The organism is Aquincola agrisoli (assembly GCF_036621135.1).
GTDB lineage: Bacteria > Pseudomonadota > Gammaproteobacteria > Burkholderiales > Burkholderiaceae_C > Aquincola > Aquincola agrisoli.
Map to the genome: position 1 here is coordinate 1 of NZ_JAZIBG010000054.1, position 112800 is coordinate 112800.

Annotated in this window: 101 protein-coding genes, 1 tRNA gene and 1 riboswitch (1 of these 103 only partly in view); of the genes, 56 read left to right on the forward strand and 46 right to left on the reverse strand. The window is 70.4% G+C overall.

Going from position 1 to position 112800, the window contains the following annotated elements; translation table 11 throughout:
* The 5 genes from V4F39_RS24165 to V4F39_RS24185 form a co-directional block, all read left to right on the forward strand.
* Nucleotides 1-97, forward strand: a 97-nt coding sequence (locus tag V4F39_RS24165) for an NAD(P)(+) transhydrogenase (Re/Si-specific) subunit beta (RefSeq protein WP_332289104.1), incomplete at its 5' end; no start/stop codon positions are given.
* 96 nt (nt 98-193) lie between these two features.
* Nucleotides 194-1897: a long-chain-fatty-acid--CoA ligase gene (locus V4F39_RS24170; protein WP_332292681.1), complete on the forward strand. Its 1704-nt coding sequence runs from the start codon at nt 194-196 to the stop codon at nt 1895-1897.
* A complete protein-coding gene (locus V4F39_RS24175; RefSeq protein ID WP_332292682.1) occupies nt 1894-2631 on the forward strand; it encodes a 5'-methylthioadenosine/adenosylhomocysteine nucleosidase in 738 nt (245 codons plus the stop codon). The genes V4F39_RS24170 and V4F39_RS24175 overlap by 4 nt, the downstream gene beginning before the upstream one ends.
* Nucleotides 2632-2657: 26 nt before the next feature.
* Nucleotides 2658-3413, forward strand: coding sequence for a 16S rRNA (uracil(1498)-N(3))-methyltransferase (locus V4F39_RS24180; protein ID WP_332292683.1), 756 nt, complete (start codon nt 2658-2660; stop codon nt 3411-3413).
* Nucleotides 3414-3514: 101 nt separating this feature from the next.
* The gene (locus V4F39_RS24185) at nt 3515-3970 is read left to right on the forward strand and encodes a YidB family protein (RefSeq protein WP_332292685.1); all 456 of its coding nucleotides are present in this window, start codon (nt 3515-3517) and stop codon (nt 3968-3970) included.
* 30 nt (nt 3971-4000) lie between these two features.
* On the opposite strand, the gene V4F39_RS24190 is transcribed toward V4F39_RS24185, so the two are convergent.
* The 7 genes from V4F39_RS24190 to argS all read right to left on the reverse strand — a co-directional run bounded on the left by V4F39_RS24190 (nt 4001) and on the right by argS (nt 11385).
* On the reverse strand, nt 4001-5227 hold the full coding sequence (locus tag V4F39_RS24190) for a THUMP domain-containing class I SAM-dependent RNA methyltransferase (RefSeq protein ID WP_332292686.1): 1227 nt from the start codon (nt 5225-5227) through the stop codon (nt 4001-4003).
* Nucleotides 5228-5232: 5 nt separating this feature from the next.
* A complete protein-coding gene (locus V4F39_RS24195; protein ID WP_332292687.1) occupies nt 5233-6765 on the reverse strand; it encodes an RNA polymerase factor sigma-54 in 1533 nt (510 codons plus the stop codon).
* A gap of 26 nt (nt 6766-6791) precedes the next feature.
* Nucleotides 6792-7574 carry an LPS export ABC transporter ATP-binding protein gene (gene lptB / locus V4F39_RS24200; RefSeq protein ID WP_332292689.1) on the reverse strand — a complete coding sequence of 261 codons (783 nt, stop codon included), beginning with the start codon at nt 7572-7574 and terminating at the stop codon, nt 6792-6794.
* On the reverse strand, nt 7571-8140 hold the full coding sequence (gene lptA, locus V4F39_RS24205; RefSeq protein ID WP_332292690.1) for a lipopolysaccharide transport periplasmic protein LptA: 570 nt from the start codon (nt 8138-8140) through the stop codon (nt 7571-7573). The genes lptB and lptA overlap by 4 nt, the downstream gene beginning before the upstream one ends.
* A 170-nt stretch (nt 8141-8310) precedes the next feature.
* Entirely contained in the window at nt 8311-8964 is a 654-nt protein-coding gene (locus tag V4F39_RS24210) for a thiol:disulfide interchange protein DsbA/DsbL (protein ID WP_332292692.1), read from the reverse strand.
* Nucleotides 8965-9037: 73 nt separating this feature from the next.
* On the reverse strand, nt 9038-9670 hold the full coding sequence (locus tag V4F39_RS24215; RefSeq protein WP_332292694.1) for an SPOR domain-containing protein: 633 nt from the start codon (nt 9668-9670) through the stop codon (nt 9038-9040).
* Nucleotides 9667-11385, reverse strand: a complete 1719-nt coding sequence (gene argS / locus V4F39_RS24220; protein ID WP_332292695.1) for an arginine--tRNA ligase — start codon at nt 11383-11385, stop codon at nt 9667-9669. The genes V4F39_RS24215 and argS overlap by 4 nt, the downstream gene beginning before the upstream one ends.
* Before the next feature lie 87 nt (nt 11386-11472).
* Here argS and V4F39_RS24225 point away from each other — a divergent pair, with 87 nt between their 5' ends.
* Both V4F39_RS24225 and V4F39_RS24230 read left to right on the forward strand, forming a co-directional pair.
* The gene (locus tag V4F39_RS24225; RefSeq protein ID WP_332292696.1) at nt 11473-12846 is read left to right on the forward strand and encodes a serine/threonine-protein kinase; all 1374 of its coding nucleotides are present in this window, start codon (nt 11473-11475) and stop codon (nt 12844-12846) included.
* Nucleotides 12847-12992: 146 nt separating this feature from the next.
* Nucleotides 12993-13328, forward strand: a complete 336-nt coding sequence (locus V4F39_RS24230) for a PsiF family protein (protein ID WP_332292698.1) — start codon at nt 12993-12995, stop codon at nt 13326-13328.
* 19 nt (nt 13329-13347) lie between these two features.
* Here the strand turns inward: V4F39_RS24230 and V4F39_RS24235 are convergent, their stop codons facing one another.
* Together V4F39_RS24235 and gdhA are read right to left on the reverse strand one after the other, a co-directional pair.
* Nucleotides 13348-14259 carry a LysR family transcriptional regulator gene (locus V4F39_RS24235; RefSeq protein ID WP_332292700.1) on the reverse strand — a complete coding sequence of 304 codons (912 nt, stop codon included), beginning with the start codon at nt 14257-14259 and terminating at the stop codon, nt 13348-13350.
* Nucleotides 14260-14347: 88 nt separating this feature from the next.
* The gene (gdhA, locus tag V4F39_RS24240) at nt 14348-15691 is read right to left on the reverse strand and encodes an NADP-specific glutamate dehydrogenase (protein WP_332292701.1); all 1344 of its coding nucleotides are present in this window, start codon (nt 15689-15691) and stop codon (nt 14348-14350) included.
* 337 nt (nt 15692-16028) lie between these two features.
* Between gdhA and V4F39_RS24245 the strand changes: the two genes are divergently transcribed.
* From V4F39_RS24245 to V4F39_RS24255, 3 genes are all read left to right on the forward strand, one after another.
* Entirely contained in the window at nt 16029-18218 is a 2190-nt protein-coding gene (locus V4F39_RS24245) for a malate synthase G (protein WP_332292703.1), read from the forward strand.
* Nucleotides 18219-18386: 168 nt separating this feature from the next.
* The gene (locus tag V4F39_RS24250) at nt 18387-19838 is read left to right on the forward strand and encodes a DHA2 family efflux MFS transporter permease subunit (RefSeq protein WP_332292936.1); all 1452 of its coding nucleotides are present in this window, start codon (nt 18387-18389) and stop codon (nt 19836-19838) included.
* A 53-nt stretch (nt 19839-19891) separates the two neighbouring features.
* A complete protein-coding gene (locus V4F39_RS24255) occupies nt 19892-21181 on the forward strand; it encodes an NAD(P)/FAD-dependent oxidoreductase (RefSeq protein ID WP_332292704.1) in 1290 nt (429 codons plus the stop codon).
* Here V4F39_RS24255 and V4F39_RS24260 read toward each other — a convergent pair.
* Complete coding sequence (locus tag V4F39_RS24260; protein ID WP_332292705.1) at nt 21138-22397, reverse strand: zinc-binding metallopeptidase family protein; 1260 nt, start codon at nt 22395-22397, stop codon at nt 21138-21140. The two genes, V4F39_RS24255 and V4F39_RS24260, sit on opposite strands and share 44 nt — an antisense overlap.
* Before the next feature lie 114 nt (nt 22398-22511).
* Here V4F39_RS24260 and V4F39_RS24265 point away from each other — a divergent pair, with 114 nt between their 5' ends.
* From V4F39_RS24265 to V4F39_RS24280, 4 genes are all read left to right on the forward strand, one after another.
* Nucleotides 22512-23276 carry a class II glutamine amidotransferase gene (locus V4F39_RS24265; protein ID WP_332292707.1) on the forward strand — a complete coding sequence of 255 codons (765 nt, stop codon included), beginning with the start codon at nt 22512-22514 and terminating at the stop codon, nt 23274-23276.
* Between the two features lie 9 nt (nt 23277-23285).
* Nucleotides 23286-25007 carry a M14 family metallopeptidase gene (locus V4F39_RS24270; protein ID WP_332292710.1) on the forward strand — a complete coding sequence of 574 codons (1722 nt, stop codon included), beginning with the start codon at nt 23286-23288 and terminating at the stop codon, nt 25005-25007.
* Nucleotides 25008-25048: 41 nt separating this feature from the next.
* Complete coding sequence (locus V4F39_RS24275) at nt 25049-27625, forward strand: sensor domain-containing protein (protein ID WP_332292711.1); 2577 nt, start codon at nt 25049-25051, stop codon at nt 27623-27625.
* 70 nt (nt 27626-27695) lie between these two features.
* Nucleotides 27696-28142: an SRPBCC family protein gene (locus tag V4F39_RS24280; RefSeq protein ID WP_332292712.1), complete on the forward strand. Its 447-nt coding sequence runs from the start codon at nt 27696-27698 to the stop codon at nt 28140-28142.
* Between the two features lie 13 nt (nt 28143-28155).
* Here V4F39_RS24280 and V4F39_RS24285 read toward each other — a convergent pair whose 3' ends face one another.
* From V4F39_RS24285 to V4F39_RS24345, 13 genes are all read right to left on the reverse strand, one after another.
* Entirely contained in the window at nt 28156-29211 is a 1056-nt protein-coding gene (locus tag V4F39_RS24285; protein WP_332292713.1) for a sulfate/molybdate ABC transporter ATP-binding protein, read from the reverse strand.
* A complete protein-coding gene (gene cysW, locus V4F39_RS24290; RefSeq protein WP_332292715.1) occupies nt 29208-30113 on the reverse strand; it encodes a sulfate ABC transporter permease subunit CysW in 906 nt (301 codons plus the stop codon). The genes V4F39_RS24285 and cysW overlap by 4 nt, the downstream gene beginning before the upstream one ends.
* Before the next feature lie 2 nt (nt 30114-30115).
* Complete coding sequence (cysT, locus tag V4F39_RS24295; protein ID WP_332292716.1) at nt 30116-30961, reverse strand: sulfate ABC transporter permease subunit CysT; 846 nt, start codon at nt 30959-30961, stop codon at nt 30116-30118.
* A complete protein-coding gene (locus V4F39_RS24300; RefSeq protein WP_332292718.1) occupies nt 30958-31989 on the reverse strand; it encodes a sulfate ABC transporter substrate-binding protein in 1032 nt (343 codons plus the stop codon). The genes cysT and V4F39_RS24300 overlap by 4 nt, the downstream gene beginning before the upstream one ends.
* 136 nt (nt 31990-32125) lie before the next feature.
* Nucleotides 32126-33127 (reverse strand): sulfate ABC transporter substrate-binding protein, encoded by a 1002-nt coding sequence (locus tag V4F39_RS24305; RefSeq protein ID WP_378235096.1) that lies wholly within the window; start codon nt 33125-33127, stop codon nt 32126-32128.
* 121 nt (nt 33128-33248) lie between these two features.
* Complete coding sequence (locus V4F39_RS24310; RefSeq protein ID WP_332292720.1) at nt 33249-33893, reverse strand: peroxiredoxin; 645 nt, start codon at nt 33891-33893, stop codon at nt 33249-33251.
* A gap of 38 nt (nt 33894-33931) precedes the next feature.
* Nucleotides 33932-34543 carry an RBBP9/YdeN family alpha/beta hydrolase gene (locus tag V4F39_RS24315; protein ID WP_332292721.1) on the reverse strand — a complete coding sequence of 204 codons (612 nt, stop codon included), beginning with the start codon at nt 34541-34543 and terminating at the stop codon, nt 33932-33934.
* A gap of 14 nt (nt 34544-34557) precedes the next feature.
* Nucleotides 34558-34776: a TOBE domain-containing protein gene (locus tag V4F39_RS24320; RefSeq protein WP_332292723.1), complete on the reverse strand. Its 219-nt coding sequence runs from the start codon at nt 34774-34776 to the stop codon at nt 34558-34560.
* Nucleotides 34777-34945: 169 nt separating this feature from the next.
* The gene (locus V4F39_RS24325; RefSeq protein ID WP_332292725.1) at nt 34946-35299 is read right to left on the reverse strand and encodes a thioredoxin domain-containing protein; all 354 of its coding nucleotides are present in this window, start codon (nt 35297-35299) and stop codon (nt 34946-34948) included.
* A 43-nt stretch (nt 35300-35342) separates the two neighbouring features.
* A complete protein-coding gene (locus tag V4F39_RS24330) occupies nt 35343-36221 on the reverse strand; it encodes an ABC transporter permease (RefSeq protein WP_332292728.1) in 879 nt (292 codons plus the stop codon).
* A gap of 24 nt (nt 36222-36245) precedes the next feature.
* Nucleotides 36246-37070, reverse strand: coding sequence for an ABC transporter ATP-binding protein (locus V4F39_RS24335; RefSeq protein WP_332292730.1), 825 nt, complete (start codon nt 37068-37070; stop codon nt 36246-36248).
* Nucleotide 37071: 1 nt separating this feature from the next.
* A complete protein-coding gene (locus V4F39_RS24340; RefSeq protein ID WP_332292732.1) occupies nt 37072-38091 on the reverse strand; it encodes an ABC transporter substrate-binding protein in 1020 nt (339 codons plus the stop codon).
* Between the two features lie 8 nt (nt 38092-38099).
* A complete protein-coding gene (locus V4F39_RS24345) occupies nt 38100-38999 on the reverse strand; it encodes a TauD/TfdA dioxygenase family protein (protein ID WP_332292734.1) in 900 nt (299 codons plus the stop codon).
* Between the two features lie 203 nt (nt 39000-39202).
* Here V4F39_RS24345 and V4F39_RS24350 point away from each other — a divergent pair, with 203 nt between their 5' ends.
* The gene (locus V4F39_RS24350; RefSeq protein ID WP_332292735.1) at nt 39203-40504 is read left to right on the forward strand and encodes an O-acetylhomoserine aminocarboxypropyltransferase/cysteine synthase family protein; all 1302 of its coding nucleotides are present in this window, start codon (nt 39203-39205) and stop codon (nt 40502-40504) included.
* Between the two features lie 42 nt (nt 40505-40546).
* Here the strand turns inward: V4F39_RS24350 and V4F39_RS24355 are convergent, their stop codons facing one another.
* The 4 genes from V4F39_RS24355 to V4F39_RS24370 all read right to left on the reverse strand — a co-directional run bounded on the left by V4F39_RS24355 (nt 40547) and on the right by V4F39_RS24370 (nt 44851).
* Nucleotides 40547-40735, reverse strand: coding sequence for a hypothetical protein (locus V4F39_RS24355; protein ID WP_332292736.1), 189 nt, complete (start codon nt 40733-40735; stop codon nt 40547-40549).
* Nucleotides 40732-41874, reverse strand: a complete 1143-nt coding sequence (locus V4F39_RS24360) for a PepSY-associated TM helix domain-containing protein (protein ID WP_332292737.1) — start codon at nt 41872-41874, stop codon at nt 40732-40734. Before V4F39_RS24360 ends, V4F39_RS24355 begins: the two co-directional genes overlap by 4 nt.
* A gap of 2 nt (nt 41875-41876) precedes the next feature.
* Nucleotides 41877-44042, reverse strand: a complete 2166-nt coding sequence (locus tag V4F39_RS24365) for a TonB-dependent receptor (RefSeq protein WP_332292739.1) — start codon at nt 44040-44042, stop codon at nt 41877-41879.
* Nucleotides 44043-44140: 98 nt separating this feature from the next.
* Nucleotides 44141-44851: a hypothetical protein gene (locus V4F39_RS24370; RefSeq protein ID WP_332292741.1), complete on the reverse strand. Its 711-nt coding sequence runs from the start codon at nt 44849-44851 to the stop codon at nt 44141-44143.
* Between the two features lie 428 nt (nt 44852-45279).
* Here V4F39_RS24370 and V4F39_RS24375 point away from each other — a divergent pair, with 428 nt between their 5' ends.
* The 5 genes from V4F39_RS24375 (at nt 45280) to V4F39_RS24395 (ending at nt 53197) form a co-directional block, all read left to right on the forward strand.
* Nucleotides 45280-46665, forward strand: coding sequence for a TIGR03013 family XrtA/PEP-CTERM system glycosyltransferase (locus V4F39_RS24375; protein ID WP_332292742.1), 1386 nt, complete (start codon nt 45280-45282; stop codon nt 46663-46665).
* Nucleotides 46666-46775: 110 nt separating this feature from the next.
* Nucleotides 46776-48842 carry an XrtA/PEP-CTERM system histidine kinase PrsK gene (gene prsK, locus V4F39_RS24380; protein ID WP_332292744.1) on the forward strand — a complete coding sequence of 689 codons (2067 nt, stop codon included), beginning with the start codon at nt 46776-46778 and terminating at the stop codon, nt 48840-48842.
* Entirely contained in the window at nt 48839-50212 is a 1374-nt protein-coding gene (gene prsR / locus V4F39_RS24385; RefSeq protein WP_332292745.1) for a PEP-CTERM-box response regulator transcription factor, read from the forward strand. The genes prsK and prsR overlap by 4 nt, the downstream gene beginning before the upstream one ends.
* 52 nt (nt 50213-50264) lie before the next feature.
* Nucleotides 50265-51707: a M16 family metallopeptidase gene (locus V4F39_RS24390; protein ID WP_332292746.1), complete on the forward strand. Its 1443-nt coding sequence runs from the start codon at nt 50265-50267 to the stop codon at nt 51705-51707.
* Nucleotides 51704-53197, forward strand: a complete 1494-nt coding sequence (locus V4F39_RS24395) for a M16 family metallopeptidase (RefSeq protein WP_332292747.1) — start codon at nt 51704-51706, stop codon at nt 53195-53197. Before V4F39_RS24390 ends, V4F39_RS24395 begins: the two co-directional genes overlap by 4 nt.
* Nucleotides 53198-53207: 10 nt before the next feature.
* Here V4F39_RS24395 and glpK read toward each other — a convergent pair whose 3' ends face one another.
* Nucleotides 53208-54707 carry a glycerol kinase GlpK gene (gene glpK, locus V4F39_RS24400; protein ID WP_332292748.1) on the reverse strand — a complete coding sequence of 500 codons (1500 nt, stop codon included), beginning with the start codon at nt 54705-54707 and terminating at the stop codon, nt 53208-53210.
* Nucleotides 54704-55471 carry a DeoR/GlpR family DNA-binding transcription regulator gene (locus tag V4F39_RS24405; RefSeq protein ID WP_378235100.1) on the reverse strand — a complete coding sequence of 256 codons (768 nt, stop codon included), beginning with the start codon at nt 55469-55471 and terminating at the stop codon, nt 54704-54706. The genes glpK and V4F39_RS24405 overlap by 4 nt, the downstream gene beginning before the upstream one ends.
* 201 nt (nt 55472-55672) lie before the next feature.
* On the opposite strand from V4F39_RS24405, the gene glpD reads away from it, so the two are divergent.
* The 7 genes from glpD (at nt 55673) to V4F39_RS24440 (ending at nt 63727) form a co-directional block, all read left to right on the forward strand.
* Complete coding sequence (gene glpD, locus V4F39_RS24410; RefSeq protein WP_332292749.1) at nt 55673-57361, forward strand: glycerol-3-phosphate dehydrogenase; 1689 nt, start codon at nt 55673-55675, stop codon at nt 57359-57361.
* An 8-nt stretch (nt 57362-57369) separates the two neighbouring features.
* Complete coding sequence (locus V4F39_RS24415; protein ID WP_332292750.1) at nt 57370-58470, forward strand: ABC transporter ATP-binding protein; 1101 nt, start codon at nt 57370-57372, stop codon at nt 58468-58470.
* 6 nt (nt 58471-58476) lie between these two features.
* Complete coding sequence (locus V4F39_RS24420; protein WP_332292751.1) at nt 58477-59559, forward strand: ABC transporter ATP-binding protein; 1083 nt, start codon at nt 58477-58479, stop codon at nt 59557-59559.
* A complete protein-coding gene (locus V4F39_RS24425) occupies nt 59556-60452 on the forward strand; it encodes a carbohydrate ABC transporter permease (RefSeq protein WP_332292752.1) in 897 nt (298 codons plus the stop codon). The genes V4F39_RS24420 and V4F39_RS24425 overlap by 4 nt, the downstream gene beginning before the upstream one ends.
* Complete coding sequence (locus V4F39_RS24430; RefSeq protein ID WP_332292753.1) at nt 60445-61254, forward strand: carbohydrate ABC transporter permease; 810 nt, start codon at nt 60445-60447, stop codon at nt 61252-61254. Before V4F39_RS24425 ends, V4F39_RS24430 begins: the two co-directional genes overlap by 8 nt.
* 336 nt (nt 61255-61590) lie before the next feature.
* On the forward strand, nt 61591-61899 hold the full coding sequence (locus tag V4F39_RS24435; protein WP_332292754.1) for a DUF2160 domain-containing protein: 309 nt from the start codon (nt 61591-61593) through the stop codon (nt 61897-61899).
* Between the two features lie 94 nt (nt 61900-61993).
* Nucleotides 61994-63727 carry an ABC transporter substrate-binding protein gene (locus V4F39_RS24440; RefSeq protein ID WP_332292755.1) on the forward strand — a complete coding sequence of 578 codons (1734 nt, stop codon included), beginning with the start codon at nt 61994-61996 and terminating at the stop codon, nt 63725-63727.
* Between the two features lie 281 nt (nt 63728-64008).
* Here V4F39_RS24440 and V4F39_RS24445 read toward each other — a convergent pair whose 3' ends face one another.
* The gene (locus V4F39_RS24445; RefSeq protein WP_332292756.1) at nt 64009-64194 is read right to left on the reverse strand and encodes a CsbD family protein; all 186 of its coding nucleotides are present in this window, start codon (nt 64192-64194) and stop codon (nt 64009-64011) included.
* A 151-nt stretch (nt 64195-64345) separates the two neighbouring features.
* Between V4F39_RS24445 and V4F39_RS24450 the strand changes: the two genes are divergently transcribed.
* Together V4F39_RS24450 and V4F39_RS24455 are read left to right on the forward strand one after the other, a co-directional pair.
* On the forward strand, nt 64346-65167 hold the full coding sequence (locus V4F39_RS24450; RefSeq protein ID WP_332292757.1) for an AraC family transcriptional regulator: 822 nt from the start codon (nt 64346-64348) through the stop codon (nt 65165-65167).
* 60 nt (nt 65168-65227) lie between these two features.
* On the forward strand, nt 65228-66199 hold the full coding sequence (locus V4F39_RS24455) for a DMT family transporter (RefSeq protein WP_332292758.1): 972 nt from the start codon (nt 65228-65230) through the stop codon (nt 66197-66199).
* Nucleotides 66200-66211: 12 nt separating this feature from the next.
* Here V4F39_RS24455 and V4F39_RS24460 read toward each other — a convergent pair whose 3' ends face one another.
* From V4F39_RS24460 to V4F39_RS24480, 5 genes are all read right to left on the reverse strand, one after another.
* The gene (locus tag V4F39_RS24460; protein ID WP_332292759.1) at nt 66212-67405 is read right to left on the reverse strand and encodes an FIST signal transduction protein; all 1194 of its coding nucleotides are present in this window, start codon (nt 67403-67405) and stop codon (nt 66212-66214) included.
* 44 nt (nt 67406-67449) lie between these two features.
* Entirely contained in the window at nt 67450-68082 is a 633-nt protein-coding gene (locus V4F39_RS24465; protein ID WP_332292760.1) for a PhaM family polyhydroxyalkanoate granule multifunctional regulatory protein, read from the reverse strand.
* 67 nt (nt 68083-68149) lie between these two features.
* The gene (locus tag V4F39_RS24470; RefSeq protein WP_332292761.1) at nt 68150-69172 is read right to left on the reverse strand and encodes a TraB/GumN family protein; all 1023 of its coding nucleotides are present in this window, start codon (nt 69170-69172) and stop codon (nt 68150-68152) included.
* Nucleotides 69173-69219: 47 nt separating this feature from the next.
* A complete protein-coding gene (locus tag V4F39_RS24475) occupies nt 69220-69702 on the reverse strand; it encodes a retropepsin-like aspartic protease family protein (RefSeq protein WP_332292763.1) in 483 nt (160 codons plus the stop codon).
* Nucleotides 69699-70685: a fumarylacetoacetate hydrolase family protein gene (locus V4F39_RS24480; protein WP_332292764.1), complete on the reverse strand. Its 987-nt coding sequence runs from the start codon at nt 70683-70685 to the stop codon at nt 69699-69701. Before V4F39_RS24480 ends, V4F39_RS24475 begins: the two co-directional genes overlap by 4 nt.
* Before the next feature lie 10 nt (nt 70686-70695).
* Here V4F39_RS24480 and V4F39_RS24485 point away from each other — a divergent pair, with 10 nt between their 5' ends.
* The 5 genes from V4F39_RS24485 (at nt 70696) to V4F39_RS24505 (ending at nt 77964) form a co-directional block, all read left to right on the forward strand.
* Complete coding sequence (locus V4F39_RS24485; RefSeq protein ID WP_332292766.1) at nt 70696-71847, forward strand: DUF3108 domain-containing protein; 1152 nt, start codon at nt 70696-70698, stop codon at nt 71845-71847.
* A gap of 114 nt (nt 71848-71961) precedes the next feature.
* Complete coding sequence (locus tag V4F39_RS24490; RefSeq protein WP_332292767.1) at nt 71962-72279, forward strand: BTH_I0359 family protein; 318 nt, start codon at nt 71962-71964, stop codon at nt 72277-72279.
* A gap of 151 nt (nt 72280-72430) precedes the next feature.
* Nucleotides 72431-74665 (forward strand): ATP-binding protein, encoded by a 2235-nt coding sequence (locus V4F39_RS24495; RefSeq protein WP_332292943.1) that lies wholly within the window; start codon nt 72431-72433, stop codon nt 74663-74665.
* A gap of 95 nt (nt 74666-74760) precedes the next feature.
* Nucleotides 74761-76899, forward strand: a complete 2139-nt coding sequence (locus V4F39_RS24500; protein ID WP_332292768.1) for a putative bifunctional diguanylate cyclase/phosphodiesterase — start codon at nt 74761-74763, stop codon at nt 76897-76899.
* Between the two features lie 9 nt (nt 76900-76908).
* Entirely contained in the window at nt 76909-77964 is a 1056-nt protein-coding gene (locus V4F39_RS24505) for a homocysteine S-methyltransferase family protein (RefSeq protein WP_332292769.1), read from the forward strand.
* A 27-nt stretch (nt 77965-77991) separates the two neighbouring features.
* Here the strand turns inward: V4F39_RS24505 and V4F39_RS24510 are convergent, their stop codons facing one another.
* Entirely contained in the window at nt 77992-78504 is a 513-nt protein-coding gene (locus V4F39_RS24510; protein WP_332292770.1) for an OmpA family protein, read from the reverse strand.
* Nucleotides 78505-78578: 74 nt separating this feature from the next.
* Nucleotides 78579-79217: a hypothetical protein gene (locus V4F39_RS24515; protein WP_332292772.1), complete on the reverse strand. Its 639-nt coding sequence runs from the start codon at nt 79215-79217 to the stop codon at nt 78579-78581.
* A 79-nt stretch (nt 79218-79296) separates the two neighbouring features.
* A riboswitch (S-adenosyl-L-homocysteine riboswitch) is annotated at nt 79297-79388 on the forward strand.
* Nucleotides 79389-79450: 62 nt separating this feature from the next.
* Here V4F39_RS24515 and metH point away from each other — a divergent pair.
* The 4 genes from metH (at nt 79451) to V4F39_RS24535 (ending at nt 86622) form a co-directional block, all read left to right on the forward strand.
* On the forward strand, nt 79451-82201 hold the full coding sequence (metH, locus tag V4F39_RS24520; protein WP_332292773.1) for a methionine synthase: 2751 nt from the start codon (nt 79451-79453) through the stop codon (nt 82199-82201).
* A gap of 120 nt (nt 82202-82321) precedes the next feature.
* Nucleotides 82322-83029 carry an outer membrane lipoprotein gene (locus V4F39_RS24525; protein WP_332292774.1) on the forward strand — a complete coding sequence of 236 codons (708 nt, stop codon included), beginning with the start codon at nt 82322-82324 and terminating at the stop codon, nt 83027-83029.
* A gap of 213 nt (nt 83030-83242) precedes the next feature.
* Nucleotides 83243-85096 carry a DUF1800 domain-containing protein gene (locus V4F39_RS24530; protein ID WP_332292775.1) on the forward strand — a complete coding sequence of 618 codons (1854 nt, stop codon included), beginning with the start codon at nt 83243-83245 and terminating at the stop codon, nt 85094-85096.
* Nucleotides 85096-86622, forward strand: a complete 1527-nt coding sequence (locus V4F39_RS24535) for a DUF1501 domain-containing protein (protein WP_332292776.1) — start codon at nt 85096-85098, stop codon at nt 86620-86622. Before V4F39_RS24530 ends, V4F39_RS24535 begins: the two co-directional genes overlap by 1 nt.
* Before the next feature lie 6 nt (nt 86623-86628).
* On the opposite strand, the gene V4F39_RS24540 is transcribed toward V4F39_RS24535, so the two are convergent.
* Nucleotides 86629-88155 (reverse strand): YifB family Mg chelatase-like AAA ATPase, encoded by a 1527-nt coding sequence (locus V4F39_RS24540; RefSeq protein ID WP_332292778.1) that lies wholly within the window; start codon nt 88153-88155, stop codon nt 86629-86631.
* Nucleotides 88156-88484: 329 nt separating this feature from the next.
* Between V4F39_RS24540 and V4F39_RS24545 the strand changes: the two genes are divergently transcribed.
* The 12 genes from V4F39_RS24545 to V4F39_RS24600 all read left to right on the forward strand — a co-directional run bounded on the left by V4F39_RS24545 (nt 88485) and on the right by V4F39_RS24600 (nt 101952).
* Complete coding sequence (locus tag V4F39_RS24545; RefSeq protein ID WP_046113293.1) at nt 88485-88823, forward strand: P-II family nitrogen regulator; 339 nt, start codon at nt 88485-88487, stop codon at nt 88821-88823.
* A gap of 21 nt (nt 88824-88844) precedes the next feature.
* A complete protein-coding gene (locus tag V4F39_RS24550; protein WP_332292779.1) occupies nt 88845-90245 on the forward strand; it encodes an ammonium transporter in 1401 nt (466 codons plus the stop codon).
* 159 nt (nt 90246-90404) lie between these two features.
* Nucleotides 90405-91700, forward strand: coding sequence for a glutamate--cysteine ligase (gshA, locus tag V4F39_RS24555; protein WP_332292780.1), 1296 nt, complete (start codon nt 90405-90407; stop codon nt 91698-91700).
* 91 nt (nt 91701-91791) lie between these two features.
* Entirely contained in the window at nt 91792-93675 is a 1884-nt protein-coding gene (locus V4F39_RS24560; RefSeq protein ID WP_332292782.1) for a potassium transporter Kup, read from the forward strand.
* Nucleotides 93676-93775: 100 nt separating this feature from the next.
* Entirely contained in the window at nt 93776-94945 is a 1170-nt protein-coding gene (locus V4F39_RS24565) for a benzoate/H(+) symporter BenE family transporter (protein ID WP_332292783.1), read from the forward strand.
* 29 nt (nt 94946-94974) lie between these two features.
* Nucleotides 94975-95934, forward strand: coding sequence for a glutathione synthase (gene gshB / locus V4F39_RS24570; protein WP_332292785.1), 960 nt, complete (start codon nt 94975-94977; stop codon nt 95932-95934).
* Between the two features lie 39 nt (nt 95935-95973).
* The gene (locus tag V4F39_RS24575) at nt 95974-97080 is read left to right on the forward strand and encodes an S-(hydroxymethyl)glutathione dehydrogenase/class III alcohol dehydrogenase (protein WP_332292787.1); all 1107 of its coding nucleotides are present in this window, start codon (nt 95974-95976) and stop codon (nt 97078-97080) included.
* A gap of 2 nt (nt 97081-97082) precedes the next feature.
* Nucleotides 97083-97940, forward strand: coding sequence for an S-formylglutathione hydrolase (gene fghA / locus V4F39_RS24580; protein WP_332292789.1), 858 nt, complete (start codon nt 97083-97085; stop codon nt 97938-97940).
* Between the two features lie 13 nt (nt 97941-97953).
* Nucleotides 97954-98550, forward strand: a complete 597-nt coding sequence (locus V4F39_RS24585; protein ID WP_332292790.1) for an IMPACT family protein — start codon at nt 97954-97956, stop codon at nt 98548-98550.
* A gap of 147 nt (nt 98551-98697) precedes the next feature.
* The gene (locus V4F39_RS24590) at nt 98698-99600 is read left to right on the forward strand and encodes a recombination-associated protein RdgC (protein WP_332292792.1); all 903 of its coding nucleotides are present in this window, start codon (nt 98698-98700) and stop codon (nt 99598-99600) included.
* 31 nt (nt 99601-99631) lie between these two features.
* Nucleotides 99632-101518: an ATP-binding cassette domain-containing protein gene (locus V4F39_RS24595; RefSeq protein ID WP_332292793.1), complete on the forward strand. Its 1887-nt coding sequence runs from the start codon at nt 99632-99634 to the stop codon at nt 101516-101518.
* 17 nt (nt 101519-101535) lie between these two features.
* Nucleotides 101536-101952, forward strand: a complete 417-nt coding sequence (locus V4F39_RS24600) for a PaaI family thioesterase (RefSeq protein WP_378235097.1) — start codon at nt 101536-101538, stop codon at nt 101950-101952.
* 12 nt (nt 101953-101964) lie between these two features.
* On the opposite strand, the gene V4F39_RS24605 is transcribed toward V4F39_RS24600, so the two are convergent.
* Both V4F39_RS24605 and V4F39_RS24610 read right to left on the reverse strand, forming a co-directional pair.
* Nucleotides 101965-102696: a hypothetical protein gene (locus tag V4F39_RS24605; protein WP_332292796.1), complete on the reverse strand. Its 732-nt coding sequence runs from the start codon at nt 102694-102696 to the stop codon at nt 101965-101967.
* A 66-nt stretch (nt 102697-102762) separates the two neighbouring features.
* Entirely contained in the window at nt 102763-104205 is a 1443-nt protein-coding gene (locus V4F39_RS24610; protein WP_332292797.1) for an aminotransferase-like domain-containing protein, read from the reverse strand.
* Nucleotides 104206-104316: 111 nt separating this feature from the next.
* Between V4F39_RS24610 and V4F39_RS24615 the strand changes: the two genes are divergently transcribed.
* Genes V4F39_RS24615 through V4F39_RS24635 form a run of 5 tightly spaced genes read left to right on the forward strand, consistent with a single transcriptional unit; the run spans nt 104317 to nt 108819 of the window.
* Complete coding sequence (locus tag V4F39_RS24615) at nt 104317-105297, forward strand: DMT family transporter (protein ID WP_332292798.1); 981 nt, start codon at nt 104317-104319, stop codon at nt 105295-105297.
* A complete protein-coding gene (locus tag V4F39_RS24620) occupies nt 105294-106022 on the forward strand; it encodes an aspartate/glutamate racemase family protein (protein ID WP_332292799.1) in 729 nt (242 codons plus the stop codon). Before V4F39_RS24615 ends, V4F39_RS24620 begins: the two co-directional genes overlap by 4 nt.
* Complete coding sequence (locus tag V4F39_RS24625) at nt 106019-107197, forward strand: aminotransferase-like domain-containing protein (protein WP_332292800.1); 1179 nt, start codon at nt 106019-106021, stop codon at nt 107195-107197. Before V4F39_RS24620 ends, V4F39_RS24625 begins: the two co-directional genes overlap by 4 nt.
* A 58-nt stretch (nt 107198-107255) precedes the next feature.
* Nucleotides 107256-108089, forward strand: a complete 834-nt coding sequence (locus tag V4F39_RS24630; RefSeq protein WP_332292801.1) for a PhzF family phenazine biosynthesis protein — start codon at nt 107256-107258, stop codon at nt 108087-108089.
* 10 nt (nt 108090-108099) lie between these two features.
* Entirely contained in the window at nt 108100-108819 is a 720-nt protein-coding gene (locus V4F39_RS24635) for an alanyl-tRNA editing protein (protein ID WP_332292803.1), read from the forward strand.
* A gap of 7 nt (nt 108820-108826) precedes the next feature.
* On the opposite strand, the gene V4F39_RS24640 is transcribed toward V4F39_RS24635, so the two are convergent.
* Both V4F39_RS24640 and V4F39_RS24645 read right to left on the reverse strand, forming a co-directional pair.
* Nucleotides 108827-109813 (reverse strand): septal ring lytic transglycosylase RlpA family protein, encoded by a 987-nt coding sequence (locus tag V4F39_RS24640; RefSeq protein ID WP_332292804.1) that lies wholly within the window; start codon nt 109811-109813, stop codon nt 108827-108829.
* A 57-nt stretch (nt 109814-109870) separates the two neighbouring features.
* A tRNA-Arg gene (locus tag V4F39_RS24645) sits at nt 109871-109946 on the reverse strand.
* Nucleotides 109947-110096: 150 nt separating this feature from the next.
* Here V4F39_RS24645 and V4F39_RS24650 point away from each other — a divergent pair.
* A complete protein-coding gene (locus tag V4F39_RS24650) occupies nt 110097-110681 on the forward strand; it encodes a c-type cytochrome (protein ID WP_332292806.1) in 585 nt (194 codons plus the stop codon).
* A gap of 69 nt (nt 110682-110750) precedes the next feature.
* Here V4F39_RS24650 and V4F39_RS24655 read toward each other — a convergent pair whose 3' ends face one another.
* The 4 genes in view from V4F39_RS24655 to purU are tightly spaced (at most 29 nt apart) and all read right to left on the reverse strand, a layout consistent with a single transcriptional unit that may run on beyond the window.
* A complete protein-coding gene (locus tag V4F39_RS24655) occupies nt 110751-111281 on the reverse strand; it encodes a DUF2946 family protein (protein ID WP_332292807.1) in 531 nt (176 codons plus the stop codon).
* Nucleotides 111282-111295: 14 nt separating this feature from the next.
* Nucleotides 111296-112264: a YheT family hydrolase gene (locus V4F39_RS24660; protein WP_332292808.1), complete on the reverse strand. Its 969-nt coding sequence runs from the start codon at nt 112262-112264 to the stop codon at nt 111296-111298.
* A gap of 29 nt (nt 112265-112293) precedes the next feature.
* On the reverse strand, nt 112294-112743 hold the full coding sequence (locus V4F39_RS24665; RefSeq protein WP_332292809.1) for a YybH family protein: 450 nt from the start codon (nt 112741-112743) through the stop codon (nt 112294-112296).
* 9 nt (nt 112744-112752) lie between these two features.
* Nucleotides 112753-112800: the final stretch of a formyltetrahydrofolate deformylase gene (gene purU, locus V4F39_RS24670; RefSeq protein WP_332292810.1), read on the reverse strand. 837 nt of this gene lie beyond the right edge of the window; the window shows 48 of its 885 coding nt (coding positions 838-885); the start codon falls outside the window, past its right edge; it ends in the stop codon at nt 112753-112755.

Here is a 112800-nt window from a genome sequence, read left to right on the forward strand (position 1 = left end):
GGGCCTGGACAACGAGCTCTTCTACATGGACAAGACCATGATGGTCTTCGGCGATGCGAAGAAGGTCGTCGAGGAGATGGTGAAGGCCGTGGAGTAGTGCGCCGGCCGGCGGGTTGCATCGCTATCGAATCCCCTGATGCTGCGCGAAGAGGCGCTTTGTCAGAATCGCCCCTCGTTCTGGAGATTGCCCGCGATGGAGAAGACGTGGCTGAAGCAGTACCCCGCCGGAGTGCCTCCTGAGATCAAGAGCGACCTCTACCCCTCGCTGGTCGCGCTGCTCGAGGAGAGCTTCCGCAAGTACCGCGACCTTCCGGCCTATGTCTTCATGGGCCGCACCTACCGCTTCGGCCAGACCGACGACTGCTCCCGCGCCTTCGCGGCCTACCTGCAATCCCTGGGGCTGGAGCGCGGCGACCGCGTTGCCGTGATGATGCCCAACGTGCCGCAGTACCCGGTGGTCGTCGCGGGCATCCTGCGGGCGGGCTTTGTGCTCGTGAACGTCAACCCGCTGTACACGCCGCGCGAACTGGAGCACCAGCTCAAGGATGCCGGTGCCAAGGCGCTCGTGATCATCGAGAACTTCGCCCACGTGTTCCAGCAGGTGGCGCATGCGGTGCCGGTGCGCCATGTCGTCCTGGCGGCGATGGGCGACATGCTCGGCGTCGCCAAGGGGGCCATCGTCAACTACGTCGTGCGCCGGGTGAAGAAGCTGGTGCCGGCCTTCGAGCTGCCGGCGGCCGTGCGCTTCAACGACGCGCTGGCGATCGGGCGGCGCAAGCCCTACACCGCGCCTGCGCTCGGGCCGGACGACATCGCCGCGCTGCAGTACACGGGCGGCACGACGGGCGTGAGCAAGGGAGCGGTGCTGCTGCACCGCAATCTCGTCGCCAACGTGCTGCAGTGCGAGGCCTGGTACCAGCCGGCGCTGCGCAAGGTCGCGCCCGGCGAGCAGGTGGTCACCGTGTGCGCACTGCCGCTCTATCACATCTTCGGCTTCACGGCGAACATGATGCTGTCGATGCGCACCGGCGGCTGCAACATCCTCATTCCGAACCCGCGCGATCTGCCCGGGGTGCTCAAGGAGCTGAGCAAGCACCGGTTCCACAGTTTTCCCGCCGTCAACACGCTCTTCAACGCATTGGCCCGGCACCCGGATTTCGGCACGGTCGACTGGAGCCATCTGGTGATCTCGGTCGGCGGCGGCATGGCCGTGCAGAGCGCCACGGCCAAGCTCTGGCTCGAGAAGACCGGCTGCCCGATCGTCGAGGGCTACGGACTGTCGGAGACGTCGCCCACTGCGTCGTGCAACCCCGTCGACAGCACCCGGTTCAGCGGCACCATCGGGTTGCCGGTCCCGAGCACGGAGTTCATGCTGCTCGACGACGACGGCCGTGAGGTGCCCCCGGGCGCGGCGGGCGAGATCGCCATCCGTGGCCCGCAGGTCATGGCCGGCTATTGGCAGCGGCCCGACGAGACGGCCAAGGTCATGACGGCCGACGGCTTTTTCCGGACCGGCGACATCGGCGTGGTGGACGAGCGCGGTTATTTCAAGATCGTCGACCGCAAGAAGGACATGATCCTGGTCAGCGGCTTCAACGTGTACCCCAACGAGATCGAAGAGGTGCTCACGCAACTCGAGGGCGTGCTGGAGTGCGCCGCCGTCGGCGTGCCGGACGACAAGGCGGGCGAGGCAGTCAAGGTCGTCATCGTCAAGGGCAACCAGGCGCTGACCGAGCAGGACGTTCGTGCCTTTTGCGAGGCCAACCTGACCGGCTACAAGCGGCCCCGCCTCATCGAGTTCCGCACCGAGCTGCCGAAGACACCGATCGGCAAGGTGCTGCGCCGCGAGCTGCGCGACAAACGCATGGCCGAGCCGCCGGCCGTCGGCGCCGCGTGACGCGCATTGCCGTCGTCAGCGCGCTGCACGCGGAGTTGCGCGCGCTGTTGCCGCTGGTCGAAGACCGGCGTGTGGATGCCCGCGGCGGCCGCGACTTCCATCGCGGCCGGCTCGAAGGCCACGAGGTGCTGCTCGTGCTGAGCGGCATCGGCAAGGTGGCGGCGGCGGCGACCGCCGCCCTGGCGCTCGACGCCTTCAACGCACAGGCGCTGCTCTTCACCGGCGTCGCGGGAGGGCTCGCCGAAGGCGTGCAGGTCGGCGACGTGGTCGTTGGCCGTGAGCTGCTTCAGCACGACATGGACGCGTCGCCGCTGTTTCCCCGCTACGAGGTGCCGTTGACCGGCCGCTCGCGGTTCGCGGCGGACGCGGCGCTGTGCGCCTCGCTGGCCGCGGCCACCGACGTGGTGCTCGCGCAGCCGCATCCTGCATTGCAGCGCTTCGGCATCGAGGCGGTGCGGCGGCATGACGGGCTCGTGGTCAGCGGCGACCGGTTCGTCAGCACCGCGGCCGAGAGCGCGGCGCTGCGGGCCGCGCTGCCCGATGCGCTGGCCGTCGAGATGGAGGGCGCCGCGGTGGCGCAGGTGTGCGCCGATTTCGGCCGGCCGCTGGCGGTGCTGCGCACCGTGTCCGACCGGGCCGACGACAGCGCCCATGTCGACTTCGAGCGCTTCATCGCCGATGTGGCCGCGGAGTTCTCCCGCGACATCGTCCGTGCGGCGCTGGCGAGGCTGTAGCCGCGGCGAAGGCAAACTCCGGGGTTATGCCCCGAATCCACGTCGATGTCCCGCTGGCCGCAGGCCAGTCGCTGGCCCTGCCGCCCGGTGCGGCGCGCCATGTCCAGGTGCTGCGCCTGCAGCCCGGCGCCGAGCTCACGCTGTTCAACGGCCTGGGTGGCGAATGGACCGCGCGCATCGAGCGCATCGGCCGCAGCGATGTGCAGGTCGTCGCCGAGACGCATCACGCCGTGGAACGGGAGATCGGCCCTGCCGTCACGCTCGTGCTCGGCATGCCGGCCAACGACCGCATGGACACGTTGGTGGAGAAGGCCGTCGAGCTGGGCGCCTTTGCGATCCAGCCGCTGATGACCGAGCGTTCCGTGCTGCGGCTGGCCGGCGACCGGGCCGAGAAGAAGCGCGCGCATTGGCAGGCGATCGCGGTTGCCGCCTGCGAGCAGTGCGGCCGCAACCGGGTCCCGGCGGTGGCGCCGGTGGCCAGCCTGGCGGGCTGGTGGGCCTCGTCGCAGCCGGCAGCAGGTGAGGCGCGCTGGCTGCTCGGCTTTTGCAGCGATGCGCAGGCGGTGGCGCAGCGCCTGCGAGCCGGCAGCGTTCCGCCCCGGTTGATCCTGCTCAGCGGCCCCGAAGGGGGCCTCGCGCCGGCCGAGGTCGAGGCGGCACGGGCGGCCGGCTTCCTGCCCACCACGCTCGGTCCGGCGGTGCTGCGGGCCGACACCGCGCCGCTGGCGGCGTTGGCTGCGGTAGCGCTGCACCCGGGTGTGGCGCCGATGCTCGCCTCGTGAGCCTCTTCGTGCGGTAATGGCCAGCGGCCCGAGGGCGTGCTGGCGCCATGTCCGCACGCTTCCCACAATCCGCGCTCGTTTCCAATCTTGAGGAGAAGCACATGGGACTGCTGGACATCGCGATCGGCATGCTGGGCAACGGCGGTGGAGCGGACGGCGAGCGGGGGGGCCCGCTGGCAGGTGCAGGCGGCCAGGCCGACCTGCTGCGCATCGTGGCCCTGGTGTTGTCCCAGATGGGGCAGCAGGGCGGCCAGGGGCAGGGCGGCCTGGCCGGCCTGGTGGAACAGTTCACGCGGGGCGGCCTGGGGGACGTGGTGTCGTCCTGGGTCGGCACCGGCCAGAACCAGCCGGTGTCGGCGGATCAGCTCGGCCAGGTGTTCGGCGGCGACCTGCTGGGGCGCCTGACGCAGCAGACCGGGTTGTCGCAGGGTGACCTGCTGGGCCAGTTGGCGCAGGTGCTGCCGCAGGCAGTGGACAGCATGACGCCGCAGGGCCGGCTCCCGGCCGACGGGGGCCTCGGCGAGATCGGATCGATCCTGGAGCGGTTCAGCCGCTGAGCCGGCCGCGGCGCCCAGGACGGGCGCCGCTCAGCGCGCCGAGCCGGCCACCAGGTCGAACCGGAACAGCCGGCATTCGATCGGGCCGTTCCACATCGGCATGCGCCGGCTCTCCTTCAGCCGCATCAGCGAAGGCAGCTTCATGTCGGGGCTGAGCACCCACGCCGTCCAGCCGGGGTAGTGGCGCTTCCATTGCGAAGCCAGCTGGGCGAAGAAGTCGGCCGGCGTGCCGCCGCCTTCGAAGGCTTGCCCGCCCCGGCCGGCGCCTGCGCCCTCGGCGCGGCCGCCCTGGCCGCTGCCCTTGGCCTCGATGCGCTCGCCGTAGGGCGGATTCAGCATCAACACGCCGGCGGGCGCCGGGGCCGGCCGTTGCAGCGCATCGGCCGTCTTGAAGTCGATGGCGTGGCGCACGCCGGCGCGTTCGGCGTTGCGCGCGGCAAAGTCGGTCATGCGGAAGGACACATCGCCGGCGTGCACCATCACGGCCGGCGCATGGACGGCGGCCTGCGCCTCGCGCTGCATCTCCCGCCAGGCACCGAGGTGCGCCCGGAAGGGCAGCAGCCGCTCGAAGGCGAAGCGCCGCTGCGAGCCCGGCGCGATCCCGCAGGCGATCTGTGCCGCCTCGATCGCGATGGTGCCTGCCCCGCAGCACGGGTCGAACAGCGGCCCGTCCTCGGCACGGCCCTGCCAGCCCGCCGCGGCGAGCATGGCCGCCGCCAGCGTTTCCTTCAGGGGCGCTTCGCCCTTGGCTTCGCGCCAGCCACGCTTGAACAACGCCTCGCCGGAGGTGTCGACGTACAGGGTGGCGTGGGTGGGGGAAAGGTGCAACGCCAGCGGCAGGTCCGGGTGCCGCGTGTCGACGCTGGGCCGTTCGCCCGTGGCTTCGCGCAGCACGTCGCAGACGGCGTCCTTGATGCGCAGGTTCGCGAAATTCAGGCTGCGCAGCGGCGAACGCTGCGCGGTGCTGTCGACCCGCAGCGTCTGCCGCGGCGTGATCCAGTCCCCCCAGCGCACCTGGCGGCCGAGGTCGTACAGGTCGTGCTCGTCGCGGTAGGCGCCGTGGGCCAGCGGCCACAACACGCGCTGCGCCAGCCGGCTGCCGAGGTTCAGGCGCATCGCGGTGCGTTCGTCGCCGTGCACGGTCACGCCGCCGCGCGCGAGGTCGAGCCGAACGTCGCCCAGCAGCCGCCGGCACTCGTCGGCCAGCAGCTCCTCGACGCCGGCGGCACACGGCAGGAACAAGGCAGTGGAGGTCATCGGATTCACATCGCCTTGCGCAGGTTGGCGGGCGCGATCTTCAGCGCTTCGCGGTACTTGGCCACCGTGCGGCGCGCCACCTGGATGCCCTGCTCCTCCAGCATCTGGCTGAGCTGGCTGTCGGACAGCGGCTTGGCCGCGTCTTCCGCCGCGACGAGCTGCTTGATCAGCGCGCGCACCGCGGTGCTCGACGCATTGCCGCCGGCCTCGGTGTTCAGCGACGAGCCGAAGAAGTACTTCAACTCGAAGGTGCCGAACATCGTCGCCATGTACTTGGCCGTCGTCACCCGGGAGATGGTCGACTCGTGCAGGCCGAGCTCGTCGGCGATTTCGCGCAGCACCAGCGGCTTCATCGCGATCTCGCCGTGGGTGAAGAAGTTCTTCTGCCGCTCCACGATGGCGGTGGACACGCGCAGGATGGTGTCGAAGCGCTGCTGGATGTTCTTCATGAACCAGCGCGCTTCCTGCAGCCGCGCGCCAAGTGCGCCGTTGCCGTTGTGGCCCCGGTTGCCGCGGATCGCTTGTGCATACAAGTCGTTGATGCGCAGCTTGGGCATCACGTCGGGGTTGAGCACCACCTTCCAGCCGCGGCCCGACTTCTGCACGATCACGTCGGGCACGATGATGTTGGCCTCGGCGCGCGCAAAGGGGCGGCCGGGCTTGGGCTCGCACCGGCGGATCAAGTCCTGCGCGGCCTTCAGCAGCTCTTCGTCGGCGCCCGTCGCGGCGATCAGCTTCTTCAGGTCGCGGCGTGCCAGCAGTTCCAGATGCTGTCTGCACACGATGATGGCCACGGCCTGCGCTTCGCTGCGTGGCTGGGCCTTGAGCTGCAGCACCAGGCACTCGGGCAGGTCGCGCGCGCCCACGCCCAGCGGCTCCAGGCTCTGCAGCCACTTCAGCGCGCACTGCAGGCGTTCGAGCAGTTCCTCGCGCGCCTCGGGATCGGCATCGCCTGCCAGCTGCTCGGCGATGTCCTCCAGCGTGTCGGCCAGGTAGCCGTCCTCGTTCAGGGACTCGATCAGCACATGCAGCGCGGCGGCGTCGGCGGGCTCCAGCCGCATGCCCGCGAGCTGCGAGCGCAGGTGCTCCTGCAGCGAGATGCCGCCGCCGCCACGCTCCTGCGGCTCGAAATCGTCGTTGTCGTTGTTGCCGGTGCCCGACGAGGGCGTTTCGCGGATGCCGTCGAAGTCGTCGCGTTCGGTGCCGTTCTCCCAGTCCTCGCGCTCAGTGGTGCCGAATTCGGCGCCGTCCACCCCGGCGGCCTCGGCGCCTTCCGATTCGGTGCTGCCGCTGGACTCGGTACTCGCCGCGAAGTCGCCGTCGTCGCGTTCGGGCGAGCTCGCGGCGGGCCGTTCCATCGACTGCTCGAACGCCGGGACGTGCTCCTCCTCCGTCTCGAGGAAGGGGTTCTGCTCGAGCATCTGCTCGACTTCCTGGTGCAGCTCCAGCGTGGACAGCTGCAGCAGGCGGATGGACTGCTGCAGCTGCGGCGTCAGCGCCAGGTGCTGCGACAGTCGGATTTGCAACGAGGGTTTCATGACTTCAACCGGGTTGCATCAATCAATCACATGCGGAAGTGCTCGCCAAGGTAGACCTTGCGCACGTCCGTGTTGTCGACGATCTCGTGGGGCGTGCCTTCGGCCAGCACGCGGCCTTCGCTGATGATGTAGGCGCGGTCGCAGATGCCCAGCGTCTCGCGTACGTTGTGGTCGGTGATCAGCACGCCGATGCCACGGGCCTTGAGGAAACCGATGATTCGCTGGATCTCGATCACCGCGATCGGGTCGACCCCCGCGAACGGCTCGTCCAGCAGGATGAAGCGCGGTTGGGTGGCCAGCGCGCGCGCGATCTCCACGCGGCGCCTTTCGCCGCCCGACAGCGCCGGTGCCGGGCTGGCGCGCAGCTTCTCGATGCTCAGGTCGGCCAGCAGGCCGTCGAGCAGGCGGTTGATCTCCTTGCCGGGCAGCGGCTTGCCGTCGGGGCCCTGCTGCAGCTCGAGCACGGCCCGGATGTTCTCCTCGACCGTGAGCTTGCGAAAGATCGAGGCCTCCTGCGGCAGGTAGGACAGCCCCAGCCGAGAACGCTGGTGGATCGGCTTGTGCTGCACCTCGGCGCCGTCGATGCGGATCTCCCCGGCGTCGGCACGCACGAGGCCCACGACCATGTAGAAGGTGGTGGTCTTGCCGGCGCCGTTGGGTCCGAGCAGGCCGACGACCTCGCCGGCGCCCACGGCCAGGTGCACGTCCTTCACCACGGTGCGGGTGCCGTAGCGCTTCTGCAGCCGGGAGGCTTCGAGCCGGCTCGAAGCGGCCCGCGCCGCGTCGGTGGTGGACAGCGGTGCGGTCAACGCGGGGCCTCCGGCTCGGATGCCGCGGACTCGCGCGGCGTCAGGATCACGCGCACCCGGCCGTTCCCCGGGCCGCTGGCGCCGTCGGCCGGCGGGGTGGGGCTGGTGCTGCCGGCGACGCTGAAGACCTCGGTCGTGCTGTCGTAGGTGATGCGCTCGCCGGAGATCTCGTCGGCCGGCGTGCTGCCGCGCAGCCGCTTGACCGCGGCGCGGCCGAGGAAGCGCACGACATCGCCTCGGCCTTCGTACTCGATGCGGTCGGCAGTGCCCTGGATGTATTCGTCCAGGCCTTCGCGCTTCTGGCGGAAGCTGGCCTGCTGGCCGGCGCCGCCGATGGCAATCGCCGCGCGGAAGCCGTCGGCGCCTTCGCGGATCTCGGCGCGCTCGGCCCGGATGGTGATCGTGCCCTGGGTGATGACGACGTTGCCGTTGAACACCACGACCTGCTTCAGCATGTCGACGGTGCCCGGCTTGTCGGCGTCGATGGTGATCGGCTGGTTGCGGTCGGCCCGGGCGGCCCAGGCCGGCCCGGCGAGGAGACAGGCTGCCGCGACCAGCACGGCCATTCCCCTTCCCGCACAGCACGATCCGGATTTCAGCGACGGGAGGATGGAGAGGTGATTCATAAAGGCATGAAACTTGCATGGGCATTCTAGCCCCAGTTTCATGCCCCGGGCCTCCCACCGACTGTGGAGGCCTGCGCAAACCCCGCCGCCGATGGGCGGCGGCGTCGTGGTCAGGCCGGCTTGCGGGCGCGCTGGATCAGCGCATCAGCCACGGCCAGCGCCCGTTCGGGCGAACCGGCCATCGAGGGCGCCGTGTACCACCGGCCGGCCACGCCGATCGACGGTACACCGTCGATCTTGTAGGCCTCGGAAAGCTGCTTGCCCTGGCGGACCTTGGTGGCCACGCCGAACGACTTGAAGGCTTCGGCGAACTTCGCGCCGTCGACGCCGTTCTGCACCATGAAGTCGACGATGTCGGCCTCCTTGTCAAGCCGCTTGTGCTGCACGTGGATGGCGGCGAACACCTTGCGGTGCTGCGCCTCGACCTGGCCCAGCGCTTCGAGCGCATAGAAGACCTTGGCGTGCGTCTCGTGCATGGCGGCGAAGCTCACCGGCACGCGGCGGAAGGCGACGTCGGCCGGCAGCTTGCGCGCCCAGGCGTCGAGGGCGGGCTCGAACGCATTGCAATGCGGGCAGCCGTACCAGAAGAACTCGACCACCTCGATCTTGCCGTTGCTGCTCGTGGGCGCCGGCGACGACAGGCGCACGAAGTCCTTGCCCTCCACCGGCTGCGCACCCTGGGCCTGCGCTGCGGTGCCGATCAGCCCGAGCCCGAGGCCCAGGCCGGTGCCCGCGGCGCGGGCGGTGAAGTCACGACGGTTCATGCAAATCCTCTTGAGATCGGTTCAGACGCCGATGGACCGGCGCCCGTATCGAAAGTTTCGCTTGGCGGGCGTTTCAGCGCTCCACCCTCACCAGCGCCGCCTCGACGCCCGAGCCTTGCAGCCGCTGCTGCGCGGATTCAGCGTCGTCGCGGTGCTCGTAGGGCCCCAGGCGGACACGGTACACGGTACGGCCGGACTGCTCGCGCTCGGTGACGCGGGCCGCCAGGCCCTGCATGGCGAGCCTGGCGCGCTGTTGCTCGGCATCCTCCGGCCGGGCGAACGCACCCGCCTGCACGAAGTAGGTGAACGCGTCGGGGCCGGTTCTGGCGGACCGAGCAGCGGCCGGCGGTGCCGCCGGCGCGGCGTCCTGGCCCGACAGGATGGCCGCCGGATCGCGCGTCGATGCCGCGGCCGCGGGGGCCTCGGGCGTCGGCGCGGGCACCGCGGGCTGGGCCGGATAGACGGGCGTCTGCACCGTGCCGGAGGCGGCGCGCTGTGTCGGCCGGCCCGACAGCGGGGCGTTCGGATCCCAGTTCTTGTTCTTCTCCGCCTCGGCCGCGTCCTGGTCGGCGGAGCGCTGCGGCACCTTGTTGACGAAGGGGACCGGCACCTTGGTGACGTAGAGCGCCACGCCCAGCGCCAGCGCCAGGCCCAGCAGCAGGCCGACGATAAGGCCCATCACGAAGCCCCCACGTTGCGACTTCATGCGGATTCCTTCAGGGGCTCCTCGGCCCGGTTCATGCTCTCGGGGGCGCTCACGCCCAGCAGGGCCAGCGCGTTGCGCAGCACCTGGCGCGTGGCATCCAGCAGCGCCAGGCGGGCACGCGACAGTTCGGCGTCGTCGACCAGGAAGCGCTCGGCCGCGTAGTAGCTGTGGAAGGCGGCCGCCACATCGCGCAGGTAGAACGCCACGTCGTGCGGCGCCAGGCTGGCCGCGGCCCGCTGCAGCATGGCCGGGTAGTCGGCCAGCTTCAGCATCAGCGACAGTTCGGTCGGCGCAACAAGGCGCGACAGGTCGGCCTGCGCCAGTTCGCCGGCGCCCGCCTTGGCCAGCACCGAGCAGATGCGCGCATGCGCGTACTGCACGTAGAACACCGGGTTCTCGTCGTTCTGCTTCAGCGCGAGGTCGATGTCGAAGGTGAACTCGGTGTCGGCCTTGCGGCTGATCAGGAAGAAGCGCACCGCGTCGCGGCTGGTCCAGTCGATCAGGTCGCGCAGCGTCACGTAGCTGCCGGCGCGCTTGCTGATCTTCACTTCGGCGCCGTCGCGCACCACGCGCACCATCGTGTTCAGCACGTAGTCGGGGTAGCCGGGCGGGATGCCGGCGTTGGCCGCCTGCAGGCCGGCGCGCACCCGGGCGATCGTGCCGTGGTGGTCGGTGCCCTGGCAGTTGATGACCTTCTCGAAGCCGCGCTCCCACTTGGCGATGTGGTACGCCACGTCCGGCAGGAAGTACGTGAACGTGCCGTCGGACTTGCGCATCACGCGGTCCTTGTCGTCGCCGTAGTCCGTGCTCTTCAGCCACAGAGCGCCGTCCAGCTCGTAGGTCTTGCCGGCGGCGACGAGCCGCTCGACCGTCTGCGCGACGCGGCCGGAGGTGTAGAGGCTGCTTTCCAGGTAGTAGCTGTCGAACTGGACGCCGAAGGCCTGCAGGTCCAGGTCCTGCTCGTGGCGCAGGTACGCCACCGCGAACTGGCGGATGCCGTCGAGGTCGTCCGGGTCGCCGGAGGCGGTGAACTCGCGGTCGTCGGCCTTGACGGTCTTCTTCGCGAGGAAATCGGCGGCGATGTCGGCGATGTAGTCGCCGTTGTAGGCACTCTCGGGCCAGCCGGCGTCGCCGGGCTTCAGGCCCTGGATGCGCGCCTGCGTGGAGGCGGCCAGTGTGGCGATCTGCACGCCGGCGTCGTTGTAGTAGAACTCGCGGGTGACGTCGAAGCCCTGCGTCTCGAACAGGTGCGACAGGCTGTCGCCCAGCGCGCCCTGGCGGGCATGGCCGACGTGCAGGGGGCCGGTCGGGTTGGCCGAGACGAACTCCACCATCAGCTTGTGGCCATGGGCCGGCTGGCGGCCGAAGCCGTCGCCGGCGGCCCGCACCTCGGCGACGACGGCCTGCTTGGCGGCGTCCTTCAAGCGCAGGTTGATGAAGCCGGGGCCGGCGATCTCCAGCGCCGACACCCAGCGTTCGACGGCCGGCTGGCGCTTCAGCGCCTCGACGAGCGCCTGGGCCAGTTCACGGGGGTTCTTCTTCAGCCCGCGCGCGAGCTGCATCGCCGCGGTGACCGCGAGGTCGCCGTGCGAGGCCTGCTTGGGCGACTCGAATTCGAGGGCATCGGGGGAGGGGAGCGACGGGCCGGGTTCGGGGGCCAGTTCCGCGACCGCTGCGCGCAAGGCGGAGAGCAAGTCCTGCTTGGCTTGGATCATGGGCGGATTCTAAGTTGGGGTGCCCCCGCCTCGCGCCGCGCACGGCCGGCTCAAGCGGCGCCGCCCAATGGCCGAAGATAGACGGTGATGTCCGCCGCCGACCGTACGACTCCCCTGCCCGTCGCGCCGGCCGCCGCGGCGGATCCGTCGTTGCCGGCGGCCATCGGCAAGTACCGGGTGCTGCGCCGCCTCGGCGAAGGCGCGACCAGCGAGGTTTTCCTCGCGCGCGACGAGTTCCACCAGCGCGACGTCGCGCTCAAGCGCGTGCGCCTGCCGGAGCACGACGGCGGCATCGAGCCGCGCTACTTCGAGAAATTCTTCGCCGCGGAGGCGGCGCTCGTCGGCCGGCTCCAGCATCCGAACGTGGTGCAGATCTTCGATGCCGTCGAAGACCCGGCCGCGCCCTACCTGGTGATGGAGCACGTCCGCGGCTTCACGCTGCGGCGTTTCTGCCGGGCCGACCAGCTGCTGTCGCTGGAGCAGATCGTCGAGATCGGCTTCAAGTGCGCGATGGCGCTCGGCTACGTCTACCGGCAGGGGCTGATCCACCGCGACGTCAAGCCGGCCAACCTGCTGGCGGTGGTCGAGGGCGACCAGGTCATCGACGTGAAGGTGACGGACTTCGGCAGCGTGCTCAACCTGCGCTCCGACCGCACGCAGATCTTCCGCGTCGGCTCGCTCGCCTACATGTCGCCGGAGCAGCTCGACGGCAGCACGCTCGACTGCCGGGCCGACATCTACTCGCTCGGCGCGGTGCTCTACCACCTGATCGCCGGCCGCCCGCCGTTCGACGCCGACACGCAGCCGGCGCTCATGAACCAGATCTACACGCAGGAGCCGCCGCCGCTGACGGCGCTGCGCGACGGCGTGCCGCCCCGCCTCGACGCGCTGGTGCGCGGCGCGCTCGCCAAGACACCGGACGGCCGGCCGGCCGACTGGGAAGCCTTCGCGCAAGGCCTGTCGGCGCTGGTGGCCAACCGCGAGGTGCCACGCGGCAAGCTCCAGGGCGTACTCGATTCGGAACGCTTCACGCTGCTGCGGCAGCTGGAGTTCTTTGCCGGCTTCGGCGACGTCGAGCTGTGGGAAGTGGTGCACCGCGCGAAGTGGCAGCGCTTCAAGTATGGCCACGCGCTGTACAAGCGCGGCGAGGAAGGCAACACCTTCCACATCGTCGCGCAGGGCGGTGTCGACGTGTACCGCGATGGCGAGCGTGTCGCCTCGCTGGGGGCGGGCACGTCGGTGGGCGAAATGGCCTATTTGGCGCCGAACCCCGAGCTGCGCCTGCACAGTGCCGACGTGCTCGTCACCCTGCCGACCACCACGGTCTCCTTCACGCCCGAGACGCTGGAGCAGTTGTCCGTCGGCACCCGGCACCTGTTCGACAAGGCGTTCATCCGGGTCCTGGTGCGCCGCCTGCACGCCGCGCACGAGCGGCTGGCGCATCCCCGCCGAATTCTGTAGCCCGACGGCAGGCGGGTTGCGCTGGCGCCGGAGCGCCAATGCGGTGCACCATGGCGCTTGTACAGCCGTTGTAGGCGTGCCGGCGACGTGCCGGGGCCGCGCGGCCGTCGCGGCCATCCCACCCCGTTCGAGAAAAAGGAGAGTTCATGAAGCACCTGATGAGCGCCGTGGCGCTGAGCCTGGCCGCCCTGTCGACCGCCGCCGTGGCGGCCGACGAGAAGCCGGCCCCGGACGCCCCCGCCGGCATCTCGGCCGCCCAGGCGAAGCAGGGCGAGAAGCTCGGCGCCTGCAGCAAGGAGGCCTCCGCGAAGGGCCTGAAGGGTGAAGAGCGCAACAAGTACCTGTCGGCCTGCGCAAAAGGGGACGACAAGAAGGTCACCCAGGGCCAGAAGCTCGGCGCCTGCAGCAAGGAAGCCGCGGCCAAGGGCCTGAAGGGCGAGGAGCGCAACAAGTACCTGTCGGCCTGCGCCAAGGGCGCCTGACGGGCCGCCCGGTGCGCCGTCAGCCCCGGCCGTGCCAGTAGGCCGGGCTGCCGTAGGCCTGCTTGACGAAGTCGATCCACAGCCTCACCCGCAGCGGCAGGTGCTTGGCGTGCGGGAACACGGCGTAGATGCCGTTCGGCGGCGCGATGAAGTCGTCGAGCACCGTCATCAGTTCGCCGCGCGCCACTTCCGCCTCCACCTCCCAGGTGCTGCGCCAGGCGATGCCCAGGCCGGCGAGGCACCAGTCGTGCAGCACCTGGCCGTCGGTGCAGTCGAGCCGGCCGGCCGGACGCAGGTGGTGGGTGCGGCCTTCCATCGCAAACGCCCAGCCGCGCGACTGGCTGGCGTCCGAACTCAACGTCAGGCATTCGTGGCGTGCCAGGTCCGAGGGCTGCTTCGGCACGCCCGCGCGCTTCAGGTAGGCCGGCGTCGCGACGCACAGCCGCCGGTTGTCGGCCAGCCGCACGCTCACCAGGCTGGAGTCCGGCAGGTCGCCGACGCGGATCGCACAGTCGAAGCCCTCATGGACGATGTCGACCACCCGGTCGGCGAGGTTCAGCGAGACGTGCACGTCGGGGTGCTCGGCCAGGAAGCGTGGCACCAGCGGCGCCACGTGCCGGCGCCCGAAGCCCGCCGGCGCGGTGATGCGCAGCAGGCCGTTGGCCCGCGCGCCGCCGGCGCTGACGCCCGATTCGGCGTTCGCCAGGTCGGCCAGCAGGCGCTGGCAGTCTTCCAGGAAGGCGCTGCCCTCGTGCGTGAGCGAGATGCGCCGCGTGGTGCGCACCAGCAGCTTGACGCCCAGGCGCGCTTCCAGCGCGTCGATGCGGCGGCCGATCACCGCAGGCGCCACGCCTTCGAGCTGCGCCGCCGCGGTGAGGCTGCCCTTGGTCGCCACGGCGACGAAGGATTCGATCTGCTTGAGCCGGTCCATCGCTTGAAAATACCCGCAGTGAGGGTTTCAATCAAGCCGATCTCGCCATGAATCCGTGACGCTGGCCGATCCAATCGGCCCCGGCGCCTTAGACCACGCCCTGGGCCAGCATCGCGTCGGCCACCTTCACGAAGCCGGCGATGTTGGCACCGTCCACGTAGCTCACCGTGCGGTCGGCCCGCTCGCCGTAGTGCAGGCAGGCCTCGTGGATGCCCTGCATGATCTGCAGCAGGCGGGTGTCCACCTCCTCGCGCGGCCACGAGATGCGCGACGCGTTCTGGCTCATCTCCAGGCCCGACGTGGCCACGCCGCCGGCGTTGCTCGCCTTGCCGGGCGCGTACAGCACGCCCGCGGCCTCGAACACCTTCACCGCGGCCATCGTCGACGGCATGTTGGCGCCCTCGGCCACGCAGACCACGCCGTTCTTCACCAGGGTTTTCGCATCGTCCTCGTTGAGTTCGTTCTGCGTGGCGCTGGGCAGCGCGACGTCGACCGGCACGTGCCACGGCGTGGCGCCTGCGAGGAAGCGCGCGCCCACACGCTCGGCGTAGTCGCTGACGCGGCCGTAGAGGTGGTTCTTCACGTCCATCAGCGTCGCCAGCTTCTCGGGCGTGAAGCCGGCCTCGTCGAGCACCGTGCCGCTGGAGTCAGACACCGTCACCACCCTGGCGCCCAGGGCCATGGCCTTCTCGATCGTGTATTGCGCGACGTTGCCGGCGCCCGAGACAGAGACCGTCAGCCCGTCGAAGCTGCGCCCCTTGCGCTTGAGCATCTCCTGCGCGAAGTAGACGTTGCCGTAGCCGGTGGCTTCGGGGCGGATCAGCGAGCCGCCGAACGACAGGCCCTTGCCGGTGAACACGCAGTCGGCGCGGTTGGTCAGCTTCTTCACCATGCCGGCCAGGTAGCCGACCTCGCGGCCGCCCACGCCGATGTCGCCGGCCGGCACGTCGGTGTACGCGCCCACGTGGCGGAAGAGCTCGGTCGCGAACGCCTGGCAGAAGCGCATCACCTCGCCCTGGCTCTTGCCCTTCGGATCGAAGTCGGCGCCGCCCTTGCCGCCGCCCATCGGCAGCGTGGTGAGCGCGTTCTTGAAGGTCTGCTCGAACGCGAGGAACTTCAGGATCGACAGGTTCACCGAAGGATGGAAGCGCAGGCCGCCCTTGTACGGCCCGATGGCCAGGCTGTGCTGGATGCGGTAGCCGCGGTTGACCTGCACCTGGCCGTGGTCGTCGGTCCAGGCCACGCGGAACATGATCACGCGCTCGGGCTCGACCAGGCGTTCGAGCAGGGACTGCGTCTGGTACTTCGGATGCCTGGCGATGAAGGGCCAGAGGCTTTCCATGACCTCGGTGACGGCCTGCAGGAATTCCGGCTGGCCGGGGTTGCGGTGGGCGACATGTGAGAGAAAGCCGTCGGCGTCGGTATGGGTCATCGGTCTCGTCCAGGAAGTCCAAAGATGGTGCGCAACGCACCAGTGAACGCATTGTTATGCATTTATTTGGTGCTCTCATGCGCGGAATGCATTGAGTTGGGGCGCGACGTGCCGGCTTGGCCGTTCGAATAGCGTTGCGTCCGATCGCAATCCAAGGCCTTGCAGGCAGGATCACGACGGTTTGGAACATGAGTGGCCGGCAGGATTCATGCACTGGGCGTAAAGATCCTGCGCGGCGGAAGCGGCCAATCGCAACGCCGCACTGGCATAGAGTGCGCGACATCCCGTGCCCGCGATCGCGCCGGCACGCCCGCCCCACCGCCGCCGAGGACACACCATGACCGACCGCACCGCCGCTCATCGCCTGCAGGTTTCGACCGACCTCTACCGCTTCATCGAAGACAAGGTGCTGCCGGGCACCGGCGTCGACAGCGCCGCGTTCTGGCAGGGCTTCGATGCCATCGTCCACGACCTCGCGCCCAAGAATGCCGCCTTGCTGGCGGAACGCGACCGCCTGCAGGCCGAGCTCGACCGCTGGCATTCGAAGAACCCCGGCCCGATCGCCGACATGCCGGCGTACCGCGCCTTCCTCGAGTCGATCGGCTACCTGCAGCCGCAGCCGGCCAGCGTGCAGACGACCACGTCGAACGTCGATGCCGAGCTGGCCGTGCAGGCCGGCCCGCAGCTCGTCGTGCCCATCCTGAACGCGCGCTACGCGCTGAACGCCGCCAACGCCCGCTGGGGCTCGCTGTACGACGCGCTGTACGGCACCGACGCCATTCCCGAGACCGGCGGCGCCGATAAAGGCAAAGGCTACAACCCGGCCCGCGGCGCCAAGGTCATCGCCTTCGCACGCAAGTTCCTCGACGAATCGGCCCCGCTGGCCAGCGGCTCGCACGCGGACGCCACCGGCTACCGCGTCGAAGGCGGTCAGCTGGTCGTCGCGCTGAAGACCGGCGCCAGCGGCCTGGCCGACGCGGCCCAGTTCGTCGGCTACCAAGGCGACGCCGCCGCGCCCACCTCGGTGCTGCTGGCGCACAACGGCCTGCACATCGACATCCAGATCGACCGCAGCACCCCGATCGGCCAAACCGACGCCGCCGGCGTCAGCGACCTGGTGCTCGAAGCCGCGCTGTCGACCATCCTCGACCTGGAAGACTCCGTCGCCGTGGTCGACGCCGCCGACAAGGTGGTGGCCTACGGCAACTGGCTCGGCATCCAGCAGGGCACGCTGACCGAGGAAGTCGCCAAGGGCGGCACCACCTTCACCCGCCGTCTGAATCCCGACCGCGAGTACAAGGGCGCGGCGGGCGGCACCGTCACGCTGCACGGCCGCTCGCTGATGTTCGTGCGCAACGTCGGCCACCTGATGACCAACCCGGCCATCCTGTGGGACGGCGGCAAGGAGATCCCGGAAGGGATCATGGACGCGGTCATCACCACGACCATCGCGCTGCACGACCTGAAGCGCCGCGGCGGCACCGGCGTGCGCAACTCGCGCGCCGGCTCGGTCTACATCGTCAAGCCGAAGATGCACGGCCCGGCCGAAGTGGCCTTCGCCGCCGAGCTGTTCGACCGCGTCGAGCAGCTGCTTGGCCTGCCGGCCAACACGGTGAAGCTGGGCATCATGGACGAGGAGCGCCGCACCAGCGTGAACCTGAAGGCCTGCATCGCCGCCGCCTCGGCCCGCGTGGCCTTCATCAACACCGGCTTCCTCGACCGCACCGGCGACGAGATGCACACCTGCATGCGCGGCGGCGCGGTGATGCGCAAGGGCGACATGAAGTCGAGCGCCTGGATCCAGGCCTACGAGCGCAACAACGTGCTGGTCGGCCTCTCCTGCGGCCTGCGTGGCCGCGCGCAGATCGGCAAGGGCATGTGGGCCATGCCCGACCTGATGGCCGCGATGCTGGAGCAGAAGATCGCCCACCCGAAGGCCGGCGCCAACACTGCCTGGGTGCCGTCGCCGACCGCCGCCACGCTGCACGCGTTGCACTACCACCAGGTAAGCGTGAGCGCGGTGCAGCAGGAGCTCGAAAAGATCGACGCCAACGCGGAGCGCGACACGCTGCTGAACGGCCTGCTCCAGGTGCCCATCGTCGGCAAGCCGGCATGGTCCGCCGCGGAGATCCAGCAGGAGCTCGACAACAACGCGCAGGGCATCCTGGGCTACGTGGTGCGCTGGATCGACCAGGGCATCGGCTGCTCGAAGGTGCCCGACATCCACGACGTCGGCCTGATGGAAGACCGCGCGACGCTGCGCATCTCCAGCCAGCACATGGCCAACTGGCTGCTGCACGGCATCGTCACCGAGGCGCAGATCCACGAGACCTTCCAGCGCATGGCCAAGGTCGTCGACGGCCAGAACGCCGGCGATCCGCTGTACCAGCCGATGGCCGGCCACTTCGACACCTCCTACGCCTACCGCGCCGCGCTCGACCTCGTGCTGAAGGGCCTGGACCAGCCCAGCGGCTACACCGAGCCCCTGCTGCACGCGTGGCGCCTGAAAGTGAAGGCGAACGCCTGAATGGCGCACCCGGTGCCATGAAATACATGGCACCACCCGAGAGGGTTGCGCGGCCTGCTTGGGGCGGCCCGGCGCTGGCTGCGTAGGCTGCCCGGGCGAGCGGGCATGCCCTTTGCGGGATGATCGGCGCTTCGTTCCTCGCGCCGCGCCGGCGCCCGCAACCGTTTGATCTCCTCGTCCGCCGAAGCCCTGGCCGTGCGCCACGGGCCCAACTACCGCTGGTGGGTGCTCGTCGCCGTGATGGTGGGCACGATGGCGTCGATCATGTCGTCGACCATCGTCAACGTGGCGGTGCCCGACATGAGCGACGCCTTCACGCTCGGCCAGGAGCGTGCGCAGTGGATGTCCGCCGGCTTCATGGCGGCGATGACCGTCTCGATGCTGGTCACGCCCTGGCTGCTCGACCGCTTCGGCCTGCGCGGCACCTACGTCGGCGTCACGCTGCTGCTGATGCTCGGCGGCATCGGCGGCGGACTGGGCCGCAGCTACGAATGGGTGCTCGCGATGCGCGTGGCCGAAGGCCTGGCCGCCGGCATCATGCAGCCCATACCGGCCATCGTCGTCATGCGCATCTTCGGTCCGCACGAGCAGGGCAAGGCGATGGGCGTGTTCGGCATGGGCTCGGTGCTGGCGCCGGCCATCGGCCCCAGCATCGGCGGCGTGCTGGTCGAGCACTTCGGGTGGCGCTCGATCTTCTTCGTCGTGGTGCCGTTCTGCGTGGTCGCGCTGCTGCTGGCGCGCCGCTACCTGCCCAGCCGCGCCGCGCCGCATGAAGACGCGCTGCCCGCCCGGCTCGACGTCTGGAGCCTCGGGCTGATCGCGATGGCGATCGTCGCGCTGCTCAACGGCATGGTCGAGCTGCGCGAGGCCGAAGCCGGCGTGCCGCTGCTGGCCATCGTCCTGCTGGCGGCCGCCGCCGCCGGCATCGTCGCCTTCGTGCTGCTGCAGCGCCGCGCGGCACAGCCGCTGATGGCCCCGGCGCTCTTCGGCTACCGCGCCTTCGCGATGGGCGGCTGCGTCGCCTTCATCTACGGCATGGCGCTGTTCGGCTCCACCTACCTGGTGCCGGTGTTCATGCAGACCGCGCTGCGGCTGCCGCCCTCGCAGGCCGGCGCGGTGCTGTTCCCGGCGGGCATCGCGCTGGCCATCACCATCCCCTGGGGCGGCCGGCTGGCCGACCGTGTGCCGGTGCACCGGCTGGTGACGCTGGGCATCCTGCTGCTCGCAGCCTCGTTCGCGCTGATGCTGACCGTGAGCCTCGGCACCGCGCTGGCCGTCATCGCGCTGTGGGCGGTGGTGGGCCGCGTGGGGCTGGGCTTCGTGCTGCCCTCGCTCAACCTCGGCGCGGTGCGTGCGGTGGAGCCGGCGCTCATCGCGCAGGGCGCGAGCGTCATCAACTTCCTGCGCCAGCTCGGCGGCGCGGTGGGCGTGAGCCTCACCGGCATCGTGCTGGAGTGGCGGCTGCAGGCGCACGGCGCGGGGCTGGGCAGCGGCTCGACGGCGGGCCAACTTGCCGCCTTCCACGAGGCCTTCGCGATGCTGGCGCTGGTCACCGCCGTGGCGGCCGCGGCGGCGTGGCGCATGCGGGCTGCGCCGGGGGCGGGGAAGGCGCGCTCCTAGAATCCGGCGCCATGTCGAACGACGAAGACGCGTTCACTGCCGGAGGAGGTGCGATGCCACCCGAAATGTCCTCGCCCCCGCCCGGGGCCTCGCAGGCCGAAGCGCCGCCAAGATCCCCGCTGCCGCCTTCCTGCGACGTGCTGGTCGTCGGCGCCGGCCCGTCTGGCAGCGCCTGCGCCCAGTGGCTGGCGCGCGCGGGCGTCGACGTGGTGCTGATCGACCAGCACGACTTCCCTCGCGACAAGGTGTGCGGCGACGGCCTGATTCCCGATTCGCACGCGGCGCTGCAGCGGCTGGGCGTGTACGCCGAGGTCGCCGCGGTGGCGCAGCGGGTGTCTCACGTGGCGTGCATCGGGCCGCGCGGCGGCCGCGTCGACGTGCCGGGCTCGCTGTCGGTGCTGCCGCGCAGACAGCTCGACGACATCCTGTGCCGCGCCGCGGTGAACGCCGGCGCGCGGCGCTTCACGCCCGTGCGCTTCGAGGCACCGCTGCGCGACGGCGGCCGCGTCGTCGGCGCGCGGGTGCGACAGGGGGGCGACGCGGTGCACGACATCCGCTCGACCTGGCTGGTGCTGGCCACCGGCGCCGTGCCCAAGGCGCTGCTGGCGGCCGGAATGTGCGAGCGCCAGCAGCCCACCGGCGTCGCGCTGCGCGGCTACGTGAAGAACGACGCGATGGCCGGGCGCATCACCGCGATGGAGATCGTCTGGCACCAGCGCCTGCGTCCGGGCTACGGCTGGATCTTCCCGTGCCGCGACGGCGTCTTCAACATCGGGGTGGGCCTGGCACACAGCCACCGCAAGCTGCGCGACGGCCGCCGCGTGATGCAGGACGTGAACCTGCGCGAGGTGTTCGCGGCCTTCTGCGATGCCTATGCGCCGGCGCGCGAGCTGATGGCCGGCGGCACGCTGCAGGGCGAGCTGAAGGGCGCGCCGCTGCGCTGTTCGCTCGAAGGCGCGCGCTACTCGGAGCCCGGCCTGCTGGTGACCGGCGAGGCCGCCGGCAGTACCTACGCCTTCACCGGCGAGGGCATCGGCAAGGCGATGGAGACCGGCCTGCTGGCGGCCGAGGCGCTGGTGGCCGGGCGCCGGCAGCAGTCAGGCGATGCGGCGGTGCAGTCTGCCTACGACGCCAGCCTGCGCGCGCTGAAACCGCGCTTCGACCTGTACGAGCGCGCCAACCGCGTCAACGAACACCCCTGGCTGGCCGACCTGCTGATCTGGCGCGCACGCCGCAACCCGGCCATCGTGCGCCGCATGAGCGGCGTGCTCGACGAGACCCGCAACCCCGGCAGCCTGGTCACGCTGCGGGGGCTGACGAAGCTGTTTCTGCCGGTGCGCTGACCGCCGCCTCGACCGGGTCCACCGTCACCGGCGTCGGCTCCGGCGTGGCGTTGGTGGCCTCGCGCGTGGCGGACACCAGCCGATGCACGAAGTGAAGCTTGGCCACGGCCGGCCGCGACAGCACGAACGGGTAGTGGTCCTGCTGCCCCATCGCGCGCGACAGCTCGTTCATCGCCGCGCTCAGTTCCACCCAGGTGTTGACGAACTGCAGGAAGCGGTCGGCGCCCGGCGCGTCGGGCGCGTCCAGGTCGGCCATCGTGAAGGGCTCGATCTCGAGCTCGATGTTGTCGCCGCCGATGCCCATGCCACGCGCGGTGAGCATGGTGTCGACCATGTGTAGGTAGTGCGCCCAGGTCTCCGCCCAGTCCTCCCAGGGATGGGTGCTGGCATAGGCACTCACACAGCGCTGCGGCCACAACGGATCGGGTCCGTTTTCGTAGTGGCGCCGCAGCGCGGCGTCGTAGTCCTCCCGCTCGTCGCCGAAGCGCAGGCGGAAGGGCTCCAGCCACTCGGTGTCGCGCACCAGGCGGTCCCAGTAGTAATGGCCGATCTCGTGGCGGAAGTGGCCGAGCATGGTGCGGTAGGGCTCGTGCATCGAGGCGCGCACCTGCTCGCGCCGCGCGTCGTCGGCCTCCTCCGCGTTGAGCGTGATGAGTCCCTCGTCGTGGCCCGTCATCACCGGCGGTGCGCCCGCCGACGAACGCAGCAAGTCGAACATCACGCCGCGTTCGGGGTCCTCGCTGACGCGCGACTTGACCGGCAGGCCGAGCCGCAGCAATTGCGCGACCAGCCGCCGCTTGGCCACCTCGCTGCGGCGCCACAGCGCCGCGTTATCGGGCTGCGACAGGTCGGGAATCGTCCGGTTCAGGCGGCAGGCGATGCACAGCGTCGCCGGCTCGTCGGCCGCCAGCAGCCAGTTGCAGCCGGCGACGGTGTCGAAGTTGGTGCAGCGCCTGTAGCGCAGCGCCGCGTCGCCGAAGCCCTCGGCGGCTTGCCACACGGGGGCGCCGTCGCCACCCTCGGCCGCCACGATCGGCAGCACCAGCGCCCTCTGGGGGTCGTAGCCCAGCGCGGTGCCGCAAGCCACACACTGGCTGTTGCGGAAGAAGACGGCGCGTCCGCACTGGCAGCGGTAGCTGGCACGGATCGGCGTTTCGGGCGTGCCGGCGGGGGCGGATCGCCAGCCGGCGGAGAGGTCGTCGAAGAAGGGGGCCATCGCGGTCTCGGTGGGCAGGCGCCGGAGGTGGCGCCGCCTGCATCATGGTCCTGCGCGGGCCGGTCCGCCAGCGGTGTCGGCCGCTGCGCGCCGTCAGGCTATGCTTACAACGCCATGTGCCAACTGCTGGGCATGAACGCCCATACCCCGACCGACGTGATGTTCAGCTTCACCGGTCTCGCCACGCGTGCCGACGAGCACAAGGACGGCTTCGGCATCGCTTTCTTCGAGGACCGCGGCGTCCGGCTCTTCGTCGACCACCACAGCGCACGCCAATCGCCGGTGGCCGAGCTGGTGAAGGGCTACCCGATCAAGAGCCGCAACGTCATCGCCCACATCCGCAAGGCGACCCAGGGCCATGTGGCGCTGGAGAACACGCACCCGTTCATGCGCGAACTGTGGGGCCGGTATTGGGTCTTCGCCCACAACGGCGACCTGAAGGGCTTCGATCCCGTCCTGCATGCGGCCTTCCGGCCCGTCGGCGGCACCGACAGCGAACGTGCCTTCTGCTGGCTGATGCAGGAGCTGGCCAAGGCGCACGCCAGCGTCCCGACCGTCGAGGAGCTGACCCGCACGCTGCGCGAGCTGCTGCCCGTGCTGGCGCGGCACGGCACCTTCAACGGCCTGCTCAGCAACGGCCAGGCCCTCTGGGCCCATTGCAGCACGCACCTCCACTGGCTGCAGCGCCGGCCCCCATTCGGCGCCGCCCGGCTCGCCGACGAGGACCTCAGCGTCGACTTCGCCGCGCTCACCGGACCGGAGGACCGCGTCGCGCTGGTCGCGACGCAGCCGCTCACGCACGGCGAGCCCTGGACCGCGTTCGCCCCGGGCGAGCTGCGCGTGTTCGTCGACGGCGACCCCTGGCCCGTGGGCCGGTAGGCGTCCGACATGCTCGACGACGCCGCTGCCCCGCCGCCGCTGCCGACCCCGCGCTTCGACACCTTCTACCGCCACGAGGCGCTGACCGCGCTGCTGCGGGCCTATGCGGCGGCGCGTCCGGGGCTGATGCGGCTGAGCTCGATCGGGCGCAGCTTCGAGGGCCGCGACATCTGGCTGGCCACCCTCACCAACCGCGCGACCGGCGCCGACACCGACAAGCCCGCCTTCTGGCTCGACGGCAACATCCACGCCGGCGAGCTGACCGCCAGCACCGCGTGCCTGTACTACCTCCACCACCTGCTCGAGCGCTACGGCGCCGATCGGGCGGTGACGCAGCTGCTCGACACCCGCAGCGTCTACCTGTGCGCACGGCTCAACCCCGACGGGGCCGAGCTGGCGCTGGCCGACCGCCCCCGGCACATCCGCTCGTCGGTGCGGCGCTACCCGTACGACGAGGTGCCGGTCGACGGCCTGACGGTGGAGGACATCGACGGCGACGGCCGCATCCTCAGCATGCGGATGCCGGACCCGCACGGCCCCTGGAAGCAGCATCCTGCAGAGCCGCGGCTGCTGGTGGCGCGGGAGCCGGGCGAGTTCGGCGGCGCGTACTACCGGCTGCTGCCCGAAGGCACGCTGAAGAACTACGACGGGCTCCTCGCCAGCGTCAACCGCGACCCGGAAGGGCTGGACCTGAACCGCAACTTCCCGGGCCAGTGGCGGCAGGAGTTCGAGCAGAGCGGTGCCGGTCCGTACCCCACCAGCGAGCCCGAGGTGCGCGCGATGGTCGACTTCGTCGTCGCGCACCCGAACATCGGTGCCGCCGTCAGCTACCACACGCACAGCGGTGTCATCCTGCGCCCGCTGAGCACGGCCAGCGACGAGGAGATGATCCCCGAGGACCTGTGGCTGTACCGGCGCTTCTCGGCGATCGGCGAACAGCTGACCGGCTACCCCGCGGTGAGCATCCACCACGAGTTCAAATACCACCCGAAGCAGCACGTCAGCGGCACGCAGGACTGGCTGTACGAGCACCTCGGCGCGCTCTTTTGGACGGTCGAGCTGTGGGCGCCCAACCGCGAGGCCGGTATCACCGGCTACCCGTGGATCGACTGGTACCGGGAGCATCCGGTCGAGGACGACCTGAAGCTGCTGAAGTGGAGCGACGAACAGTGCGGCGGGCAGGCGCATGTCGACTGGCGGCCGTTCCTGCATCCGCAACTGGGGCCGGTCGAGATCGGCGGCTGGGACCGGCTGAACTTCTGGCGCAACCCGCCGCCGCACCTGCGCGAGCGCGAGGTGGCCCGCTTCCCCGCCTGGATGACGCAGATCGCGCTGAGCCTGCCGAAACTCGAGCTGCTGCGCACCGAGGTGCAGGCACTCGGCCCCGACACCTGGCGGGTGCGCTTCGCCGTGGCCAACACCGGCTGGTTGTCCAGCTACGTCAGCCAGCGTGCGCTGCAGCGCAAGACCGTGCGCGGCGTCATGTTCGAGATCCACCTGCCCGACGACCCGGCGGTGGCGCTGGTCGGCGGCAAGGCGCGTTTCGAGGGCCCGCAGCTGGAAGGCCATGCGCCCAAGGTCTCGCAGCAGGCCTTTTTGCCGCATCGCGAGCTGACGGCCGACCGTACAGTGGCCGAGTGGGTGGTGCGCGGCCCGGCGGGCACCCGCCTGGCGCTCACTGCGCGCGCCGAGCGGGCCGGCGGGGTGCGCACGGAAGTTACGCTGGATTGACCCGGCAGTGCGGCCGCGGGGCCGCTCGATGGAGCAGGACGATGACCGATCAAGACCTGGCGAGCCTGCGGACCGGCGGGGCGGCTTTGTTGCGCGCGCTCGACCGCGCGGTGGCGATCGCCGAGTTCGCCCCGGACGGCCGCCTGCTGCATGCCAACACCAACTACCTCGCGATCCTCGGGTACGAGGACCTGGCGGCGGTCCGCGGCCGTCCGCACAGCCTGTTCTGCCCGCCGGAGTACGCCGCCTCGGCCGACTACCAGGCCTTGTGGGCGCGGCTGCTGAAGGGCGAGGCGTTCTCGGGCTGCGCGGAGCGCCGCCGGGCCGACGGCAGACCGACCTGGCTGGAAGCCACCTACGCACCGGTGTGCGACGGCGACGGCCGCGTCGCGCGCATCGTGAAGATCGCCACCGACGTCAGCGCCCGGATCTGCGAGGAGGCACGTGCGCACGAGCACACCCGGCGGCTGTCGCTGGTGGCCGATGCGACCGACAACGCGGTGATCATCGGCGACGGGCAGTGGCGCATCCTCTACGTCAATGCCGGCTTCACGCGGATGTTCGGCTGGACGCTGGAAGAAGCGGCCGGCCGCGCGCCGATCGCGCTGCTCGCACCGCAGATGTCGGCCGCGTTCACCGAGGCGTTCCGTGCCGCGCTGCAGGCCGGCCAGCCGGTGCGGCGCGAGGAGATCGTTCAGGGGCGGGACGGCCAGCGCTACTGGGCGAGCGTGCTGACCAATCCGGTGATGGCCGCCGACGGCACCCTGCTCAACACCGTTTCCGTGCTGACCGACATCACCCGCGCCAAGATGCACGAGGTGCTGCAGCACCGCGTGCTGGAGGCGATGGCACGCGAGCAGCCGCTGGCCGACGTGCTTGACCTGGTGTGCCGCGAGGTCGAGCGCATCGCGCCCGAGATCTGCGCCTCAATCCTGGAGGTCGACGACGAGGGCCGGCTGCATCCGCTGGCGGCACCCAGCCTGCCGCCCGAGTACTCGAAGGCGCTGGACGGCGTGGCGATCGGCCCGGCGGTCGGCTCCTGCGGCACGGCGGCCTGGCGCGGCGAAGCCGTGGTGGTCACCGACATCGCGAGCGATCCGCTGTGGGCGCCCTACAAGGACCTCATCCTGCCGCTGGGCTACCGGGCCTGCTGGTCGACGCCGATCCACGGCGCCGACCGGCGCGTGTCGGGCACCTTCGCGTTCTACTACCGGGCGCCCGCCGAACCCGATCCCTTCCACCGGCAGCTGGTGGAGGCCTGCGTCCACCTGTGCGCGCTGGCGCTCGACCGCGAGCGCTCGCGCCTGCGCATCCGCAAACTGGCTTTCTACGACGCGCTCACCGGCCTGCCCAACCGCAGCCTGCTGCATGCCAAGGCCGACCAGGCCATCGCCGGCGCGATGCGCAACGGCACGCCGCTGGCCGTGCTGTTCATCGACCTGGACCGCTTCAAGCAGGTCAACGATTCGCTGGGCCACCCGGCCGGCGACGAGCTGCTGCGCCATGTGGCCCGCTGCCTGCAGGCCGAGGTGCGCGGCTCCGACATCGCCGGCCGGCTGTCGGGCGACGAGTTCGTGGTGGTGCTGCCGCAGTGCGATGCGACGCAGGCCACCGACGCGGTCGAGCGTCTGCAGGCGGGCCTGGCCACGGCGTGCGAGGTGGGCGGGGTGACGCTCAGGCCGTCGGCCAGCGTCGGCATCGCGATGTTCCCCGCCGACGGCCGCGACATGGAGACGCTGCTGCACCGCGCCGACATGGCGATGTACCAGGCGAAGAACGGGGGCCGCGGGCGCTTCAGCTTCTTCAGCAGCGAGATGAACGTGCTGGCGCAGGAGCGCCTGGCGTTGGAGACCGCGCTGCGGGACGCCTTGCGCGACGGCGGCCTGGCGCTGCACTACCAGCCGCAGATCGACCTGAAGACCGGCCGCATCTACGGCGTGGAGGCGCTGGCGCGCTGGCACCATGCGCGGCTCGGCCCGGTGCCGCCGGCGCGTTTCATCCCGCTGGCGGAGGAGTGCGGGCTGATCGGCGACCTCGGCCGCTGGGCCCTGGGCGAGGCCTGCCGGCAGCTGGCCGAGTGGCGCGCCGGCGGGCTGGCCGTGCCGGCGGTGTCGGTCAACCTGTCGCCGACCAGCTTCCACAACCTCGACCTGCCGCGGATGATCGCCGACACCTTGCGCACCCATTCGCTGGCGCCCCACGACCTGACGCTGGAGCTGACCGAAAGCGTGCTGCTGGACACCCACCCCAGCACGATGAAGACGATCGGCGAGGTGCACGCGCAGGGCGTTCGGCTGGCGATGGACGACTTCGGCACGGGCTACTCGAGCCTGAGCTACCTGCGCCGCCTGCCGGTGAGCGAGCTCAAGCTCGACCAGAGCTTCGTGCACGACCTGGAGCATGACGAGACCGCCCGCGCGCTGAGCCAGGCGGTGATCCGCATCGGCGAGAGCCTGCACCTGACGGTGGTGGCCGAAGGCGTGGAAACGACCCACCAGCACCACCTGCTGACCAGCCAGGGCTGCCAGGTGGCGCAGGGCTACCTCTTCGCGCGCCCGCTGCCGCCGGCCGAGCTGAAGGCGTGGCTGGACAGCGAGACGCGCCTGATGCCGCGGTGAGATGTCGAATTGTCGGGGCGGCGTTCGTCGTGTAGGTTGAGGGCCGTCCTCGAGCTACCGGGATCCGATCATGACCACGAACACCGTCCGGCTTCATCGTGTGCTGCGCGCACCGCCGGAGCGCATCTACCGCGCCTTCACCACCGCCGACGCCTTCGCCAAGTGGCTGCCGCCGTTCGGCTTCACCGCCGCCGTGCACCAGATCGATGCACAGGTGGGCGGCCGCTACCGCATGTCGTTCACCAACTTCACCAGCGGCCACAGCCATGCGTTCGGCGGCGAGTACCTGGAGCTGGCGCCCCACGAGCGCATTCGCTACACGGCCGTGTTCGACGACCCGAACCTGCCGGGCACGATGCAGACCACGGTCGTGCTGCGCGCCGTGTCGTGTGGTACCGACGTGAGCATCGAGCAGACCGGCATTCCTTCGGTCATCCCGGAGGAGGGTTGCTATCTGGGCTGGCAGGAATCGCTGGCGCAGCTGGCGAGGCTGGTCGAGCCCGAGATCCCCGGATAGCGCGGCGCGGGTGTCAGATGGCCGCGGCGGGGTCGATCGGCGCGTTGTGGTCGTCGAAGCGCGTCACGCGGCGCGGGCGCAGGTGCACCGCGCTGCCGGGCTTCAGGTGCAGGCGGTCGCGCAGCACGCTCCAGGCCTCGCGCGGCAGCTCCACGTCGACGTAGCTGCCGTCGTCGTTGCGCTTGAACTCCACCCGCGTTTGCGGCCCGACCGTCAGCGCCTGCGACAGCGTCACCGCCCAGGTGTGCTCGTCGCCGTGCTCGACGATGTCGAGTTCGTGCGGGCGCACGTAGCTCACCTCGCCCTGCGCGCCGCCGGGGCCGTGGCCCAGCCGGCCGTGGAACAGGTTCACGTCGCCCAGGAACTGCAGCACGAAGGGCGTGGCCGGGTGGTCGTAGACCTCGTCCGGCGTGCCTTCCTGCTCGATGCGGCCCTGGTTCATCACCACCACGCGGTCGGCCACTTCCATGGCTTCGTCCTGGTCGTGGGTGACGAAGACGCTGGTCACGTGCATCTCGTCGTGCAGGCGGCGCAGCCAGCGGCGCAGTTCCTTGCGCACCTTGGCGTCGAGCGCGCCGAAGGGCTCGTCGAGCAGCAGCACCTGCGGCTCCACCGCCAATGCGCGGGCCAGTGCGATCCGCTGGCGCTGGCCGCCGGAGAGCTGGTGCGGGTAGCGGTCGGCGATCCAGTCGAGCTGCACGAGCTTCAGCAGCGCGTTCACCTTGGAGCGGATCTCGGCCTCGCTCGGCCGCGTGGCCTTGGGCCGCACACGCAGCCCGAAGGCCACGTTCTCGAAGATCGACATGTGCGCGAACAGCGCGTAGTGCTGGAACACGAAGCCGACGTTGCGGTCGCGCACGTCGTCGAACGTGGCGTCCTTGCCGTGGAAGAGCACGGTGCCGGCATCGGGCCGCTCCAGCCCCGCGATGATGCGCAGCAGCGAGGTCTTGCCCGAGCCCGAGGGCCCCAGCAGCGCGACGAGTTCGCCGGACGGGATGTCGAGGTTCAGGTTGTCGCAGACGACCGTCTTGCCGAACGACTTGTTGAGGTTGCGTATCTCGATGCTCATGCTTCTGCGCCCGCCAATTGCTTCTCCGCCCGCACCTTGCGCTCGACGAGCAGCTTGAGCACCAGCGTCACCAGTGCCAGCCCGGCCAACAGCGAGGCCACCGCGAACGCGGCCGCGAACTGGTATTCGTTGTAGAGGATCTCGATGTGCAGCGGCATCGTGTTGGTCTGCCCGCGGATGTGGCCCGAAACCACCGAGACCGCGCCGAACTCGCCCATCGCCCGCGCGTTGCACAGGATCACGCCGTACAGCAGCGCCCACTTCACGTTGGGCAGCGTCACGCGCCAGAAGATCTGCCAGCCGTTGGCGCCCAGCACGCGGGCGGCCTCCTCCTGCTCCTGCCCCTGCGCCTGCATCAGCGGGATCAGCTCGCGCGCGACGAACGGGAAGGTCACGAATACTGTGGCCAGCACGATGCCGGGCAGCGCGAAGACGATCTTCAGGTCGTGGTCGCGCAGCCATTCGCCGAACCAGCCCTGCAGGCCGAACACCAGCATGTAGATCAGGCCGACGATCACCGGGCTCACCGAGAACGGCAGGTCGATCAGCGTGAGCAGCAGGTTCTTGCCGCGGAAGTCGAACTTGGCGATGGACCAGGCCGCCGCCACGCCGAACACCAGGTTCAGCGGCACCGACACCGCGGCCGCGATCAGCGTCAGCTTGATGGCCGACACCGCGTCGGGCTCGACGATCGCGGCCAGGTACACGTCGGCACCCTTCTTGAAGGCCTCGGCGAACACCGCCACCAGCGGGATGAAGAGGAAGAATGACAGGAAGGCCAGCGCCACCGCGATGAGCAGGCGCCGGACCCACGGAGGTTCGGCGGTGGCGGCCAGCGCGGTGCGCGGCGCGTGGTGTGCGCCCGGGCCGGCTGCCGGCGCGGCGAGGGTGGTGTGGGACATGGTCAGTTGCCGCCTTGGCGCTTGCGAGTCCAGGCCTGCAGCAGGTTGATGAGCAGCAGCAGCACGAAGGACATCACCAGCATCACCACCGCGATGGCGGTGGCACCGGCGTAGTCGTACTGCTCCAGTTTCGTGATGATGAGCAGCGGCGTGATCTCGGAGATCATCGGCATGTTGCCGGCGATGAAGATCACCGAGCCGTACTCGCCCAGCGCACGCGCGAACGCCAGCGCAAAGCCGGTCAGCAGCGCCGGGGTCAGGATCGGGAAGATCACGATTCGGAAGGTCTGCCAGCGCGTGGCCCCCAGCGTGGCCGCGGCTTCCTCCAGCTCCTTCTTGACGTCCTCCAGCACCGGTTGCAGCGTGCGCACGACGAAGGGCAGGCCGATGAACACCAGCGCAACGAACACCCCCAGCGGCGTGAACGACACCTTGATGCCGAAGGGCGCGAGGTACTGGCCGATCCAGCCGTTGGTGGCATAGAGCGCCGTCAGCGCGATGCCGGCCACCGCGGTCGGCAGGGCGAACGGCAGGTCGACCAGTGCATCCACCACCCGCTTGCCGGGGAATTCGTAGCGCACCAGCACCCAGGCGATCACCAGGCCGAACACGCCGTTGAGCGCGGCGGCCGCGAACGAGGCGCCGAACGTGAGCCGGTACGAGGCCACCACGCGCGGCGAGGCCACCGCCTCCCAGAACGCGGGCCAGGTCATCGTGAACGTCTTCAGGAAGGCGGACGACAGCGGGATCAGGACGATCAGGCTCAGGTACAGCAGCGTGAACCCGAGCGTGATGTCGAAGCCCGGCAGCACGCTGTGCCGCCTGAGCAGGGTGCGCGAGAAGATCACGACTTCTTGCCAGCGGCCAGGATCTGGTCGTAGATCGCGCCGTCGTCGAAGTGGTCCTTCTGGGCCTTGGTCCAGCCGCCGAAGTACTCGTCGATGGTGAATGTGGTGACCTGCGGGAAGTCCTTCGCGTACTTGGCCAGCAGGGCGGGCGAGCGGGGGCGCAGCTGGTGCTTCGCGGCGATGGCCTGGGCTTCCTCGGTGTACAGGAACTTCAGGTAGGCCTCGGCCTGCTTGCGCGTGCCCTTCTTGTCGACGACCTTGTCGATCACCGCCACCGGGTTCTCGGCCAGGATGGTGGACTTGGGATAGACCACGTCGAAGTTGTCGCCGAACTCGGCCTTGATCAGGTTCACTTCGCTTTCGAACGTGGCGAGCGCGTCGCCGATGTTGCGCTGCGCGAAGGTCGTGGTGGCCGCGCGGCCGCCGCCGTCGAACACCGGCACGTTGGCGAAGATCTTCTGCACCAGCTCGCGCGCCTGGGTGGCGTTGCCGCCGGCCTTCAGCACCGAGCCCCAGGCCGCCACGTAGGTGTAACGGCCGTTGCCGGTGACTTTCGGGTTCGGGATCACCACGCTGGTGCCGGGCTTGGCCAGGTCGGCCCAGTCCTTGATGCCCTTCGGGTTGCCCTTGCGCACCAGGATCACGGTGACCGAGGTGGTGGGCGAGGCGTTGTTGGGCAGGCGCTTGGCCCAGTCCTCGGGCAGCAGCTTGCCGCGCGTGGCCAGGATGTCGATGTCGCTCGACTGGTTCATGGTGATCACGTCGGCCTCCAGGCCTTCGAGCACCGAACGCGCCTGCTTGCTGGAGCCGCCGTGGCTCTGGTTGATCGTGACGTCTTCGCCCGTGCTCTGCTTCCATTGTTTCTGGAAGGCCGGGTTGATTTCCTTGTACAGCTCACGCGCGACGTCGTAGCTGACGTTCAGCAGCGTGGGGCCGGCCGCGAAGCTCAAACCCGCGCTGCTGGCCAGCGCCAGGGCCAGCAGGCTGCGGCGAAGGATCGACGGGGCACGGAAAGAAGAAGTGTTCATATCAAACCGATCTCAAATGCGAACTGCGAATGTAAGACGCGGGTTCCTCATCACAAACCACTGAATTCGCTTGTGCTTATGAGGAAAACAAATGAGCCGCCCGAAGGCGGCCGATTTTCCCGGCAAACGCAGTGCCCTACTTGCGGGTGTAGATCTGGTCGAAGGTGCCACCGTCGGCGAAGTGCGTCTTCTGCGCCTTGGCCCAGCCGCCGAAGACCTCGTCGATCGTGAAGAGCTGGATCTTCGGGAAGTTCTTCTCATACTTCGCTGCCACCTTGGGGTCGATCGGCCGGTAGAAGTTCTTCGCGGCGATCTCCTGGCCTTCCGGCGTGTAGAGGTACTCCAGGTACGCCTGCGCCACGGCGCGCGTGCCCTTCTTGTCGACCACCTTGTCGACGATCGTCACCGGCGGCTCGGCCAGGATGCTGCTGGGCGGGTAGACGATGTCGAACTTGTCGGCGCCGAACTCCTTCAGCGACAGGTGCGCCTCGTTCTCCCAGGCCAGCAGCACGTCGCCCAGGCCCCGCTCGGCGAAGGTAACGGTCGAGCCGCGGGCGCCGGAATCGAGCACCGGCACGTTGGCCAGCACCTTGCCGACGAACTCCCTGGCCTTCGCCTCGCTGCCGCCGGGCTGCTTCAGCGCCCAGCCCCAGGCGGCCAGGTAGCCCCAGCGCGCCCCGCCGGAGGTCTTGGGGTTCGGGGTGATCACCGACACGCCGGGCTTCACCAGGTCGCCCCAGTCCTTGATGCCTTTGGGGTTGCCCTTGCGCACCAGGAAGATGTAGGTCGAGGTGTAGGGCGCGCTGTTGTGCGGCAGGCGCTTTTGCCAGTCGGCGGGCAGCAGCTTGGCCTTCGCGCCGATCTCGTCGATGTCGTAGGCCAGTGCGAGCGTGACCACGTCGGCATCGATGCCGTCGATCACCGAGCGCGCCTGCTTGCCCGAGCCGCCGTGCGACTGCTTGATGGTGACGTTGTCGCCGGTCTTGGCCTTGTAGTACTTCGAGAACGCCGCGTTGTATTCGACGTACAGCTCCCGCGTCGGGTCGTACGAGACGTTCAGCAAGGTGACGTCCTTGGCGAACGCGCCGACGGCGGTGGCGAGCAGCGCGCCGACGAGCAGGGTCTTCTTCAGATTCATGGCGATCCCGAGCACGGAAGTGGATGACGTTGAACGGGATCGTAGAAACCCCCTGCTCTACAAGGAACGAATGCTTCGTTCCACCTTCATGCGAAAAACGAGGAAGCGGCGCGCTTGGGGCTCAGCCGCGGTCGGGCTGCGGCGTGAGCCGCAGGTAGGGCGTGACGGCGGTATAGCCCTTCGGAAACTTCTTCGCGATCACGTCCGGGTCTTGCAGCGAAGGCACGATCACCACGTCCTCGCCCTGCTTCCAGTTGCCCGGCGTGGCCACGCTGTGGTGGTCGGTGAGCTGCAGCGAGTCGATCACGCGCAGGATCTCGTCGAAGTTGCGGCCGGTGCTGGCGGGGTAGGTGATGACGAGCCGCACTTTCTTGGCCGGGTCGATCACGAACAGCGAGCGCACGGTGGCCGTGGTGCTGGCGTTGGGGTGGATCAGGTCGTACAGCTCGCTGACCTTGCGGTCGGCGTCCGCGATGATCGGGAAATTGACCACCGTGTTTTGCGTGCGGTTGATGTCCTGGATCCATTCGCCGTGCTTGTCGACCGGGTCGACCGACAGCGCGATGGCCTTCACGTTGCGCTTGGCGAACTCGTCCTTCAGCTTGGCCGTGAGGCCGAGTTCGGTGGTGCACACCGGCGTGAAATCGGCCGGGTGCGAGAACAGCACGCCCCAGCTGTCGCCGAGCCATTGGTGGAAGCGGATCGGGCCGTCGGAGGACTGTTGCTCGAAGTCGGGGGCGGTGTCGCCAAGGCGCAGGCTGGGCATGCGGGGCTCCTGATGGAATGGGGAAGGGGTCTGGCCGGTCAGATCGCGAACGACCACTCGGCGAGCGATGCGCGGCTGGCGCGCTGGCTGCGTTCCAGCCGCTGCGCCATCGCGGTGATCCAGCGCCGCGCGAACGGCAGCGGGCCGAAGCCGGCCTCGCTGTTGATGTGGCCGGCGTCGCCGAGGTTGACGGTGTGGCTGCCCCAGCGCTGTGCCCAGCGGCGCGCGTTGGAGGCGGTCATCCACGGGTCGGTGTCGCTGGTCACCATGGTGCTGTGGACCGGCAGCGCCTGCGCCGGCAGCAGGCCGGCCACGCCGAACTTGTCCGGGTCGGCCGGCGCCACCAGCAGGGCGGCAGAGATCGGCGAATCGGGCCGGAGCGCCAGGTGCCGGGCCACCGCGAGGCAGCCGAAGCTGTGCGCGGCGGCGATCCACGGGCCCGGGCCGGCCCGCTCCAGCGTGCTGCCGATGCGGGCGGCCCAGCGGTCCAGGTCGGGTGTGGACCAGTCGCGCTGCACCACGCGCACCGAGTGGCGGTGCAGCGACTGCAGCCAGCTCTGCCAGTGCGCGGGGCCGGAATCGTTCAGCCCCGGCACCACCAGCAGCCGCGCGGCCGTGCGCGGCTGCCTGGCGACGAATGCGGGCACCATGGTGTGCGTGCGCCCTACAGCGTGGCGATCGACACCTCGGTCGACTTGACCAGCGCGATCACGTCTTTGCCGGGCACGATGCCGAGTTCCTTGACCGAGCGCGTGGTGATGACCGAGGTGACGATCAGGCCGCCGGCTGTCTCGACGTCGACCTCGGAGACCACCGGCCCCTCGATCACTTCACGGACCTTGCCGCGGAACTGGTTGCGAACGTTGATGGCGTTGATGCTCATGGCGAAAAGGGCCTCTTGGGTTGACCGACACACGCGCCGCCCCCGGCAGCGCTTGCCCACAAGGTAGCCCGCGCGCCTTGTGCGCTCAACGAATGCTTTTGCACTTGGTCATGCGTGTGGCGGCTATGGCGTGCCGCGCCTGCGGGCCGCCCCCGCGCGGGCGACGGGATCAGCCGGCCAGGACGGCGCGCACGCGGCCCGGCAGGCCGTGCAGTTGCGCGTCGGTCTGCGGCGGGAAGTCGCCCGCGCGGGCGTTCTGCACCAGCCGCAGCAGCGTCTGCGCATGCGGCGTGACGGTGCCGAAGAACAGCACCGTGTCGCCCCGCGCGATCAGCAGCGTGGGGAAGTTCTCGACGTCGATCGGGCCGAGCACCTCGTCCTCGTCCTCGATGTCGACCCACACCCAGTCGGCCGCGCCGCCGTCGGCCGCGCGGCCCGCGTCGAACACGGCTTCGTACTCGCGGCAGGTGCCGCACCAGGCGGCGCAGAGGCAGGCGACCAGGAGGCGATCGGGGGCAGTCATGCCCTCAAGTGTGCCGCGGGCCGCCCGAGCCCGCAGGCGGACCCTATCTTTGAACGCCCCAGCGCCGCACCGTCAGCCGCTCCAGCGTGTTGAACACCAGGCTCTCCACCGTCAGCCCGATGAGGATCACCATCGCCAGGCCGGCGAACACGCGGTCGGTGTAGAGCTCGTTGCGGTTCTGGAAGATGTACCAGCCCAGGCCGCCTTCGCCCGACGAAGCGCCGAACACCAGCTCGGCCGCGATCAGCGTGCGCCACGCGAAGGCCCAGCCGATCTTCAGGCCCGACAGGATGGACGGCAGCGCCGAGGGCACCAGGATCAGCAGCACGTAGCGCAGTCCGCGCAGGCCATAGTTGCGGCCGGCCATGCGCAGCGTCTCGGGCACGCCCTGGAACCCGGCGTAGGTGTTCAGCGCCAGCGGCCACAGCACCGAGTGCACCAGCACGAAGACCAGGCTGCCGCGCCCGAGGCCGAACCACAGCAGCGCCAGCGGCAGCAGCGCGATGGCCGGCAGCGGGTTGAACATCGCCGTGAGCGTCGACAGCAGGTCGCGGCCCAGTTGCGTGGACACCGCCAGCGTGGTCAGCACGAACGCCGCCGCGATGCCCAGCAGGTAGCCCTGCAGCAGCACGCCGATGGAGATGCGCGCCTTGGTGAGCAGCTCGCCGCTGGCCAGGTCGTTGGCGAAGGCCTGCGCGGTCTGCGTGAACGTGGGCAGCAGCAGGTCGTTGTTCTGCCACCGTGCCGCCGCCTCCCACAGCAGCGCCAGCACCACCAGGATGACGCCCTTGCGCAGCGCGGTCTGCTGCCACAGTCGCTGCGCCCAGGGCAGGGCACGCTCGGCAGGCGCGGACCTGGCGTCGGGCAGCGTGTCGAGCGGGCGTTCGTATTCCGGCCGGACCGGCGGCACCAGTGCATTCATGATGGGAAGGAAGCGGCGCGGCGGTCAGGCCGCGAGGGGTTGTGCGTCGACGGGTCGTTCGTCGAAAAGCAGGCCGTGGATGCGCTGCGTGGTCGCCTGGAATTCGGCGCCGCCCAGGCTGTGCAGGCCGAACTGGTGGCTGTTGATCTCGGCGCGCACCTGGCCGGGGTGCGGCGACAGCAGCAGGATGCGGTTGCCCACCACCAGCGCTTCCTCGATGGAATGGGTGACGAACAGCAGCGTGAAGCGCACGTCGTCCCACAGCGCGAGCAGTTCTTCCTGCATGCGGCGGCGCGTCAGCGCGTCGAGCGCGGCGAAGGGCTCGTCCATCAGCAGCACCTTGGGCTGCATCGCCAGCGCGCGGGCGATGGCCACGCGCTGCTTCATGCCGCCCGACAGCGTGTGCGGGTAGGCGTCGGCGAACTTGGCCAGGCCCACCTTGGCCAGGCAGTCGAGCGCACGTTCCTCGGCCTCCTTGCGGCCGAGCTTGCGCGAAGCCAGCAGCGGGAACATCACGTTGGCCTTCACCGTCTTCCAGGGCGGGAGCTGGTCGAACTCCTGGAACACGACGATGCGGTCGGGCCCCGGCTGGTGCACCGCCTGGCCATCGAGGCGGATCTCGCCTTCGCGCGGCGGGATGAAGCCGCCCACGGCCTTCAGCAGCGTCGATTTGCCGCAGCCCGAAGGGCCCAGCAGCACGAAGCGGTCGGCCGCATGCACGTCGAAGCTCACGCGGTGCGCGGCGCGCACGACCCGTTCGCGCGTGGCGTATTCGAGGGTGACGTCGTCGACCTGCAGCAGCGGCTGCGGCGCGCTGGCCGCCACGGCGCGCAAGGAAGGACTGCTCATCTCAGTTGCCGCCGGCGACGTGGGCGTCGTCGAAGAAATAGTCCTTCGCCGAGGCCGGCTTGTTCTTGATGGCGCCCACGCGGTGCATGAACTCGGCCAGCGCGTAGGTGTTCTCGGGCGCCAGCTTGAACTGCACCTCGGGGTTCTTGATGATCGACAGCAGCAGCTTGCGGTCGACGTTCGAGCGGTTGGTGCGGATGAAGATGTCCGCTGCCTCTTCGGGGTTCTTGGTGATGAACGCGGCCGCCTCGGCCAGCGCGTCGGTGAAGGCCCGGTAGGTCTTCGGGTTCTCCTTGCGGTACTTCTCGGTGGCGTACAGCACCGTGGCCGAAGCCGGACCGCCCAGCACGTCGTAGCTCTTCAGCACGATGTGCGCGGCCGGGTTGCCGGCCAGCGACTGTTCCTGGAACGGCGGGTTGCCGAAGTGGCCGGTGATCTCGGTGCCGCCCTTGATGATGGCGGCCGTGGCCTCGGGGTGCGGCACCGCGACGCTGATCTTGTCGAGCTTGTTGTACTGCGCGTCGCCCCACAGCTTGGCCGAGGCCAGCTGCAGCACGCGCGACTGCACCGAGACGCCCACCGCCGGCACCGCGATCCGGTCCTTGTCGGTGAAGTCGGCGATGGTCTTGACGCTCGGGTTGTTGCTGACCAGGTAGTACGGGAAGTTGCCCAGCGAGGCCACGCCGCGCACGTTCTGCTTGCCGTAGGTGCGGTCCCACAGCGTCAGCAGCGGGCCGACGCCGGCGCCGGCGATGTCGATCGAGCCCGACAGCAGCGCGTCGTTGACCGCGGAGCCGCCGCTCAGCGTCACGAAGGAGACCTTCACGTCGACGCCCTGCGCCTTGCCGTGCTTCTCGATCAGCTTCTGGTCCTTGGCGACGTCGAGCAGCAGGTAGACGATGCCGAACTGCTCGGCGATGCGGATCTGCCCTTCGGCATGGGCCGCCGAGACGGCGCCGAACGACAGCGCCGCGGCAAGGGAGGAAGCCAGCAGCGGCTTGAAGAAGGTCTTGAGCGTCATGTCGGTATTCAGAAAGGCGCGGTGCCTTCGATCGTTGTGCGGTTCAGGCGGCGGCGCAGGTGGTCGGGGCAGCCGGCGGCCAGGTGGGTGACGGAACGGTTGTCCCAGAACACCATGTCGTGCGGCTCCCAGACGTGGCGGTACACCAGCTCGGGCAGCGTGGTCAGGTGGAACAGCTCGTCGAGCAGCGCGCGGCTTTCGTCCTCGGGCACGTCGACGATGCGGGTCGTGAAATGCTCGCTGACGAAGAGCGCCTTGCGGCCGTTTTCCGGGTGCGTGCGCACCACCGGGTGCACCACCGGCTTCACCTCGGCGACCTGCTCGGGCGTGAGGTTGGGGCGCCACGGGTTGCGGGCCTGCAGCTCGGCGTACTTGGCCAGGTAGTGGTGCTCGGCCTTCAGGCCGGCCACGGTCTTCTTCAGCTCGGCGGGCAGGCGGTCCCAGGCGAGGTGCTGGTTCGCGAACAGCGTGTCGCCGCCTTCGCCGGGCAGCTCCTGTGCGTGCAGCATCGAGCCGAGGCTGGGCAGCGCCTTGTAAGAGAGATCGGAGTGCCAGAAGTGGCCGGCATCGCCCAGGCCGATCGGCTGGCCGTTCTCCTTGATGTTCGAGACGACCAGGATCTCCGGGTGGCCGGGCAGCTGGAACTGCCGCAGCACATGGATCTGCAGCGGCCCGAAGCGGCGGCTGAACGCCACCTGCTCGCCGGGCGTGATGCGCAGGTCGCGGAACACCAGCACGTGGTGATCGAGGTGCGCCCGGTGGATGCGCGCGAAGTCGTCGTCCGCCAGCGGCCGCGACAGATCGAGGCCGAACACTTCCGCGCCCAGCGGGCCGGCCAGCGGGCGGATCTCGACGCGGCCGGCCGGCGCGGCGGGGCGGAGGGGCAGGGAGGCGAGCGAGGCTGACATGCATCGCACTCTAGGTGTTGCCAATCCAGCAGCGAACGAAGCATTGCGCATGCGCATCTGCGGCCGCTGCATATCGATCGCTGCCTCTCCATCGCCCTGCGAGCAAGGGCATGCGCGGCCGGCGCTTTGCCAGACGGACGCTCCGCGCTACCCTGCCGGCCCCGCCACCGGCCTTTGAAGCCTTTGTCCAGGAGGAGCGAGACATGAGCGAACCCCGCAAGCACAAATTCGAGACCCTGTCGGTCCACGCCGGCTACAAGCCCGACCCCGTGACCAAGTCGGTCGCAGTGCCGCTGTACCAGACGGTGGCCTACGCGTTCGACAACGCGCAGCACGGCGCCGACCTGTTCGACCTGAAGGTGGCGGGCAACATCTACACGCGGATCATGAATCCGACCACCGACGTGCTGGAGCAGCGCGTCGCGGCCCTGGAAGGCGGCATCGCCGCGCTGGCGCTGGCCTCGGGCCAGGCGGCGGTGACGTACTCGATCCTCACCATCGCCGAGGCGGGCGACAACATCGTCTCGTCGACCGCGCTCTACGGCGGCACCTACAACCTCTTCGCGCACACGCTGCCGCAGTACGGCATCAGCACGCGCTTCGCCGATCACCGCGACCCGGCCTCGTTCGAGCCGCTGATCGACAGCCGCACCAAGGCCATCTTCGTCGAGTCGCTCGGCAACCCGCAGGGCAACGTGACCGACATCGCCCGCATCGCCGAGGTGGCGCACCGCCACGGCGTGCCGCTGATCGTCGACAACACCGTGCCGTCGCCCTACCTGAGCCGCCCGATCGAGCACGGCGCCGACATCGTGGTGCACTCGCTCACCAAGTACCTGGGCGGCCACGGCACCAGCGTGGGCGGCGCGATTGTCGACTCCGGCAAGTTCCCGTGGGCGCAGCACAAGGCGCGCTTCAAGCGCCTGAACGAGCCCGACGTGAGCTACCACGGCGTGGTCTACACCGAGGCGCTGGGCCCGGCCGCCTACATCGGCCGCGCGCGCGTGGTGCCGTTGCGCAACATGGGCTCGGCCATCTCGCCGTTCAACTCGTTCCTGATCCTGCAGGGCATCGAGACGCTGGCGCTGCGCATGGACCGCGTGTGCGACAACGCGCTGGCGGTGGCGCAATACCTGAAGCAGCACCCGAAGGTGGCCTGGGTCAACTACGCGGGCCTGGAAGACCACCCGGACCATGCGCTGGCGAAGAAGTACTTCGGCGGCAAGGCCTCGGGCCTGCTGACCTTCGGCGTCAAGGGCACGTCGGGCGACAAGCGGGCCGACGGCGCGCGCTTCCTCGACGCGCTGCAGCTCTTCACGCGGCTGGTGAACATCGGCGACGCGAAGTCGTTGGCCACGCACCCGGCATCGACCACGCACCGGCAGCTGTCGCCCGAGGAGCTGGAGAAGTCCGGCGTCGGCGAGGACACCGTGCGCCTGTGCGTGGGCATCGAGCACATCGACGACCTGATCGCCGACCTGGAAAGCGCGCTGGCTGCGGTGTGACGCGGCAGTGGACTGCGGCCGGCTCACTTGCCAGGCCGGGCTTCACTTCTTCCAGCCGTACCAGAGGCACACCGCCGTGGGCAGGCCGAGCCCCAGCCAGGACACGGCGTCCCAGGCGCCGTCGCCCAGCAGCGCAGAGACGAGGCCCACGGCGCTGAGCACGCCGATGGTGACCGGCGCCCGCCAGACGGCGGGCTGCGCGGGCGGCGGCGGGGTGTGGCTGCGGCTCATGGCAGCTCCCCCACCGGCCCCGTCCCGACGACGCTGGCCGCCGCCGCCTTGCGCCGGCGCGCCACCCACAGGTAGAGCCCGCTGCCCAACACGACGATGGTGAGGACGTCGAGCACGGCCCACAGGATCTGCATCGGCCGGCCGCCGTAGTCGCCGAAGTGCAGCGGCTGCGAGACCAGCAGCGCCTTCAGGTACCACGGCAGCGTCGCGGTGTTGGTCACCTGCGAGGTGGTCGCATCGACCAGCACGGGCTTCAGCAGCTTGGCCGAGACGTGGTCGCCGCCGCGCAGGAACACCGTGTAGTGGTGCGGGCTCGAGAAGGAGGTGCCGGGGAAGGCGACGAACGCGACCTTCATCGACGGGTCCAGCGCCTTCGCGGCGGCCACCGCGTCCTGCAGCGACCCCAGTTCGGTCAGCGGAGGCTTGTCCTTGTACGGCGCCAGCATCTGGTTCACCTCGGTGAACTGCCAGTACTTGACCAGCAGGTCCGACCAGGCGTTGATGACGCCGGTGGCGCCCACCACGGTGAACCACACCAGCGTGACGATGCCCAGCAGGTTGTGCAGGTCGAGCCACTTCACGCGCGGGCTGCGGTCCCGGCGCACGTCGCCGAAACGCAGCTTGCGCATGAAGGGCGCGTACAGCACGGTGCCGGAGACGATCGCCACCAGCAGCAGCACGCCCATGAACCCCAGGAAGAGCATGCCCGGCAGGCCGGCGAAGAGGTCGACGTGCAGCGAGAACATGACGTACATGAAACCGCTGTCGAGCGGGGGCTCGCCCAGCGCCTGGCCGGTGCGCGCATCGACCGCGACCTGCTTCAGCCCCTCGTTGGAGTCCGGCTTCTCGCACAGGGTGACGTACCACACGCGGTCGTCATCCTCCTCCTGCGAGACGAACATGCCCTGCTTGCCCGGGTAGCGGGACGTCGCCAGCGCCATCACGTCGTCGAGGCCGGCGCGCGGCGAGGCAGCGGGCATATCCGGCGCTTCGATCTCGGTGCCCAGCAGGTGCCCGATCTCGTGGTGGAAGATCAGCGGCAGGCCCGTCAGGCACAGCAGCAGCATGAAGGCCGTGCAGATCAGGCTGGTCCAGGTGTGGACCGCCGACCAGGCACGAACGGCGCGGGTGCTGAGCATCGTCAGAAGTCGACGCTGGCGGAGACGACGACCGTGCGCGGGTTGCCCAGCACCAGGTAGTTGGCGCCCGGATAGCCGCCGACCGACTGCCAGTAGTCGCGGTTGGTCAGGTTGTTGACGTGGGCGCGCAGTGTGACGAAGCGCTCGGCGACCGCCAGGCCGTAGCGCGCGCCGACGTCCAGCGTGGTCCACGACCCCACCCTCAGCGTGTTGGCGGCGTTGGCGTACTGCTGGCCGGTGTGGTTGACGCGGCCCGTCAGCGCCAGCCCGGGAAGGCCCGGCACGTCCCACTCGACGCCGGTGTTGAACTGCCACCGGGGTGCGCCGACAGCGTCCTTGTCCTGCACGTCCGTGTCGAGGTACGTCAGGCCGCCGAGCACACGCAGCCCCCGGGCCGCTTCGCCGAAGAACGTGCCTTCGACGCCCCGGTTGCGCTGCTTGTAGGCGGACCCGACGTAGCGGTCGCCGACGATCCCCGCGATCGGCTTGCGGGCCTGGAACAGCGCGATGTTGCCGCCGAACCGGCCGTGGTCGAACTTGGCGCCGAGCTCACCCTGCTTGGTGACATAGGGCGCGAACACCTCGCCCTGGTTGGCGATGTCCTGCCCGGAGGCCGTGTCGCCCTTGACCAGGCCTTCGGCATAGGTGGCGTAGAGCGACAGCTGCTTCGACGCCTTGAACAGCAGGCCCGCCATCGGCGTGGTGCGGCTCTTGTCGTACTGTGCGGTCTGCAGGCCCGTGTTGTAGTCGTAGCCGTAGCTCTCGATGGTCTGGTGGCGCACGCCCAGGGTCAGACGCAGCCTGTCGTCGGCGAGCACCAGGGTGTCGGCCAGCGCGATGCTGCGCGTGCGCGTGCGGCCGACCACCCGGGGGGCGTGCAGGTCGCCACCGAAGAAACCCAGCGCCGGCGCAGGGCCCGGCACGGTGTCGTACAGGTCGTTGGCGCTGTCGGTCGTCGACATCGCGTAGTTGTTGTGCTCCTTCGAATAGAACAGGTTGGCGGAGGCCACCAGCTCATGGCGGACGCTGCCGGTGGTCAGCGAGGTGCGCACGCCGGCTTCGCCGGTGGCGACGTCGTCTTCGCGCTGGTTGGCGAAACGGGACACCAGGGTGCTGCCGGCCCGGTCCGCCACGTACACGCCGGCGAGATCGTTCCTTTCCTTGCCGTTGCGCATCCCGGCGGCAACCCAGGCCGTGGTTTGGTTGGCCAGGTCGAACTCGGCGCGCACGGTGCCGAACGTGTCCCGCTCGTCCGAGCGGGTCCAGCCCTGGCCGTGGTTGGCGTCGGCATCGGGGGTGCGCGGCACGAAGGCGGCCGCCGGGAAGCCGAACTTGTCGATGTCCACGCTGGGGCGGGCATCGCGCAGCTTGTGTTCCTGGTAGCCGATGTCGGCGGAGACGCGCACACGGCGGCTGCGCCAGTCGGCGCCGATGGCAAACAGGCTCAGCTCGCGCGATTCCCGGTCGATGGCGGTGTCGCCGTCGCGGCGCACCGCGGTCAGGCGCACACCGGTGCTCTTGTCCGGTCCGAAGCGGCGCGCGATGTCGGCGGCCAGATAGCCCTGCGGGCCGCTCTCCACGCCCAGCGTCACTTGCGTGACGGCTTCGTTCGGCGCCCGCTTGGGCATCACGTTGATCGAGCCGCCCAGGCCGCTGCCGCCGGGCGCGGCGCTGTTGACGAAGGCACTCACACCGCGCAGCACCTCGACGCGCTCGACCAGTTCCGCGGCCAGGTACTGTCGCGGCAGCAACCCGTAAAGGCCGTTGTAGGACATGTCGTCCGAATACACCGGGAAGCCGCGGATCACGTAGACCTGCTGGTAGTTGCCGAAGCCGCGGGCCAGGCGAACGGTGGGGTCGTTCTTCAGCACGTCGCCGATGCTCATGGCCTGCTGGTTCTGGATCAGCTCCTGCGTGTAGCTGGTCTGGCTGAACGGCGTGTCCATCATGTCCTGGTTGCCCAGGATGCCGACCCGCCCCCCGCGGGCCACTTGGCGGCCCGCGTAGGGTGCCTTCAGCCCCTCGGCCGAGGCGTCGGCGCTGGCGTGGATGACCACCTGCTGGACCGGCGCCTGAGAGGCGGGCGCCGGCTGCGCCAGGGCGGCGGGCGAGGCGGCGAGGGCGCCGAGCAGCAGCGCGGACAGCGGACGGGGGATGGACGAATGCACGGCAGCTCCGGAATCAGATGACCATCGGAATGGCATCAAGAATGATTCGCATTATGTTAACGGAGGTTGCCACCAAATCGTGGCGCCGCGTACAGCGCTCAATCTGCCGACGGCCCCGGGGTCTCGTCGGCGCACAGCCAGCTTTGGGCGTGCAGGTCGGCGACGTCGGCATTGGCACGGGCCAGGGCCATCCAGGTGGCGAACGCAACCGTCATCGGCCGGTGGGGCGCGACCCGCGCGACGTCCAGGCGGCCTGCATCCGCGATCAGCACACCGAACGCCTCGGGGATGTCTTCCGGGCCGCCGATGCCTGCCTTGAGCACATACCAGCACTGGCACGCCGTCGCGAGGTAGGCCGCCCCCTTGGCGGGCTGGCGCAGATCGGACAGGAGATCCGCGCGGCGGACCTTGATCTCGTGCACGACCGGCTCCGCGTAAGCCTCGACCGTCGTCTGCCGGATGGAAAACACGTCGGGCTGCGACATCACCCAGGCGCCTGCGACCTGGGCACGCAGGCTCAGCCGCTGCCATGTGAGGCGCCCTGCGCGCTGCATCGCGGTGGCCACCTGCGCCACCAGCTGCTCGTGCGCATCGCGGGCGCCCCGATGGGCCTGTACCGACGCGGCGATGGCCTGCACCCCGGCGTCGCTGACACGAACGGTCTCCCGGCCTTCGGCGTCGCGCATGCGCTCCAGCAAGCCTGCAGCGACCAGCTCGGCCTCCAGCACGTCGTGGCACGGCCAGCCGGCGGACCGCCAGATGTCACGCAGACGGCGCAGGTGAGGCTTGCCGATGTCGCATGTCGTCATCACACGACCTTACTGCCGCGCCGCTTGCGTGTCAGAGTGCCGCTCCTCCAAGGGCAGCTTGCGCAGCGCATTGCCTTTTTCAAGCGGGCCGCGGGATCATGCCCGACGTAAGGCGTTGCGCGTCGGTCAGTGGTGTCACTTTTTGCATCGAGGCGATCGGCGCATCCGAGGAGAGTGAGGGCCCCCTCATTGGGGGTGGATACTGTCATTTCATGCTGCTACAACCGACCTACCCACCTGCAACGCCAGGTGGGTCGCGCCCGTCACCCACGACGCAGCCCTTTGCGGCGCGCCACCTCTCGCTCTTGAAACGATCTGGAGTTTTGATCCGTTTTCTGGCGAATTGACATCACAGCCTTCGCCGCACTTGGTTTGCCGCTTCGTCGGCTTTTTTAATATTGCCGGAAGTATCGGTCCATATTGGGGGTATGTTTGTGATTCGCGTATTTAATCACTATATCCATCGCCGCATCCTGATGCAGGTGTTGTTCGACTTTGGATTGATCGTCACAGCGGTGATGGGCGCAGTGTTCTTCGGGCGGCAACACAGCCAGTTCCTGCTGTCGGCGACCGCCACGTTGAGTTTCTCCCTGGCGATTTGTATTTTCCTGATCAACATCGCATCGGGGTTTTATCGCCAAGCGCACAATCGGTCGTTCACGGAGACCCTGGCGCGGGCGGGGCTGGCCGCGCTGATCGCCCTGCCCCTGGCCTACGGGATCTTCTCGACGCTGCCTGAAAGTGTCGAGAACAGCAGCGCCCTGTCGCTGTCGGCCGTCATTGCCGTCGCTGCGGTGTTGCTGCACCGTGTGTATGCGGCGCACGCAGGCGTGAAGGCCGGTACCCGCACGCGGATCCTCGTGCTCGGTTCCGGGCCTGCAGCGAAGCTGGTGGGTGAAACGCTGCGCGCCTCGGACCCGACTGCGGAGATCGTGGGCTACTTTTCGGCGCCCAACGAACAGCAAGTGGCGGTCGCGCCGTCCCAGATCGTCGCCGGCCAGTCGCTCGCGCAAACTGCCCTCAAGGCGGGCGTGTCGGAGATCGTCGTCGCCGTCACCGAGCGCCGCGGTGGCAACATGCCCCTGCGCGACCTGCTGGATTGCAAGATCCAGGGCATCCGCGTGTCCGACATCTCCACCCATTTCGAAAAAACGCTGGGCAAGCTCCGGCTCGACTACGTCAACGCGGGCTGGCTCATCTTCGGCGACGGATTCGACCAGGGCTTCTTCCGGACTGCCGTCAAACGGCTCTTCGACATCGTCTCCGCCACGGTGTTGTTGCTGGTCTCCGCGCCCGTGATGCTCGTGACCATGGTCCTGATCAAGCTGGAAAGTCCGGGGCCGGTGTTCTACCGCCAGCAGCGTGTCGGGTTGAACGGCGTGCCGTTCGATGTGGTCAAGTTCCGCAGCATGCGCAACGATGCCGAGAAGGACGGCAAGCCGCGGTGGGCCACGGCGGCCGACGACCGCGTGACGAGCGTCGGTCGCGTCATCCGGAAGGTGCGCATCGACGAACTGCCTCAGCTGTTCAATGTGCTCAAAGGCGAAATGAGTATTGTCGGGCCTCGGCCGGAGCGCCCTTTCTTCGTCGACAAGCTGACCCAGGAAATTCCATACTACGCGGTGCGTCACAGCATCAAACCCGGTGTTACCGGTTGGGCGCAGGTCCGTTACCACTATGGCGCGACGGTGGAAGATTCCCAGGAGAAGCTGCAATACGATCTTTACTACGTCAAGAATCACACCCTTTTCCTGGATCTGCTCATCCTGTTCGAAACCGTGGCGGTGGTGCTGACGGGTAAAGGCGCACGATAGCTGCATGAATTTCGCAGGCAGGACGCTGCAGCTGCCGAACGTTCGGGTTCGGCAGCTGCTTGTTCTTTGGGGGCGCCCCTTTGGTTGATCTTGCGGTTTACGGCTGGGGTTTGGCTGCCACCGTGTACATGGCACTGGCAGTGAGCTTGCGGCGGCTGGGCAGGCCGTTTTCCAGCCACCCCGACATGCTGCGGTTGCTGATGTGGGCGGCCGTCGTGTCGAGCGTGTGGGCAGCCAGCGCGTTTGCCGCGCTCACGTGGGAAAGCGTTGCCGTGCAGCGATTGACGGGCGTGCTCGACACGCTGCGTTACGCGCTGATCCTGGTGTGCCTGATCAAGGTGCTGCAGCCGGCGCTGCCGGGCTTGTCGGGATTCAAGGGCCTGGGTGGCATGGCCGCGTTGCTGCTGGCGGCCAGTGCGGTGGCCCAGGCGCTCGAGGTGGTCGCCGAAGAGGCCCCCTTCGCACTCGGCCGTTTCCCCTATCTGGCGCAGCTGATGCTTCCCGTGTTCGGGATGATCCTGCTGGAACAGCTGTTTCGACGGACGCCCCGCGAGTTCTACTGGAACATCAAGCCCTTGTGCCTCGGACTGGGCTGCGTATTCCTCTTCGATATCTACATCTACTCCATTGCCCTGCTCTTCGGCGCACTCGACGAGGTCGGCTTGGCGGTACGCGGTGCAGTGCACGCGTTGGCCACGCCTTTGCTGTTCCTCGCCGCCCGCAGGCATGCGGACTGGCGCGCCAGCGCCCAGATGTCGCGTGCCGTTGTGCTGCACACGGCGACCCTGATGCTGGTGGGGGCCTACCTGCTGTTCATCGCGGCGGTCGGGTATTACGTCCAGTATTTCGGAGGCGATTGGGGGCAGGCGCTCAAACTGGCCGTGGTGTGTGTGGCTTTGCTGGTCCTGGCATTGCTGGTGTTGTCGGGTTCGTTGCGCGCGAAGTTGCGCGTCTTCGTCGCCAAGCACTTTTTCGCCTACCGCTACGATTACCGTGCGGAATGGCTGAGATTCACCGCTCGCCTGTCGGGTGATCAGGTATCGCAGGGCATGGGCGAACGGGTGATTCAGGGGTTGGCCGACATGCTGCAGTGCCCGGGAGGGGGCATCTGGGCCACCTCGCCGGGCGGGCGGGAGTACACCTTGACGGCGCGATGGAATACCCCGCCGATATCGGCGCGCGAGCCTGCCGATTCCGCGCTGTGCCGCTTCTTGTCCGATTCCGGTTGGATCATCGATCTGGACGAGTACCGCGCCCACGCCGCTCGCTACAAGAACCTCGAGATACCGCCGTGGCTGCTGGAGCGGCAGGACCTGTGGTTGATCGTGCCGCTGTTCGTTGGAACCGACGAGTTGCTCGGCTTCGTCGTGCTCAGGCGGCCGCCCAATCCGCTGGAAGTCACCTGGGAGGTGCGCGATTTACTGAAGACGGCGAGCCGCCAGGCTGCCAGTTTCCTCGCGCAGACCCGGGCAACGGAGGCCCTGCTGGAGGCGCAGAAATTCGACGCGTTCCACCGGATGTCGGCCTTCGTCGTCCACGATCTAAAGAACATCATCACGCAGCTGTCGCTGATGATGCAGAACGCCAAGCGCCTGAGAAACAACCCCGAGTTCCAGCAGGACATGCTGATGACGGTCGAAAGTTCGCTGGAGAAGATGGAGACGCTGCTTCAGCAACTGAGGGAAGGCGACAAGCCGCTTGGCGTCGTGTGTGGCGTCGACCTGACACCCATCGCCGAGCAGGCGTCCTCGATGGCGGCCGCCCGCGGCCGCCAGCTGCAACTCGCTGTGCAGGGCCCGGTGTGGGTGCGAGGCCAGGAAGACCGGCTCGCCCGCATCGTCGGGCATGTGGTGCAGAACGCGCTGGAAGCCACGCCGCCGGAGGGCCGCGTGGAACTGCGGCTGGAGCACGACCGTGAGCGCGCGCGCTTGGTGGTGGCCGACACCGGCCAGGGCATGAGCCCCGAGTTCGTGAACACGCGGCTCTTCAAACCCTTCAGCACCACCAAGGCGGCCGGCATGGGCATCGGCGCCTACGAGAGCTTCCAGTACGTGAAGGAACTCGGCGGGCACATCGAAGTGGACAGCGAAATCGGCCGCGGCACGACCATCACCATTTCGCTGCCCCTGCATGATGCGAAGATCGGGCCCGAAGCCGACCTGATGAGCGCCCCATGAACACAGCGAAGTCTCCCCAGCTGTTGATCGTCGAAGACGATCTGGCGCTGCAGAAGCAGATCAAGTGGTCGCTGGATCGTTTTGAGTCCGTCGCCGCGTCGGACCGCGAGAGCGCGCTGGTGCAGTTCCGCCGCTGCCTTCCGCCCGTCGTCACGATGGACCTGGGGCTGCCGCCCGACAAGGATTCGGTGTCCGAAGGTTTTGCGCTACTCGAGAAGCTGCTCGACATCGACCCCGACGTGAAGGTGGTGGTGCTGACGGGGCAGAACGACCGCGCCAACGCACTGCGTGCGATCGACCTCGGCGCCTACGATTTCCTCGCCAAGCCGTTCGATGTCGAGTTGCTGAACCTCACGGTCGAACGGGCGCTGCGCCTGCACGAACTGCAGGCCGAGAACACCCGCCTGCGCGACATGCGCACCGGCGAGGCAACGCAGGGCGTGATGACCCGCGATCCCGAGATGCTGCGCATCTGCCGCATGGTCGAGAAGGTCGCGCCCAGCAATGCCAGCGTGATGCTGCTGGGCGAAAGCGGTACCGGCAAGGAAGTGCTGGCGCAGGCGCTGCACCAGGCCTCGCGGCGCAGCGGCAAGTTCGTCGCGATCAACTGCGCGGCCATCCCCGAGAACCTGCTCGAGAGCGAACTCTTCGGTTACGAGAAGGGCGCCTTCACCGGCGCGGTCAAGACCACGCCGGGCCGCATCGAGACGGCGCACGGCGGCACGCTGATGTTCGACGAGATCGGCGACCTGCCTCACTCGCTGCAGGCCAAGCTGCTGCGGTTCCTGCAGGAGCGCACCATCGAGCGCATCGGCGCCCGGCAGTCGATCGCGGTCGACGTGCGGGTGGTCTGTGCGACGCACCAGGACCTGAAGGCCCTGATCGGCGAGAACCGCTTCCGCGAGGATCTCTACTACCGCCTGGCCGAGATCGTGGTGACGATCCCGCCGCTGCGCAGCCGCGTGGGCGACCCGGCGCTGCTGGCGCATGCCTTCCTGAAGCGCTTCGCCCAGGAGCAGCGCACCACGATGCGCTTCGCGGAAGACGCCGTCCGGGCCATCGAGGCCTACCCCTGGCCGGGCAACGTGCGGGAGCTGGTCAGCGTGGTCAAGCGCGCCACCATCATGGCCGACGGCGACCGCATCACCCGCGACGACATGGGCTTGCCCGACGTCGAGGTGCAGGCCGATGCCGCCGACCGCTCGCTCGACCTGCGGCTGGCACGCGAGGCCGCCGAGCGCGAGACCATCCTCACCGCGCTGGCACGTGCCAACGGCAACATCGTCAAGGCCTCGGAGCTGCTGGGGGTCAGCCGCCCGACGCTGTACGACCTGATGAACCGCCTGGCGATCCGGGTCGATCGCGGCTGAGCCGGTTTCACCGCTTAACCATCGCTCAATGTCCGCGGGCTAGCATGCCTGCATGACATCCCTCCTATTGCCTTCCCGCCGGCGTACCCTGCAGGGCCTGGGCGCGCTGGCCGCCGGCGCCGCAGGGGCCCTGCCCGCGATCGCGGCGCCTGCCGGCCCCTCGCCTGCCGTGTCACTGCCGGCCCTGGGCCTGCGCCAGCGCACGCTGGCCAACGGCCTGCAGGTCATCGCGCTGCCCGACCGCGGTACCGCCACCGTCAGCGTGCAGGTCTGGTACCGCGTGGGCGGCAGGGACGACCCGCCGGGCCGCTCGGGCTTTGCGCATCTGTTCGAGCACATGATGTTCAAGCGAACGCGGCACATGGCCAACGAGATGTTCGACCGCCTGACGGAGGACGTCGGCGGCCAGAACAACGCCTTCACGGCCGAGGACGTCACCGCCTACCAGAGCGAGGTGCCGTCCAACCATCTCGAGCGGCTGCTGTGGGCGGAGGCGGAGCGCATGTCGAACCTCGAGGTGGACCAGGCCAGCTTCGACAGCGAACGCGCGGTCGTCCAGGAGGAGTTGCGCCAGCGTGTGCTGGCCAGTCCGTACGGCCGCCTGTTCAACGCACTCCCCTCGGCCGCCTTCGAGGTCCATCCGTACCGCCGGCCGGTCGTCGGCAGCATCGAGGACCTCGACGCCGCCGGCCTCGACGACGTGCGCGCCTTCCACCGCACCTACTATCGGCCCGACAACGCGGTGCTGATCGTGGCCGGGGACCTCGATGCCGAGGCGTTCGACGCGGCGGTCGACCGCTATTTCGGCCGCCTGGCGCGGCCCGAGGCGCCCATCCCGCGCGTGACCGTCCAGGAGCCTCACCGCCTGCGCGACGCGCGCATCGCGCTGCAGGCCCCCAACGTGCCGCTGCCCGCCGTGGCGCTGGTCTGGCAGGGCCCGCCCGCCCGCTCCGACGACGCTGCGGCGCTCGACGTGGCCTCGGCCCTGCTGTCGGGCGGCGATTCGTCGCGGCTGAACCAGGCCCTCGTGTACCGGGCCCGCAGCGCGCAGGCCTCCGGCTTCCAGACCCGGCTGCACGCCGACGCCGGGATGTTGCTGGCCTACGCGATCGCGGTCGGCGGCAAGCCGGCGGGCGAGCAGCTGCCGGCGCTCGAGAAGGCGCTGATGCGCGAGATCGAATCCCTGGCGCGCGGGCCCATCGCCCCCGCCGAACTCGACAAGGTGCGCACGCAACTGCTCACCGCGGCCCTGCTGGAGCGGCAGACGCCGCAGGGCCGCGCCGCCGCCGCGGGTTGGGCGGTGGTGAACCACGGCGACGCGGCGCAGGCCGACCGTGAGCTGCAGCGCCTGCAGGCCGTCCGGGCGGCCGACGTGCAGCGAGTGCTGCGCCGCCACGTCCTAGAGGGCCGGCGCGTCACGCTCACCTACACCCGTGCCGACGGTGGCGCCCCGCCGCCCGCCGCGTCATCCACCCCCCAGGGAGGCCGGCCATGATCCGCCGCCGTGAACTGCTCGCCGGACTGCCGGCCGCCGCCTTGCTGGGAGCCCGCCCGGCGCAGGCGGCCGATCCCGCGCTCGACGCACCCCCGCCGCCCGGCCCGCCGCGCCCCGTGTCCATCCCGCCGCTGCACGAGGAGCGCCTGCCCAACGGCATGACGGTGGTTGTCGCACCGCGCCGGGGCCTGCCGCTGGTCAGCGCCACGCTGCTGGTGCGTGTCGGTGCCGAATCCGATCCGCCCGATGGCGCCGGCCTGGCCGAACTGGTCGCCGGGCTGCTGACCAAGGGCGCGGAGCGTGGCGGACGGCCCGTCGGCGCGCCGGAGATCGCCCGCCAGGCCGAGGCCCTGGGCGGCTCGCTCGACGCCGGCAGCGGCTGGCGCTCCAGCAGCGTCGGCATGACGGTGACCCCACCCCGCCTGGACGCCGCGCTCGCGCTGATGAGCGATGCATTGCGCAGCCCGCTGCTGCAGCCGCAGGAGCTCGAGCGGCTGCGGGTCCAGGCGGTCGACAACCTGCGCGTGGCCGAGAGCGACCCCGGCAGCATCGCCGACCGGGTGGCGCGGCGCCTCTACTGGGGCGGCGGCGCCTATGGCGCCGTGACCAGCGCCGCATCCCTTCAGCGCTTGACGCGGGACGAGGTCGTCGGTTTCCACCGCCAGGGCTACCGGCCCGGGCAGAGCCTGCTGGTGCTGGCAGGCGACATCACCCCCGAACAGGGCCAGGCCCTGGCCGAGCGCCACTTCGGCGGCTGGCGCCCGAACCGCATGAACCCTTTGCCGAGGCGCGACGGCGTCGGCGCGCCGCTGTCCCCGCGCAGCGTGCTGGTGGACCTGCCCGGCGCAGGCCAGAGCGCCGTCATCGTGCTGGCGCCCTTCACGTCGCTGTCGTCCGACGACCGGCCCGAACTGCGCGCGGCCCAGGTCGCCAACGCGGTGCTGGGCGGCGGCTACTCGGCGCGGCTCAACCAGGAGGTGCGCATCCGGCGCGGCCTCAGCTACGGCGCCGGCACCAGTGTGGAGATGCATCCCGAGGGCGGCGCCTGGCAGGCCAGTGCACAGACCGACCACCGCAACGCCGCCCAGGTGGCCGGCCTGCTGCGCGACGAAGTGCTGCGCCTGGGCCAGGCGCCGCCGTCCGCCGAGGAACTGGCGGCGCGGCAGGCCACGCTGGTGGGCAGCTTCTCGCGCCGGCTCGAGACCAACGGCGGCGTGGCTTCCCTCGTGGCCGGCCAATGGGCGCAGGGCCGGCCGCTGGCCGACCTGGCCAACTACGTGCCGGAGATCCTCGCCGTGACGCCGGCGCAGGTGCGCGACTTTGCTGTTCGGCGCTGGAAGGCGCAGGACCTGCGCACGGTCGTCGTGGGCGACGTGCGGGCCGCGCCGGAGGCCTTCGCGGCCCTGGCCGACGCGGATGCCACCGCCCTGCGCCTGCGGGCCGACGCGCTGGTGTTCGACGGCCCCGGGCTGCAGGCGCCGCCACGCTGAACCGGCCGGATCACGGCGCGGTGGCCTGCCGCACGGCGTGCTCCCAGCCGGCCATCAGGGCCTGCGCCCTGTCGCGCGGCAGCGTCGGCAGGAAGCGCCGCTGCACCTGCCATTGCGCGCTCAGCTCGTCCAGGCTGCCGTACACGCCGGTGGCCAGGCCGGCCAGGTAGGCCGCACCGAGCGCGGTGGTCTCGATGACCTGCGGCCGCACCACCGGCACGCCCAGCAGGTCGGCCTGGAACTGCATCAGCAGGTCGTTGACGCAGGCCCCGCCGTCCACGCGCAGTTCCGTCACCGGCGCGCCGCCCGCGGCCACCGCGTCGCGGCTCATCGCCTGCAGCAGCGCCGCGCTCTGGAACGCGATGCTTTCCAGCGCCGCGCGTGCGATGTGCGCCACCGTCGTGCCGCGGGTGATGCCGACGATGGCCCCCCGCGCGTCCGCCTGCCAGTACGGTGCCCCCAGGCCGGTGAAGGCCGGCACGAACACCACGCCCCCGGCATCCGGCACGCTCTCGGCCAGCGCCTGCACCTGGGCGCTGCTCTCGATGGCGCGCAGGCCGTCGCGCAGCCACTGCACCACCGCGCCGCCGATGAAGACGCTGCCCTCGAAGGCGAACTGCGGCGTCGTGTCCGGCTGTGCCGCCGCCGTGGTGATCAGCCCGTTGGACGAGGTCTCGAAGCGGGTGCCCATCGGCATCAGCATGAAGCAGCCGGTGCCGTAGGTGTTCTTCGCCAGCCCGGGCGCGAAGCAGGCCTGCCCGAACAGCGCGCTCTGCTGGTCGCCCGCGATGCCGGCGATGGGCACCGGCGCCCCAAGGAACTCGGCCTCCGCCGTGCCGAAGAGGTGGCTGGAAGGGTGCACCTGCGGCAGCACGGCGGCGGGCACCTTCAGCAGCCGCAGCAACTCCTCGTCCCAGGCATTGCGGCGGATGTCGAACAGCATGGAGCGCGACGCGTTGCTGACGTCGGTGGCGTGCACCTTCCCGCGGGTCAGCTGCCACAGCAGCCAGCTGTCGACCGTGCCGAAGGCGAGCTCGCCGCGTTCGGCCGCCTCGCGGGCGCCGCCCACGTTGTCGAGCAGCCAGCGCAGCTTGGTGGCGGAGAAATAGGCATCGATCACCAGCCCCGTGGCCTCTTGCACGCGCGGGCCCAGGCCCGCCTCCCGCAGCTCGGCGCACAGCGGCTCGGCCCGCCGGTCCTGCCACACGATGGCGTTGTGGATGGGCTCGCCGGTGCGCCGGTTCCACAGCAGCGTGGTCTCGCGCTGGTTGGTGATGCCGATCGCCGCCAGGTCGGCGGGGGCCAGCCGCGCAGCGGCCATCGCCTCGCGCGCGGTGGCGAGCTGCGAGCTCCATATCTCGCGGGGGTCGTGCTCGACCCAGCCAGGGTGGGGATAGATCTGGCGGAACTCGCGCTGCGCCATCGCGACGATGGTGCCGTGGCGATCGAACACGATGCTGCGCGAACTGGACGTGCCCTGGTCGAGCGCCAGCAGGTAGCGGGGGGTCATGGGGTGTCGTCTCCTGCGGCATGGGGGCCGTCGGCCACCACGCACTGCACGCCGGCCTCGGCCAGCAGGTGCACGAAGGGCGGCGGCGGCGGTTGGTCGGTGAACAGCCGGTCGACCTGTTCCAGCCGGCCCAGTTCCACCATCGCCGGGCGGTTGAACTTGCTGCGGTCGGCGGCGAGCCAGATCTCCCGGGAGTGTTCGAGGATCGCGCGCGCCACCTTCACCTCGCGGTAGTCGAAGTCGCGCAGCGTGCCGTCGTCCTCGATCGCCGAGATGCCGATCACGCCGATGTCGACCTTGAACTGGCGGATGAAGTCGACCGTCGCCTCGCCGACGATGCCGCGGTCGCGCGATCGCACCACGCCCCCGGCGACGATCACCTCGCAATCCGGGTTGCCGGAGAGGATCGCCGCGACGTTCAGGTTGTTGGTGATCACGCGCAGGCCGCGGCGCTGCAGCAGCGCATGGGCGATGGCCTCGGTGGTGGTGCCGATGTTGAGGATCAGCGAGCAGCCGTCGGGGATCGCCTGGGCGACCGCCTGCGCGATGCGGCGCTTGGCGTCGTCGTTGAGCTGCTGGCGCTGGCGGTAGGCGATGTTCTCGACCGTCGAGCTGGGCACCCGCGCGCCGCCGTGGAAGCGCGCGAGCAGGCCCGCGTCGGCGAGCAGCCGCACGTCGCGCCGCACGGTCTGCAGCGTGACGCCGAAGTGTTCGGCGAGCGTCTCGACCGACGCGGTGCCGAGCGCCTTGACGAGCGCCAGCATGCCCTCCTGCCGGGGGTTGGGATTCAACGGGGTGGCCACGGGCGCGAGGTTAGACCCCCGCCGCCGTGACCGGCGCCCACGCTTTGCCTACTTGCCAAGCTCGGCGTCACAGGTTAAAACGAAAAAAGATGCGCGATAACGCGCTCAAAACGAACATCAAACGAACGGCCGTCCCGTCCGGCCGGCAGGAGACACCGACACGTGAAGCCGCCGCCCCCCAGCGCCGAAGCCCTGTCGTGCGACGTGCTCGTCGTCGGCGGCGGCATCAACGGTGCCGGCATCGCCCGCGACCTGGCCGGCCGCGGCGCAAGCGTCGTGCTGTGCGAGCAGCACGATCTGGCGCAGCACACCTCGTCGTCGTCCACCAAACTGGTCCACGGCGGCCTGCGCTACCTCGAGTACTACGAGTTCTCGCTCGTGCGCAAGGCGCTGGCCGAGCGCGAGGTGCTCATCAAGAGCGCGCCGCACATCATGTGGCCGCTGCGCTTCGTGATGCCGCACGATCCGCGCGCCAACTTCCTGCGGCCGGTGTGGATGATCCGCGCGGGCCTGTTCCTGTACGACCACTTGGCCAAGCGCGAGGTGCTGCCCGGCTCGCGCACGGTCGACCTGCGCAGCCACGCCGCCGGCCGGCCGCTGAAGCCGGGCTTCACCAAGGGCTTCGTGTATTCCGACGGCTGGGTCGACGACGCGCGGCTCGTGGTGCTGAACGCGCTCGATGCCCGGGCCCACGGCGCGCAGGTCTTCACCCGCTGTGCCTGCACGCAGGCCGAGCGCGGCGTGAACGGCTGGCGCGCCACGCTGCGGCATGCCGACGGGCGCACCCAGGCCGTGCAGGCGCGCGCGCTGGTCAACGCCGCGGGCCCGTGGACGGCCCAGTTCCTGCGCCAGCAGGCCGGGCTGCAGGGCACCAAGAGCCTGCGGCTGGTCAAGGGTTCGCACATCGTCGTGCCGCGCATGTTCGAGCACGACCACGCCTACATCTTCCAGAACCCCGACAAGCGCATCATCTTCGCGATCCCCTACGAAGACGCGTTCACGCTGATCGGCACCACCGACGTCGAGCACCACGGCGCCATCGGCCAGGCGGCCATCGACGACGGCGAGGTGCGCTACCTCTGCGAGCAGGCCAGCCGCTACTTCGCCCGCGGCGTGCGGCCGGCCGACGTGGTGTGGACTTATTCCGGCGTGCGCCCGCTGCTCGACGACGAGTCGAGCGACGCGTCGGCCGTCACGCGCGACTACCTGCTCGACCTCGACCTGCACGCCGCGCCGCTGCTCAGCGTGTGGGGCGGCAAGATCACCACGTTCCGCAAGCTGGCCGAGGAGGCGGCCGACCTGCTGCAGGCGCCGCTCGGCCTGCGGCAGCCTGCGTGGACGGCCTCGGCGCTGATGCCCGGCGGCGACATCGCCGCATGGGCCGGCCCCGGCCACGAGCCGCCCGGCATGTCGGCGCCCGCCGCGGCCCGGCGCGCGCAGGCCGCGCGGCCGGTGGCGCAGCCCGACGCCATCCCTCGCTTCGACGCCACGCTGGCGCGAACCTACCCCTGGCTGCCCGCGCCGCTGCGCCGCCGCTGGGCCCGCAGCTACGGCACGCGGGTGGCGCTCATCGTGCCGCCGCAGGCCGACACGCTGGCCGCGCTGGGTCCCGAGGTCGCACCGCATCTGTTCGAGGTTGAGCTGCGCTACCTGCACGACGAGGAATGGGCCCGCAGCGCCGACGACGTGCTGTGGCGCCGCACCAAGCTCGGCCTGCATCTCGACGCCGCCGGCCGCCAGGCCGTGGCCGACTGGTGGGCCGTCCACCATCCCGCCGAAGCCGCGGCTGCATCCGCTGCGCAGCGTGTGTCCTCGCCTGCACCCGAGGTGCCGGCCGCCCCGTCCGCCTGAAGGCCCCGATGCAACTCCAACTCGAACGCGTCGGCCAGCAGGTGGGTGCCAGCACCCACCTCTATCCGCTCGACCTGACGCTGCAGCCGCGCGCCGTCACCGTGCTGCTCGGTGCCACGCAGGCCGGCAAGACCTCGCTGATGCGGCTGATGGCCGGGCTCGACACGCCCTCGCAGGGCCGCATCACCGTCGATGGCCGCGACGTCACCGGCGTGCCGGTGCGCGAGCGCAACGTCGCGATGGTCTACCAGCAGTTCATCAACTACCCGTCGATGACGGTGGCCGAGAACATCGCGTCGCCGCTCAAGCTGCAGGGCCGGCTCGACCGCGCCGCCATCGCGCAGCGCGTGCAGGCGCTGGCCGCGCGGCTGCACATCGAGCCCTTCCTGCAGCGGCTGCCGGCCGAGCTCTCGGGCGGCCAGCAGCAGCGCGTGGCGATGGCCCGCGCGCTGGCCAAGGGCGCACCGCTGCTGCTGCTCGACGAACCGCTGGTCAACCTCGACTACAAGCTGCGCGAAGAACTGCGGGAGGAGTTGGTCAGCCTCTTCGCGGGCGGCGATGCCACCGTGGTCTACGCCACCACCGAGCCCACCGAGGCGCTGCTGCTGGGCGGCCACACCGCGGTGATGGACGCCGGCGAGCTGCTGCAGTACGGCCCCACCGCGGAGGTGTTCCACCGCCCGTGCTCGATCCGCGTGGCGCGCGCCTTCAGCGACCCGCCGATGAACCTGCTGCCCGGCCAGGGCACGGCGGCCGGCGTGCAGCTCGCGGGCGGCCTGGTGCTGCCGTGGCCGGCCTCGTTGCCGCCTGCCGCCGCGGCCGCCGGCAGCGTCACGGTGGGCATCCGCGCTTCGGCGCTGCGCGTGCAGCCGCGTGCCGGCGACGTGGCGTTGCCCGGCCAGGTGGAGCTGGCCGAGATCTCCGGCTCCGACACCTTCGTCCATGCCGCCACCGCGGTCGGTGAGCTGGTGGCCCAGCTCACCGGCGTGCACGACCTGCCGCTCGGCAGCCGCGTGACCCTGCACCTCGACCCGTCGCAGGCCTATCTCTTCGACACGCGGGGCGACCTGGTCGCCGCCCCTGCGCGCCCCGATGCGCGCAAGGACTGAACCGCCATGGCCCGCATCGAGCTCGACCTCGCGCACTCGTACAAGCCCGACCCGCAGCAGGACGCGGACTACGCGCTGCTGCCGCTGAAGATGACGTTCGAGGACGGCGGCGCCTATGCGCTGCTCGGCCCCTCGGGTTGCGGCAAGACGACGATGCTCAACATCATCTCGGGCCTGGTGCAGCCGTCGCACGGCACGGTGCGCTTCGGTGACCGCGACGTCACGCGCGCCTCGCCGCAGGAGCGCAACATCGCGCAGGTGTTCCAGTTCCCGGTCATCTACGACACGATGACCGTGGGCGAGAACCTCGCCTTCCCGCTGAAGAACCGCGGCGTGGCGCCCGAGCGCATCCGCCAGCGCGTGGGCCGCATCGCCGAGATGTTGGAGCTGAGCGGCCAGCTCGACCAGCGCGCGGCAGGCCTGGCGGCCGATGCGAAGCAGAAGATCTCGCTGGGCCGCGGCCTGGTGCGCGAGGACGTGAGCGCCGTGCTCTTCGACGAGCCGCTCACCGTGATCGACCCGCACCTCAAGTGGCAGCTGCGGCGCAAGCTCAAGCAGATCCACCACGAGCTGAAGCTCACGCTGATCTACGTCACGCACGACCAGGTGGAGGCGCTCACCTTCGCCGACCAGGTGGTGGTGATGACACGCGGCCGCGCGGTGCAGGTGGGCAGCGCGTCGGAGCTGTTCGAGCGGCCGCGGCACACCTTCGTCGGCCATTTCATCGGCTCGCCCGGCATGAACTTCCTGCCTGCGCATTCCGACGGACGCACGCTGGCCGTGGCGGGCCGGCCCGTGGCGGCATCGGCCGGCTTGCCGGCGGCGTTGCAGGCGCCCGGCGCATTCACGCTCGGCGTGCGGCCCGAGTACGTGGCGCTCGCCGAAGCCGAGGCGCCCGGCGCCTTGCCAGCCACGGTGGAACGGGTGCAGGACATCGGCACCTACGTGCTGCTCACCGCCCGCATCGGCGACGCGTCGCTCAAGGCGCGCCTGTCGCCGCAGGCGGACGTTCCGGCCGTCGGCAGCACCGCCTGGCTGCAGGTGGTGGGCCCGCACACCTGCTTCTACAAAGACGAGGCGCTGGTATGAGCTCGACCCTGAAACCCGTCAACCAGAAGGCCTGGCTGCTGGTGCTGCCGGTGTTCATCTGCGTGGCGTTCAGCGCCATCCTGCCGCTGATGACGGTGGTGAACTACTCGGTGCAGGACATCATCAGCCCCGAGCGGCGGGTCTTCGTCGGCACCGAATGGTTCGCGAACGTGATGCGCGACGAGGAGCTGCACGGCGCGCTGCTGCGGCAGGTGGTGTTCTCGCTCGCGGTGCTGGTGGTGGAGATCCCGTTGGGCATCCTGCTCGCGCTGTCGATGCCGGCGCAGGGCTGGAAGGCCTCGGCCGTGCTGGTGCTGGTGGCCTTGTCGCTGTTGATCCCGTGGAACGTGGTGGGCACCATCTGGCAGATCTACGGCCGCGCCGACATCGGCCTGCTCGGCCACACGCTGGAGCAGCTCGGCTTCGACTACAGCTACACCGGCGACGCCACCGACGCCTGGCTCACCGTGCTGGTGATGGACGTGTGGCACTGGACGCCGCTGGTCGCGCTGCTTTGTTATGCCGGGCTGCGCAGCATCCCCGACGCCTACTACCAGGCCGCACGCATCGACGGCGCCAGCAAGCTCGCGGTGTTCCGCTACATCCAGCTGCCCAAGATGCGCGGCGTGCTGATGATCGCGGTGCTGCTGCGCTTCATGGACAGCTTCATGATCTACACCGAGCCCTTCGTGCTCACCGGCGGCGGGCCCGGCAACGCGACCACGTTCCTCAGCCAGTACCTCACGCAGAAGGCCGTGGGCCAGTTCGACCTCGGGCCGGCGGCGGCGTTCTCGCTGATCTACTTCCTCATCATCCTGCTGCTGTGCTTCATGCTCTACAACTGGATGCAGCGCGTGGGCACGGCCGACAAGGAAGGGGTGGGCCATGAATGAATTGTCCAAGAAGCGCGCCGTCTTCCTGGTCGTCTACCTGGTGTTCGCCATCCTGCCCATCTACTGGATGGTCATGATGTCGTTCAAGACCAACCAGGAGATCCTGTCCAGCTTCAGCCTCTGGCCGCAGCATTTCACCTGGGACAACTACCGCACCATCTTCACCGACCCGTCCTGGTACTCGGGCTACATCAACAGCCTGATCTACGTCGCCATCAACACGGTGATCTCCATCACCGTGGCGCTGCCCGCGGCCTATGCATTCAGCCGCTACAGCTTCCTCGGCGACAAGCACGTGTTCTTCTGGCTGCTCACCAACCGAATGACGCCGCCGGCCGTGTTCCTGCTGCCCTTCTTCCAGCTCTACACGACGGTCGGGCTGATGGACACGCACCTCGCGGTGGCGCTCGCGCACCTGGTGTTCAACGTGCCGCTGGCGGTGTGGATCCTCGAGGGCTTCATGAGCGGCGTCCCTCGCGAGATCGACGAGACGGCCTACATCGACGGCTACAGCTTCCCCCGCTTCTTCCTCACCATCTTCCTGCCGCTCATCAAGGCCGGCGTGGGCGTCGCGGCGTTCTTCTGCTTCATGTTCAGCTGGGTCGAGCTGCTGCTGGCCCGCACGCTGACCAGCGTCAACGCCAAGCCCATCGTCGCGACGATGACACGCACGGTGTCGGCCTCGGGGATGGACTGGGCGACCCTGGCGGCCGCGGGCGTGTTGACCATCGTGCCGGGCGCGATCGTCATCTGGTTCGTGCGGCACTACATCGCCAAGGGCTTCGCGATGGGGCGGGTATGACGGTCTGCCTATACAACTTGCGTGGAGTGGTGCTTCAGGATCAGGGGCGCGGGGTGGCTTGCTCCGCTCATGTCCCCCGGCATCGGCCTGCGGCCGCTGCCTCCTCCTTGACTTCGCTGCGCAAGCCACCCCGCACCCCTGATCCCGCGCGGCGGTGTCTCGTTATCGACCGAAGAGGCGCAGCGCCTCTTGCCAAGTGGCAGGGGTGGCCGACGCAGCGAAGTCAAGGAGGAGGGCCGGGCGCAGCCCGGACCGGGGGACATGAGCGGAGGCGGCCCCCCCTGGCGCTTGGCGCGTCACAGACAGCCTTGCCAACGTCCTCACAGGAGGCACCACATGTTTGACTGGATGGTCTGGACCACCCCGGTAGCGGTGTTTTTCACCTGCATCGTCCTGATGCTCGCCGGCATGACCGTGTGGGAGCTGAAGTCGCCCACCGTGCTGCGCAAGGGCTGGCTGCCGATGGCCACCACGCGCGGCGACCGCCTCTTCATCGGGCTGCTGACGGCGGCCTACATCAACCTGGCGTTCGTGGGCCTGGGCGCCCGGATGGCGGAGTGGTTCTCGCTGGAGCAGGAGCCCAGCGTGTGGATCAGCCTGGCGCTCTCGATGGCCGTGCTGGCCGTGATCATGAAGAAGGGGTAGGGCACCCCGCGACCCTGGTCATCCGGCCCGGAGCTTCCCCGGGGGCCGTGGTCACCGAACCGCAAAGACGGGGAAGCACATCGAGGAGACAGACATGAAGTTGCGTCACAGCGCACTCGCCCTGGCCGCGGTCCTCGCGGTGGCGGGCTCATCCGCCTGGGCCGGCGAGGCCGAGGCCAAGAAGTGGATCGACAGCGAGTTCCAGCCGTCCACGCTCAGCAAGGAGCAGCAGGCGGCCGAGATGAAGTGGTTCATCGACGCCGCCGCCAAGCTCAAGGCCAAGGGCGTGAACCAGATCTCCGTCGTGTCCGAGACCATCACCACGCACGAATACGAGTCGAAGACGCTGGCCAAGGCCTTCGCCGAGATCACCGGCATCACCGTCAAGCACGACCTGATCCAGGAAGGCGACGTGGTCGAGAAGCTGCAGACTTCGATGCAGTCGGGCAAGAGCATTTACGACGGCTGGATCAGTGACTCCGACCTGATCGGCACGCACTACCGCTACGGCAAGATCCTGAACCTGACCGACTACATGGCCGGCGCGGGCAAGGAGTTCACCAACCCGGGCCTCGACCTGAAGGACTTCATCGGCACCAAGTTCACGACGGCACCCGACGGCAAGCTCTACCAGCTGCCCGACCAGCAGTTCGCCAACCTGTACTGGTTCCGCGCCGACCTCTTCGCGCGCCCCGAGATCAAGGACAAGTTCAAGGCCAAGTACGGCTACGACCTGGGCGTGCCGCTGAACTGGAGCGCCTACGAGGACATCGCCGAGTTCTTCACCAACGACGTGAAGACGGTGGACGGCAAGCCGATCTACGGCCACATGGACTACGGCAAGAAGGACCCGTCGCTGGGCTGGCGCTTCACCGACGCCTGGCTGTCCATGGCCGGCACGGCCGACATCGGCGCGCCCAACGGCCTGCCGATCGACGAGTGGGGCATCCGCGTGGCCGACGACAAGTGCACGCCGGTCGGTGCGGCGGTGGAGCGCGGCGGCGCCACCAATTCGCCGGCCGCCGTCTACGCGCTGACCAAGTACGTCGACTGGATGAAGAAGTACGCGCCCAAGGAGGCCACCGGCATGACCTTCGGCGAAGCCGGCCCGGTGCCGGCCCAGGGCCAGATCGCGCAGCAGATCTTCTGGTACACGGCCTTCACCGCCGACATGACCAAGCCCGGCCTGCCGGTGGTCAATGCCGACGGCACGCCCAAGTGGCGCATGGCGCCGGGCCCCAACGGACCGTACTGGAAGCAGGGCATGCAGAACGGCTACCAGGACGTCGGCTCGTGGACCTTCTTCCAGGGCCACGATGCCAACAAGACGGCCGCGGCCTGGCTGTACGCCCAGTTCGTCACCGCCAAGAGCGTGAGCCTGAAGAAGACCGTCGTCGGCCTGACGCCCATCCGCGAGAGCGACATCCAGAGCAAGGCCATGACCGACATGGCGCCCAAGCTGGGCGGGCTGGTCGAGTTCTACCGCAGCCCGGCGCGCGTGGCCTGGAGCCCGACCGGCACCAACGTGCCCGACTACCCCAAGCTGGCGCAGCTCTGGTGGAAGAACGTGGCCCAGGCCGTCACCGGCGAGAAGACGCCGCAGGCCGCGATGGACACGCTGGCCAAGGAGATGGACGACGTGATGGCGCGGCTGGAACGCGCGGGCATGGCCAAGTGCGCACCCAAGCTGAACAAGCGCGAAGACCCGAAGAAGTGGCTGTCGGACAAGCAGGCGCCGTGGGCCAAGCTGGCCAACGAGAAGCCCAAGGGCGAGACCATCGCCTACGACACGCTGCTCAATGCCTGGAAGGCGGGCAAGGCGAGGTGATGGGGCACCCGGTGCCACGGGTACGTGGCCCCACCCGCCGAGCGGGTCGCGGGCCTGCTTGGGGCGGCCCGGCGCTGGCCCGCGGGGAGGGGCACCCGGTGCCACGGGTACGTGGCGCCACCCGCCGAGCGGGTCGCGGGCCTGCTTGGGGCGGCCCGGCGCTGGCCCGCGGGGAGGGGCACCCGGTGCCGCGGGTGGGTGGCACGGCCGCGTCGGTTCCCAACGCCAAGCGGGCCCCTTGAAGGGGCCCGCACGGGTCGGTGGAAGGCGCGGAACGCGCGTCAGTGCCGCTTGAGGGCATCCTTCACTTGTTCCTTGGCGTCGCCGTAGGTGGCCTGCGTCTTGCCGGCCACCTGGTCGCCGCGGCCTTCGGCCTTCAGCTTCTCGCTGCCGACCACCTTGCCGGCAGCTTCCTTGACATGGCCCTTCGCTTCTTCGGCGCGGCCCTTCACTTGGTCCTTGTTCATTGCTGAGTCCTTTCGGGTTTGGCGGCGGCACCGGGACCGCCGTCCGCTGGTCTGTTCAGCGGTGAAGTGACTGTGCCGTGCCGGCCGCTGCGGGCCCGTCGGTGCGCGGCTCGGACGCATGTAGGCAGTCGCCGCATGCCATCATCGGCGCATGCAAGGCGTGCCCGAGCAGTTCCTCCATCCGGCCGACGCGGCCGAGTTCCGCCGCCCGGCGCACCGGCAGGGCGTCGAGCTGTACCGCGCGCACATCGTCCGCCACGCGTTCGAACCGCATACGCACGAAGCCTTCGGGCTGGGCGCCATCGCCAGCGGCGTCGAGCGCTTCCGATACCGCGGCACCGAGCACCTCGCGCCGGCCGACTCGCTGGTGCTGATGAACCCCGACGAGTTGCACACCGGCCGCGCCGAGACGGCGGGCGGATGGCGCTACCGCATGCTCTACCTGGATGCGCCGCTGCTGGCGGAGCTGGCCGGCGAGCCCGGGTGGTGGTTTGACGCCGCGGTGCTGCACGATCCCCTGCTGGCGCGCCGCCTCGGCGGCACGTTGGCCGCGTTGTGGCAGGTGTCCGATCCCCTGGCGTTCGACGGCCTGCTGCTCGACCTGGTGCAGGCGTTGCGGCCGCATGCGCGCATCGGCCGGCCGGCCCGGCCCGAGGGCGAGGCACGGTTCGACCGGGTGATCGATTACCTGCACGCCCACCTCGCGCAGCCGCTGACGCTCGACATGCTGGCCGGGGTGGCCGGGCTGAGCCCCTTCCATTTCCTGCGCCGCTTCAAGTCGGCCCACGGCGCCACGCCGCACCAGATGCTGATGGCGCTGCGCCTCTTCGATGCCAAGCGGCGCCTGGCCGCCGGTGAGCGGGCGGCCGACGTGGCCGCCGCCGTCGGGCTGGCCGACCAGGCCCACCTGACCCGCGCCTTCGCCAGCCGCTACGGCGTGACGCCGGCGCGTTATGCGCGGCAGGTGGCGTAGCCGCCCCGGAGCAATCCTGTTCAAGACGGCTGCCGCCGGCTGGCGCACACTCGCGCCGCCATGCTCGTCGGAACCCTCTTCGCCCTTGCGGCCGGCCTCATGTGGGGCTTGGTCTTCGTCGCACCCTCCCTGCTGCCGGACTACCCCGCGGCGATGCTCGCCTTCGGCCGCTACCTGGCCTTCGGGTTGATCGCGCTGCCGCTGGTGTGGCTGGACCGCGCACGGATGGCGCAGTTCACCCGGGCGGACTGGATCGAGGCGGCCAAGCTCTCGCTGGTGGGCAACGTGCTGTACTACATCTGCCTGGCCGCGGCGATCCAGCGCGCCGGCGGGCCCTTGCCCACCATGATCATCGGCACGCTGCCGGTGGTGATCGCGATCTGCTCCAACCTGCGCGACGCCCGGCGTGACGGGCGGCTGCCCTGGCTCAGGCTGCTGCCGTCGCTGGCGCTCATCGCGGCCGGCATCGGTTGCGTCAACCAGGTCGAGATCGCGCACCTGCGGGCCGATCCGCAGGCCGACCTCGGCCGCTACGCGACCGGGGCGCTGCTGGCGGTGGCGGCGGTCGCCTGCTGGACCTGGTATCCGCTGCGCAATGCCGACTGGCTGCGCGCGCATGCCGACCGCAGCCCGCGCAGCTGGGCCACCGCGCAGGGGGTGGCCACGCTGCCGATGGCGGTCGTGGGCTTCGCCGGCGTGTGGATATGGAACGCGGCCACCGCCCAGCCGCTGGCCATGCCCTTCGGGCCGACGCCGGGCCTGTTCGTCGGGTTGATGGTGGCGATCGGCCTCTTCGCCTCCTGGCTCGGCACGATGTGCTGGAACGAGGCGAGCCAGCGGCTACCGACGACGCTGGTCGGCCAGCTGATCGTGTTCGAGACGCTGTCCGCGCTGGCCTACGCCTTCCTGCTGCGCGGCCAGTGGCCGGCGCCGGCCACGCTGCTGGGCGTGGCGCTGCTCGTGGCCGGCGTGGCCTGGGCGCTGCGGGTGCGCCCCGAGCCGGCGCAGGCCGCGCAGGCCCACGCCACCTGAACGCGAGGCCGCTCAGGCGGGGTGCAGGAACACGGTGAGCACGCCCGTGTAGCCGTAGAGGTGGCGGTGCCCGATCTCGCCGCCTGCGAAGAAGCCGACGAGCGGCACGTCGCCCAGCGCGTGCTGCACGATCTGCAGTTCGGCCGAGGGCGCGCCGAAGTGCGGCCCGCCGCGGCCGGCGCAGCTGATGTAGATCGCGCCGGCCACGCGCTGCAGCGGGTCGGCGGGGGGCTGCGGCCCGCCGGCGACGGCGGGCAGCAACTCGGGCTCCAGCTCCTCGCGGATCTCGGCGCAAATGCGCACCAGGTCGCGCCGTGCGGCCGCCGTGTCGCGCGCGCAGAACGCCAGCTGCATGCCAGGCTCGACGAGGTCTGCCACGGCGATGCCCCGCGCGCCGGGGTCGAGCCCGATCAGGTGGCGCACCCGCGTGTCGGTGCCGAACTGGCCGGCGCGCGTCAGCAGGTCGCTGCGGCCGTCGGACAGGCCCACCAGCGTGGCGCGCAGGCGCGGCAGCGCCGCGCGGGGGTCGTCGAGCCCGATGCCGAGGTCTTCGAGCAGGCAGTCCAGCGCCGGCCGGCCGTCGAGCTCGGTCACCACGTTGCGCTGCGCGGCGGTGACACGCCGCACCGGGCCCACGGGCTGGCAGCCCTGGGTGACGCGCGACAGCAGCGGCACGTCGCGGGTGAAGCCGACGCCCGACAGGCCGCCGCGGCAGACCGCGTCGGCGATGTGCATTGCGCCGCTGCGTCCGGCCGCCAGGCCGCCGAAGAGGTAGCCGGAGGCCGTGCGCTCGCTCAGCTCGGCGATCAGCTCGGACAGGTCGTGCGTGGACGGGTCGGCGTGCACCAGGGCGGTGTAGGGCTCGACAGCGCCCAGCGGTTGGGCACCCGAAAACACCTGGAACCGCTCCGTCGGCAGCGGCGCCAGCATCAACGCGAGCGCGGGCTCGTCGATGTACTCGACGCCGCTGGCCGCCACGCCCACGCCCACCGAGCCTGTCCAGTGCAGGCCGGGCCAGCGCTGGCGCAGCTCGTCCAGCAGCGCCTCGGCGTGCGGTGCGTAGTGGTCGCTGAAGTACACGAAGCCCAGCGTGAAGGGCGGTGCGTCGGCGTGCAGCGCGCGCTGGGCGTCGATCTGCGCTGCCGCCAGGGCGAGCGCCATGCGCCAGTCCGGATGGGTGGCGTGGGCGTGGATGAACGGCGTCATGCCGGCAGTGTGCACCGGCCGCGGGGTGCGCGGTCGGCCGGGCCTCAGCGCGGTGCCGCGCGCTTGCGCGGCGCCGCCTTGCGGGCGGCAGGCGATTTGCGCGCCGGTGCCGCCTTGGCGGCGGGTGCGGCCGCCGCTGGAGGGCGCGCGGCAGGCGCGGCGGCGGACGCCGGGTGGATCTTGGCCATCTGGGCGACCTGGGCCGAGCCGTCCTTGAGGGCCGTGGCGGCCAGTTCGGTGAACTGCTTGGTCAGCGCGCCCCACCACTGCATCGGATCGACCACGCCGGCGGGCGCGGGCGCTGCCTCGGCCGCCGGCGCTTCGCCGGGCGGCTCCGTCGGCGCCGCAGCCGCGGGCGGCTCGGCGGCCTCGGGCACCTTGATCTTCATCGCCTCGTGCAGGTCCTGCACCTGCACGTTCATCGTCTTCAGCGTCGAGAGCGTCATGCGCTGCACTTCCAGGGCCTGGATGGTCGCGGCGAGCATGCGGGCGTTCTGCTCGAGCCAGAACTGCACGGTGCGCAATTCCTCGATGCGCTTGTTCAGCTCCTCGGGATCGAGCGTCGGCGCGACCCACTGGCCGATGGACGGCAGCGCCGAGCCGGCGTTTTTCACCAGGTCCTGCAGGAAATCGAAGCCCGGCACGAGTGCGCTGAACGGGGATGCGGTATCGGCCATGTCGGTGTCCTGGGAGTTCGATGCGCGCCGATTGTGCCCACCGGCCGGGGCATCGTGCACGCGGGTATCACCGCGGCAGCGGCACGCGCTCGACGGTGTAGCCGCGTGCCGCCAGCAGCCGCGGCAGGCCCTGCGGCCCCGTCATGTGCAGGGCACCGACGGCCACGAAGAGGCGTCGGCCCTCGCGGTGCAGCGCGTCGATGCGGTCGGCCAGGCCGGGGTTGCGCGCGTCGTTGAGCCGCTGCAGCTGCCGGCGGTCTTCGTCGCTCTCGACACATTCGCACCACTGCTCGTAGTGCTCGAGCTGGCCGAGGTCGCCGCGTTCCCAGGCCTCGGCCAGTTGCCGGATCACCGGCGGCGCGCGCTGCTGCTCCAGCTGCTCGACCATCTGCCGCACCAGGCGCAGCGCCTCCTCGGGGTCGTCCGGCACCAGGGCCTGGAGCTGCAGCTCGGGGGTTTCCAGCGACACCACCTTGCGCTGCACCGCCCGCATGAAGCCGGCCAGCGCCAGCTCCTGGGCGAAGGCCGGGTCCAGCCCGTCGCGCCGTCCGGCCAGCATCGACAGCGTCAGCGCCTGCATCACCGGATGCAGGCCTTCCAGCTGCCGCATCGGCACGCAGGCCGCCTCGGCCAGCCGCGCGAGCCGCTCGCGCAACGCGGCCGGCACAGGCGGCGCGGCGTCCGCGGGCACCGTGAGGGTTTCGGCCATGCGGCGTGCCGTGGCGGGGTCGGTGAAGTCCAGCTCGAGGGCCAGCGTGTCGCTGGCGAGCAGGGCCTCGCGCACCTGCGGCCCGGGCACGCTCCACGCCAGCCGGCCGAGGTGGAGGGTGCCGTAGAGGTAGGAGCGGTGCCCGCCGTGTTCGATGCGCCACAACAGCCCGCGGTTGCGCGCGGCGGCGATCTCGGCCTGCAGCTGCGCCTCGGTCGGCGCGGCCGCGGCGGGCGGGCACGCCGCCCGCGGCGCGGCGGGTGCGGCCGGCTGCGCCAGTGCGCTGCCCAGGCCGCAAGCCAGCAGCAGGGCTGCCCGGCGCAGCAGCGACGCGGCGCGGAGGGCGAGGGCCGCGGCGCGCGGCAAGGCGGAAGGGGGCATGGCGGGAACGTGGGCGATCGGAGGGAGGGCGTGCGGCCGGGCGGCGGTCAGTGGGGGGCCGGTTCGAGCCGCAGCACGCCGCCGCGCTGGCTGAAGTGCATTCTCGACAGGATGTCCATGCCGAGCAGCGGGGCCTCGAGGGCCGGCAGCACCGCCACGCGCAGCTGCGTGGCGGTCACGCCGCCCTGCAGCACCACGTCGGCGCGTGCCAGGCCGCCGCGCACCGTGCCGCCCGCCGTCGACGAGGTGATGCTGCCCTGCACGACCAGCCCGGCCCGTTCGGCGAGCGCCTGCGGCAGCGCGGTGCTCGTGGCGCCCGTGTCCACGAGGAACTCCACCGCCACGCCGTTGACATGGCCGGGCCAGTGGAAGTGCCCGTCCGGCGAGCGGCGCAGCTCGATCACGCCGCCGTCGGCGCTGAAGCGGGCGCGCTGCTGCTGCGCCTGCCACCACTGCACGCCCAGGAACACCGCCACGCCGACCACCAGCCACGCGGTGATCACCTTGAAGGTGCGGGACAGTTCGGTCATGCCGAGACCGGAGCGACGTCCTGGTCGATCGCGCCGAACACGCTCTGGCCGTCCGCGCCCTTCATCTCGATGCGCACGGTGTCGCCGAAGCGCATGAAGGGGGTTTTCGGCTCGCCGTGCTCGATCGTCTCGATGGCGCGCTTCTCCGCGATGCAGGCGTAGCCGCGCGACCAGTCCTTGTTGCTGACGGTGCCGCTGCCGACGATGCTGCCGGCGCGCACGTTGCGCGTCTTCGCGATGTGGGCGATCAGCTGGCCGAAGTGGAAGGTCATCTCCGGGCCAGCCTCGGTGAGGCCGACGGTGCGGCCATTCCAGGCCGTCGACAGCGTGAGGTGCACACGTCCCTCGCGCCAGGCGCCGCCGAGCTCGTCGGGGGTCGCGGCCACCGGGCTGAAGGCCGTCGCCGGCTTGCTCTGGAAGAAGCCGAAGCCCTTGGCCAGTTCGGCCGGGATCAGGTGGCGCAGGCTCCAGTCGTTGGCCAGCATCAGCAGGCGCACGCCTTCGAGGGCTTGTCCGGGCGTGGCGCCCATCGGCACGTCGCCGGTCACGACCGCCAGCTCGGCCTCGAAATCGATGCCCGATTCCTCACTCGCGAAGCGCGCGTCGTCGCAGGGGCCGAGGAAGTCGTCGCTGCCGCCCTGGTACATCAGCGGGTCGGTGTAGAAACTTTCCGGCACCTGCGCGTTGCGAGCGCGACGCACGAGCTCGACGTGGTTGATGTAGGCTGACCCGTCCGCCCATTGGTAGGCGCGCGGCAGCGGCGCCATGCATTGCGCCGGCTCGAAGGCGAACGCATGCCGGGCCCGGCCGCCGTTGAGCGTCTGGTAAAGGTCTTCGAGCTGGGGGCTGAGGTAGTTCCAGTCGTCCAGCACCTGTTGGAGCCGGGTGGCGATGCCGGTCGCAAAATGGGCCGTGCTCAGGTCGCGCGACACGACGACGAGTTGTCCGTCGCGCGAACCATCCTTGTACGTAGCGAGTTTCATGAAAGCGATTGTGAGGGCTCCCTCCATCCTTCCCGCGCCGCGCGGACCCTGGCGCCGCCGGCTGGTGCTGTGCGGTGTGGCCACCGCCACCGTGCTGGCGCATGGCTGGGGCCTGAGCACCGTCGGGCGGGCCGCGCCGCCGCCGGAGCGGGCCACGGCCTTGACGGTGCGCAGCGTCCCGGCGCCGGTGGCCCTGCAGCAGCCTGCCGTGGAAGCCGCCGCGCCGGCCGCCGAGGCCCAGGCGCTGGCCATGGCAGCGGCGCCGCCCGCCGGGCCGGCGCGGCACGCAGGTGCCATGCCGGTCGACCGCAGTGCACGGCCGGCGCCCGCAGCCGATGTGCATCCGCAGCCGCGAGGGGGTTCTTCGGAGTCGTCCCCCGAGGCCATGGCGCCGCCGCCGGCTGTGCCGGAGGCTGCGGCCGAGCTGCCGGCGCAGGCGCCGGAACAGGAACCCGTGCAGGTGGCCGCGGTGACCGCGGGCGATACCGCCGAACCGTCCGAAGCCATCGACGTGCCCGTGTACCCAACGCGCCTGCCGGCAGCGTTCACCGCGCACTACACGCTGCACCGGGGCCTGCTCAGTGGCACGGGGTCGCTGCGCTGGGCCCCCGCGGGGGACGGCTCGCACTACGAGGCCCGGCTCGAAGGCAGCGTGGCCGGCTTCAACGTGCTCGACTGGACCAGCACGGGCGCGCTCGACCGCGCCGGCGTGGCGCCCGAACGCTTCCTCATCCGCCGCCGGGGCCGCGATGCGCAGGCCGCCAACTTCCAGCGCGGACCGGGCAAGATCACCTATTCGGGCCCTTCCGTGCAGTACGACTTGCCGGCCGGCGCCCAGGATCGCCTGAGCTGGATGCTGCAAATCGGCGGCGTGCTCAATGCATCGCCGCAACGCTTCGGCGTGGGCTCGCGCCTGTCGTTCTTCGTGTCGGGCGCCCGCGGCGATGCCGACCTGTGGCACTTCGCGGTCCTCGGGCTCGAGAAGGTCGAGCTCGCCCACGGGCGCGAGACGCTCGCGCTCAAGCTGCTGCGCGAGCCGCGCAAGCTGCGCGACACGCGTGTCGAGGTGTGGCTCGATCCGGCGCAGGACCACCGGCCCGTGCGCGCCCGCCTGTCGACCGAGGGCAATGGGGATGCCCTCGAGCTGCGACTGGCCGATTGACTCCCCCTGATCGAAGCCTTTTTCGTCCCGCGGGGAACCCGGCGGGCCGGGAGGTCATCCCATGGCTTGAATATTGCGTTGACGAACCCACCTGGCGTGCAAGGAGAGAACTCCATGTTGATGCTCTACAACTCGGACAGTTTCGCGGTGGTGCAGTTCGATCTGCCTTCGCAGCCGTCCGACCTGAACGCCGGTGACCTGTCTTCCAGCGACGAAACCTCTGCCGCCGATCAGCCGGCGCCGTTGACCCGCGGCGGCTACGAGATCGTCGACAAGTTCGCCCGCAAGGAAATCTTCCTGGAGGGCGCGATGGCCGAAAGCTTCAAGGAAGGCGTCGAGGCGTTGATCCAGACCAGCCCGTCGGAAGACGAGCTCGACGACTACATCGCGCGCTTCACCCAGCTGGCCCAGCACCCCGTCGTGCTGCATTGATTCGCCCGGCCGGGCAAGGCCTTGTCCTCGACAGGGCTTGCCCGGGCACGCAGGCTGCGCCAAGATCAGGCGCCGATTGCCGCCGCGTGCTGTGAAACCGACCATCGACGCTCCGCTGTACCTGTCGCCCGACCTGCGCGATGCGCCGGTCATGGACCGCATGTGTTCGCGCTTCGTGCTCGCGCTGACGATGCGCAATGCCGGGCGCTTCAACCTGCGGCGCGACTGGAACAGCCTGTTGTCGCTGGCGGGCCGCCACCTGGCATGGCCGCAGCCGGTGCTGACGCGGCTGCGGGCCTTTCTCGGCAGGCGCTGCCAGGGGAACGAGCACTGGCAGGGCCACGAGGCGCTGGGCGACGCGGCCTTCCTGCAGCGCCACGGCCATTGGCGCGGCCCGTACGAGGAAGGCACGCTCTTCTTCTACATCGACGAGTACATCAAGGACGCACCCAAGGACCTGCTCACCGTGCTCACCGCCACCGCGCAGTGGCTGGAGCGCAGCCTCAAGAAGGAGTCGACGCTCGTCGAGAAGAACATCGACGCACTGGCCGGCCTGCTGCAGCTCAACGCCGCCGAGCGCGCGCTGCTGCTGTACGGCACGCTCGCGCGCTACCAGCGCGACCTGCGGGGGCTGCTCGTCGAGTTCAAGGTGTCGAGCGCGCAGGAGGCCTACGCGGCGATCGCCGACGTGGCGGGCGTCGACGAGCGTGACGTGGCCGAGGCGCTGCGCGCAGGCTCCCGGCTCGAGCGCATCGGCATGGTCGAGAACCTGATCTCGGAGCACAACATCACGGACCTCGCCGACCTGATGAAGGTCAGCGATCAGCTGCCCCCGGTGCTGATGCGCGAGTACCCGGGCCCCAACGACCTGATGGCGGTGTTCACCCGCCCCGCCAGCACCAGCGAGCTGCAGCCGGGCGACTTCCAGTTCGTCGGCGACGACCTGGACGTGCTGACGGACCTGCTGCGCAACGCGGTGGAGCGCAAGGCGCAGGGGGTCAACGTGCTGCTCTACGGCCCGCCGGGCACCGGCAAGACCGAGCTGGCCAAGGTCGCGGCGCAGGCGGCCCGGCTGACGCTCTACGAGGTCGAGTACGCCGACCGCGACGGCAATTCGCTTTCCGGCCGCGACCGCTACCGCTCGCTGCAGATCAGCCAGGTCTTCCTCAAGACCAGTCCCAGCGTGGCGCTGCTGTTCGACGAGGTGGAGGATGTCTTCCCGCCGCTGTCGACCGACACCGCGCAGCTGATGGCGCGGCTGGACAGCGGCGATGCGCCTTCGGGCAGCGTCAGCGGCAAGGCCTGGGTCAACCAGATCCTCGAGACCAACCCGGTGCCGGTGATCTGGGTCACCAACCGCATCGAGCAGATCGATCCGGCGTTCCGGCGCCGCTTCCAATACCACCTCGAACTCAAGTCGCCGCCGCCGGGCGCGCGCGAGGCGCTGGTCGCACGGGCGCTCGCCGGCGTGCCGGTGCGCGAAGGCTTCGCATCGCGGCTGGCCGAGCGGCGGGGCCTCACGCCGGCGCAGGTGCGCACGGCCGTGCGCTTCGCCAGGCTGGCGCAGCCGCAGGACGCCGAGGGCGCGGCGATCGAGGCGTTGATCGAGCGGCAGCTCGGCAATGCCGACAAGGCCCTGGGGCACAGCGGCCAGCGCGGCGCGCGGCAGGTGGTCACGCGCTACGACCTGTCGCTGCTGAACGTGGAGAGCCGGTTCGAGCTGCCGCGTGTCGTCGAGGCGCTGGGCCGGCGCGGCCACGGCACGCTGTGCTTCCATGGCGCACCCGGCACGGGCAAGACGGCGCTGGCCGAGCACATCGCCCAGTCGCTGCAGCGGCCGCTGATGGTGCGCCAGGCCAGCGATCTCGTCAGCAAGTTCGTCGGCGAGACCGAGCAGAACATGTCGCGCATGTTCGACGAGGCCGCCGCGGAAGGCGCAGTGCTGCTGCTCGACGAGGCGGACAGCTTCCTGCGCAGCCGCCAGCGCGCCGAGCGCACCTACGAAGTGACCGAGGTCAACGAGATGCTCCAGTGCATGGAGCGCTTCGCCGGCATCTTCGTCTGCACCACCAACCTGTTCGACGAACTGGACGAGGCCGCGCTGCGGCGCTTCACGTTCAAGATCCGCTTCAACCCGCTGACGCTGGCGCAGCGCCTGCGCATGTTCGCGGCGGAAGCGCTGGCCGGCGGCGATGCGACGCCGGAGCAGCGCCAGCGCCTGGCGCAGCTCGACCAGCTGACGCCGGGTGACTTCGCCGCGGTGCAGCGGCAGGCCGACGTGCTGGGCGACGTGTTCGATCCCGACGGTTTCCTGTCGCAGCTCGAGGGCGAACACCGGGCCAAGCCGGCCGTGCGGCAGCGCCGCAGCATGGGCTTCCTGACGTAGGGGGCTTTGGGCGGCCGGCTCAAGCCGAGGTGCGCGCCGACCGATATCGCGTTCACGAAGGTGGCAAAAAGCCACCCCAAGAAAGCTGGACGTCGATGGACCTGCCCGACCTCGTGCAGCGTTACGACCCGTGGGTCGTCGCGCTGTCCTACCTCATTGCCTCGCTGGCGTCGTTCGTCGCGCTCGATCTCGCCAAGCGCGTTCGGACCGACGACCGCCTGATGGCGATGAGCTGGTGGATCGGCGGGTCCGTGGCGATGGGCTCCGGCATCTGGTCGATGCACTTCGTCGGCATGCTCGCACTGGAGCTGCCGATCGAGGTCGGGTACGGCTATCTGCTGACGACGCTGTCGTGGGTGGCGGGCGTGGGCGCCTCGGCGATCGCGCTGGGTGTCGCGACGCGCCCCAAGCTGACCCTGCCGGCCTTGGCCGGCGGCTCGCTGGCCATCGGTGGCGGCATCTGCGCGATGCACTACACCGGCATGGCCGCGCTGGACATGGCGCCCGGCATCCGGTGGGACTGGGAGCTGGTGGGCGCTTCGGCGGGCATCGCGATCGGCGCTTCCGCCGTCGCGCTGGTGATCTTGTTCTGGCTGCGGCGCCTGACGGCCCAGGCCGCCATCCTGTGGCAGATCGTCGCGGCCCTGGTGATGGGCCTGGCGATCGCCGGCATGCACTACACGGGCATGGCGGCGGCCGCGTTCCCGGCCGGCTCCGTCTGCCTCAGCACGACCGAGCTGCGCGGCGACAGCCTGGGGATGATCGTCTCCGTGGCGGCGGTGACGCTGCTGACGCTGACGCTCTTTACCTCAGTGCTCGATGCGCGGCTGCAGAGCAAGGCGCAGATGCTGGCGCAGTCGCTCCAGGCCGCCAACAACGAGCTCCACGAGCTGGCGTTCCGCGATGCGCTGACCGGGCTGCCGAACCGCCTGCTGTTCGACGACCGCGTGGCGCAGGCCGTCGAGCGGGCGGGCCGCGACGGCTCGCGGCTGGCGGTGCTGTTCGTCGACCTCGACGGCTTCAAGCCGATCAACGATTCCTTCGGCCACGGCTATGGCGACCTCGTGCTGAAGGAAGTGGCGCGGCGGCTTGCCGACCAGGCGCGCGCGAGCGACACGGTGGCGCGCGTGGGCGGCGACGAGTTCGTGCTGCTGCTGGAAGGCGTGGCCAACGAGGCGGCGATCGCGCAGATCGCGCAGCGCATCATCGATGCGCTGTCGATGCCGGTGACCGCCCAGGACCGCGACGTGAACCTCTCGTGCTCGATCGGCATCGCGGTGCACAAGAGCGGCAGCGCGCCCAACGACAAGCTGATGGCCAATGCCGACGCCGCCATGTACGCCGCGAAGCGGGCCGGCGGCGCCAGCTACGCCTTCTTCGAGCCCCACATGGACGCCGACGTGCGCGAGCAGGTCGACCTGCACCGCGACCTGCGGCTGGCGCTGGAGCGCGGCGAGCTGGAGCTGCACTACCAGCCCAAGGTTTCGGGCGACGGCAGCACCATCACCGGCGCGGAGGCGCTGGCGCGGTGGCGCCACCCGCAGCGCGGCATCGTGAGCCCGGGCGTCTTCATCCCCGTGGCCGAACGCTTCGGCCTCATCGGCGCGCTGGGCGACTGGGTCGTCAACGAGGCCTGCCGCCAGGTGCGCCAATGGCTCGACGAGGGCCTGCGCGTGCGTGTCGCGGTCAACCTGTCGGTCTTCCAGCTGCGGCAGGACGACCTGGTCGAGCGTGTGCTGAAGGCCATCGAGGTCCACCGCATCGAGCCCGCGCTGCTCACCTTCGAGATCACCGAGTCGGTGGCGATGGAGGACGCGGAGAGCACGCTGATCACCTTCGAGCGCCTCGCGGCGATCGGCGTGCAGATGTCGATCGACGACTTCGGCACCGGCTACTCCAGCCTCTCCTACCTGCGCCGGTTGCAGGCCCGGCAGCTGAAGATCGACCGCGCCTTCGTGCGCGACCTCGAGACCAGCGCCGATGCCCGGGCAGTGGTGCAGGCCGTCGTGCAGCTCGCGCACGCGCTGGGGCTCAACGTCGTCGCCGAGGGCGTCGAGACGGTGGGCCAGCGCGACGTGCTGAACGCGCTGGGCTGCGACGAACTGCAGGGCTTCCTCTTCGCCAAGCCGATGCTGCCGGCGTCGGTGGCGCTATGGGCCGCCGGCGTCAACCGCCCGACCGCCCTGGTGTTCGGAGATTCCGCCTACGTCGAGATGGATCAGCCGCCTTCCTAGAATGCCGGGATGAGCACGCCCCAGCCCTACACCCGAGCCGCCGACCTGCCGCGCCTGCTGCGCGAGCGCATCGTCATCATCGACGGCGCGATGGGCACGATGATCCAGCGCTACAAGCTGACCGAGGCGGACTTCCGCGGCGAGCGCCTGAAGGACCACCCCAAGGACCTCAAGGGCAACAACGACCTGCTGGTGCTGACCCGGCCCGACGTGATCCGCGAGATCCACGACCAGTACCTCGCCGCCGGCGCCGACCTGATCGAGACCAACACCTTCGGCGCCACCACGGTCGCGCAGGAGGACTACGACCTCGCCGGGCTCGCCTACGAGATGAACGTGGCCGCCGCGCGCATCGCCCGCGCGGCCTGCGATGCGGCCAGCACGCCCGACAAGCCCCGCTACGTGGCCGGCGCGCTCGGCCCCACGCCGCGCACCGCCAGCATCAGCCCCGATGTCAACGACCCGGCGGCGCGCAACATCAGCTTCGAGGCGCTGCGTGCGGCCTACTACGAGCAGGCCAAGGGCCTGCTCGAGGGCGGCGCCGACGTGTTCCTGGTCGAGACCATCTTCGACACGCTCAACGCCAAGGCCGCGATCTTCGCGCTCGACGAGCTGATGGAGGACACCGGCGAGCGGCTGCCGGTCATCATCTCCGGCACGGTCACCGATGCGTCGGGCCGCATCCTGTCGGGCCAGACGGTCACCGCGTTCTGGCATTCGGTGCGGCATGCCAAGCCCATCGCGGTCGGCCTGAACTGCGCGCTGGGCGCGGCGCTGATGCGGCCTTACATCGAGGAGCTGGGCAAGGCCGCGGCCGACACCTTCATCTCGTGTTATCCCAATGCCGGGCTGCCCAACCCGATGAGCGACACCGGTTTCGACGAGACGCCGGAGGTCACGGGGGGGCTGATGGAGGAGTTCGCGAAGAGCGGCTTCCTGAACATCGTCGGGGGGTGCTGCGGCACCACGCCCGACCACATCGCCGCGATCGCGCGGCGGGTGTCGGCCTACCGCCCGCGCAGCCCGCGCGATCCGCTCTTCAGCGGCCTGGTCGAAGCCCCCTGAGGGCCGGGCGCCGCCGCCGGCCGCCGCTCAGGCGTCGCCCACGGCCAGGCGCAGGCCCAGCACGGCGCCGTTGGCGGGCGACGTGCCCACGCGCGCCGCCGCCACCCCCCGGCCCGCCAGATGGCGCGCGACAGCGTCGTGCCGGCGCTTCGCCAGCGCCGCGTCCGATGCCGCCGGCACCGAGACGCTGACGACGAGCAGCTCGTTGCGGCGCAGGCTTTCGGCGACGCGGTCGAGCACCGCGGCCAGCGGCGGCTTGACGCCGGCCTGCCCGGCATCGAAGGCGAAGGCCGCGGGCACGTCGACACGCAGCGTGCCGTCGCGTGCCATGACGATCTGTACCGGCGTACCACTGAACCACTGCTGCAGCCATTGCTGCTCGGCCATCAGCGCGGCGGGCGCGGCTGCGCGGCGGTCGGCCTCGGAGCCCGGGGCACGGGACGCCTGCGGCGGGCCGCTGGCACAGCCGGCGATCATCAGCGCGGCAAGCGCTGCGCCGGCCGCACCGGTGCGGCGGCGAAACGAGGAAGAGGGGATCATTCCGGGATTGCAGCCTGGTTGGGGGCCCCCGGCCAGCCCCGGGGTGTAAGCCTTGTTGCGGACGGTAGGCCGCTTCATGCCGGCGTCATCACCAGCCGCACCGGCGAGCCCGGCAGGCCATCGAGCTCGGTGATCCGGGTGGGCAGGATGCTGGGGCTGAAGAAGTGCTCGCGCACCCGGGTGCTGCGCTCGCGTGCGAGCGACGAGACGCCGCCCGCCTCGGCCGGCGCCTCGATGCGCAATTGCACGCGGGGCTGGCGCTCGAGGCTGCTTCGCACGCGCGTCAGCACCGCGGCCAGCGGCGGCTTGACGGCGGAGGCGCCCGGGTCGAAGCAGAACTCCGCAGGGACTTCGACGAGCAGGCTGCCGTCGCCCTGGGACGCGATGACCACCGGCGTGCCTTCGAACCACTGTTGCAGCCACCGCTGTTCCACCACCAGCGGCGGCTCAGGCATCAGGGGCGGCGGGACGCTCGGCGCGGGCGGTGTCTCGGCCGACGGCGGCACCGGCATCGGCGTGGCCGCGGGGGGCGGCTCGGGCGGCGGCGGTGGGGGCGGCAGCAGCTCCGGGGGGGGGGCCGGGGGTGGGGCCTGAAGCGGCGGCGGCGCAGGCCGCGTGGGCTGGTCCAGCGGCACGCGGCTGGCGCAGCCGGCCAGCAGCGCTCCGGCCAACAGGGCCACCGTGGCCACGGTTGATCGATTCCACCAGGGCATCACGTCTTCTCCAGGTTGCAGGTTGTGTCGTCGGGCGATTGTGCAGGCGGCCGCGGACGGCCGCCGCTAAAATCGTGCCCTGCCCGAGGAGCGTTGCGATGGCCTCACCAGCCGCCAGGCTCGGGCGCCGGCTCCGCCGAAGGGGCCGTCCGGCAACCACGCTCCCCCGGCGCGGACGACGTTGCGGGTGGGCCGCAGCCGACTCGCCGCACCGGACACCACCATCGCACGCCATGTCCGAAGCCCTCTCCGCCGCCCCAGCCTTGCCTGCCGTTCCTCCGCCGCTGCGCCTGTCGGGGCTGGAGCCCGTCGCCATCGGCGCCGGCACGCTGTTCGTCAACATCGGCGAGCGCACCAACGTCACCGGCTCCAAGGCTTTCGCAAGGATGATCCTGAACGGCCAGTTCGAGCAGGCGCTGGCCGTCGCGCGCCAGCAGGTGGAAAACGGCGCGCAGGTGATCGACGTCAACATGGACGAGGCGATGCTCGACTCCAAGGCGGCGATGGTGCGCTTTCTGAACCTCATCGCCAGCGAGCCCGACATCGCGCGCGTGCCCATCATGGTCGACTCGTCGAAGTGGTCGGTGATCGAGGCCGGGCTGCAGTGCATCCAGGGCAAGGGCATCGTCAACTCGATCTCGCTGAAGGAGGGGGTGGACGAATTCAAGCGCCAGGCCACGCTGGTCAAGCGCTACGGCGCCGCGGCCGTGGTGATGGCCTTCGACGAGAAGGGCCAGGCCGACACCTACGCCCGCAAGATCGAGATCTGCGAGCGCGCCTACCGCATGCTGGTCGACGAAGTGGGCTTCCCGCCCGAGGACATCATCTTCGACCCCAACATCTTCGCGATCGCCACCGGCATCGAGGAGCACGACAACTACGCGGTCGACTTCATCAACGCCACGCGCTGGATCAAGCAGAACCTGCCGGGCGCCAAGGTGTCGGGCGGCGTCAGCAACGTGAGCTTCAGCTTCCGCGGCAACGACCCGGTGCGCGAGGCGATCCACACCGTGTTCCTGTACCACGCCATCCAGGCGGGCATGGACATGGGCATCGTCAACGCCGGCATGGTGGGCGTGTACGACGACCTGGATCCGGTGCTGCGCGAGCGCGTGGAAGACGTGGTGCTCAACCGACGGCCTGACGCCGGCGAGCGCCTGGTCGAGATCGCCGAGAGCGCCAAGGGCGCCGCCAAGGACGACAGCGCCCGCCTCGCGTGGCGCGCGCTGCCGGTGGCCGAGCGCCTGTCGCACGCGCTGGTGCACGGCATCACCGAGTTCATCACCGAGGACACCGAGGAGGTGTGGCAGCAGATCCGCGCCGACGGCGGCCGCCCGCTGCACGTGATCGAAGGGCCGCTGATGGCCGGCATGAACGTGGTGGGCGACCTGTTCGGCGCCGGCAAGATGTTCCTGCCGCAGGTGGTGAAGAGCGCGCGTGTGATGAAGCAGGCCGTGGCCCACCTGCTGCCCTACATCGAGGAAGAGAAGCGCCTGCTCGTCGAGGCCGGCGGCGATGCCAAGCCCAAGGGCAAGATCGTCATCGCCACCGTGAAGGGTGACGTGCACGACATCGGCAAGAACATCGTCACCGTCGTGCTCCAGTGCAACAACTACGAAGTGGTGAACATGGGCGTGATGGTGCCCTGCCAGGAGATCCTCGCCAAGGCGCGCGAGGAGGGCGCCGACATCATCGGCCTGTCCGGCCTCATCACGCCGAGCCTGGAGGAGATGCAGTACGTCGCGGCCGAGATGCAGCGCGACGACTGGTTCCGCGCGAAGCGGGTGCCGCTGCTGATCGGCGGCGCCACCACGAGCCGCGTGCACACCGCGGTGAAGATCGCGCCGCACTACGAAGGGCCGGTGGTCTACGTGCCCGATGCCTCGCGCAGCGTGGGCGTGTGCACCGAACTGCTGTCCGACGAGCGCGCCGCGCGCTTCATCGACGAGGTGACGGCCGACTACGCCAAGGTGCGCGAGCAGCACGCCAACAAGAAAGCGACGCCGCTCGTCACGCTGGCCGAGGCGCGCGCCAACAAGACGCCGATCGACTGGAGCTCGTTCGAGCCGGTGAAGCCCAAGGTGCTGGGCCGGCGCGTGTTCCGCAACTACGACTTGGCCGAACTGGCGCAGTGCATCGACTGGACGCCGTTCTTCCAGACCTGGGACCTGGCCGGGCGCTTCCCCGAGATCCTGCGCGACGAGGTCGTTGGCGACTCCGCCACCCGGGTGTTCAGCGACGGCAAGCGCATGCTGCAGCGGCTCATCGAAGGTCGCTGGCTGCAGTGCCATGGGGTCATCGGCCTGTACCCGGCCAACACGGTAGGTGACGACGACATCGAGATCTACGCCGGCGAATCGCGCACCGAGGTGCTGATGACCTGGCGCGGCCTGCGCATGCAGAGCGTGCGGCCAGTGGTCGACGGCGTGAAACGTCCCAACCGCTGCCTGGCCGACTTCGTCGCGCCCAAGGGCACGAAGGCCGACTACGTGGGCCTGTTCGCGGTGAGCGCGCAGGGCGTCGAGAAGAAGGAGAAGCAGTTCCTCGACGACCACGACGACTACTCGGCCATCATGCTGAAGGCGCTGGCGGACCGCTTCGCCGAGGCCTTCGCCGAGCGCCTGCACCAGCGCGTGCGCACCGACTTCTGGGGCTACGCGGCCGGCGAGGCCTTGAGCAATGAGGAGCTGATCGCCGAGAAGTACCGCGGCATCCGCCCGGCCCCGGGCTACCCGGCCTGCCCCGACCACCTGCCCAAGCGCGACATGTTCCGCGTGCTGGATGCCGGGGACGTGGGCATGGGGCTCACGGAAAGCCTCGCGATGACGCCGGCGGCGAGCGTGAGCGGCTTCTACCTGGCGCACCCCGAGGCCGTCTACTTCAACGTCGGCAAGATCGGCGACGACCAGCTGGCCGACTGGCAGGCACGCAATGCGCTGGACGAGGCGCAGGCACGGCGTGCGCTCGCGCCGCTGCTGGGGTAATGCCCCGCTTGCTTGCGGGGTGTCGTTACAGCGGGTGACGACTGATGCATTGTCCGGAACAACCAAATGCGTCCACGCGCGTTCAATGCTGTGAAACCCTGGTCATCAAGGAGTAAGAACATGCCGAACGACATCCTGCCCACCCCGGCGAACCCGGGCTCGCCGCTGCGCCGCTCGCAGGACCACCGCGTGGTGGGCCTGGTCGCGGGTGCGGTGCTGGTGGCCGCCGTGGCCGGGGGCGCGGGTTGGGCCTTGCGGGGCGGGGCCGAGCCGTCCGCGTCGGCTGACACGCCGCCGGCGGCGGTGGCCGCGTTGGCGCCGGTGCAGGGCGCGCAGGCGCAGCCGGGGCATGTGCAAGTCCCGGCGACGAAGCCCGCGCCCGTGCGGTCACAACAGGCACCAGCCGCAGACGCCCCGCCGCCGGTGGCCGCCGCAGCACCGAGCCCGCGCGAGCCGCTGCGCACGCAACGGGTCGCCATCTGCCAGCAGTGCGGCGTCATCGAGGGCGTGCGCAGCGTCGAGCGCAAGGGCGACGCCAACGGCGTCGGCGCCGTGGCCGGCGGTGTCCTGGGCGCCGTGGTGGGCAACCAGATCGGCGGCGGCAACGGCCGCAAGGCGATGACTGTGCTGGGCGCGGTGGGCGGCGGCCTGGCCGGCCACGAGGTCGAGAAGCGCGTGCGCAGCGAGACCTGGTACGAGGTGCGCGTGCGGATGGACGACGGCACCCTGCGCACCGTCACGCAGCGGACCCAGCCCACGCCCGGCGCGCGGGTGACTGTCGAGAACGGCGTGCTGCGCAGCGCCCCCGCGAGCGACCAGGGCGCCTGACCCCGGCCGCGCCGGCCGGGCGCGGACCCCTGCGCTGTTGCAGGTGCTGCGCTTGCCGGTTTGCTCGAGCGATCGGCCGCCCTTGGGCGGCACGTGCGCAGGCCGATAGATCCCTGATGAAAGCAGGCCAACGGGGCTTGCACAGGGGTCGTTGTGAACAATGGATCGGATGCGGGCGTTCGCCCGGGGCGACCCATACGCGCTGGGCGGTGGGTGCATTGGTTGGGCGTCGGCCTGCTGGCGGCGGCGATGGCCGGCTGCGGCGGTGGCGGTGGCGGAGGCGAGGATGCGGCCGCGCCTGCCGGTGGCGGCACGCTCATTCCACCCGTCGCGGGGGGCGGGACGGATGTCGGCACGGGCGGCCTGCCCGAGGCCGAACCCGGCGCCGGAAGCGGCGTCGTCACGACGCCGCCGCCGGTGGTGGAGCCCGTGGCCTCCCCGGTGCCCACGCGTGCCGAGGCTGCGCGCTTTCTCACGCAGGCCACTTTTGGTGCGACCCCGGCCGAGATCGACCGGGTGGTGGCGATGGGCTACGAAGCCTGGCTCGACGACCAGTTCAACCGCCAGGCGGTGTCGCACCGCGCATCCTGGGATGCGGCCCATGCCGCCCTGCAGGCCGTGGACGCGACCAAGGTTGCCCACCAGCGCGACGTGCTGGATTCCTTCTACCGCCAGGCGGTGACCGGCGACGCGCAGTTGCGCATGCGCGTGGCGTTCGCGCTGTCGCAGATCTTCGTCGTCTCGATGGTGAGCGACGGCGTGGGCGACAAGCCGCAGTCGGCGGCGGGTTACCTCGACATGCTGACCGCCAACGCGTTCGGCCGCTACCGCCAGCTGCTCGAGGGCGTGGCGCTGCATCCGGCGATGGGCATCTACCTCTCGCACCTGCGCAACCAGAAGGAGGACGTCGCCCGAGGCCGCGTGCCTGACGAGAACTTCGCCCGCGAGGTGATGCAGCTCTTCTCGCTCGGGCTGTACCAGCTCCATCCCGACGGCAGCCGCCGCACCGACGGCAGCGGCGCACCGCTGCTCGCCTACACCCGCGAAGACATCGAGGGCCTCGCCAAGGTGTTCACCGGCTGGAGCTGGGCGGGTGCCGACACCAGCAGCAACCGCTTCTGGGCGGCCAGCGGCGCGACCGATCCGGACCGCTACTGGAAGCCGATGCAGGGCTATCCGCAATTCCACTCCCAGTCCGAGAAGCGTTTCCTGGGCACCGTCGTGGCGGCGCAAGGCACCGCCCAGCCGGCGGCCAGCCTGAAGGCGGCGCTCGACACCTTGGCGGCCCACCCGAACGTCGGCCCCTTCATCGGCCGGCAGATGATCCAGCGGCTGGTGACCAGCCACCCCAGTCCGGCCTACGTGGCGCGCGTGGCGCAGGCGTTCAGCCAGGGCGGGGGCGACCTGAAGGCCCTGGTCCGGGCCGTGCTGCTCGATCCGGAGGCCCGGGGCGCCGAGGCGTCGCGCGACCCGGCCTTCGGCAAGCTGCGCGAGCCGGTGCTGCGGTTGACGGCCGTGCTGCGTGCCTTCGGTGCGCGCTCAGACACCGGCCTCTGGCTCGTCGGCAGCACCGACGATCCCGCGTCCTCGCTGGGCCAGACGCCGCTGCGCGCCTCGTCGGTCTTCAACTTCTACCGGCCGGGCTATGTGGCGCCGGGCGCGCAGTCGGGCGCCGCGGGGCTCACGGTGCCGGAACTTCAGATCACCCACGAATCGTCGGTGGCCGGCTATGCCAACTACATGCGCACCGGCGTGCAGTCCGGGTTCGGCATGAACGGGATCGACTGGAAGGCCGCACGCCGCGACGTGCAACTCGATTTCAGCGCCGAGGACGCGCTGGCCGACCGGCCCGAGCAGCTGATCGACCAGGTGACCACGCGGCTGCTGGGCACGCCGGCGTCCGGCGCGCTGCGCGGCGAACTGCTGACGGCCGTGCAGTCGGTGTCGCTGCCCGCGGCGCGTGCCGACGGCAGCAACGCCACGCAGGTCGCCAATGCGCGCCGCAATCGCACGCTGATCGCAGTGTTCCTCGTGCTGGTGTCCCCCGAATTCCTGGTGCAGAAGTGATGAGCAAACCCTTCGACGGCGCGCGACGCGCCTTCCTCCAACGTGCCGCCGCCCTGTCCTCCCTGGGGGCCGCCGCCACGCCGCTGGCGCTGAACCTGGCCGCGCTCGGCACCGCCAGCGCACAGTCGGCCGGCGACTACAAGGCGCTGGTGTGCATCTTCCTCAGCGGCGGCAACGACAGCTTCAACATGGTGCTGCCGACGGACACCGCCTCGTGGTCGGCCTACACCTCGGTGCGCAACCAGGCGCCCGACCCGATCGCGCTGCGCGCGCCGGGCGTGGCGGCATCGGCCAGCGCGGCCGTGGGCTCGCCGGACCGCCTCGGCGGCGTGCTGCCGATCGAGCCGGCCGACCCTCAGGGCCGCAGCTTCGCGCTGCACCCGCTGATGGGCGGCGCCCGCGACCTGTTCGCCGCCGGCCGGCTGGGCGTGCTGGCCAACGTCGGGCCGCTCGTGCGGCCGATGACCAAGGCCGACTACGGCAACCTGGCCTTCCCGCGGCCGGCGAGCCTCTTCTCGCACAACGACCAGCAGTCCACCTGGCAGACGCTGTCGCCCGAAGGCAGCACGGCCGGCTGGGGCGGGCGCATGGGCGACCTGCTGGTGTCCGGCAACGGCAACGCGACCTTCACGTCGATCTCTGCGGCCGGCAACGCGGTGTGGCTGGCGGGGCGCAGCGTGCTGCAGTACCAGGTGTCGACCAGCGGTGCGATGCGCATCGGCGGCCAGGGCGCGACCACCCTGTTCGGCTCGGCGGTGGCGATGGAGCGCATGCGCAGCGTGATGCGCACCGCGCGCAGCGCCGATCTGCTGGCGCTCGACCAGGCCGCGATCACCGGCCGGTCAATCGATGCCGAGCAGCTGGTGTCGGCATCGCTGCCGCGGGCGGACCAGGCGCCCTACGACGTGGCGGGCGCCACGGCCAGCGCCAGCCATTCGCTGCTGCAGTACGACACGGTGGGCGGCACGCGCGCGCTGAACCCGCTCGCGCAGCAGCTGCAGATCGTCGCGCGCATGATCGGCGCGCGCACGGCGCTCGGTGCGCGGCGGCAGGTGTTCTTCGTCAACCTGGGCGGCTTCGACACCCATGACGCCCAGAACCGGCTGCACGCCGACCTGATGGCGCGCCTGTCGCACGCGCTGGCGTACTTCGACGGCGTGCTCGGCGCGATGGGCCTGCGCGAGAGCGTGACGGCCTTCACCGCGTCGGATTTCGGCCGCACCTTCACCAGCAACGGCGACGGCACCGACCACGGCTGGGGCGCCCACCACCTGGTGATGGGCGGCGCGGTGCGTGGGCGCAACGTCTACGGCAGCTTCCCGCAGTTCGGCCTGCCGGACGGCAAGGGCGGCTTCACGAGTCCGGACCAGCTCGCCAACGGCGCGCTGCTGCCCCAGGTGTCGGTCGAGCAGCTCGGCGCGACGCTGGGGCGCTGGTTCGGCCTGTCCGACGGCCAGCTGCTCGACGTCTTCCCGAACCTCGCCCACTTCGACGCCTCGCGGCGCAACCTGGGCTTCCTGGGCTGAGCGGCCTCAGCGCACCAGCGGCGTGGTGCGGTATTGCAGCGCCTCGGCCACGTGCGGCACGCCGATCGCCGCCGCGCCCTCCATGTCGGCCAGCGTGCGCGCCACCCGCAGCGTGCGGTGCAGCCCGCGCCCGGACCAGCCCAGGCGCTCGGCCGCGCGCTGCAGCAGCGTGCCGGCCGCGGCATCGGGCACGCAGTGCAGCGGCACGTCGGCGGCCTCCAGCTCGGCATTGACGCGCCCTTGCCGCGCCTGCTGCCGTGCGCGCGCCGCGGCCACCCGCGCCGCCACGTCGCGGCTCGATTCGCCGGGCGGCGCCTGCATCAGCTCGGCGGGCGGCACGTTCGGCACGTCCACCTGCAGGTCGATGCGGTCGAGCAGCGGCCCCGACAACCGCCCCTGGTAACGCAGCACCATGTCGGGCGTGCAGCGGCAGCTGCGTCCGGCGGCGGGCGGTGAGCCCAGGTAGCCGCAGGGGCAGGGGTTCATCGCGGCGACGAGCTGGAAGCGCGCCGGGTAGGTCGCCTGCCGCGCGGCGCGGGACAGCGTCACCCGCCCGGTCTCCAGCGGCTCGCGCAGCGCCTCCAGTGCGCTGCGCGGGAATTCAGGCAGTTCGTCGAGGAAGAGCACGCCCCCGTGCGCGAGCGAGATCTCGCCCGGCCGGGGCGGCGATCCGCCGCCCACCAGCGCGGCGGCACTGGCGGAGTGGTGCGGGGCGCGCACCGGCCGGACGCGCCACTGCGCGAGGTCGAAGCCCTTGCTCGCGAGGCTGGCGATGGCCGCGCTGGCCAGCGCCTCGTCCTCTCCCATCGGCGGCAGCAGGCCGGGCAGGCGCTGCGCCAGCATCGACTTGCCGGTGCCGGGCGCGCCGACCATCAACAGGCTGTGGCCTCCGGCCGCGGCGATCTCGAGCACCCGCTTGACGGCAGCCTGGCCGCGCACGTCGCGCAGGTCGGGGCCGTCCGCGCTGGCCAGGAGGACGGGCGGTGCCGTGCGCGGCAAGGGCTCGGCACCGTCGCCCGGCTGCAGCGCGGCGACCACGTCGAGCAGGTGGCGGGCGCCGCAGACCACCACGTCGTCGACCAACGCGGCCTGCGCGGCGCTTTCGGCCGGCAACACGAGGCTGCGGCCGCTGCCCGCGCGCCGCACGGCAAAGGCCAGCGCCAGCGCGCCACGGATCGGGCGCAGCTCACCGGCCAGCGACAGCTCTCCGGCGAACTCGTGGCGTTCCAGCCGGCCGGCGTCGATCTGCTCGTTGGCGGCGAGGATGCCGAGCGCGATCGGCAGGTCGAACCGGCCCGACTCCTTCGGCAGGTCGGCGGGCGCAAGGTTGACGGTGATGCGCTTGTTGTGCGGGAACCCCAGCCCGCTGTGCGCCAGCGCCGCGCGCACCCGCTCGCGCGCTTCCTTCACTTCCGTGTCGGCCAGCCCGACCAGCGTGAAGCTGGGCAGTCCGTTGGCCAGGTGCACTTCCACGCGCACGGCCGGGGCGTCGAGCCCGTCGAGCGCGCGGCTCGCAATCACCGCCAGCGTCATGACGGTTCTCCTTCAAGGATGGTGTCGATGAGGTGTCCGGACTGCGACAAAGCATTGTCGGCACGCCGATGGACCCACTCGAGGCCCACCGATGGCACCATCCAGGTGCATCGATCGAGATTTCACCGCCATGGTGCAGTCTTCCGCCCTTGTCGGTGCGGCGGACGGTGCGGTGCCCCGCGCTGGGGCGGGGTTGTCGATCGCGTTCGTTGGCACAAAAGCTGCAAAAAGTATCCCGTCATGCATCGCCGGTCTGCGGCGACTTGTTCTGCGCGACCGGCGCCTTCGTCGGCGTCAAGCACACCTTTTGATAACGGGAGAAAGCAACCATGAAGATGGTGACCGCCATCGTCAAGCCGTTCAAGCTCGACGAAGTGCGTGAGGCCCTGAGCGGCATCGGCGTTCAGGGCATCACGGTGACCGAGGTCAAGGGCTTCGGCCGCCAGAAGGGCCACACCGAGCTTTACCGCGGCGCGGAGTACGTCGTCGACTTCCTGCCCAAGGTGAAGATCGAGGCGGCCGTCGACGACGCGATCGTCGACCGCGTGATCGAGGCCATCGAGGCTTCGGCCCGCACCGGAAAGATCGGCGACGGGAAGATCTTCGTTTCGCCGCTCGAGCAGGTGGTGCGCATCCGGACCGGCGAGACCGGCAAGGACGCCCTCTGACGCCCAACAAGAGAAAGACCCATGAAAAAACTGATTGTTTCGTTGGCCCTGGGCTTGTCGCTCCTGGGCATCGGAGGGATGGCCGTGGCGCAGCAGCCCGCCTCGGACCCCGTGGCCACGGAGGCGGCCGCATCCGAGCCGGCGGCTGCACCGGCTGACGCCGCGCCCGCCCCGGCGGAGGCCGCCTCGGCCGCCGAAGCCCCGGCGCCCACCCTCAGCACCGGCGACACCGCCTGGATGCTGACGTCCACCTTGCTCGTGATCCTGATGACGATCCCGGGCCTCGCTCTGTTCTACGGCGGCCTCGCCCGCTCGAAGAACATGCTGTCCGTGCTGATCCAGGTGTTCGTGATCTTCTCGCTGATCACCGTGCTGTGGGCCATCTACGGCTACAGCCTGGCATTCGCCGGCGGCGGCTCGTTCATCGGCACCTTCGACAAGCTGTTCCTGAAGGGCATCACGCCGGAGACGCTGTCGGGCACCATCCCCGAGTACGTCTTCGTCGCGTTCCAGTCCACCTTCGCGGCCATCACCTGCGCGCTGATCGTCGGCTCCTACGCCGAACGCATCAAGTTCTCCGCGGTGCTGCTGTTCACGGTGATCTGGTTCACCTTCAGCTACCTGCCGATCGCGCACATGGTGTGGGCGGCCGACGGCTGGCTGTTCAAGGACGGCGCGCTCGACTTCGCGGGCGGCACGGTGGTCCACATCAACGCCGGTATCGCCGGCCTGGTGGGCGCCTACGTGATCGGCAAGCGCATCGGCTTCGGCAAGGAGGCGTTCACGCCGCACTCGCTGACGCTGACGATGGTCGGCGCCTCGCTGCTGTGGGTGGGCTGGTTCGGCTTCAACGCCGGCTCGGCGCTGAGTGCCAACGGCGCCGCCGGCCTGGCCTTCATCAACACCATCCTCGCCACCGGCGCGGCCACCCTGTCCTGGAGCGCGGGCGAAGCGCTGCACAAGGGCAAGGCCTCGATGCTGGGTGCGGCGTCGGGCGCGGTCGGCGGCCTGGTCGCCATCACCCCGGCGGCCGGCTTCGTCGGCCCGATGGGCTCCATCCTGCTCGGCCTGATCGCCGGCGTGGTGTGCCTGTGGGGCGTGGGCGGCCTGAAGCGCATGCTGGGCGCGGACGACTCGTTCGACGTGTTCGGCGTCCATGGCGTGGGCGGCATCGTCGGCGCGCTGCTGACGGCGGTCTTCGCCGCCCCGGGCATGGGCGGCGTCAAGGACGACGCGTACTCCATCGGTGCGCAACTCGTCATCCAGTTCAAGGGCGTCGGCGTCACGATCATCTGGTCGGCCATCGTGGCGTTCATCGCCTACAAGATCGCGGACCTGGTGGTCGGCCTGCGCCCCTCGGAAGAAGACGAACGCGAGGGCCTCGACATCACCTCGCACGGCGAAACGGCGTACAGCAAGTAAGCGCCTGCAGCCAAGTACAGATCGACAGAGCGATTGGGCCGCCTTCGGGCGGCCCCTTTTTTTGTGCGGCGGCGTTTCATCCTCTTGGCGAATGCCGGTGCCGGCCCCAGTTGATGCACTCCTAGAATGGGTCCATCCCTCCCTTGACGGGCGCTCAGCATGGTTCCGCACCTCATCACCGCCCTCACCGGGCCGATCAACGAACTCGAACAGCGCATCCTCGAATCGATGCCGGCGATCGAGCGCTGGTTCCGGCTCGAGTGGATGGAGCACACGCCGCCGTTCTACAGCTCCGTCGACCTGCGCAACGCCGGCTTCAAGCTGGCGCCGGTCGACACCAACCTGTTCCCCGGCGGCTGGAACAACCTGACCAACGAGATGCTGCCGCTGGCGGTGCAGGCGGCCATGGCGGCGATCGAGAAGATCTGCCCCGAGGCCAAGAACCTGCTGCTGGTGCCGGAGGCGCACACCCGCAACACCTTCTACCTGGCCAACGTCCAGCGGCTCAAGCAGATCTTCCACCAGGCCGGGCTGAATGTGCGGCTGGGCACGCTCGACGAGAGCATCACCGAGCCGGTGACGATGGCGCTGCCCGACGGCAGCGAGCTGGTGGTCGAGCCGCTGCAGCGCCACCGGGGCCGGCTGGGGTTGAAGGACTTCGACCCGTGCACCGTGTTGCTCAACAACGACCTCTCCGCCGGGCTGCCGTCGGTGCTGGAAGGGCTGCACGAGCAGTACCTGCTGCCCCCGCTGCATGCCGGCTGGGCGGTCCGCCGCAAGTCCAACCACTTCCAGAGCTACGAGGAAGTGGCCAAGAAGTTCTCCAAGCTGCTCGGCATGGACCCATGGCTGATCAACCCGATGTTCGCGCAGTGCGGGCAGGTCGACTTCAGCGAGGGCGAGGGCCTGGAATGCGTGCAGACGCAGGCCGATGCGCTGCTCACGAAGGTGCGCCGCAAGTACAAGGAGTACGGCATCAACGAGAAGCCGTTCGTCGTGGTCAAGGCCGACAACGGCACCTACGGCATGGGCATCATGATGGTCCGCGACGCCAAGGAACTGGCCGACCCGAGCCGCCGCACGCGCAACAAGATGAGCGTGGTCAAGGACGGCCAGCAGGTCAGCCAGGTGATCATCCAGGAAGGCGTGCCCACCTACGAGCGCATGAACGACGCGGTGGCGGAGCCGGTGGTCTACATGATCGACCGCTACGTCGTCGGCGGCTTCTACCGCGTGCATGCCGAGCGGGGGACGGACGAGAACCTCAACGCGCCCGGCGCGTCCTTCGTGCCGCTGGCCTTCGCCGAATCGAACCAGCTGCCGCGGCCGGGCGCCAAGCCGGGCGCCAGCGCGCCGAACCGCTTCTACATGTACGGCGTGATCGGCCGCCTCGCGATGCTGGCCGCCAGCTACGAGCTGGAAGCGACCGACCCGGACGCCGAAGTCTACGAATGAGGCGCCGTGCCGCGCACGCCGCCGCGCCGCCGCGCCGCGCGCACAATAGCCTGCTTTCGATGACCGACCCCCGCCGGTGGGGTGCCGCTTCGTGGGTTCTTCCAACGCCAACCGTTCACCGGCCGCCCTGGCCGCCCTGACACTCGCCGCGCTCGGCATCGTCTACGGCGACATCGGCACCAGCCCGCTGTATGCCCTGAAGGAAGTCTTCCGCCACGGCCATGTGCCGGTGACGCACGACAACGTGCTGGGCGTCCTGTCGCTGATCTTCTGGACCATGACCACCGTGGTCTCGGTCAAGTACGTGCTGCTGATCCTGCGCGCCGACAACAACGGCGAAGGCGGGCTGATCGCGATGCTCGCGCTGGCCACCACGGCGGTGAGGGAGCGGCCTGCGCTGCGCCACACGCTGATGCTGGTGGGCATGTTCGGCACCGCGGTGTTCTACGGCGACGGCGTCATCACGCCAGCGATCTCGGTGCTCTCGGCGGTCGAGGGCCTGGAGGTCGCGGCGCCGGCGCTGCATCCGGTGATCGTGCCGGTCACCCTGGTGCTGATCACCGCGCTCTTTGCCGTGCAGCGCTTCGGCACCGGGGGCATAGGCAGGTTCTTCGGGCCCATCATGCTGCTGTGGTTCGTCGTGCTCGTGGCACTGGGCCTGCCCAGGGTCGTGGAAGACCCCCACGTCCTGCTGGCGCTGAATCCTCTGTACGCGATGTCGTTCATCCACGACAACCCGTTGACCGCCTTCATCGCGCTGGGGGCGGTGGTGCTGTGCATCACCGGCGGCGAGGCCCTCTACGCCGACCTCGGCCACTTCGGCAAGCAGCCGATCCGCATCGCCTGGTACGCCGGCGTGATGCCGGCCCTGGTGGTGAACTACTTCGGCCAGGGTGCGCTGCTGCTGCAGGACCCCGCCGCGGCGGCCAACCCCTTCTTCCTGCTCGCGCCGAAGTGGGCCGCGCTGCCGCTGGTGCTGCTGGCCACCTGCGCCACCGTCATCGCCTCGCAGGCGCTGATCACCGCGGCCTTCTCGGTGACGCGCCAGGCCATCCAGATGGGCCTGCTGCCGCGCATGCACATCAAGCACACCTCGGTGCGCGACACCGGGCAGATCTACGTCCCCTTCGTCAACTGGAGCCTGTACGTGCTGATCGTGCTGGCCGTCGGCCTGTTCGGCACTTCGTCGAAGCTGGCCAACGCCTACGGCATCGCGGTCACGCTGGACATGACGATCACCACGGTGATGACCTTCTTCGTGATCCGCTACGGCTGGCGCTACCCGCTGCCGCTGTGCATCCTGGCCACCGGCTTCTTCTTCCTGGTCGACGTGGTGTTCTTCGCGTCCAACATGCTGAAGCTGCTGGCCGGCGGCTGGTTCCCGATCGTCATCGGCCTGGGCATGTTCACGTTGATGACCACGTGGATGCGCGGCCGCCAGCTCGTGGCCGAGCGGCTGCGCGACGAGGCGATCGACCTGAAGAGTTTCCTCGACGCGGTCTTCATCAGCCCGCCCACGCGCGTGCCCGGCACGGCGGTGTTCCTCAGCGCCGATCCCACCATCGTGCCCAACGCGCTGATGCACAACCTGAAGCACAACAAGGTGCTGCACGAGTACAACCTGTTCGTCTCGGTGCAGACCCACGAGGTGCCGTGGATCGGCTTCGGCAAGCGCGTGGAACTCACGCCGCTGGGCCGCGACTGCTGGTCGGTGCTGGTGCACTTCGGCTTCAAAAACGACCCCGACGTGCCCGAGGCGCTGAAGCTGCTGGCCGGCCGCGGCGTGCCGCTCGACGACATGGAGACCAGCTATTTCCTCAGCCGCGACATCATCGTGCCCAGCCTGGGCCAGGGCATGGTGCTGTGGCGGGAGAAGCTCTTCGCCAACCTGCACCGCAATGCCGGGGCGGCAGCCGACTTCCTGCACCTGCCGGCCAATCGCATCGTCGAGCTGGGCTCCAAGGTAGAGATATAAGACCCCCCCTACGCGCTTCGCGCGCCCCCCGAGGGGGCCACACCAGTGGACCGGCGGAGCCGGGTCCACGGTGTCTGCTGGCGCAAGACAAGGAGACAGGGTGCGTTTTCTGAGAGATCTTTCGCTGTCGGCGGCGGTGGCGGGCTTCGTGGCGGTGCTGGTGGGCTTCACCAGCTCGGTGGTCATCGTGTTCCAGGCCGCGGCGAGCCTGGGCGCCACGCCGGCGCAGCTCGCCTCGTGGATGTGGGCGCTGGGGCTGGGCATGGGCCTCACCAGCGCGGGGCTGTCGCTGTGGTACCGGGTGCCGGTGCTCACGGCCTGGTCGACCCCCGGGGCGGCGCTGCTGGTCACGGCCGGCGTCGGGCTGCCGATGAGCGAGGCGATCGGGGCCTTCATCGCCTGCGCGCTGCTGATCACGCTGGCCGGCGTCACCGGCTGGTTCCGCCGGGTGATGGACCGCATCCCGCAGGCGCTGGCCGCCGCGCTGCTCGCCGGTGTGCTGGCGCGCTTCGCGTTCGATGCGTTCCTGTCGCTGCGCACCGAGTTCTCGCTCGTGTTCGCGATGCTGCTCGCCTACCTGGCGGGCCGGCGCCTGTGGCCGCGCTACGCGGTGCCCGGCGTGCTTGCGACGGGCCTCGTGCTCGCCGGCCTGCGCGGCCAGCTGCACCTGGGCGGCGTGTCGTGGACGCTGGCCGCGCCGGTCTTCACGATGCCCACCTTCTCGGTACATGCGCTGATCGGCGTGGCGCTGCCGCTCTTCGTCGTCACGATGGCATCGCAGAACCTGCCCGGCGTGGCGGCGCAGCGTGCGGCGGGCTACGACACGCCGGTGTCGCCGGTGATCGCCACCACCGGCATCGCGACACTGCTGCTCGCGCCCTTCGGCGGCTATGCGCTCAACCTGGCGGCCATCACCGCGGCCATCTGCATGGGCCGCGAGGCGCACGAAGACCCGGCGCGCCGCTACACCGCGGCCGTGATGGCCGGCGTGTTCTACATCGCCATCGGCCTGCTCGGCGGCGCGGTGGTCGGGCTGATCGCCGCGTTCCCGAAGGAGATGGTGCTGGCCGTGGCCGGCTTCGCGCTGCTGGGCACCATCGGCGGCGGGCTCTCCACCGCGATGAAGGACGACAAGAGCCGCGAGGCGGCGCTGATCACCTTCCTGGTGACGGCCAGCGGGGTCAGCCTGTGGGGCGTGGCCTCGGCGTTCTGGGGCGTGGTCGCCGGCGCGCTGGCGCTGGCTGTGCAACACTGGCGCCCCCTTCGTTGACAGGCTCGTTTTTTGCGGCCGCCAGCCCCATGGAACTGCTCTTCGTCGCCGACCCGCTCGAGGTCTTCAAGACCTACAAGGACACCACCTTCGCGATGATGCGCGAGGCTGCCGCGCGCGGCCATGTGCTGTGGGCCTGCGAGCAGCGCCAGCTGGCCTGGCAGCGCGGCGCGCGCGTGACGGCGCGGGGCGCACGCCGGGTGTCGCTCACCGGTGATGCGGACGACTGGTTCACCGTCGAGGCAACGCGCGACCTGGTGCTGGCCGACGCCAGCGCCGTGCTGATGCGCAAGGACCCGCCCTTCGACAGCGAGTACTTCTACGCCACGCACCTGCTCGAACAAGCCGAGCGCGAAGGCGCGCGTGTGCTCAACAGCCCGCGTGCGCTGCGCGACCACCCCGAGAAGCTGGCGATCCTCGAGTTCCCGCAGTTCATCGGCCCCACGCTGGTGACGCGCGATGCAGCCGCGATCCGCGACTTCCACGCCGAGCACCAGGACATCATCCTGAAGCCGCTCGACGGCATGGGCGGCATGGGCATCTTCCGCGTCGGCCCCGACGGGCTGAACCTCGGCAGCATCACCGAGACGCTCAACCAGCACGGCCGCACCACGGTGATGGTGCAGAAGTACCTGCCCGAGATCGTGCAGGGCGACAAGCGCATCATCCTGATCGACGGCGAACCCATCCCGCACACCCTTGCCCGCATCCCGCAGGGCAGCGAGATCCGCGGCAACATGGCCGTGGGCGGCAAGGGCGTGGCCCAGCCGCTGTCCGATACCGACCGCGACATCGCCCGCGCCATCGGCGCCGTGCTGGCGCCGCGGGGCCTGCTCTTCATCGGCCTGGACGTGATCGGCGACTGCGTGACGGAGATCAACGTCACCAGCCCGACCGGCTTCCAGGAAATCACGCAGCAGACCGGCTACGCCGTGGCCCAGCGCTTCACCGATGCGCTCGAAGCCGCGGTGGCCAGGCCGCGCGGCTGATCGCCGAACCTCTTTTTTCTCTTCCTCGAAGCATCGCCCATGAAGACCAAAGCCGCCGTGGCCTGGAAGGCCGGATCCCCGCTCACCATCGAAGAGGTGACGCTCGACGGCCCGCGCGCCGGCGAAGTGCTGGTCGAGGTCAAGGCCACCGGCATCTGCCACACCGACTACTACACGCTGTCGGGCGCCGACCCCGAAGGCCTGTTCCCTGCGATCCTCGGCCACGAAGGCGCGGGCGTCGTGGTCGACGTGGGCCCCGGCGTGACCTCGCTGCGCAAGGACGACCACGTCATCCCGCTCTACACGCCCGAATGCCGCCAGTGCAAGTTCTGCCTGTCGCGCAAGACCAACCTGTGCCAGCAGATACGCGGCACGCAGGGCAGGGGCCTGATGCCGGACGCGACCAGCCGCTTCTCGATCGACGGCCAGCCCATCCTGCACTACATGGGCACCAGCACCTTCAGCAACTACATCGTGGTGCCCGAGATCGCGCTGGCCAAGGTGCGCGCCGACGCGCCCTTCGACAAGATCTGCTACATCGGCTGCGGCGTCACCACTGGCCTCGGCGCGGTGCTGTTCACCGCCAAGGTGGAAGCGGGCGCCAACGTGGTGGTGTTCGGCCTCGGCGGCATCGGCCTCAACGTGATCCAGGGCGCGAAGATGGTGGGTGCCGACAAGATCATCGGCGTCGACCTGAACCCCGAGCGCGAGGCCATGGCCCGCAAGTTCGGCATGACGCACTTCATCAACCCGAAAGACACCGAGAACGTCGTCGACGCGATCGTGCAGATCACCGACGGCGGCGCCGACTACAGCTTCGAATGCGTCGGCAACACCAAGCTGATGCGCCAGGCGCTGGAGTGCACGCACAAGGGCTGGGGCCGCAGCATCATCATCGGCGTGGCGGAAGCCGGTGCCGAGATCAGCACGCGGCCGTTTCAGCTCGTCACCGGCCGCAAGTGGGAAGGCTCGGCCTTCGGCGGCGCCCGTGGCCGCACCGACGTGCCGAAAATCGTCGACTGGTACATGGACGGCAAGATCAACATCGACGACCTGATCACGCACCACCTGACGCTGGAGCAGATCAACGAAGGCTTCGACCTGATGAAGCGCGGCGAGTCCATCCGTTCCGTCGTCGTCTATTGACCATGGCCGCCCCCGAACTCCTCAGCGCGCATGGCTGCTTCGGCGGCGAGCAGCGCTTCTACCGGCATGACTCCAGCGCTATCGGCCTGCCGATGCGCTTCGGCGTCTACCTGCCGCCGCAGGCCGCGCAGGGCAGGGTGCCGGTGCTGACCTACCTGGCCGGCCTCACCTGCAATGAAGAGACCTTCGCGATCAAGGCCGGCGCGCAGCGCTTCGCGGCCGAGCACGGCATCGCGCTGCTGATGCCCGACACCAGCCCGCGCGGCGCCAACGTGCCCGGCGAGGCCGACGCCTGGGACTTCGGCGTGGGGGCCGGTTTCTACCTCGATGCCACCGAGGCGCCATGGGCCACGCACTGGCGCATGGAAAGCTACATCGTCGACGAGCTGCTGCCGCTGGCCGCGGTGGAACTGGGGCTCGACGGCCAGCGCGCCGGCATCTTCGGCCACTCGATGGGCGGCCATGGCGCGCTGACGCTGGCGCTGCGGCATCCGGGGCGCTTCCTTTCGGTGTCGGCCTTCGCACCCATCGCCGCGCCCACGCGCTGCCCCTGGGGCCACAAGGCTTTCAGCGGCTACCTGGGCGCCGACCGCAGCACGTGGGAGGCCCACGACGCCAGCGCGCTGATGTCGAAGCTGGCAGCGGCACCGTTCCCCGAAGGCATCCTGGTCGACCAGGGCCTGGCCGACAAATTCCTGGCCGAGCAGCTCTACCCCGAAGCCTTCGAGCTGGCCTGCAAGGCCGCCAACCAGCCGCTGACGCTGCGCCGCCATGCGGGCTACGACCACGGCTACTACTTCATCAGCACCTTCATCGCCGACCACGTGGCGCATCACGCCGCGGTGCTGAAGCGCGCCTGACGGGGCGCGGGCCGTGGCCTTCACGCTCGCCGCGCCGGTCGCGAGCGAACTGCTGATCAAGAAGAGCCGCTTCATCGGCTGCGTCGAGCCCATGCGCGATCGGCCCGGCGCGCTGCTGCGCGTGGCCGCGCTGCGTGTGCAGCACCCCGGCGCCGCCCACGTGTGCTGGGCCTTGCTGGCGGGCGGTGATTCGGCCGCCAACGACGATGGCGAGCCCGGCGGCACGGCCGGCCGCCCGATGCTCGACGTGCTGCGCCACCAGGAACTGGAAGGCGTGCTCGCCACCGTGGTGCGCTACTTCGGCGGTGTGAAGCTCGGCGCCGGCGGGCTGGTGCGCGCCTACACCGACGCCGTCGCGCAGGCGCTGCTGACGGCGCAGCGCGTGCCGCTGCAGCGGCTGGCGGCGCTGCAGTGCCAGGTGCCCTACGCGTTCGAAGGCCTGCTGCGCCGCGAGCTCGACGCCGCCGGTGCCACGCTGGGCGAGGTGGCGCACGGCATGGACGTGACGCTCGCCTTCACGCTGCCCGAGCCGGCGGCGCAGGCGCTGCGCGCGCGCATCGACGACCTGACGCAGGGCCGCGCCGTGTGGCCCTCGGTGGTCACGGGCTGAGCGTTCCGCAGCCGGCCACGGTGGCACGGCGTGTTGCCCGGGTAACCGGCCGGGTACGGCGAGCGGGGCGCCGGCAGCGGACAATCACCGGTTTGTCGCCGCGGCCTGCGCGCGGCGCATGTTCCCCGTTCCAAGGATCTCCCCGACGTGTTCAAGAACCTGATCGTCTATCGCATCGCGCCCGAATGGACGCCCGACGCGGCCCAGCTCGAGGACGCACTCGACAAGGCACGCTTCGTCGAATGCGGTGCCACGCAGCCGGTGTCGGCCGGCTGGGTGGAGCCGCGCGGCACCGCCCACGCGGCGCTGCTGGAAGTGGTCGACGGCCATTGGCTGGCCAAGCTGATGGTCGAGCAGAAGGTGGTGCCCGGCGCGGTGGTCAAGCGCCGCATCGACGAAATGGCCGCCCAGATCGAGCAGCAGACCGGCCGCAAGCCCGGCAAGAAGCAGAAGAAGGAGCTGAAGGAAGACGCGCTGCACGAGCTGCTGCCGATGGCCTTCACCAAGCGCAGCGCGGTCAACGTGTGGATCGACCCGCAGCAGCGCCTGCTGATCGTCGACAGCGGCAGCGTCGCCCGTGCCGACGACGTGGTGACGCAGCTCGTCAAGGCCTGCGAGGGCCTGGGCGTGATGCTGCTGCAGACCGCCGAGACGCCGGCCGCGGTGATGTCGTCCTGGCTGGCCGGCGGCGAGCCGCCCGCGGCGTTCAGTGTCGACCGCGAATGCGAGCTGAAGTCGCCCGACGAGATGAAGTCGGTGGTGCGCTACGCCCGCCACGCGCTCGACATCGACGAGGTGCGCCAGCACATCGCCAACGGCAAGCAGCCGACGCGGCTGGCGCTGACCTGGCAGGGCCGCGTGTCGTTCGTGCTGAGCGACACGATGCAGATCCGCAAGATCGCCTTCCTCGACGGCGTGTTCGAAGGCCTGCCCAAGGCCGAGAAGGACGAAGCCTTCGAGGCCGATGCCGCCATCGCCACCGGCGAGCTGCGCCAGCTCATCCCCGACCTGATCGAGGCGCTTGGCGGCGAGCACGCCATGGCGGCCTGAACGATCCCACCTTCCGTACCGCGAGAACGCCATGGCCCTGCTGTCCCTCACCAACGCCCACCTGGCCTTCGGCCACGTGCCCCTGCTCGACGGTGCGGGCTTCTCGCTGGAAGCCGGTGAGCGCGTCGCGCTGATCGGCCGCAACGGCGCGGGCAAATCCTCGCTGCTGAAAGTGCTGGCGGGGCTGGAGAAGCTCGACGACGGCCTGCTGCAGGCGCAGCAGAACGTGCGCCGCTTCTACGTGCCGCAGGAGCCCGACTTCCCGCCCGGGGCCAGCGTGTTCGACGTGGTCGCCGAAGGCGTGGCCGAAGCCAAGGCGCTGCGGGCGCGCTACGAGGCGCACGAGCCGGGCGACGACCTCGACGCGATCCAGACGCGCATCGAGGCGCTCGACGGCTGGAACTGGGAGCGCCGCGTCGACGAGACGCTGCAGCGCCTGCACCTCGATCCGCAGGCCATCGTCGGATCCCTCTCGGGCGGCACGAAGAAGCGCGTGGCGCTGGCGCAGGCGCTGGCCGCGCACCCCGACGTGCTGCTGCTCGACGAGCCCACCAACCACCTGGACCTCGACGCCATCGTCTGGTTGCAGACGCTGCTCAACGAATGGAGCGGGTCGCTGCTGCTCATCTCCCACGACCGTGCCTTCATCGACGCGGTGGCCACGCGCATCGTCGAGCTCGACCGCGGCGTGCTGCGCAGCTACCCCGGCCGCTTCAGCGCCTACGAGGCGACGAAGGCGCGCGAGCTGGAGGACGAGGCGCTGGCCAACGCGCGCGCCGACAAGCTGCTGGCGCAGGAGGAGGTGTGGGTGCGCAAGGGCGTGGAGGCGCGCCGCACCCGCAGCGTGGGCCGCGTGCAGCGGCTGCAGGCGCTGCGCGCCCAGCGTGCCCAGCGGCGCGAGTCGCTCGGCCAGGTGCGGCTGGAGCTGGACTCGGGCGCGCCCAGCGGCAAGATCGTCGCGGAGCTGCGCGACGTGTCGATGCGCTTCGGGGAGCGCACGCTGATCGACCGCTTCAGCACCACGATCCTGCGCGGCGACAAGGTCGCGCTGGTCGGCCCCAACGGCAGCGGCAAGACCACGCTGCTCAAGCTCATCCTCGGCGAACTGCAGCCCACCTCGGGCAGCGTGCGGCGAGGCAGCAACCTGCAGGTGGCCTACTTCGACCAGATGCGCGCCGGGCTCAACCTCGACGCCACGCTGGCCGACACCATCAGCCCCGGCAGCGAGTGGGTCGAGATCGGCGGCCAGCGCAAGCACGTGATGAGCTACCTGAGCGACTTCCTGTTCTCGCCGGCGCGCGCCAACAGCCCGGTGCGCACGCTGTCGGGCGGCGAGCGCAACCGGGTGATGCTGGCCCGGCTCTTCGCGCTGCCGGCCAACGTGCTGGTGCTCGACGAGCCCACCAACGATCTCGACATCGACACGCTGGAACTGCTGGAGGAGCTGCTGCAGTCGTACAGCGGCACGGTGTTCCTGGTGAGCCACGACCGGCGCTTCGTCGACAACGTGGTGACGAGCACGATCGCCTGGGAGGGCGACGTGTCCGCCGGCGGCCGCCCCGGCCTGTGGCGCGAGTATGAGGGCGGCATCGAGGACTGGCTGCTGCAGCGCGACCGCTCGCGCGCCGTGGTGCAGGCCGCCCCGGCCCCAGCGCCGGCGGCGGCGCCCGCCGCGGCCGCCAAGGCCGCCGCACCGCAGCGCAAGCTGGGCTACAAGGAGCAACGCGAGCTCGACGCGCTGCCCGGGCGCATCGAGGCGCTGGAGGCCGAGCAGAAGGCGCTGGCCGAGCAGCTCGCCGATCCGGCGATCTATGCCGAAGGCCCTCAGCGCGCCGCAGCGCTGCAGGCGCGTTATGCCCAGATCGACGACGAACTGCTGGCCGCGCTGGAGCGTTGGGAGGCGCTGGGCGCGCGCTGAGCGCTGGCCAAGGCATCATGGCGGCCATGAGCAGCCCTGACCTTCTTTTCGACCTGTCGATCCCGCTGGCAGGCACCTTCGGCCTGCGCGGCGAGGCGATCGGCGACGACCGCGCCGTCGTGCGGCTTCCGTATGCGCCCGCCCATGCCAACAGCCGGGGCGAGGTGCATGGCGGCGCGCTGGCCGTCCTGTTCGACTGCTGCCTCGCGGCGGCGGTGCGCTCGCACGCACCGGCGCAGTTTGGCGTGGTGACCATCGACCTGAGCGTGCACTACGTGGCCGCGTCCGACGGGGACGTGGTGTGTACCGCCGTCTGCGAGCGGCGGGGCCGTTCGATCAGCTTCGCCCGAGGAGAGGCGCGCAACGCCGCGGGCGACCTGCTGGCGCTGGCCACCGGCACCTTCAAGCTCTTCGAGCGGGCGCCGCGGGCCTGACGGGGCGCGGGTTCAGCGGCCGCCGGCGGCCGCGGGGTGCGTGCGGCTGACGATCAGGCCGGCCTGCAGGTACAGCGCGTTGAGCAGGCGCGACGCACGCACGCGGTCGAAGCCCGGAAACTCCGACAGGTCGCGCAGGTTGAGCGACTGGCGCTGCAGCCGCGTCACCGCCGCGAGCAGCGTGCCGCTCAGCCCGAGCGTGTGCAGGGCGGTGCCGGGCGAGATCCGGTAGGCGGCCTGGCCTGCGATCTCGGGCAGCAGCTCGTCGCGCGCGCCCCGCATCGCCAGATCCCAGGTGAGCTGCGGCAGCGAGTGGTAGAGGTGCAGGTCGCCGACCAGCGAAGCCTGCGAATCGCCCGGCGGCCGCATCACCGCGGGTTCCACGTGCATGACGAACAGGTCGGCCAGGCGGCCGCTCATCAGCTCCTCGAGCGGCACGGGGCAGTGGGCCAGCTGCTGGGCGGGGAACACCGTCAGCGGGATGACCCGTTCGCCGTTCTGCAGGTGCACCGCCAGCGCATGCCCATGGCGCAGGCTGGCGGCCAGCACCACCAGCACGTCGGCCGCATGCCCGCTCTGCTCCACCCGCTGCAGGTCCATCATCAGCGACGGGCTCAGCGATGCCAGGAATCCGGGCGCACCCTCGCCACGCTCGGTGAGCACCAGCTCATCGAGGTAACGCTGGAAGTCGCTGACCCGCATCAGGTCAGGGGTGCCGAAAGGCAGGGTGGATTCGAAGTTCACGATGGGGGCGCGCTGCCGGACGGCAGCGGCGCCAATGGTACGCGCAGCAACAGACCGTGAAAGTGGTTACAACGCCGCGCGCACCTTCTGCAGCGTATCCCAGAGCCGGCCGTCCTGCGAGGTGGCGAAATTGACGCGCATCAGCGTCGTCGGGCGCGGCACCGCATGGAACAGGGTGCCAGGGGCGAGCAGCCACCCCTGGTCGAGCATGGCCTCGCTGAGCCGCTCGGTGTCGACGCCCGCGTCGACCCAGCCGAACAGGCCCTGCGGCGGCGCGACGAAATGGAAGCCCGCCTCCTGCGCCAGCCGCTGCGTGCGCAGGCGCGCCGTTTCGAGCCGGTGGCCGATGCGCTCGGCATGGCGGCGCAGCGTGCCCTGCTCCAGCGTCACCGCAAGGGCCCGCTCGGGCGCCGTCGGCGTGCTGAGCATGCCCAGCAGCTTGGTGTCGATCAGGCGTTCGGCCAGCGCGGGCGCGGCGGCGATGCAGCCGACCCGCCAGTTCGGCGTGATGATCTTCGAGAAGCCGGTGAGGTAGACGCTGCGCTGCAGGTTGTCCAGCGCCGACAGGCGCGGGGCGTGCGGCGGGGCGAGGTAGGCGTAGGTGTCGTCCTCGACGATGGTGAAGTCGAAGGTCTCGGCCAGCTTGAGCACCTGGTGCGCCGCGGCCAGCGACAGCAGGGCGCCGGTCGGGTTGTGCAGCACGGACACCGTGATGTACAGGCGGGGCCGGTGGGCCTCGGCCAGCGCGCGCATCACGTCGAGGTCGGGGCCCTGCGCGCCGCGCGGCACCGTCAGCACGCGCAGGCCCAGGCGCGCGAGCCGGGCGAATTCGATCGGCCAGCCGGGCTCGTCCACCAGCACCGCGTCGCCCGGCTGCGTGAGCGTGCGCGAGACGATGTCCAGCGCGTGGGTGGCGCCCATGGTCGTCAGCAGGTGCGCGGGCGTCGCCCCGATGCCGATGTCGGCCAGCCGCTGCACGAAGGCCGTGCGGAAGCGCGGATCGCCCGCCGGATCGCCGTAGCGCAGGGCGCTGTCGTCGCCGGCCATCGCGCGGCGCATGGCGCCGTGCAGCAGCGGCAGGTCGAGCCAGTCGGGCGGCAGCGTGCCCATGCCCGGGCCGGGCCGGCCCACGCCATGGAACATGCCGCGGATCATCGCGGGCGCGTCGGTCGGGCGGATGCGCGGCGCGTCCGGCCGTCCCGCCCCGGCAGCCGCGGAGGTCGACGGCCGCGGCCGTGGGCCGGTGCGCGGCCCGCGCACGAAGAAGCCCCGCTGCGGGCGGGCTTCGACCAGCCCCTGGGCGGCCAGCTGGTCGTAGGCGGCGACGACGGTGCTGGGGCTGACGGCGTGGCGCCGCGCGCATTCGCGCACCGAGGGCAGGCGTGCGCCCGGGGCGAGCAGCTGCTGCTCGATGCGCTCGCCATAACGCGCCGCCAGCTGGGCGGCCAGCGTGGCGTCGCCGTCGCGCAGCAGGGTCGCAGGCACCAGGGGCGTGGAGGGCGGGGTCATGCTGTGCTGGTGTTGGGGGCAATACAGAATCTGAAATCGTCTGGCGAAGTGTACTGGTTCTGTGTTGGTGATGCGCCCTAGACTGCGTTCCCCTTGTCAGGAGAAGCCGCCATGCGAACCGCGCTGCCCTTGTGTCCCCCGACGTCCCCCGTGCTGCCTGCAGCCGCGGCCGCCGCGGCGCAGGCAGCGGCCCGTGCGGCGCGGCGGGGTTGGTGGCTCGGCCTGGCCGGGGTGCTGATGTTCGCGCTGAGCATTCCGATGACCCGGCTGGCGGGCGGCGGCGCGGCCGATCCGCAGCTGCCGCCGGACTTCGTCGCCATCGGGCGGGCCGCGCTGGCCGGCTTGCTGTCGGTGGCGTACCTCGCCGCGACGCGTGCGCCGCGGCCGCGGGGGGCGCAGTGGCCCTTGCTGGCGGTGAGCGCCGCGGGTGTCGTGTTCGGCTTCCCGTGGTTCTCGGGCTGGGCGGTGCGCCACGTCGAGGCGGTCCATGCGGCGGTGATCACCGGCTTCCTGCCGCTGGCGACGGCGGCGGTGGGTGCGCTGTGGCTGCGCCAGCGGCCGGCGCCGGCGTTCTGGTGGTGCACGCTGCTGGGCTGCGCGCTGGTCGTCGCCTTCGCGGCGGTGCAGGGCGGCGGGCGCCTGCAGCCGGCGGACGGCCTGCTGCTGGCGGCCGTCGGCAGCGCCGCGGTCGGCTACGTCGGCGGGGCGCGGCTGGCGGCGCAGGGCATGCGGGGCGAGCACGTGATCTGCTGGATGCTGGTGATGTGCCTGCCGATCACGCTGCCGTGGGTGGCGGCCATCGGGCTGCGGCACGGGGATGCGCTCGCCGCGGCGCGGCCGGCGGCCTGGGGCGGGTTCGCCTACGTCTCGCTCGTCTCGATGTGGCTCGGCTTCTTCGCCTGGTACCGCGGGCTGGCGATGGGCGGTACCCTGCGCGTGAGCCAGGTGCAGTTGGTGCAGCCGTTCGCGTCGATGGTGGCGGCGGTGCCGCTGCTGGGCGAGCGGCTCGATGCGGTGACGATCGTCTTCGCGCTCGCGGTGATCGGCACCGTCCTGGTGGGCAAGCGCATGCCGGTGGGAGGCCCGCGATGAGGACCCTGGGGCTGCTTGGCGGCATGAGCTGGGAATCCACCGCCGTGTACTACCGCCTGCTGAACCAGGGCGTCGCGCGCCGGTGCGGCGGGTTGCACAGCGCCCCGCTGCGGATCGCGAGCGTCGACTTTGCCCCGGTGGCGCAGTGGCAGTCGCAGGGCCAGTGGGCCGCCGCGGCGCAGCACCTCGGGGCGCTCGGGGCCGGCTTGTGGCAGGCCGGTGCGCAGGGCCTGGTGCTCGCGACCAACACCATGCACAAGGTGGCGGACGACATCGAAGCCCGTGCCGGCCTGCCCCTGCTGCACATCGCCGACGCCACCGGCGCGGCGATCCGCGCGGCGGGGCTGCGCTGCGTCGGCCTGCTGGGCACGCGCTTCACGATGGAAGATCCGTCCATCGTGATCGATCGGCTGCGCGAGCGCAGCGGCGTGGAGGTGCTGGTGCCGGCCGCCGCCGACCGGGCCCGCGTGCATGCGACGATCTACGACGAACTGTGCCGGGGAGTGGTCGGCGAGCCGGCACGTGCCGCCTTCCTCGGGGTGATCGACCGCCTGGCCGCCCGCGGCGCGCAGGGCGTGATCCTCGGTTGCACCGAGATCATGCTGCTGCTCGATCCGGCGCAACATGCCTTTCCCCTGTTCGACAGCACCACGCTGCACGCCCGTGCGGCGGTGGACTGGATGCTCCAAGACAACGACCCTGCCAACCCGCGAGACCTCTCATGACCTGGACCCTGGCCCGCCGCGCCGAGCGGCTGAACCCGTCGATCATTCGTGAAATCCTCAAGGTGACCGAGCGCCCGGGCATCGTGTCGCTGGCCGGCGGCCTGCCCGCCGCCGACAGCTTCCCGGTCGAGGCGATGCGCGAGGCGTCGGCGCGGGTGCTGGCCGAGGCGCCCCGCGAGGCGCTGCAGTACGCCGCCAGCGAGGGCTTCGGCCCGCTGCGCGAGTGGGTGGCGGCGCAGCTGTCGGCGCAGGGCATGAAGGCCGACGCCGACCGCGTGCTGATCACCACCGGCTCGCAGCAGGGCCTGGACCTGGTCGGCAAGGTGCTGATCGACGCGGGCAGCCGCGTCGCGGTGGAATCGCCCACGTACCTCGGCGCGCTGCAGGCGTTTGCGCCGTACGAGCCGGCGTTCGTCGCGGTCGAGTGCGACGACGAAGGCCCGGTGCCCGCCGCGCTGGGCGAGGCGCGGGGCGCGCGCTTCCTGTACATGCTGCCCAACTTCCAGAACCCGAGCGGCCGCTGCGTCGGCGCGGCGCGGCGCGACGCGTTGATGGGCGAATGCGTGCGGCTGGGCCTGCCGGTGCTGGAGGACAACCCCTACGGCGACCTGTGGTTCGACACCCCGCCGGCCCGCCCGCTGGCAGCCCACGCCCCCGACGAGGTGATCTACATGGGGTCGTTCTCGAAGGTGCTGGCGCCGGGGCTGCGGCTGGGCTACGTCGTCGCCCCCGCGCCCTTGTTCCCCAAGCTGCTGCAGGCCAAGCAGGCCGCCGACCTGCACACGCCCGGTTTCAACCAGCGCGTGGTGTACGAGGTCATCAAGGACGGCTTCCTCGACCGCCACGTGCCCACCATCCGCGCGCGCTACCGCCTGCAGCGCGATGCGATGCGCGCGGCGCTGGAGCGGCACATGCCCGCCGGCTGCCGCTGGCAGGTGCCGGAGGGCGGCATGTTCTTCTGGGTCGAGCTGCCGGAAGGCGTCGACGCGCTCGCGCTGCTGCCCAAGGCGGTGGAGGCCGGCGTGGCCTACGTGCCCGGCGCGGCGTTCTACAGCGCCAAGCCGCGACTGAACACGCTGCGGCTGAGCTTCGTCACGGTGTCGCCCGAGCGCATCGAGCAAGGCATCGCCACGCTCGGCCGGCTGTTCGGCGCCGCCGCCGGGAGCCCGGCATGAGCGCGCCGGGCCGCTCCCCAGCGCGCGTCCCGGAGCACGCGGTGCGGAGGGCAGTCCAGTGAGTACCGCCCGTCGCTTCACGCAATTGGACGTCTTCACCGCGCAGGCGCTGCGCGGCAATCCGCTGGCGGTGGTGCACGACGCGCAGGGCCTGTCGGACGATGAGATGGCCGCCTTCGCGCGCTGGACCAACCTCTCGGAAACCACGTTCCTGTTGCCGCCGACCGACCCCGGGGCCGACTACCGCGTGCGCATCTTCACCCCGGGCGGCGAACTGCCGTTTGCCGGCCACCCGACGCTGGGCAGTTGCCGCGCTTGGCTGCAGGCCGGCGGCCGGCCGCGCGGCGAGCACGTCGTGCAGCAATGCGGGGTGGGGCTGGTGCGTGTGCGGCGCGACGGTGAGCGCCTCGCTTTCGCGGCCCCGCCGCGGCGCCGCACGGGCCCGCTGCCGGCCGACGTGCTGGCCACCATCGCCGCGGGGCTGCGGATCCCGGCCTCGGACATCGTCCACCACGAGTGGTGCGACAACGGTCCCGGCTGGTCCGCGGTCATGCTGCGGTCGGCGGCGCAGGTGCTGTCGCTGAAGCCGGACTGGCCGGCGCTGGGCGACCTGAAGCTCGGCGTCGTCGGCCCCCATGCACCGGGGCAGGACGCGCAGTTCGAGCTGCGTGCCTTCATCACCGGCGGCAACTACGAAGACCCGGTCACGGGCAGCCTGAACGCGGGCGTGGCGCAATGGATGATCGGCGCGGGGCTGGCACCGGCGCGCTACGTCGCCGCGCAAGGCACGGCGATGGGTCGGGCAGGGCGCGTGTTCGTCGAGCACGACGGCGCCGACGTGTGGGTGGGCGGCCATGTCGCTGCGTGCATCGACGGGCAGGTTCGCCTGTAGCGGCGGCGGCATGGCGACCGACGAACTGTTCCGCGAGGACGCCGCCCTCGCCGAATGCGATGCGGTGGTCGTCGCGCTGGGCGACGGCGGCCTCGTGCTCGACCGCACGGTCTTCTACCCGCAAGGCGGCGGCCAGGCGGGCGACCGCGGCGTGCTGCGGCTCGCCGATGGCCGCGAGCTGCATGTGGCCGATACGCGCAAGGGCGACGCTGGCGCCGTGCTGCACGTGCCGGCGCCGGGGCAGGAGGCGCTGCTGGCGGCGCTGTCGCCCGGCCAGGCCGTGCGGGCGCTCATCGACCCCGTCCGCCGGCAGCGCCACCGGTGCTTCCACACGGCGACGCACCTGCTGTGCGCGCTCGTGCCGCATCCGGTGGACGGCTGCTCGATCACGGCCGATTCGGCGCGGCTGGACTTCCACATGACCGATCCGCTCGACAAGGACGGGCTGAACGCCGGTCTCGCGCGCCTGGTGGCCGAGGCCCATGGCGTGCGCCATCGCTGGATCGGCGAGGACGAGCTCGACGCCAACCCCGGCCTGGTGCGCAGCATGAGCGTTCAGCCCCCGCGCGGGCAGGGCCGCGTGCGCTTGGTCGAGATCGACGGCGTCGACCTGCAGCCCTGCGGCGGCACGCACGTGGCCAACACCGCCGACATCGGCGCCGTGTTCGTGAGCAAGATCGAGAAGAAGTCGGCGAGGACCCGGCGGGTGACGCTGGGCCTCGCGGACTGAAGCGGCGTCAGCGCCGCTGCACGATGACCGGCGACAGCCGCAGCGCTTCGCGCAACCGCTGGGCCACCTGGTTGGCTTCTTCGCGCCGCTCGTAGGGGCCGGCCTGCAGCCGGTGCAAGACGCCCTCCTTGAAGATGGCCAGCAGCGGCGACAGCGCTTCCATCTCGAGGGCCGCCCGGCGCTGGAGGTCCACTGCGCCCTCGTGGGCGCGGAAGGCGCCCAGCTGCACCCAGAAGCCCACCGCACCCGGCACGGCGGCGCGGGCCGATTCGGCGGCGGCCAGCGTGGGCCCGTGCACAGCCGCAGCGGACACCGGTTCCACCGTGGCCTGAGCGGGCGCGGGCGCGGCGTCGCCGATGGCGGCCACGGGATCGGTTGCGTCTGCATCGCGCCGCCAGCTGCCGGCACGGATCTCGTCGTGTGTCAGCCGCTCGATGTGTACGGGCGCCACCCCCCGCAGCACGCCGAGCTTCAGGGCCGCCGTATAGCTGAGGTCGATCGCGCGGCGGCCATGGAAGGGGCCGCGGTCGTTCACGCGCACGATCACCTCTTTGCCGTTGGCCGGGTTGCGCACGCGTGCATAGCTGGGGATCGGCAGCGTCGGGTGCGCGGCCGTCATCGCGTACATGTTGTAGATCTCGCCGCTGGCCGTCGGCCTTCCGTGGAACTTGCGGCCGTACCACGACGCCAGCCCGCGCTGCGTGAACGGCTGGTCGGTCGACACCGGCACGTAGCCGCGACCGAAGACCTCGTACGGCTTGTTGGGGCCGCCGGTGCGGATCGCCTCGACCCGCGGCTCGGCGTCGGGCACGTCCAGCAGCCCTGGCGGCGGCTGGGCCTCGGGGCCGTCCTTGTCGGGCCAATCGGCCACGGGGCTGTCGGCGGCAGGGGCTTGGGTGGGGCGAGGACCGCTGGCGCAGCCTGCCATCACGAGCGCTGCAGCCAGCGTGAACCCCAGCAGGCGGCAAGGAGCGCAGGGGCGGAGGCGGTTCATGCCGCGATTGTCGATCAAGGGGTCAGTGAGGCCTTGACCTTCCCACCCCGGCAGGGGTGGCGCGCCCGGCTGGGATCGAACCAGCGACCCTTGGCTTCGGAGGCCAATACTCTATCCACTGAGCTACGGGCGCAAAGACGCGGAGTGTAGCCGTTCCTGGAGGCTGTGCTGCTCATGGCGCGTGCACGAACCCCACGTTCGGCCGCTGCGATGCTGACCCTTATAATCCCTGGGTTCTGCGTGCCCGGCACGCACTCGATCCGCTGCCGCTACCGAGGACTGCATGAGCGACGCACACAAGCCCGTCATCAACGACCCGCACGACATGCCGCACGAAGGCCCCATCAAGACACCCAAGCAATTGGTCTGGGCCGTGGTCTTTGCCTTCGTCATTCCCATCGTCGCGATCGTGCTGCTCGTGACCTACGTGACGGGCTTCAACAAGCCGGGCGCCGGCACGGATGTCCTGGCGGCGGAAGCCGTCGCGCGCCGCATCCAGCCGGTGGGCACGATCGAGATCAGGGATCTCACCGACGTCGCCGCAATGAAGACCGGTGAGCAGGTCTACACCGCACAGTGCGCGGCCTGCCATGGCACGGGCGCGGCCGGTGCGCCGAAGTTCGGTGACGCGGGCGCATGGAGCGCGCGCATTGCCGCGGGCTATGCGGCGCTGCTGAAGGCGGCTGTCGAAGGCAAAGGCAACATGGGCCCGCAAGGCGGCGGTGACTTCACCGATTTCGAGATCGGCCGCGCGGTGGTCTACATGGCCAACCACGCGGGTGGCAATCTGCCTGAACCGAAGATGGCGGCCGCGGCCGGCGGTGCGGCGGCTTCCGACGCCGATGCCGCTTCGGCGCCCGCCAAGTAGAAGCAAGGCGCTCTATCCCGCGGCGTATGCCGCGCGCAAGGCGCAAGGGGCTGACCTGTCGACGGACGGTCAGCCCTTTTGTTTGTTGCGCAGCGGGCTCGCAGTGAAACCGAAGCGCTGCTGCATGTCGGTCCACGGCAGGTCGTCGACGCGCCAGGCGCCCGTGGCGACCTGGTTCGAGGCCGTTTCCATGTCGAGCGTGTGCACGAGGCCGAAGCCGATGTCGGTATCGACGAAGAGGCGGCCGGACTCGTCGAGCCACGCGCTACGGAACGATGCCGGGCGACCGGTGTGGCTGTGCAGCCCACCCGCTGCATCGACGCGCCAGACCCACGGCGCCGCTTCCAACTCGACATAGACCCGCTGCGGGCCATTCTGGAAGAACCAGCAGCCGTCACCGTCATGCTCGTAGTTGCGGCCGATGAAGGCGAGGAGCTTCTCGTGCTCGATGCGGCTGCCCTTGGGCAGCGGGAACGGCCCGGCGGCCTGCACGGACTCGTCGCGCAGGTACCAGTCGCCGCGAGCATCGAGGCCCAGCCAGCCGTGGCAATGCGGAACGTTCGGCCACTTCTGCAAGGCCTGCCTGACGATGTCGTCCATGTGCCGATGGTGCCTCAGCGCCGATCGAGCAGCCACCGCAGCACTGCTTGCGGAAGGGCCATCACATGGCTGCGCAGCCCGCCTCCCGGAAAGCCGACGTGGCCGCCGTGCGCCGGCTGCCACAACGTGACCTCACGGCCTACTTCATGCGCTCGCGGCAGGCTGGCGGCAGGAACGAACGGGTCGTTGAGGGCATTGACGACCAGCGCCGGGACCTGGATGCACGCGAGGTGCGGCTTCGCGGAGGCGCGGCGCCAGTAGTCCTCCACGCCGCGGAAGCCGTGCACCGGTGCGGTGAAGGCGTCGTCGAAGGCGTAGAGGTCGGCCGCCGCGAGCAGCCGCTCGCGGTCGAAGAGCCCGGGGTACTGGCGCAGCTTGGACAGCGCCTTGGGCTTCATCGTCTGCAGGAACATCCGCGTGTAGACGAGGCGATTGAAACCGCGGCCGATCGCGTGGCCGCCGGCGGCCAGGTCGAGCGGCGCCGACACCGCGGCAACTGCCCGCACGGTACCGGCCGCGCTGCTGCCGGCTTCCTCCGCCCACCGAAGCAGCGCGTTGCCGCCCAGCGACACACCGACCGCCAGCAACCGCTGGCCCGCGCGCTCGCGCATGCGCTGCAGTATCCAGCCGATCTCCTCGTGGTCGCCCGAGTGGTACGCACGGGGCGCGAGGTTGATCTCGCCGGAGCAGCCGCGGAAATGAGGCACGGCGAACGACAGGCCGGCCTGCCGCGCCACGTGCGCGAAGGCCTCGGCGTAATGGCTGCGCGAAGTGCCTTCCAGCCCGTGGAACAGCACGAGCCAGCCGGCCTGCGGATCGGCTGCGGGCTGGAAGTCCACGTCGATGAAGTCGCCGTCGGGCGTGGTCCATCGTTCGCGGAGGTAGTCCGGGGGGGCCCCTTCGTAGCGCCGGCCGACGAGCGCGGCCACGATGGTCTGCGCGTTGCCGCCAAGCAGCCACGGCGGGGCACGGTAGTCCTGCATGCGGAGCGGCCGCGCGATGCGCCCGGCGGTCAGTGGATCGTGGCGGGGTTGTCGCCCAGTTCCGGCATGTCGTGCGGCAGGCCCGGGCTCGCGTGGTGGGCGGCAAGCCGCCAGCCCAGCGCGGTCTTCAGGTAGACGTTGGTGGCGATGGCCCACGCGGTCTGTATGCCTTCGGCGGTGACGATGTCCACGCGCTCCATCACGCTGTGCACCGCGCATTCGCCAGCCTGGATGCGGCGCACCCGCACGGGTTGCACCGCTACCGCGCCGTTGCCGAAGATCGATTCGAACGAGGCGCGGATCGCCGCCGTGCCCATCGCCCGGGCCCCGCTGGGGTGCACGCAGACGATCTCGTCGTCATCCGACCACACGGCCATCAGGCGTTCGAGGTCGCCCTGCTGCAGCGCCTCGTAGAACTGGGCCTCGGTGTCGTCGGCAGATGCCAGCAGCACCGCGGGGGGCGTCTTGGGGATGGCCATGCCGCAGGGTCAGCGGAAGACCACGGTCTTGTGGCCGTTGGGCAGCACGCGCCGCTC

Excerpts from the sequence above, each read along its gene's own strand:
- V4F39_RS24430 (WP_332292753.1), top strand. The coding sequence starts at position 60,445 with ATGAATGAATTGTCCAAGAAGCGCGCCGTCTTCCTGGTCGTCTACCTG.
- V4F39_RS24465 (WP_332292760.1), bottom strand. The coding sequence starts at position 68,082 with ATGGCCGATACCGCATCCCCGTTCAGCGCACTCGTGCCGGGCTTCGAT.
- V4F39_RS24310 (WP_332292720.1), bottom strand. The coding sequence starts at position 33,893 with ATGCCCAGCCTGCGCCTTGGCGACACCGCCCCCGACTTCGAGCAACAG.
- V4F39_RS24325 (WP_332292725.1), bottom strand. The coding sequence starts at position 35,299 with ATGACTGCCCCCGATCGCCTCCTGGTCGCCTGCCTCTGCGCCGCCTGG.
- V4F39_RS24475 (WP_332292763.1), bottom strand. The coding sequence starts at position 69,702 with ATGACCGAACTGTCCCGCACCTTCAAGGTGATCACCGCGTGGCTGGTG.
- V4F39_RS24255 (WP_332292704.1), top strand. The coding sequence starts at position 19,892 with ATGCCACCCGAAATGTCCTCGCCCCCGCCCGGGGCCTCGCAGGCCGAA.
- V4F39_RS24510 (WP_332292770.1), bottom strand. The coding sequence starts at position 78,504 with ATGATCCCCTCTTCCTCGTTTCGCCGCCGCACCGGTGCGGCCGGCGCA.
- V4F39_RS24550 (WP_332292779.1), top strand. The coding sequence starts at position 88,845 with ATGAAAAAACTGATTGTTTCGTTGGCCCTGGGCTTGTCGCTCCTGGGC.
- V4F39_RS24225 (WP_332292696.1), top strand. The coding sequence starts at position 11,473 with ATGTCCGCCGCCGACCGTACGACTCCCCTGCCCGTCGCGCCGGCCGCC.
- V4F39_RS24450 (WP_332292757.1), top strand. The coding sequence starts at position 64,346 with ATGCAAGGCGTGCCCGAGCAGTTCCTCCATCCGGCCGACGCGGCCGAG.
- V4F39_RS24355 (WP_332292736.1), bottom strand. The coding sequence starts at position 40,735 with ATGAGCCGCAGCCACACCCCGCCGCCGCCCGCGCAGCCCGCCGTCTGG.
- V4F39_RS24535 (WP_332292776.1), top strand. The coding sequence starts at position 85,096 with ATGAGCAAACCCTTCGACGGCGCGCGACGCGCCTTCCTCCAACGTGCC.
- fghA (WP_332292789.1), top strand. The coding sequence starts at position 97,083 with ATGGCCGCCCCCGAACTCCTCAGCGCGCATGGCTGCTTCGGCGGCGAG.
- V4F39_RS24270 (WP_332292710.1), top strand. The coding sequence starts at position 23,286 with ATGCTCGACGACGCCGCTGCCCCGCCGCCGCTGCCGACCCCGCGCTTC.
- V4F39_RS24360 (WP_332292737.1), bottom strand. The coding sequence starts at position 41,874 with ATGCTCAGCACCCGCGCCGTTCGTGCCTGGTCGGCGGTCCACACCTGG.
- V4F39_RS24620 (WP_332292799.1), top strand. The coding sequence starts at position 105,294 with ATGAGGACCCTGGGGCTGCTTGGCGGCATGAGCTGGGAATCCACCGCC.
- V4F39_RS24455 (WP_332292758.1), top strand. The coding sequence starts at position 65,228 with ATGCTCGTCGGAACCCTCTTCGCCCTTGCGGCCGGCCTCATGTGGGGC.
- argS (WP_332292695.1), bottom strand. The coding sequence starts at position 11,385 with ATGATCCAAGCCAAGCAGGACTTGCTCTCCGCCTTGCGCGCAGCGGTC.
- V4F39_RS24215 (WP_332292694.1), bottom strand. The coding sequence starts at position 9,670 with ATGAAGTCGCAACGTGGGGGCTTCGTGATGGGCCTTATCGTCGGCCTG.
- V4F39_RS24500 (WP_332292768.1), top strand. The coding sequence starts at position 74,761 with ATGGACCTGCCCGACCTCGTGCAGCGTTACGACCCGTGGGTCGTCGCG.
- V4F39_RS24640 (WP_332292804.1), bottom strand. The coding sequence starts at position 109,813 with ATGAACCGCCTCCGCCCCTGCGCTCCTTGCCGCCTGCTGGGGTTCACG.
- V4F39_RS24635 (WP_332292803.1), top strand. The coding sequence starts at position 108,100 with ATGGCGACCGACGAACTGTTCCGCGAGGACGCCGCCCTCGCCGAATGC.
- V4F39_RS24515 (WP_332292772.1), bottom strand. The coding sequence starts at position 79,217 with ATGCCCTGGTGGAATCGATCAACCGTGGCCACGGTGGCCCTGTTGGCC.
- glpK (WP_332292748.1), bottom strand. The coding sequence starts at position 54,707 with ATGACCCCCCGCTACCTGCTGGCGCTCGACCAGGGCACGTCCAGTTCG.
- V4F39_RS24370 (WP_332292741.1), bottom strand. The coding sequence starts at position 44,851 with ATGACGACATGCGACATCGGCAAGCCTCACCTGCGCCGTCTGCGTGAC.
- gdhA (WP_332292701.1), bottom strand. The coding sequence starts at position 15,691 with ATGACCCATACCGACGCCGACGGCTTTCTCTCACATGTCGCCCACCGC.
- V4F39_RS24375 (WP_332292742.1), top strand. The coding sequence starts at position 45,280 with ATGTTTGTGATTCGCGTATTTAATCACTATATCCATCGCCGCATCCTG.
- V4F39_RS24235 (WP_332292700.1), bottom strand. The coding sequence starts at position 14,259 with ATGGACCGGCTCAAGCAGATCGAATCCTTCGTCGCCGTGGCGACCAAG.
- V4F39_RS24415 (WP_332292750.1), top strand. The coding sequence starts at position 57,370 with ATGCAACTCCAACTCGAACGCGTCGGCCAGCAGGTGGGTGCCAGCACC.
- prsR (WP_332292745.1), top strand. The coding sequence starts at position 48,839 with ATGAACACAGCGAAGTCTCCCCAGCTGTTGATCGTCGAAGACGATCTG.
- V4F39_RS24390 (WP_332292746.1), top strand. The coding sequence starts at position 50,265 with ATGACATCCCTCCTATTGCCTTCCCGCCGGCGTACCCTGCAGGGCCTG.
- cysW (WP_332292715.1), bottom strand. The coding sequence starts at position 30,113 with ATGTCCCACACCACCCTCGCCGCGCCGGCAGCCGGCCCGGGCGCACAC.
- lptA (WP_332292690.1), bottom strand. The coding sequence starts at position 8,140 with ATGGCCGTGCTGGTCGCGGCAGCCTGTCTCCTCGCCGGGCCGGCCTGG.
- V4F39_RS24425 (WP_332292752.1), top strand. The coding sequence starts at position 59,556 with ATGAGCTCGACCCTGAAACCCGTCAACCAGAAGGCCTGGCTGCTGGTG.
- V4F39_RS24395 (WP_332292747.1), top strand. The coding sequence starts at position 51,704 with ATGATCCGCCGCCGTGAACTGCTCGCCGGACTGCCGGCCGCCGCCTTG.
- V4F39_RS24610 (WP_332292797.1), bottom strand. The coding sequence starts at position 104,205 with ATGACCCCGCCCTCCACGCCCCTGGTGCCTGCGACCCTGCTGCGCGAC.
- V4F39_RS24540 (WP_332292778.1), bottom strand. The coding sequence starts at position 88,155 with ATGACGCTGGCGGTGATTGCGAGCCGCGCGCTCGACGGGCTCGACGCC.
- V4F39_RS24545 (WP_046113293.1), top strand. The coding sequence starts at position 88,485 with ATGAAGATGGTGACCGCCATCGTCAAGCCGTTCAAGCTCGACGAAGTG.
- V4F39_RS24660 (WP_332292808.1), bottom strand. The coding sequence starts at position 112,264 with ATGCAGGACTACCGTGCCCCGCCGTGGCTGCTTGGCGGCAACGCGCAG.
- V4F39_RS24260 (WP_332292705.1), bottom strand. The coding sequence starts at position 22,397 with ATGGCCCCCTTCTTCGACGACCTCTCCGCCGGCTGGCGATCCGCCCCC.
- V4F39_RS24230 (WP_332292698.1), top strand. The coding sequence starts at position 12,993 with ATGAAGCACCTGATGAGCGCCGTGGCGCTGAGCCTGGCCGCCCTGTCG.
- V4F39_RS24190 (WP_332292686.1), bottom strand. The coding sequence starts at position 5,227 with ATGACCTCCACTGCCTTGTTCCTGCCGTGTGCCGCCGGCGTCGAGGAG.
- V4F39_RS24615 (WP_332292798.1), top strand. The coding sequence starts at position 104,317 with ATGCGAACCGCGCTGCCCTTGTGTCCCCCGACGTCCCCCGTGCTGCCT.
- V4F39_RS24300 (WP_332292718.1), bottom strand. The coding sequence starts at position 31,989 with ATGAACACTTCTTCTTTCCGTGCCCCGTCGATCCTTCGCCGCAGCCTG.
- V4F39_RS24210 (WP_332292692.1), bottom strand. The coding sequence starts at position 8,964 with ATGAACCGTCGTGACTTCACCGCCCGCGCCGCGGGCACCGGCCTGGGC.
- metH (WP_332292773.1), top strand. The coding sequence starts at position 79,451 with ATGTCCGAAGCCCTCTCCGCCGCCCCAGCCTTGCCTGCCGTTCCTCCG.
- V4F39_RS24595 (WP_332292793.1), top strand. The coding sequence starts at position 99,632 with ATGGCCCTGCTGTCCCTCACCAACGCCCACCTGGCCTTCGGCCACGTG.
- V4F39_RS24320 (WP_332292723.1), bottom strand. The coding sequence starts at position 34,776 with ATGAGCATCAACGCCATCAACGTTCGCAACCAGTTCCGCGGCAAGGTC.
- V4F39_RS24335 (WP_332292730.1), bottom strand. The coding sequence starts at position 37,070 with ATGAGCAGTCCTTCCTTGCGCGCCGTGGCGGCCAGCGCGCCGCAGCCG.
- V4F39_RS24340 (WP_332292732.1), bottom strand. The coding sequence starts at position 38,091 with ATGACGCTCAAGACCTTCTTCAAGCCGCTGCTGGCTTCCTCCCTTGCC.
- V4F39_RS24345 (WP_332292734.1), bottom strand. The coding sequence starts at position 38,999 with ATGTCAGCCTCGCTCGCCTCCCTGCCCCTCCGCCCCGCCGCGCCGGCC.
- V4F39_RS24665 (WP_332292809.1), bottom strand. The coding sequence starts at position 112,743 with ATGGCCATCCCCAAGACGCCCCCCGCGGTGCTGCTGGCATCTGCCGAC.
- V4F39_RS24505 (WP_332292769.1), top strand. The coding sequence starts at position 76,909 with ATGAGCACGCCCCAGCCCTACACCCGAGCCGCCGACCTGCCGCGCCTG.
- V4F39_RS24180 (WP_332292683.1), top strand. The coding sequence starts at position 2,658 with ATGCCCCGAATCCACGTCGATGTCCCGCTGGCCGCAGGCCAGTCGCTG.
- V4F39_RS24525 (WP_332292774.1), top strand. The coding sequence starts at position 82,322 with ATGCCGAACGACATCCTGCCCACCCCGGCGAACCCGGGCTCGCCGCTG.
- V4F39_RS24195 (WP_332292687.1), bottom strand. The coding sequence starts at position 6,765 with ATGAAACCCTCGTTGCAAATCCGACTGTCGCAGCACCTGGCGCTGACG.
- V4F39_RS24655 (WP_332292807.1), bottom strand. The coding sequence starts at position 111,281 with ATGGACGACATCGTCAGGCAGGCCTTGCAGAAGTGGCCGAACGTTCCG.
- V4F39_RS24315 (WP_332292721.1), bottom strand. The coding sequence starts at position 34,543 with ATGGTGCCCGCATTCGTCGCCAGGCAGCCGCGCACGGCCGCGCGGCTG.
- V4F39_RS24650 (WP_332292806.1), top strand. The coding sequence starts at position 110,097 with ATGAGCGACGCACACAAGCCCGTCATCAACGACCCGCACGACATGCCG.
- gshA (WP_332292780.1), top strand. The coding sequence starts at position 90,405 with ATGGTTCCGCACCTCATCACCGCCCTCACCGGGCCGATCAACGAACTC.
- V4F39_RS24440 (WP_332292755.1), top strand. The coding sequence starts at position 61,994 with ATGAAGTTGCGTCACAGCGCACTCGCCCTGGCCGCGGTCCTCGCGGTG.
- V4F39_RS24420 (WP_332292751.1), top strand. The coding sequence starts at position 58,477 with ATGGCCCGCATCGAGCTCGACCTCGCGCACTCGTACAAGCCCGACCCG.
- V4F39_RS24495 (WP_332292943.1), top strand. The coding sequence starts at position 72,431 with ATGGACCGCATGTGTTCGCGCTTCGTGCTCGCGCTGACGATGCGCAAT.
- V4F39_RS24460 (WP_332292759.1), bottom strand. The coding sequence starts at position 67,405 with ATGACGCCGTTCATCCACGCCCACGCCACCCATCCGGACTGGCGCATG.
- V4F39_RS24275 (WP_332292711.1), top strand. The coding sequence starts at position 25,049 with ATGACCGATCAAGACCTGGCGAGCCTGCGGACCGGCGGGGCGGCTTTG.
- V4F39_RS24435 (WP_332292754.1), top strand. The coding sequence starts at position 61,591 with ATGTTTGACTGGATGGTCTGGACCACCCCGGTAGCGGTGTTTTTCACC.
- V4F39_RS24285 (WP_332292713.1), bottom strand. The coding sequence starts at position 29,211 with ATGAGCATCGAGATACGCAACCTCAACAAGTCGTTCGGCAAGACGGTC.
- V4F39_RS24245 (WP_332292703.1), top strand. The coding sequence starts at position 16,029 with ATGACCGACCGCACCGCCGCTCATCGCCTGCAGGTTTCGACCGACCTC.
- V4F39_RS24625 (WP_332292800.1), top strand. The coding sequence starts at position 106,019 with ATGACCTGGACCCTGGCCCGCCGCGCCGAGCGGCTGAACCCGTCGATC.
- V4F39_RS24265 (WP_332292707.1), top strand. The coding sequence starts at position 22,512 with ATGTGCCAACTGCTGGGCATGAACGCCCATACCCCGACCGACGTGATG.
- V4F39_RS24185 (WP_332292685.1), top strand. The coding sequence starts at position 3,515 with ATGGGACTGCTGGACATCGCGATCGGCATGCTGGGCAACGGCGGTGGA.
- V4F39_RS24170 (WP_332292681.1), top strand. The coding sequence starts at position 194 with ATGGAGAAGACGTGGCTGAAGCAGTACCCCGCCGGAGTGCCTCCTGAG.
- V4F39_RS24575 (WP_332292787.1), top strand. The coding sequence starts at position 95,974 with ATGAAGACCAAAGCCGCCGTGGCCTGGAAGGCCGGATCCCCGCTCACC.
- V4F39_RS24600 (WP_378235097.1), top strand. The coding sequence starts at position 101,536 with ATGGCGGCCATGAGCAGCCCTGACCTTCTTTTCGACCTGTCGATCCCG.
- V4F39_RS24350 (WP_332292735.1), top strand. The coding sequence starts at position 39,203 with ATGAGCGAACCCCGCAAGCACAAATTCGAGACCCTGTCGGTCCACGCC.
- V4F39_RS24470 (WP_332292761.1), bottom strand. The coding sequence starts at position 69,172 with ATGCCCCCTTCCGCCTTGCCGCGCGCCGCGGCCCTCGCCCTCCGCGCC.
- V4F39_RS24405 (WP_378235100.1), bottom strand. The coding sequence starts at position 55,471 with ATGCTGGCGCTCGTCAAGGCGCTCGGCACCGCGTCGGTCGAGACGCTC.
- V4F39_RS24490 (WP_332292767.1), top strand. The coding sequence starts at position 71,962 with ATGTTGATGCTCTACAACTCGGACAGTTTCGCGGTGGTGCAGTTCGAT.
- gshB (WP_332292785.1), top strand. The coding sequence starts at position 94,975 with ATGGAACTGCTCTTCGTCGCCGACCCGCTCGAGGTCTTCAAGACCTAC.
- V4F39_RS24305 (WP_378235096.1), bottom strand. The coding sequence starts at position 33,127 with ATGAATCTGAAGAAGACCCTGCTCGTCGGCGCGCTGCTCGCCACCGCC.
- V4F39_RS24480 (WP_332292764.1), bottom strand. The coding sequence starts at position 70,685 with ATGAAACTCGCTACGTACAAGGATGGTTCGCGCGACGGACAACTCGTC.
- V4F39_RS24330 (WP_332292728.1), bottom strand. The coding sequence starts at position 36,221 with ATGAATGCACTGGTGCCGCCGGTCCGGCCGGAATACGAACGCCCGCTC.
- V4F39_RS24280 (WP_332292712.1), top strand. The coding sequence starts at position 27,696 with ATGACCACGAACACCGTCCGGCTTCATCGTGTGCTGCGCGCACCGCCG.
- V4F39_RS24445 (WP_332292756.1), bottom strand. The coding sequence starts at position 64,194 with ATGAACAAGGACCAAGTGAAGGGCCGCGCCGAAGAAGCGAAGGGCCAT.